General features: G+C 38.5%; 89 protein-coding genes, 17 tRNA genes, 3 rRNA genes and 1 riboswitch (1 of these 110 cut by a window edge). Of the genes, 82 read left to right on the top strand and 27 right to left on the bottom strand.

The window, feature by feature from the left end:
- Positions 1–35 precede the first annotated feature (35 nt).
- Positions 36–707 carry a LytTR family DNA-binding domain-containing protein gene (locus tag SJW71_RS23560; protein ID WP_274795191.1) on the bottom strand — a complete coding sequence of 224 codons (672 nt, stop codon included), beginning with the start codon at positions 705–707 and terminating at the stop codon, positions 36–38.
- 213 nt (positions 708–920) lie between these two features.
- Here SJW71_RS23560 and aceA point away from each other — a divergent pair, with 213 nt between their 5' ends.
- Both aceA and aceB read left to right on the top strand, forming a co-directional pair.
- Positions 921–2,204, top strand: coding sequence for an isocitrate lyase (gene aceA / locus SJW71_RS23555; RefSeq protein ID WP_274795192.1), 1,284 nt, complete (start codon positions 921–923; stop codon positions 2,202–2,204).
- Between the two features lie 110 nt (positions 2,205–2,314).
- Positions 2,315–3,913, top strand: coding sequence for a malate synthase A (gene aceB, locus SJW71_RS23550; protein ID WP_431811631.1), 1,599 nt, complete (start codon positions 2,315–2,317; stop codon positions 3,911–3,913).
- Between the two features lie 238 nt (positions 3,914–4,151).
- Here aceB and SJW71_RS23545 read toward each other — a convergent pair whose 3' ends face one another.
- Positions 4,152–4,817: an O-methyltransferase gene (locus SJW71_RS23545; RefSeq protein WP_396631772.1), complete on the bottom strand. Its 666-nt coding sequence runs from the start codon at positions 4,815–4,817 to the stop codon at positions 4,152–4,154.
- 128 nt (positions 4,818–4,945) lie between these two features.
- Here SJW71_RS23545 and SJW71_RS23540 point away from each other — a divergent pair, with 128 nt between their 5' ends.
- The 6 genes from SJW71_RS23540 to SJW71_RS23515 all read left to right on the top strand — a co-directional run bounded on the left by SJW71_RS23540 (position 4,946) and on the right by SJW71_RS23515 (position 9,998).
- Positions 4,946–5,839 (top strand): LysR family transcriptional regulator, encoded by an 894-nt coding sequence (locus SJW71_RS23540; protein WP_274795195.1) that lies wholly within the window; start codon positions 4,946–4,948, stop codon positions 5,837–5,839.
- A gap of 68 nt (positions 5,840–5,907) precedes the next feature.
- On the top strand, positions 5,908–6,303 hold the full coding sequence (locus SJW71_RS23535) for a GntR family transcriptional regulator (RefSeq protein ID WP_274795196.1): 396 nt from the start codon (positions 5,908–5,910) through the stop codon (positions 6,301–6,303).
- A gap of 4 nt (positions 6,304–6,307) precedes the next feature.
- Positions 6,308–7,405, top strand: a complete 1,098-nt coding sequence (locus SJW71_RS23530) for a DUF1648 domain-containing protein (protein ID WP_431811630.1) — start codon at positions 6,308–6,310, stop codon at positions 7,403–7,405.
- Positions 7,406–7,477: 72 nt separating this feature from the next.
- The gene (locus SJW71_RS23525; RefSeq protein ID WP_274795199.1) at positions 7,478–8,149 is read left to right on the top strand and encodes a response regulator transcription factor; all 672 of its coding nucleotides are present in this window, start codon (positions 7,478–7,480) and stop codon (positions 8,147–8,149) included.
- Entirely contained in the window at positions 8,146–9,519 is a 1,374-nt protein-coding gene (locus SJW71_RS23520; protein WP_274795200.1) for a HAMP domain-containing sensor histidine kinase, read from the top strand. The genes SJW71_RS23525 and SJW71_RS23520 overlap by 4 nt, the downstream gene beginning before the upstream one ends.
- A 74-nt stretch (positions 9,520–9,593) precedes the next feature.
- Positions 9,594–9,998: a hypothetical protein gene (locus tag SJW71_RS23515; RefSeq protein WP_274795201.1), complete on the top strand. Its 405-nt coding sequence runs from the start codon at positions 9,594–9,596 to the stop codon at positions 9,996–9,998.
- 71 nt (positions 9,999–10,069) lie between these two features.
- Here the strand turns inward: SJW71_RS23515 and SJW71_RS23510 are convergent, their stop codons facing one another.
- Positions 10,070–10,192 (bottom strand): hypothetical protein, encoded by a 123-nt coding sequence (locus SJW71_RS23510; protein WP_312507184.1) that lies wholly within the window; start codon positions 10,190–10,192, stop codon positions 10,070–10,072.
- A 170-nt stretch (positions 10,193–10,362) separates the two neighbouring features.
- On the opposite strand from SJW71_RS23510, the gene SJW71_RS23505 reads away from it, so the two are divergent.
- The 3 genes from SJW71_RS23505 (at position 10,363) to SJW71_RS23495 (ending at position 12,851) form a co-directional block, all read left to right on the top strand.
- Complete coding sequence (locus SJW71_RS23505) at positions 10,363–11,076, top strand: glycosyltransferase family 2 protein (RefSeq protein WP_274795202.1); 714 nt, start codon at positions 10,363–10,365, stop codon at positions 11,074–11,076.
- An 83-nt stretch (positions 11,077–11,159) separates the two neighbouring features.
- On the top strand, positions 11,160–11,420 hold the full coding sequence (locus SJW71_RS23500; protein ID WP_004233098.1) for a metal-sensitive transcriptional regulator: 261 nt from the start codon (positions 11,160–11,162) through the stop codon (positions 11,418–11,420).
- 135 nt (positions 11,421–11,555) lie between these two features.
- Positions 11,556–12,851 carry a transglutaminase domain-containing protein gene (locus SJW71_RS23495; protein ID WP_322605225.1) on the top strand — a complete coding sequence of 432 codons (1,296 nt, stop codon included), beginning with the start codon at positions 11,556–11,558 and terminating at the stop codon, positions 12,849–12,851.
- Between the two features lie 28 nt (positions 12,852–12,879).
- On the opposite strand, the gene SJW71_RS23490 is transcribed toward SJW71_RS23495, so the two are convergent.
- The 7 genes from SJW71_RS23490 to SJW71_RS23460 form a co-directional block, all read right to left on the bottom strand.
- Positions 12,880–13,827 carry an N-acetylglucosamine kinase gene (locus SJW71_RS23490; protein ID WP_274795204.1) on the bottom strand — a complete coding sequence of 316 codons (948 nt, stop codon included), beginning with the start codon at positions 13,825–13,827 and terminating at the stop codon, positions 12,880–12,882.
- On the bottom strand, positions 13,824–15,338 hold the full coding sequence (gene argH / locus SJW71_RS23485; protein ID WP_322605224.1) for an argininosuccinate lyase: 1,515 nt from the start codon (positions 15,336–15,338) through the stop codon (positions 13,824–13,826). The genes SJW71_RS23490 and argH overlap by 4 nt, the downstream gene beginning before the upstream one ends.
- A 26-nt stretch (positions 15,339–15,364) precedes the next feature.
- A complete protein-coding gene (locus tag SJW71_RS23480; protein ID WP_274795206.1) occupies positions 15,365–17,086 on the bottom strand; it encodes an ABC transporter permease in 1,722 nt (573 codons plus the stop codon).
- A 12-nt stretch (positions 17,087–17,098) separates the two neighbouring features.
- On the bottom strand, positions 17,099–18,169 hold the full coding sequence (locus tag SJW71_RS23475; RefSeq protein WP_274795207.1) for an ABC transporter ATP-binding protein: 1,071 nt from the start codon (positions 18,167–18,169) through the stop codon (positions 17,099–17,101).
- 83 nt (positions 18,170–18,252) lie between these two features.
- Positions 18,253–19,359, bottom strand: coding sequence for an extracellular solute-binding protein (locus tag SJW71_RS23470; protein WP_431811629.1), 1,107 nt, complete (start codon positions 19,357–19,359; stop codon positions 18,253–18,255).
- Between the two features lie 197 nt (positions 19,360–19,556).
- Entirely contained in the window at positions 19,557–20,471 is a 915-nt protein-coding gene (locus tag SJW71_RS23465; protein ID WP_431811628.1) for an EamA family transporter, read from the bottom strand.
- A gap of 18 nt (positions 20,472–20,489) precedes the next feature.
- Positions 20,490–21,053 (bottom strand): GNAT family N-acetyltransferase, encoded by a 564-nt coding sequence (locus SJW71_RS23460; RefSeq protein ID WP_274795210.1) that lies wholly within the window; start codon positions 21,051–21,053, stop codon positions 20,490–20,492.
- 145 nt (positions 21,054–21,198) lie between these two features.
- On the opposite strand from SJW71_RS23460, the gene SJW71_RS23455 reads away from it, so the two are divergent.
- The 5 genes from SJW71_RS23455 (at position 21,199) to SJW71_RS23435 (ending at position 24,587) form a co-directional block, all read left to right on the top strand.
- A complete protein-coding gene (locus SJW71_RS23455) occupies positions 21,199–22,146 on the top strand; it encodes a carbohydrate kinase family protein (protein ID WP_431811627.1) in 948 nt (315 codons plus the stop codon).
- A gap of 20 nt (positions 22,147–22,166) precedes the next feature.
- Positions 22,167–22,604 (top strand): protein-tyrosine phosphatase family protein, encoded by a 438-nt coding sequence (locus SJW71_RS23450; protein WP_274795212.1) that lies wholly within the window; start codon positions 22,167–22,169, stop codon positions 22,602–22,604.
- A 119-nt stretch (positions 22,605–22,723) separates the two neighbouring features.
- Entirely contained in the window at positions 22,724–22,927 is a 204-nt protein-coding gene (locus tag SJW71_RS23445) for a PLDc N-terminal domain-containing protein (protein ID WP_016992404.1), read from the top strand.
- The gene (locus SJW71_RS23440; RefSeq protein ID WP_322612085.1) at positions 22,924–23,808 is read left to right on the top strand and encodes an ABC transporter ATP-binding protein; all 885 of its coding nucleotides are present in this window, start codon (positions 22,924–22,926) and stop codon (positions 23,806–23,808) included. Before SJW71_RS23445 ends, SJW71_RS23440 begins: the two co-directional genes overlap by 4 nt.
- Positions 23,805–24,587, top strand: a complete 783-nt coding sequence (locus SJW71_RS23435; RefSeq protein WP_313471088.1) for an ABC transporter permease — start codon at positions 23,805–23,807, stop codon at positions 24,585–24,587. The genes SJW71_RS23440 and SJW71_RS23435 overlap by 4 nt, the downstream gene beginning before the upstream one ends.
- Positions 24,588–24,641: 54 nt before the next feature.
- Here SJW71_RS23435 and SJW71_RS23430 read toward each other — a convergent pair whose 3' ends face one another.
- Together SJW71_RS23430 and SJW71_RS23425 are read right to left on the bottom strand one after the other, a co-directional pair.
- Complete coding sequence (locus SJW71_RS23430; protein ID WP_322605221.1) at positions 24,642–25,295, bottom strand: GAP family protein; 654 nt, start codon at positions 25,293–25,295, stop codon at positions 24,642–24,644.
- Complete coding sequence (locus SJW71_RS23425) at positions 25,285–26,058, bottom strand: MerR family transcriptional regulator (protein WP_431811626.1); 774 nt, start codon at positions 26,056–26,058, stop codon at positions 25,285–25,287. The genes SJW71_RS23430 and SJW71_RS23425 overlap by 11 nt, the downstream gene beginning before the upstream one ends.
- A 189-nt stretch (positions 26,059–26,247) precedes the next feature.
- Between SJW71_RS23425 and SJW71_RS23420 the strand changes: the two genes are divergently transcribed.
- Positions 26,248–26,952, top strand: a complete 705-nt coding sequence (locus tag SJW71_RS23420) for a CBS domain-containing protein (protein WP_431811625.1) — start codon at positions 26,248–26,250, stop codon at positions 26,950–26,952.
- A 24-nt stretch (positions 26,953–26,976) separates the two neighbouring features.
- Here SJW71_RS23420 and SJW71_RS23415 read toward each other — a convergent pair whose 3' ends face one another.
- Positions 26,977–27,696 carry a YetF domain-containing protein gene (locus SJW71_RS23415; RefSeq protein ID WP_274795218.1) on the bottom strand — a complete coding sequence of 240 codons (720 nt, stop codon included), beginning with the start codon at positions 27,694–27,696 and terminating at the stop codon, positions 26,977–26,979.
- A 106-nt stretch (positions 27,697–27,802) separates the two neighbouring features.
- On the opposite strand from SJW71_RS23415, the gene SJW71_RS23410 reads away from it, so the two are divergent.
- On the top strand, positions 27,803–29,008 hold the full coding sequence (locus tag SJW71_RS23410; protein WP_312507197.1) for an MFS transporter: 1,206 nt from the start codon (positions 27,803–27,805) through the stop codon (positions 29,006–29,008).
- Positions 29,009–29,035: 27 nt separating this feature from the next.
- Here the strand turns inward: SJW71_RS23410 and SJW71_RS23405 are convergent, their stop codons facing one another.
- Positions 29,036–29,722, bottom strand: coding sequence for a histidine kinase (locus tag SJW71_RS23405; RefSeq protein WP_274795220.1), 687 nt, complete (start codon positions 29,720–29,722; stop codon positions 29,036–29,038).
- Between the two features lie 567 nt (positions 29,723–30,289).
- Here SJW71_RS23405 and SJW71_RS23400 point away from each other — a divergent pair.
- The 11 genes from SJW71_RS23400 (at position 30,290) to SJW71_RS23350 (ending at position 39,842) form a co-directional block, all read left to right on the top strand.
- Complete coding sequence (locus tag SJW71_RS23400; protein WP_431811624.1) at positions 30,290–32,701, top strand: Na+/H+ antiporter subunit A; 2,412 nt, start codon at positions 30,290–30,292, stop codon at positions 32,699–32,701.
- Positions 32,691–33,113, top strand: coding sequence for a Na(+)/H(+) antiporter subunit B (locus SJW71_RS23395; RefSeq protein WP_312507199.1), 423 nt, complete (start codon positions 32,691–32,693; stop codon positions 33,111–33,113). The genes SJW71_RS23400 and SJW71_RS23395 overlap by 11 nt, the downstream gene beginning before the upstream one ends.
- A 3-nt stretch (positions 33,114–33,116) precedes the next feature.
- Positions 33,117–33,455, top strand: a complete 339-nt coding sequence (locus SJW71_RS23390) for a Na(+)/H(+) antiporter subunit C (RefSeq protein WP_274795223.1) — start codon at positions 33,117–33,119, stop codon at positions 33,453–33,455.
- On the top strand, positions 33,448–34,953 hold the full coding sequence (locus SJW71_RS23385; protein WP_431811623.1) for a Na+/H+ antiporter subunit D: 1,506 nt from the start codon (positions 33,448–33,450) through the stop codon (positions 34,951–34,953). Before SJW71_RS23390 ends, SJW71_RS23385 begins: the two co-directional genes overlap by 8 nt.
- On the top strand, positions 34,953–35,435 hold the full coding sequence (locus SJW71_RS23380; protein WP_274795225.1) for a Na+/H+ antiporter subunit E: 483 nt from the start codon (positions 34,953–34,955) through the stop codon (positions 35,433–35,435). The genes SJW71_RS23385 and SJW71_RS23380 overlap by 1 nt, the downstream gene beginning before the upstream one ends.
- On the top strand, positions 35,435–35,719 hold the full coding sequence (locus tag SJW71_RS23375) for a Na(+)/H(+) antiporter subunit F1 (RefSeq protein ID WP_274795226.1): 285 nt from the start codon (positions 35,435–35,437) through the stop codon (positions 35,717–35,719). The genes SJW71_RS23380 and SJW71_RS23375 overlap by 1 nt, the downstream gene beginning before the upstream one ends.
- Positions 35,697–36,056 carry a Na+/H+ antiporter subunit G gene (locus SJW71_RS23370; RefSeq protein WP_322605218.1) on the top strand — a complete coding sequence of 120 codons (360 nt, stop codon included), beginning with the start codon at positions 35,697–35,699 and terminating at the stop codon, positions 36,054–36,056. Before SJW71_RS23375 ends, SJW71_RS23370 begins: the two co-directional genes overlap by 23 nt.
- Before the next feature lie 323 nt (positions 36,057–36,379).
- Positions 36,380–37,174, top strand: coding sequence for a transporter substrate-binding domain-containing protein (locus SJW71_RS23365; protein ID WP_312507201.1), 795 nt, complete (start codon positions 36,380–36,382; stop codon positions 37,172–37,174).
- A gap of 172 nt (positions 37,175–37,346) precedes the next feature.
- Complete coding sequence (locus SJW71_RS23360) at positions 37,347–38,006, top strand: amino acid ABC transporter permease (RefSeq protein ID WP_036125759.1); 660 nt, start codon at positions 37,347–37,349, stop codon at positions 38,004–38,006.
- A complete protein-coding gene (locus tag SJW71_RS23355) occupies positions 37,999–38,721 on the top strand; it encodes an amino acid ABC transporter ATP-binding protein (RefSeq protein ID WP_431811622.1) in 723 nt (240 codons plus the stop codon). The genes SJW71_RS23360 and SJW71_RS23355 overlap by 8 nt, the downstream gene beginning before the upstream one ends.
- Before the next feature lie 305 nt (positions 38,722–39,026).
- The gene (locus SJW71_RS23350; RefSeq protein ID WP_274795229.1) at positions 39,027–39,842 is read left to right on the top strand and encodes a metallophosphoesterase; all 816 of its coding nucleotides are present in this window, start codon (positions 39,027–39,029) and stop codon (positions 39,840–39,842) included.
- A 14-nt stretch (positions 39,843–39,856) separates the two neighbouring features.
- On the opposite strand, the gene tatC is transcribed toward SJW71_RS23350, so the two are convergent.
- From tatC to SJW71_RS23330, 4 genes are read right to left on the bottom strand one after another with little or no spacing between them, the layout of a single operon-like run.
- Entirely contained in the window at positions 39,857–40,705 is an 849-nt protein-coding gene (tatC, locus tag SJW71_RS23345; RefSeq protein WP_312507203.1) for a twin-arginine translocase subunit TatC, read from the bottom strand.
- An 11-nt stretch (positions 40,706–40,716) separates the two neighbouring features.
- Positions 40,717–40,920, bottom strand: coding sequence for a twin-arginine translocase TatA/TatE family subunit (gene tatA, locus SJW71_RS23340; protein WP_036122204.1), 204 nt, complete (start codon positions 40,918–40,920; stop codon positions 40,717–40,719).
- Positions 40,921–40,948: 28 nt separating this feature from the next.
- On the bottom strand, positions 40,949–42,661 hold the full coding sequence (locus tag SJW71_RS23335) for a GMC family oxidoreductase (protein WP_274795231.1): 1,713 nt from the start codon (positions 42,659–42,661) through the stop codon (positions 40,949–40,951).
- A 12-nt stretch (positions 42,662–42,673) separates the two neighbouring features.
- Entirely contained in the window at positions 42,674–43,423 is a 750-nt protein-coding gene (locus SJW71_RS23330; protein WP_274795232.1) for a gluconate 2-dehydrogenase subunit 3 family protein, read from the bottom strand.
- A 313-nt stretch (positions 43,424–43,736) separates the two neighbouring features.
- Here SJW71_RS23330 and SJW71_RS23325 point away from each other — a divergent pair, with 313 nt between their 5' ends.
- Complete coding sequence (locus tag SJW71_RS23325) at positions 43,737–45,746, top strand: methyl-accepting chemotaxis protein (protein ID WP_431811621.1); 2,010 nt, start codon at positions 43,737–43,739, stop codon at positions 45,744–45,746.
- Between the two features lie 36 nt (positions 45,747–45,782).
- On the opposite strand, the gene SJW71_RS23320 is transcribed toward SJW71_RS23325, so the two are convergent.
- Positions 45,783–46,973, bottom strand: a complete 1,191-nt coding sequence (locus SJW71_RS23320; RefSeq protein WP_431811620.1) for an alanyl-tRNA editing protein — start codon at positions 46,971–46,973, stop codon at positions 45,783–45,785.
- Positions 46,974–47,128: 155 nt separating this feature from the next.
- On the opposite strand from SJW71_RS23320, the gene SJW71_RS23315 reads away from it, so the two are divergent.
- The 7 genes from SJW71_RS23315 to SJW71_RS23285 all read left to right on the top strand — a co-directional run bounded on the left by SJW71_RS23315 (position 47,129) and on the right by SJW71_RS23285 (position 53,754).
- Complete coding sequence (locus tag SJW71_RS23315; protein WP_274795236.1) at positions 47,129–47,416, top strand: DUF6509 family protein; 288 nt, start codon at positions 47,129–47,131, stop codon at positions 47,414–47,416.
- Positions 47,417–47,573: 157 nt separating this feature from the next.
- The gene (locus SJW71_RS23310; protein WP_322612088.1) at positions 47,574–48,719 is read left to right on the top strand and encodes a VanZ family protein; all 1,146 of its coding nucleotides are present in this window, start codon (positions 47,574–47,576) and stop codon (positions 48,717–48,719) included.
- A gap of 13 nt (positions 48,720–48,732) precedes the next feature.
- Entirely contained in the window at positions 48,733–50,067 is a 1,335-nt protein-coding gene (locus tag SJW71_RS23305) for an FAD-dependent oxidoreductase (protein ID WP_322605213.1), read from the top strand.
- A 14-nt stretch (positions 50,068–50,081) separates the two neighbouring features.
- A complete protein-coding gene (locus tag SJW71_RS23300) occupies positions 50,082–50,558 on the top strand; it encodes a glutathione peroxidase (protein ID WP_274795240.1) in 477 nt (158 codons plus the stop codon).
- Positions 50,559–50,770: 212 nt separating this feature from the next.
- The gene (locus SJW71_RS23295; protein WP_274795241.1) at positions 50,771–51,538 is read left to right on the top strand and encodes an ABC transporter ATP-binding protein; all 768 of its coding nucleotides are present in this window, start codon (positions 50,771–50,773) and stop codon (positions 51,536–51,538) included.
- A complete protein-coding gene (locus SJW71_RS23290; protein WP_312507206.1) occupies positions 51,525–53,393 on the top strand; it encodes an ABC transporter permease in 1,869 nt (622 codons plus the stop codon). Before SJW71_RS23295 ends, SJW71_RS23290 begins: the two co-directional genes overlap by 14 nt.
- Position 53,394: 1 nt before the next feature.
- On the top strand, positions 53,395–53,754 hold the full coding sequence (locus tag SJW71_RS23285) for a YxeA family protein (protein WP_274795243.1): 360 nt from the start codon (positions 53,395–53,397) through the stop codon (positions 53,752–53,754).
- A gap of 44 nt (positions 53,755–53,798) precedes the next feature.
- On the opposite strand, the gene SJW71_RS23280 is transcribed toward SJW71_RS23285, so the two are convergent.
- Together SJW71_RS23280 and SJW71_RS23275 are read right to left on the bottom strand one after the other, a co-directional pair.
- A complete protein-coding gene (locus tag SJW71_RS23280) occupies positions 53,799–55,205 on the bottom strand; it encodes a sensor histidine kinase (protein WP_274795244.1) in 1,407 nt (468 codons plus the stop codon).
- Positions 55,202–55,924, bottom strand: coding sequence for a response regulator transcription factor (locus SJW71_RS23275; protein WP_322605212.1), 723 nt, complete (start codon positions 55,922–55,924; stop codon positions 55,202–55,204). Before SJW71_RS23275 ends, SJW71_RS23280 begins: the two co-directional genes overlap by 4 nt.
- Before the next feature lie 200 nt (positions 55,925–56,124).
- On the opposite strand from SJW71_RS23275, the gene SJW71_RS23270 reads away from it, so the two are divergent.
- The 4 genes from SJW71_RS23270 (at position 56,125) to SJW71_RS23255 (ending at position 60,722) form a co-directional block, all read left to right on the top strand.
- Positions 56,125–56,739, top strand: a complete 615-nt coding sequence (locus SJW71_RS23270) for a PH domain-containing protein (RefSeq protein WP_274795246.1) — start codon at positions 56,125–56,127, stop codon at positions 56,737–56,739.
- 194 nt (positions 56,740–56,933) lie between these two features.
- On the top strand, positions 56,934–58,292 hold the full coding sequence (locus tag SJW71_RS23265; protein WP_312507209.1) for an acetamidase/formamidase family protein: 1,359 nt from the start codon (positions 56,934–56,936) through the stop codon (positions 58,290–58,292).
- Between the two features lie 200 nt (positions 58,293–58,492).
- Positions 58,493–59,047 carry an HPP family protein gene (locus SJW71_RS23260; protein ID WP_274795248.1) on the top strand — a complete coding sequence of 185 codons (555 nt, stop codon included), beginning with the start codon at positions 58,493–58,495 and terminating at the stop codon, positions 59,045–59,047.
- Between the two features lie 199 nt (positions 59,048–59,246).
- Positions 59,247–60,722: a hypothetical protein gene (locus SJW71_RS23255; RefSeq protein WP_312507211.1), complete on the top strand. Its 1,476-nt coding sequence runs from the start codon at positions 59,247–59,249 to the stop codon at positions 60,720–60,722.
- A 94-nt stretch (positions 60,723–60,816) separates the two neighbouring features.
- Here the strand turns inward: SJW71_RS23255 and SJW71_RS23250 are convergent, their stop codons facing one another.
- Positions 60,817–62,001 carry a CaiB/BaiF CoA transferase family protein gene (locus SJW71_RS23250; protein ID WP_274795250.1) on the bottom strand — a complete coding sequence of 395 codons (1,185 nt, stop codon included), beginning with the start codon at positions 61,999–62,001 and terminating at the stop codon, positions 60,817–60,819.
- Positions 62,002–62,458: 457 nt separating this feature from the next.
- Between SJW71_RS23250 and SJW71_RS23245 the strand changes: the two genes are divergently transcribed.
- The 5 genes from SJW71_RS23245 to SJW71_RS23225 all read left to right on the top strand — a co-directional run bounded on the left by SJW71_RS23245 (position 62,459) and on the right by SJW71_RS23225 (position 69,976).
- Positions 62,459–64,021, top strand: a complete 1,563-nt coding sequence (locus tag SJW71_RS23245) for a sensor domain-containing diguanylate cyclase (protein ID WP_322605211.1) — start codon at positions 62,459–62,461, stop codon at positions 64,019–64,021.
- A 344-nt stretch (positions 64,022–64,365) separates the two neighbouring features.
- Positions 64,366–64,941, top strand: coding sequence for a hypothetical protein (locus tag SJW71_RS23240; protein ID WP_431811619.1), 576 nt, complete (start codon positions 64,366–64,368; stop codon positions 64,939–64,941).
- A 12-nt stretch (positions 64,942–64,953) separates the two neighbouring features.
- The gene (locus SJW71_RS23235; protein WP_274795253.1) at positions 64,954–65,109 is read left to right on the top strand and encodes a hypothetical protein; all 156 of its coding nucleotides are present in this window, start codon (positions 64,954–64,956) and stop codon (positions 65,107–65,109) included.
- A 52-nt stretch (positions 65,110–65,161) separates the two neighbouring features.
- Entirely contained in the window at positions 65,162–65,341 is a 180-nt protein-coding gene (locus SJW71_RS23230) for a hypothetical protein (RefSeq protein WP_431811618.1), read from the top strand.
- Between the two features lie 273 nt (positions 65,342–65,614).
- Entirely contained in the window at positions 65,615–69,976 is a 4,362-nt protein-coding gene (locus SJW71_RS23225) for an S-layer homology domain-containing protein (protein WP_431811617.1), read from the top strand.
- 412 nt (positions 69,977–70,388) lie between these two features.
- On the opposite strand, the gene SJW71_RS23220 is transcribed toward SJW71_RS23225, so the two are convergent.
- Positions 70,389–71,672, bottom strand: coding sequence for a hypothetical protein (locus tag SJW71_RS23220; protein WP_431811616.1), 1,284 nt, complete (start codon positions 71,670–71,672; stop codon positions 70,389–70,391).
- Between the two features lie 867 nt (positions 71,673–72,539).
- Here SJW71_RS23220 and SJW71_RS23215 point away from each other — a divergent pair.
- Complete coding sequence (locus SJW71_RS23215) at positions 72,540–73,295, top strand: peptidoglycan recognition protein family protein (RefSeq protein WP_431811615.1); 756 nt, start codon at positions 72,540–72,542, stop codon at positions 73,293–73,295.
- A 271-nt stretch (positions 73,296–73,566) separates the two neighbouring features.
- The gene (locus SJW71_RS23210; RefSeq protein WP_431811614.1) at positions 73,567–73,737 is read left to right on the top strand and encodes a hypothetical protein; all 171 of its coding nucleotides are present in this window, start codon (positions 73,567–73,569) and stop codon (positions 73,735–73,737) included.
- A 224-nt stretch (positions 73,738–73,961) separates the two neighbouring features.
- Here the strand turns inward: SJW71_RS23210 and SJW71_RS23205 are convergent, their stop codons facing one another.
- The gene (locus SJW71_RS23205; protein WP_431811613.1) at positions 73,962–75,593 is read right to left on the bottom strand and encodes an S-layer protein; all 1,632 of its coding nucleotides are present in this window, start codon (positions 75,591–75,593) and stop codon (positions 73,962–73,964) included.
- A 253-nt stretch (positions 75,594–75,846) separates the two neighbouring features.
- Between SJW71_RS23205 and SJW71_RS23200 the strand changes: the two genes are divergently transcribed.
- The 3 genes from SJW71_RS23200 (at position 75,847) to thiC (ending at position 81,096) form a co-directional block, all read left to right on the top strand.
- Positions 75,847–77,949 (top strand): methyl-accepting chemotaxis protein, encoded by a 2,103-nt coding sequence (locus SJW71_RS23200; protein WP_274795260.1) that lies wholly within the window; start codon positions 75,847–75,849, stop codon positions 77,947–77,949.
- Between the two features lie 105 nt (positions 77,950–78,054).
- Positions 78,055–78,984, top strand: a complete 930-nt coding sequence (locus SJW71_RS23195) for an AEC family transporter (protein ID WP_274795261.1) — start codon at positions 78,055–78,057, stop codon at positions 78,982–78,984.
- A gap of 78 nt (positions 78,985–79,062) precedes the next feature.
- A riboswitch (TPP riboswitch) is annotated at positions 79,063–79,177 on the top strand.
- 140 nt (positions 79,178–79,317) lie between these two features.
- Positions 79,318–81,096 carry a phosphomethylpyrimidine synthase ThiC gene (thiC, locus tag SJW71_RS23190; RefSeq protein ID WP_431811612.1) on the top strand — a complete coding sequence of 593 codons (1,779 nt, stop codon included), beginning with the start codon at positions 79,318–79,320 and terminating at the stop codon, positions 81,094–81,096.
- Positions 81,097–81,215: 119 nt separating this feature from the next.
- On the opposite strand, the gene SJW71_RS23185 is transcribed toward thiC, so the two are convergent.
- A complete protein-coding gene (locus tag SJW71_RS23185; protein WP_274795263.1) occupies positions 81,216–82,721 on the bottom strand; it encodes a catalase in 1,506 nt (501 codons plus the stop codon).
- Between the two features lie 284 nt (positions 82,722–83,005).
- Complete coding sequence (locus SJW71_RS23180) at positions 83,006–84,460, bottom strand: helix-turn-helix domain-containing protein (protein ID WP_274795264.1); 1,455 nt, start codon at positions 84,458–84,460, stop codon at positions 83,006–83,008.
- 399 nt (positions 84,461–84,859) lie between these two features.
- Here SJW71_RS23180 and hutH point away from each other — a divergent pair, with 399 nt between their 5' ends.
- From hutH to SJW71_RS23025, 31 genes are all read left to right on the top strand, one after another.
- A complete protein-coding gene (gene hutH / locus SJW71_RS23175) occupies positions 84,860–86,374 on the top strand; it encodes a histidine ammonia-lyase (RefSeq protein ID WP_274795265.1) in 1,515 nt (504 codons plus the stop codon).
- A gap of 70 nt (positions 86,375–86,444) precedes the next feature.
- Positions 86,445–87,773, top strand: a complete 1,329-nt coding sequence (locus tag SJW71_RS23170) for a YjiH family protein (RefSeq protein WP_274795266.1) — start codon at positions 86,445–86,447, stop codon at positions 87,771–87,773.
- 15 nt (positions 87,774–87,788) lie between these two features.
- Positions 87,789–89,459 carry a urocanate hydratase gene (hutU, locus tag SJW71_RS23165; protein WP_312507215.1) on the top strand — a complete coding sequence of 557 codons (1,671 nt, stop codon included), beginning with the start codon at positions 87,789–87,791 and terminating at the stop codon, positions 89,457–89,459.
- Positions 89,456–90,733, top strand: a complete 1,278-nt coding sequence (gene hutI, locus SJW71_RS23160; RefSeq protein WP_431811611.1) for an imidazolonepropionase — start codon at positions 89,456–89,458, stop codon at positions 90,731–90,733. Before hutU ends, hutI begins: the two co-directional genes overlap by 4 nt.
- A 152-nt stretch (positions 90,734–90,885) precedes the next feature.
- Positions 90,886–91,686, top strand: a complete 801-nt coding sequence (locus tag SJW71_RS23155) for an NUDIX domain-containing protein (RefSeq protein WP_322612096.1) — start codon at positions 90,886–90,888, stop codon at positions 91,684–91,686.
- A gap of 84 nt (positions 91,687–91,770) precedes the next feature.
- On the top strand, positions 91,771–92,325 hold the full coding sequence (locus tag SJW71_RS23150; protein WP_312507217.1) for a cysteine hydrolase family protein: 555 nt from the start codon (positions 91,771–91,773) through the stop codon (positions 92,323–92,325).
- 23 nt (positions 92,326–92,348) lie between these two features.
- A complete protein-coding gene (locus SJW71_RS23145; protein WP_431811610.1) occupies positions 92,349–93,815 on the top strand; it encodes a nicotinate phosphoribosyltransferase in 1,467 nt (488 codons plus the stop codon).
- 5 nt (positions 93,816–93,820) lie between these two features.
- On the top strand, positions 93,821–94,435 hold the full coding sequence (gene nadD / locus SJW71_RS23140) for a nicotinate-nucleotide adenylyltransferase (protein ID WP_274795272.1): 615 nt from the start codon (positions 93,821–93,823) through the stop codon (positions 94,433–94,435).
- 162 nt (positions 94,436–94,597) lie between these two features.
- Positions 94,598–96,451: an SLC13 family permease gene (locus SJW71_RS23135; RefSeq protein ID WP_274795273.1), complete on the top strand. Its 1,854-nt coding sequence runs from the start codon at positions 94,598–94,600 to the stop codon at positions 96,449–96,451.
- Positions 96,452–96,999: 548 nt separating this feature from the next.
- Positions 97,000–98,551, top strand: a 16S ribosomal RNA gene (locus SJW71_RS23130).
- 305 nt (positions 98,552–98,856) lie between these two features.
- A 23S ribosomal RNA gene (locus tag SJW71_RS23125) occupies positions 98,857–101,784 on the top strand.
- A 64-nt stretch (positions 101,785–101,848) separates the two neighbouring features.
- A 5S ribosomal RNA gene (gene rrf, locus SJW71_RS23120) occupies positions 101,849–101,964 on the top strand.
- The 16S, 23S and 5S rRNA genes sit together here with 17 tRNA genes alongside, the layout of an rRNA operon.
- A gap of 11 nt (positions 101,965–101,975) precedes the next feature.
- Positions 101,976–102,051, top strand: a tRNA-Val gene (locus SJW71_RS23115).
- Between the two features lie 3 nt (positions 102,052–102,054).
- Positions 102,055–102,130: transfer RNA gene (locus tag SJW71_RS23110), tRNA-Asp, on the top strand.
- 8 nt (positions 102,131–102,138) lie between these two features.
- Positions 102,139–102,214, top strand: a tRNA-Thr gene (locus tag SJW71_RS23105).
- A 7-nt stretch (positions 102,215–102,221) separates the two neighbouring features.
- A tRNA-Tyr gene (locus SJW71_RS23100) sits at positions 102,222–102,305 on the top strand.
- Between the two features lie 4 nt (positions 102,306–102,309).
- Positions 102,310–102,383 (top strand) — tRNA-Trp (locus SJW71_RS23095).
- A 47-nt stretch (positions 102,384–102,430) separates the two neighbouring features.
- Positions 102,431–102,506 (top strand) — tRNA-His (locus SJW71_RS23090).
- A gap of 9 nt (positions 102,507–102,515) precedes the next feature.
- Positions 102,516–102,590, top strand: a tRNA-Gln gene (locus SJW71_RS23085).
- A gap of 14 nt (positions 102,591–102,604) precedes the next feature.
- Positions 102,605–102,677 (top strand) — tRNA-Lys (locus SJW71_RS23080).
- Positions 102,678–102,694: 17 nt separating this feature from the next.
- Positions 102,695–102,771, top strand: a tRNA-Arg gene (locus SJW71_RS23075).
- 14 nt (positions 102,772–102,785) lie between these two features.
- Positions 102,786–102,862, top strand: a tRNA-Pro gene (locus SJW71_RS23070).
- A gap of 14 nt (positions 102,863–102,876) precedes the next feature.
- Positions 102,877–102,952 (top strand) — tRNA-Ala (locus SJW71_RS23065).
- A gap of 13 nt (positions 102,953–102,965) precedes the next feature.
- A tRNA-Ser gene (locus tag SJW71_RS23060) sits at positions 102,966–103,058 on the top strand.
- Between the two features lie 4 nt (positions 103,059–103,062).
- Positions 103,063–103,138 (top strand) — tRNA-Phe (locus SJW71_RS23055).
- A 6-nt stretch (positions 103,139–103,144) separates the two neighbouring features.
- A tRNA-Gly gene (locus SJW71_RS23050) sits at positions 103,145–103,218 on the top strand.
- Between the two features lie 4 nt (positions 103,219–103,222).
- A tRNA-Ile gene (locus SJW71_RS23045) sits at positions 103,223–103,296 on the top strand.
- Between the two features lie 7 nt (positions 103,297–103,303).
- Positions 103,304–103,380 (top strand) — tRNA-Asn (locus SJW71_RS23040).
- Between the two features lies 1 nt (position 103,381).
- Positions 103,382–103,453 (top strand) — tRNA-Glu (locus tag SJW71_RS23035).
- Between the two features lie 289 nt (positions 103,454–103,742).
- Positions 103,743–104,789: a nitric oxide synthase oxygenase gene (locus SJW71_RS23030; RefSeq protein WP_274795274.1), complete on the top strand. Its 1,047-nt coding sequence runs from the start codon at positions 103,743–103,745 to the stop codon at positions 104,787–104,789.
- A gap of 73 nt (positions 104,790–104,862) precedes the next feature.
- Positions 104,863–105,393 (top strand): hypothetical protein, encoded by a 531-nt coding sequence (locus SJW71_RS23025; protein WP_274795275.1) that lies wholly within the window; start codon positions 104,863–104,865, stop codon positions 105,391–105,393.
- A gap of 51 nt (positions 105,394–105,444) precedes the next feature.
- Here the strand turns inward: SJW71_RS23025 and SJW71_RS23020 are convergent, their stop codons facing one another.
- A protein-coding gene (locus tag SJW71_RS23020) for a CynX/NimT family MFS transporter (protein WP_322605655.1) crosses the window boundary here: on the bottom strand, positions 105,445–105,781 show its end. 872 nt of this gene lie beyond the right edge of the window; the window shows 337 of its 1,209 coding nt (coding positions 873–1,209); its start codon lies beyond the right edge, outside the window — the gene reads right to left on this strand; its stop codon occupies positions 105,445–105,447.

Raw genomic sequence — 105,781 nt, 5'->3', positions numbered from 1 at the left:
ACCAGAGAAAATATTCTCTGGTCTTTTTTGATACCTTAAAATTCAAGAGCACTTCTAAGATTATTAATATATGATTGGCTCACAGGTAATTCACTTCCGTCAATTAATGTAACAATAAAGTTTGATGTTAGGTCTCGTGCCATTTTTTTTATAAAATAAATATTTACAATATAGGAACGATGAATGCGAATAAAGTAGGTCGGTAATCTTAATTGAAGTTCTTTGAGTGTAATATTCGTTTTAAACTGTTCTTTTTCTACATAAAACCATGTTTTTTTCTGCAAGCTTTCTATATGAGATATTCTATCGATTGCTACTGGCTTCCATTCCTCCTCCTGCTTTCCTGTTAAAAACTGAAATGGTTCAGTTTTTTTCTTGGTGAAGGTGGACGGTAAGACAACGACCAGTGCAGCTGGTTTATGATCAATGTATATTGGATAACCCATACCGTAATATGGCGTATCGAATAAGGAATTATCTAATATGGCATCTGTTTTTTTCTGAGTCCGTAGCACTTGCTCCGCAATACTCCCTGGCATCACTTGTTGTCCGATCTCTAGATGAATATTTTGATGGCCTGAGTGAAAGTAAATATAAGAATTATCAACTGCAATTGCAAAGGATGAATCGGCTGGTACCCAGTCTTGCATCATTAAAATATATTGTTGTGAAATATCTTTTGCAAATGAATTTACCTCATTGTTCATTGTAACATCCCCCCTGTTTATAAACAGCCTTCCAAATTTCATCGTTTAAAAAGGTAGTTTTATCCTGAAATTCCGATATTTTATCAAAAAATAGTGAAAATTTAAACACTCTGTTATATATTAATTTACAACAAATAAACCTGTTATGGAACAGTAAATTAAAAGTTTTTTAACAGAGTATATTGTACACAAAGGGGAAGGTGGAATTTCAATATGTCAACTCGTCAAGAAAGAATCGAAGCTTTAGAAAAACAATGGGCTGAAAACCCACGCTGGGCTGGTATTGAGCGCACATATTCAGCTGAAGAGGTTGTTAAATTACAGGGCACAATTGTACTTGAACAAACATTAGCGCAAAAAGGCGCTACTAGACTTTGGAATTCGTTACATGAGGAACCGTTTATTAATGCATTGGGGGCATTAACGGGTAATCAGGCAGTGCAACAAGTAAAAGCCGGATTAAAGGCTATTTATCTATCAGGCTGGCAAGTAGCTGCGGATGCAAACCTTTCTGGACAAATGTATCCTGATCAATCTTTATACCCTGCTAACTCTGTACCAGCAGTAGTAAAACGTATCAATCAAGCACTACAACGCGCCGATCAAATTGATCATGCTGAAGGTCGTGTCGATCAATTTGATTGGTTCGCACCAATCGTCGCAGATGCAGAAGCAGGTTTTGGTGGTCCTCTAAACGTGTTTGAACTTGTAAAGGGCATGATAGAAGCTGGGGCTGCTGGTGTTCACTTAGAAGATCAATTAGCGTCAGAAAAGAAATGTGGGCATCTAGGCGGTAAAGTTTTACTTCCAACACAAAATGCTATCCGTAATTTAATTGCTGCTCGATTAGCAACAGATGTTATGGGTGTAGATACAATTTTAATTGCTCGTACGGATGCAGATGCTGCAGATATGGTTACTTCAGATATTGACCCACGTGATGCGGAGTTCATAACTGGTGAACGTACACCAGAAGGTTTCTTCCGTACAAAAGCTGGTATTAAACAAGCAATTGCTCGTGGATTAGCTTACGCACCATATGCAGATTTAATTTGGTGTGAGACTTCCAAACCATCACTTGAGGAAGCTCGTGAATTTGCTGAAGCAATTCATGCTGAATTCCCAGGTAAAATGCTTGCGTACAATTGCTCACCTTCGTTCAACTGGAAAGCAAATCTTTCAGAAGAAGAAATTGCAGAATACCAACGAGAACTTGGTAAGTTGGGTTACAAATTCCAATTTGTTACGTTAGCAGGCTTCCATGCACTTAACCACTCCATGTTTGAGCTTGCACATGATTATAAAGATAATGGTATGGCTGCATATTCTAAACTACAGCAAGCTGAATTTGCTTCTGAATCCAAAGGGTATACAGCTACACGCCATCAACGCGAAGTAGGTACTGGATATTTTGATGAAATTTCTCAAGTTATTTCTGGTGGTACTTCTTCTACAACAGCAATGGCAGGCTCTACTGAAACTGAACAGTTTGTTTAAGTAACATTTTATACGTGTTTTCCTAAATTCATAATCATAGAATAGTCTCCTCCGTTTCTCCTAAAACGGAGGATGACGAAACTAAAATTGCAAAGGTGGGTAAACAACTAATGGAACAAGCAACAACAGGTAAGCTTAAAATTGTTGGAGAACAGAACGAGCAAACAAAAGAAATTTTAACACCTGAAGCTCTTGATTTTGTTCTTGCCCTGCATGAAAAATTTGATACTCGCCGTAAGGAGTTGTTGGATGCTCGTCAAGAACGCCAAAAACGACTTGATGCGGGAGAAAAGCTTGATTTCTTAGCAGAGACAAAGCATATTCGTGAAGGTGATTGGACAATTGCACCACTTCCAAAGGACCTGCAAGATCGCCGTGTTGAGATTACAGGACCTGTTGATCGTAAGATGGTTATTAATGCTTTAAACTCGGGAGCAAAAATGTTTATGGCATGTTTCGAGGATGCTTCTTCTCCGACATGGGAAAATATGATTGGTGGTCAAATTAATATGCGTGATGCTATTAATAAGACGATAGAATTTTCACAAGCATCCAATGGTAAAACGTATAAATTAAATAAAGAAACAGCAGTGCTTTTAGTTCGTCCACGAGGTCTACACTTGCTTGAGAAGCATGTTCTTGTCGATGGAGAGCCGATTTCAGGTAGCTTATTTGATTTTGGTTTATATCTATTCCATAATGCAAAAAATGCGCTAGCGCAAGGTACTGGTCCATATTTCTATCTGCCAAAGCTTGAAAGTCATTTAGAGGCTCGTCTATGGAATGATGTCTTTGTATTTGCCCAAGATTATATTGGCATTCCACAGGGAACAATAAAAGCTACTGTACTAATTGAAACGATTTTAGCGGCGTTTGAGATGGATGAAATTTTATATGAGCTACGCGAACATTCAGCTGGTCTGAATTGTGGACGTTGGGATTATATTTTCAGTTATATTAAACGTCTTCGCAATCAAGCTGATGTTATTTTGCCAGATCGTGGGCAAGTAACAATGACCGTACCGTTTATGAAGGCCTATACGTCTTTATGCATACAAACATGTCATAAGCGTAATGCACCAGCAATGGGGGGAATGGCTGCACAAATTCCTGTTAAAAATGATGATGAAGCGAATGCTATAGCATTTGCGAAAGTGGCAGAAGATAAACGTCGTGAAGCAACAGAGGGGCACGATGGTACTTGGGTAGCACATCCTGGTATGGTTGCAACTGCAATGGAGCAGTTTGATGCCATTATGACAACACCTAACCAAATTCATAAAAAACGTGAGGATGTACACGTAACTGCAGAAGATTTAGTAGCGGTGCCAGAGGGAACAATTACGCTTGAAGGTCTTCGTATTAACTGTAGTGTCGGTGTACAATATATTGCTTCATGGCTACGGGGTAATGGTGCTGCACCAATTAACAACTTGATGGAGGATGCTGCAACAGCAGAAATTTCTCGTACGCAAGTATGGCAATGGATTCGTCATCCAAAAGGAATATTAGATGATGGACGTGGTATTACGTTAGCATTTGTCCTAGAAATATTGGAAGAAGAGCTTGTGAAGATTAAAGAGGCTGTTGGGGAACAAGCTTATAGCAGTGGTCGCTACATTGAAGCAGCTGAACTGTTTAAATCCTTAATTGAGCAAGATGAATTTGCGGAATTTTTGACACTTCCAGGATATGAAAAATTAGCATAAGACATAAATCTACTATCAGCATATTTCAACTTTCCTAATTCCACTAACATAGCGTGACGGGGTCTGTTCCCCCGTTTAGGCTAAAGAGATGAGCACGATTGAATTAAAGGGGTCTACTAATAAAAGTAAAGAGATTTTAAAGGGGTGAAAGATCTCTTACTAGCTTTGATGGGGAGCTTGTAAGGCATCTTTTATTAGGGGAATCCGCGTTAATATGGTAACGCGGATTTTTTCTATATTAGTTTACGATAGCAAGTACAAAGCCGTCATAGCCTTTTACACCAACTGTTTGTATAGCTGTTGCCTCAATTCTAGGTTCCTCTTTTAGTAGTTCCATAAATTGCTGAATACCGCGTACACGTTCATCCTCACTATTTTTATCAGTTATTGCACCATCACGTACTACATTATCTGCAACGATTATAGCACCTAAATGAGCTAATTGTATGGCCCACTTCAAGTAAGCGGGGTTATTCGGTTTATCAGCGTCAATAAAAATAAAGTCAAATAAGCGCCCTTCATTTTTTAACTCTGGCAATGTTTCTAATGCGTTTCCAACAATAACCTCAATTTTTTCCTCATAACCTGCATTCTTGATATTTTTCCTTGCAACCTTTGCGTACTCTTCATTAATTTCTAAAGTAACTAGTTTACCTTCTCGAGGAAGAGCTTGGGCTAAGCAAATACTGCTATAACCACCAAGTGTGCCAATTTCTAAAATATTTGCTGCGGCTTTCATTTTGGCTAATAAATATAATAGTCTCCCTTGCGTAGGAGATACATCGATCTCTGGAATACTTGCAGCTTTATTCGTCTGTAGTACAGCATTAAGATGTTTGTTTATTGGGAGGAGCTTATCCATAAAATAATGATCTACATTTTGCCAAACATTCATCTCTGTCATCATACAGTCCTCATTTCTTTAATTTATACGTGCAAGCTTGCAAATAAAGTGTATGATAGAATGAATCATAATAAAAATATATTCTAATTATTTATGTATAACTTTAGATTATGAGTAGGAGTAAAATCATGAATATTCATGGCTTAAAATTGTTTTATCAAGTTGCAACTACAGGTAGTTTCACAAAAGCTGCAGAAATATTACGTATAAGCCAGCCCGCTGTTTCGAGTCAAATTAAACGATTCGAACATGAAATAGGAGTACAGCTTTTTAAGCAACAGGGACGAGGGGTAGTTCTCACAGAATTTGGTGAGGCACTAGCGGAGAAAGCTCAAAATCTTATCGCCCTTGAACATCATATTGAAACATTTATAGAAGAATACCGGCTTGCAAAGGCAGGAAATTTACATATAGTCGCTACCTACCTGCCAGCAAATTTTCTAATTCCAAAATGGGCTGCTCACTTCAAGGCTGTAAATGAGCATGTCAATTTAATGATTACAACGACCAATACAAAGGATGCCTTTGAACAACTTATTCATTATAAAGCGGATATTGCTATTTACGGGGGAGGAATGTCCGAAAGACCTAAAGAAATAGAGTGGGAGGAGCTTTATGAAGATGAATTATGGTTTGTCGTGTCTCCAACTCATCGCTATGCACACCAAAACATTACCTTAGTTGAAATGTTTCAGGAGCCGTTTATTATGAGAGAGGAAGGAAGTTCGATGAGAGAGCATCTTTTTTCACTATGCCAAACATATCAGGTGAAACCTCCGAACATTGCGCTTCAATTTAATGGAATTAATGAAACAATTCGATCGGTCATGGCGGGTTATGGAGCGAACTTTATTTCTTCTCTTGCAGTTAGAGAATATGTAGAGAATGGGCAATTGGCTAGGGTTTATGTTAAGGATATCCATGCTATTAAACATAAAATTGCTATTTGTACGAGGAACAATGAAAAGCATAACTTGCTTGTACAAAAATTTATTGAAACCATCAAGAGTTCTCCTATTTGATATGTACATCATGCATAATAGTAGGAAATTTGTTATACTAGTTATATAACAATATGGAGCTGATAAACATGTTCATTCAAATAGAGCCACAATCGGACGTACCTATTTATGAGCAGGTGACACGTCAAATCATTGAAGGCATTGCAAGAGGTGAGATGAAGCCAGGGGATACCCTACCATCTGTTCGGAGTTTAGCTGCTGATTTAGGTGTAAATATGCATACTGTTAATAAGAGCTATCATGAATTAGAAGCCAAAGGTATTATAGTTATTCGGCCAAAATCGGGAGCTATTATAAGTTCTACAGAGGAGCGAGCTTTGACACCTGAGCAATTACAACAAATCGAAAAGAATTTGAAGCCTGTTGTGGCAGAAGGTATGGTGCTCGGCGCAACAGCAGAACAAATTGAGCACATGATGAAAAAGGTGTTCGCTGAATTGCAAATACCAGCAGAGGGAGTGTAGCACAATGCTACTTGGTGTTTTTATAACGATCTACATCATGACATTAGCTTTGCAATTGGTGGTTCCTTATATTGTGCGAGATACTATTGTTTTTGGGGTCACTGTACCAGATCAAAATATTATGCACCCCGTCTTAGCTAAAATGAAAAAGCAGTATGTTCAATTAGTAGGGGTCACTGGAATAGTATTCTTACTCATTATGATTATTAGTTACAATTGGTTAGCCCCTTCTGAATCAATTCAAAGTATCGTTTTATTAAGCTGTCTATTTAGCATGCTTACGGTCAGTATGGTGCTGTACTGGATAAGTCATCAAAAGGTATCAAGGCTGAAAAAGCAGGAACAATGGGGGGTAAATATTAAGCAAGTACGTGCCGTTGATTTAACTGCGCGAAGCCGTGATGAAATGCTACCTTGGTCATTTTTTGCTGTACCTTTAGGAATTTCAGTATTTTTAATCATTTACACAATGCTCCATTACGACCAAATGCCGAATGATATAGCTGTACATTGGGGGCCAAGTGGAGAAGCGGATGAGTGGAGGAAGAAGACGTATTTTACGGCTATTTCGTTGCCGCTTGTTATGCTAATGATGCAATGTATGATGTGGGGAGTTAGCGATTCCATTAAACGTTCTGCAATTAAGCTGGCTGTCAATCGCAAAGAACAATCATTAGAGGACCAGCTAAAAACTCGAAAATATATGAGCTGGCATATATTGTTGATTAGCTATGCTTTAACCATCTTATTAACAGTGTTACAACTAAGCAATATCTATCCCTTCATGACTGTAGGCTATAAGCTATTGCCAGTCTTTATTTCGTTTTTAGTTGTACTGTTTGGTTCACTATTTATTTATATTGTGAAAAAGCATAAACATAAAGTACGCTATGAAGAAAATATTGATTCACAAGTAATGGATGTAGATGAAGATAGGTATTGGAAGGGTGGCTTAATTTATATTAATCGACAGGATCCTTCCGTTTTTGTGGAAAAACGCTTTGGAGTAGGGTGGACGATGAACCTTGCGAATCCTAGAGGTTATATTTTCATTGGTCTGCCTTTTGTGTTATTGCTGTTGATTTCAATTTTTTCGTTATAAAATAATAGTAATTTGTAGGGGGAAAATTCGTTCCATGTGAACGGATTTTTTCTTATTACTGGAGGTAGGCAGATGAAAATTCTTGTAGTCGATGACGATATTCATATTTTAAAACTAGTTACAATTTATTTAACAAAGGAAGGTTATCAAGTGTTATGTGCAGAAAATGCCGAGCAGGCACTAGCATTACTTGAAGGAAGTCTACCTGATTTAGCTGTTGTAGATGTAATGATGCCAGGAATGGATGGTTTTACACTAACTGAGACTTTAACACAAGATTATGACATTCCTGTCTTATTATTAACAGCGAAAGGCGAGTTAGAGGATAAAGAGCGAGGCTTTTTAGCAGGATCAGACGACTATGTTGTAAAGCCCTTTGAACCAAAAGAGTTATTATTTCGCATAGCAGCTATATTACGGAGATTGGATAAGAAAAATCAAATAACGATTCAAGTTGGAAATATAGTGATTGATCGCCGAAGTTTTGAAGTTGTAATAGGAGAAGATACTCTTATTCTTCCTTTAAAGGAATTTGAATTACTGGCCTTATTGGCGTCACGGCCCCATCAAGTGTTTACGCGTAGCTATATTATGGAGCAAGTATGGGGCTATGACTATGATGGAGACGAGCAAACGCTGAATACACATATGAAGCGGATTCGCGAAAGAATAAGTAGGTATGACACTGCTGTTGAGATCACAACAGTGCGTGGTGTGGGCTACAAGCTAGAGGAAACAACATGAAGACTTTATACAGTAAATTTGTAGTGACGACAATGCTTGTCATGATTGGTAGCTTATGTATTGGTTTTTTAGCGACGAATACATATTATCATCAAGTGGTAAAAGAAAAAAATGATGCAAAAAATGTTACTATAGCTCAGGATATTGCGCAATATATTGAAACGGCCAAGCCAGAGGATTTAGATCATTACTTGATGACACTGGGCAAAGTTGGCTATCAAATATATGTAACATCAGGTGAGGAAGGGCAATTTTTTGGTGGAGAATATCGAGATAAAACATTGTCAGCATCTGTTGTTGAACGTGTTTTAAATGGAGAAGTCTATCATGGAATGCGAGATTTTCCAAAGGAAACTTTTGTAACAGGCTTTTTTGCTAATGAACTAATTAATACAATTGGTGTGCCATTTACATATGAAAAAAGGCCATACGCATTGTTCATAAGACCTGATATTCGTTTATTATTTTCTGAGGTGCATACGATACTTGCTGGATTAATGCTCGTTATGACCGTATTGAGCCTATTAGCTATGCTAATGTTTGCTAAAGCATTAATTCGTCCAATTACAAAGCTTACAGCTGCAACACAACAGCTTGCACATGAAAAGTTTGACACTGTTTTAGACATTGATCGTGCGGATGAAATCGGTCAATTAGCGGCTAGCTTTAATACGATGACAGAGAAATTACAAGAAAATGATCGTTTGCGGAAGGAATTTATTAGTAATGTATCACATGATTTTCAGTCTCCTTTGTTAAATATTCAAGGCTATGTAGATCTCCTTAAAAATCCTTTGCTAACTGAGCAGGAAAGACAGGAATATGCAGGGATCATTGAATTAGAAACAAAGCGTCTATCTACATTAACCAAGCAATTATTATTACTAACATCGCTGGATCAATCGACAAGAATGGTAAAACGGGAACGATACAGCTTAGACGAACAACTGAAAGAAACAGTACGAAAATATCGTTGGCAAATAGAAGAGGCACAGCTGCAGATATCATACAAGCTAGATCCAATTCATTATGATGGCGATGCAGGACTTTTGCAAAATGTGTGGGATAATTTGTTGACGAATGCTATTAAATATAATGTAAACGGTGGGCAAATACAAATCCAATTACAAAAGAAAACTACCTCACTAGAAATCCTTGTGGAGGATAACGGTAGAGGCATGACTGCTGATCAATTAGCTAAAGTATATGATCGTTTTTACCGAGGTGACGCCTCTAGAACCACGCAAGGAACGGGGCTAGGACTGGCGATTGTCAAACAAATTATAGAGCTCCATGGAGGCACTATCCATATGGAAAGTGCAATAGATGCTGGTACAAAGGTAACTATTGATTTACCCATTTTGTCATAAGGAGTTCATGTAAAGTTCATGTTCACACGATAAACTGCTACTTAGTTGAAACAAGCTTAGGGGGAGTTTATCGTATGGAACAAAAGTGGAGTATACGCCTTATTCGATTAGCAGCCATTTTTGCCTTAATCGGAACATACTTAGGTTCACATATGTCAGGTTCGGGTAGTTATGAGTATAGACCGATACATGCACATATTTTACTTGTTGGTTGGCTGAGTATGTTTGCGTGGGGTATTTTTTATCGAGTTTTCAAAGTGAAATCACAAAAATTAGTAACCATACATGGATGGACAGCTATTCTTGGTGTTTTAGGATTAACATTAGGCATGTGGTTTTATAATATAAATCCATTTAATTTTAGTAGCACGTTTACATTAGTCTTCTTTATTGTAGGTGGAACTACGCTATTAATTAGCTTCGCTTTATTTATTGTCGTTACATTCATGATTAATCAAAAAGTGGATATGAAAAAATAATGAAACCTACCGTGTCACGATTTGTGAAGCGGTAGGTTTTCATGTTTATTGTATAACTTCTAGAGATTTTTTCAGCCATTTTGAAGCTCTTGGTAATCTTGTGCACCATATCCCTTTTCTTGCTTACCAAGTTTGTTTTTTCTTAAATGAATCGTGACAAAATTCGACAGAGAGATAACACGATAGTTAAACAATTTACTGTTCCTACAATAATATATGAGGGTTTAATCGGAGAAATATCGATATTATTGATATGTTTTGATGGGATTCATCAGTTGAATTGTTGCTGTTACATGATACTATTTGATATAAGGGAAATTCGTCTAAGGAGAGCCTGTCAGCCTATAGATAGGGGATCGAAATAATGAAAAATATTGTAGCTATTATTCCAGCTTATAATCCACAACAATCACTTATTACTTATGTACACCAATTATTAGCAACGACCATTACACAAATAGTTATTGTCAATGATGGGAGTGATCAAAAATATAATGAGCTTTTTGAAGATCTAATGAAAATAGATCGTTGCCAGGTACTGCAGCATAATGGCAATATAGGCAAAGGGGGAGCACTTAAGACGGCCTTTGCCTATTTACGGAAACAATCGAGAATGTATCATGGCGTCCTTACAGTAGGGGCACATGGCCAGCACACATTACAAGACGTGAAGCTTATTTTAACAATGACAAGGGTGTTTTCTGAAGGTATTGTATTAGGTGTACGTAACTTCCATTCCGTTGATAGTACGTTTCTTTCTTATTGGGGAAACCGTGCAACAAGCCTCTTTTTTGAGCTGCTGTATCATCGAAAATTAATGGATACGCAAACAGGTCTGCGATATATTTCGATAAATGAGCTGCCTTGGCTGATGAAAGTAAAAGGTGAAAAGTATGACTATGATACAAATATGCTAATTGCAGCACTTAAAAGAAAGTGTCCGATTTTTGAGGTAGAGATTGGGCAATTACGTGTAAAAAAGAATACGATTATTCATTACGATGAAATTACAAATGCAGGAACGTTAATTACGAGAATGCTTATGAATTATTTAAAACCAAGGAATAGTAATAGCTAGGTTTAAATTCGAAATAATAAGCTAGGATAAAGATTAATGATAAATATAGAACGTAGCGAGTTTAGAATAAAGGAGCAATGGAAATGGAATATTCAGATCAAGTGAAAAATCGTGTAAAGCGGATGGAAGGTCAGCTACGTGGGATTCTGAAAATGATGGAGGAAGAAAAGGACTGTAAGGCAGTCATTACACAGCTATCAGCAGTAAGGTCTGCTGTAGATCGTACAGTTGGTGTTATTGTCAGTACAAATTTATTGGAATGTGTACAAAATGCTGAAGGAGATGGCGAAAAAATGAATGAGGCCATTCAGGAAGCAGTTAATTTAGTTGTGAAAAGTAGGTAACAGTTATGAATTTGTAGTATGAATAGAATCATAACTTAAAATATACAAATATTAGCAAGCGCAATTGGACCCTTAAGTGAGTTCTTTGTGCTTTTTTTGTATATAATGAAATGAAGACGGTTGGAGGTGAGGAATTTGTGGAAGAAATTAGCCATTATCGCCATTATTGTTATTTTTATTGATCCCATTTATTCTGCTGGTAAAGCGGTTGTACAGCAGGTGGTGGATTGGACAAATAATGATGAAATTGAAACTATGCTTCTTTCAACAAAGGAGAAAATTGTGGATGTTACTGCTAGACTTTCAGACAATGCCTCAATTGAAACAGCCATACCCATAGAAGATGTACATGAAGCGGAGGTAGCCCCAACAGCTCCACCAATTAAGAAACCAGAAACGAAGTTAGTCGTGACGAATGCCAAGGAAATGGCGGATGCGATGTATTCATATTATAGTAGTTTTTCACCGAAGTTTGAAATTCAATACAAAGGAAATACCCAACGAATTGAACAAATTGTAGAAGAGGCCTACAACAATGCGATTAAACGAGATGACTATGTTTATGGGCATATTAGTAAACATTCAATCCGATATGAATATGGACGGAATAAGGCTACTGTTTTTGGAGAACAGAGCTATTTAATGACACCAGAGCAGGCAGCATATGTGGAGATGAATGTTCAAGATATTATCGCCAAAATAAGTAAAGAATCGATGACAGAAGTAGAAAAGGTACGAGCTGTCAACGACTATATTGTTGCCAATACTTCTTATACGGATCAAACAAATTCAAGTCCGCATAGTGCTTATACGGTTCTTGCTGAGCATGGAGGGGTATGTCAAGGCTATGCTTTACTCGCACATTCAATGCTTCAAAAACTGGGCATTGAAACGAAATATATCGTAGGTTATGTCGGTCAAGAGGGACATGCGTGGAATTTAGTCAAACTAGATGGTCAATGGTATCATCTCGATACGACATGGAATGATCCAGTACCTGATCGCAAGGGAGCTATACGTTATCAATACTTTTTGGTAGATGATCGCACAATGGCGAAAGATCACTCATGGATAGCTGAAGACTATCCAAAGGCAACTAGTACACTTTATAATAACTATCATGATATGGATTTTCCAGCACAGGTTGGAGATCAGTTATTTTTTAGTAATATCTCTGATAATAATAAGCTATATGTATTTGATATAAAGACCGGTAAGACGAAGCGTGTCACAGATTCTCGCGCACAATACATCGTTTATTCGGATGGTTGGCTCTATTTTAGTAATTATTCACGAGGGGCATATTTAACGAAAATTCGTCCAGATGGCAGTGGGGAGCAGGTATTAAATAGAGAGGAAACGAAAGATTTATTTGTGAAGGATGGCTATCTATATTTTACAACAAATGAATTAAAGAGAATGGCACTCTAATTTTTCGGTATAAGAAAAGGGCAATGACTTATAAACAGTCATAGGCCCTTTTTGTTCGTTCAATCAGATAAGTAATAGGTTGATGCTGACAAAGCGTAATAGAAATTTGAGGATATGTTAAGGCAATTTGTTCTGAAAAGGTTTTTAAAATGAGTGGATTATGCTTAATGGCGCCTCCATTACAATAAAGTGAAAAAGGACCATTCTGATAGCCAATTTTTTTTACCACGGCACTTGCTAGAAGGGCTAGTTCATGAGCAGCTTGTTGTGAAATGTGAATGGCACAAGCATCTTCTTGTTCGACTGCTTTAGCCACAAAGGAGCCCATCTTAGCCAATTGTGCATTAGTATAAGAAGGCTGAAATAACCATTCCGCTAGCTCAGTTATATCTTGGATACCTAAAGAACGATAGACAGCATCTTTTAATAAGGTTGGTTGACCACGCCCATCTTCCATTTTAAATATAGCCCTTATAACCTCTTGCCCTAACCAATAACCACTCCCCTCATCCCCAGCTCGATGTCCCCAGCCCCCAGCACGAACAATTTGCTGTCCATCATAGGCATAGGCGATGGCTCCAGTGCCAGCAATGAGTAATGCACCTGCCTGTCCAGCAGTCACACCAAGTAGAGTAGCTTCTGCATCATTTTCAATAATCAGTGTATCAATTTGTAGCTGTGCGGCCGCAAGAGCCTTGTGAACGATTGCCGTTACCGTTTTATGATCTTTAGGAGAATCAATACCAGCTAAAGCAAAGGTTGCTACAGCAATTTGTGAACGGGGGAATTTTTGCAAAAATGTTTTTATATTTGCTAAAAGTCCCTGTAATATTGCTGTAGCGGATTCGACACCAATTGCTTGATAATTAGACCCCTTAGTGGATGTAGAATAAGGAATGTCACCAGATTCCGCATGAACTAATGCACATGCTGTTTTTGTCGCCCCACCATCAACAATCAGAAGCCATTTCTTCATTGATTCCATTCCTCTAGAAATGTTGATAAGATTTTTTCCGCTTCGATAATGCCATTTTCCTTTAAGCGTACCCATTCATAAAGGGTATGAGTATTCATCTTTGAACGTTCTAGAGCTGCTTTCATAGTGGCTGGAGCTGGACCACCTGGTAATGTTCGTACACCAACGAAAGATTCTGGTTTTAATGTCTTATAAAAGTCCTCTTCTGTAATAGTTAATTCTTTTCCTGTAATTAATTTAGATTGGGTATTAGCAAGGCCCCACGTAAGGCTTGCTAGCGATTCCTCGCCATGAGCAAGTAAAACTTTTATACATTTACTAACAATACTATGTGCTTGTCGAAACGAGATTCCTTCCGAACGTACTAACGTATCAGCAAGTTCTGTAACATTGGCAAAGCTATTTTCCGCACGACTTCTTAACTTTTTCTTATTGACATCCATTGTGACAACGAGAGAACCAAATAATTTGTAAATACCTAGTAAGCGATCGATGGCACGCCATAAATAAGGCTGCATGTCATCCTCAGTATCGACGATATCTCCGAATGGTGTATTATGTACCATCTGTAATACTGTGCCCGCATCGCCAACAACAGCAGATAGTAATGAGCGTGTATGCTCTATGGAAACAGGATTACGCTTTTGAGGCATAATAGAGCTAATTTGTACATACGGACTTGCTAGAGTAAATGCGTTAAACTCCTGTGTAGCCCATAATAAAAAATCCTGAGATGTACGACCAAGATTTAGCGCAGCAAGCTGTACAATACTTGCAGCTTCTGCAATGTAGTCTGCACCTGCAACAGCATCCCACGCATTTTCGATAATGTCATCAAATGCCAGTAATTCACGCATACGTTCTCTACTAATATTAAAGCCTGTCGTCGTTAAGGCAGCTGCTCCCATACTACTACGATTGACAGTTTTATAGACATGCTGCATTCGCTCAAAGTCACGCTCAAGCTGATCAATAACAGCTTTTAAATAATGGGCAAAGGTTGTAGGCTGAGCCTGCTGAGTATGTGTGTAGCCAATCATGATCGTATCCACATGTTCCTCTGCAGCAGCAATTAAATCATCACGTAATGTTAGTAACTCACGCATTAATAATAATAATTTTTTTCTTAATGTCATTCGATAGATGGCGATGCCCATATCATTCCGACTTCTACCAATGTGAAGATTTCCAGCAACATCACCAGCAAGCTCTATTAATTTATTTTCAATGCGGAAAAATAAATCTTCGTATTGGGGACTGTAATCCTCTAAACGATAATAATTTAAGTCTATTTTTTTTAGAGCCGCCCCAATCTGTTTCGCTTCATCTTTTTTTACAAGTCCTTGTTCTTCTAACATTTTTAAATGTGCAATATTAATTTGTAGCATAATGGATAAAAAATTTTTTTTCGCCTCATCATAAGCTGGCTGTAAGACAATTTTTCGATAGATGTTAGAAGGAAAGATCATCCCATCCTCAAGCTGTGTTTTGTTGCGAAAATCTTCAAACATTGTAATGGCCCCCTAATAGATGGCAGCTAGATGGCTGTACCAGCACTGCCCTTTGATAATTTTTCAGAAATAATAAGGACAACTAAAATTAAGCAAATTTGTAAGACACCATAAGCACAGGCGGTCCCAAATTTAAATGCATATAATTTTTGGAAGATTGCTACAGACAATGGAATAGTGGATGTACTATAAATTAGAATGGATGCAACAAACTCACCGAAGCTTTGTACGAGGGCTAAAAGTGTCCCTGCTAATATACCGGTGAATGTTAAAGGAACGACAATACGTCTAAATGTATACCACCAATTGGCGCCTAAGCCACGAGATGCCTCTTCAATCGATTGATCTAGTTGTACAAGAGAAGCGGATGTCGATCGAAAAACAAGTGGTAAATGTCGAATAAAATAGGCTAATGGTAAAATCCAAAATGTACCGATCAATACTTGATTAAAGCTAAAAATACTTTCGGTACTAAAGGCAGCGATTAAATTGACTGCAACTACTGTCCCTGGTAAAGCCCAAGGCACCATAATCAAAATATCGAGTAATGTTTTCCCTTTAAAATTTAAGCGAACCATCGCATACGCTGCGGCTACACCAAAGATAATATTGCCGATTGTTGCGACGACACCCATTTGTATTGAATTCCAAATAGGTCGCCATGTGCGTTCGTCAGTAAAAAGGGCAATATAATGATCAATTGTATAGTCTGTTGGAAGAATTTGTGTCTTCCAAGCACCGTCAACAGAAAAGGATATCAATATCAGAACTAAAATCGGTAAAATTAATATTAATGTGCCAACAAAAGAGGCGATGGTTGCCAAAACTCTTATTTTCTTAGAGGATACCTCTGAACGATGAACACTAATTCCCTTACTGAGATTTTGATAATTTCTCCGATTTTGATACCAACGCATAATGATTAAAAAAGTAATAGACACAAAGGATAAAATCATCGACTGAGTTGCAGCCATCTCAAGATTTCCATTCGTTCGAGATAAATAGATTTGCATCGTCATTGTGCGTTCTACACCAAACATTAATGGAGCAGTATAAGAAGCCATTGAAATCATAAACACTAATAAGGATGAGGCGACAATGGAAGGTGTTAGCATCGGCAAAATAACCTTTGTCCATACGCGAATACGGCCTGCGCCTAAACTTGTTGCAGCCTCTTCTAGAGCAGGATCTAGCCCCTTAATTGCAGCCGAAGCGGTTAAATAAAAGTAGGTATACATCGTGAATGTATGGACGACGATAACTCCCCAAATGCCTTTCAATGAAAATGGTACATGATCTAAACCAAATAAATGCTGAAAGATTCGAGGGAAAATACCACTATCCCCGTACAAGAAAGAAAAGGATAACACACCCACTAGGGGAGGAAGAGCCATAGGAACTAATACTAAAATGGACAGGATCCGTCTACCTGGGAAGTTATAGCGTTCAAGTAAAAAGGCCATCGTTACCCCAACAATTGCGCAGCAAATGACACTAATAATGGAAATGTAGATACTGGTCCATAAAGCCTCTAAGTTTGCAGGGCTAGCTACATTAAAAAACTTCTTATAATGAAAGAGAGCCTCATCACCAGCAAAGCTTTGAATAAACGTTTGATAGAAGGGATAAACCACGTAGGCGAACAACACTAAAAATAGTGGCGCTATTAACACATAGACAAACCAATTGGATTGAAAAATTCGTGTCCAGATACTTTCGTGAGGGGCATTGATAGATTGTTTTTCCATATTGGCTTCCTCCTATTCTCCTAAAAAATATAGTGAGTCATGCGCAATATTGATTGTAATGTCTTCACCGAGCTTTTTTATGTGGTCATAAGAATTGATAATCATTACTTTGAGTGAAAATGCAGTAAAATCCACAATGTAATTCACGCTTATACCTGTAAATTCAACGAAGGTAATTTTCCCTGTTAAGGTGTTATCACCAACACCTAAATGAATAGATTCCGGACGAATTGAAATAAATACTTTGTCTCCAATCATATGCGTTAAAGTTGGAGAGCTTTGTTGCTTTCGCCCAGTAAAAATATGTCCATTGGCTGTTTTCACTTTTATATCTTCGTCATTTATTTCTTGTATTGTGCCTTCGATTAAGTTGGTTTCGCCAATGAAATTTGCTACAAAGCGATCTACAGGCCGATTATATATTTCTTGAGGAGTTCCAATCTGCTTGATATGGCCATTCTCCATGACCATGATTCGATCAGACATAGCCATTGCCTCCATTTGATCATGCGTAACGTAAATCGTTGTCACACCAAGCTCTGATTGAATTCGTTTGATTTCAATACGTGTTTCCTCACGCAATTTGGCATCAAGATTGGATAGAGGTTCATCGAGTAATAAAATGTCTGGCTCAATTACTAGTGCTCTAGCTAAAGCAACTCGTTGCTGTTGCCCACCAGATAGTTCGTTGATTTTTCTGTTGCCATAAGCGGCTAAATGTACTTGTCCTCTAATTCGATCAACTTTGTATTGAATCTCGGCCTTCGAAAATTTACGAACTTGTAAACCAAAGGCAATATTTTCATCAACCGTCATATGAGGGAATAGAGCGTAATTTTGAAATACCATACCGATATTCCGTTTATTTGGTTGAAGTCGAGAGACATCTCGCTCATCAAAAAAAATTTTACCTTTAGAAGGGTAATAAAAGCCTGCTATCATTCTTAAAGTAGTGGTCTTGCCGCAGCCACTAGGTCCGAGAAAAGTAAAGAACTCACCTGCTTTGATTTCCAGGTTTAAATCTTTCACACCATACATTTGGCCAAATTGCTTCGAGACATTTTCGATGTTGACACTTCTCAATGATAAACTCCTCTCTAACAAAGAATCCAGATGATACAGAAAGGTAAAAATTCGCTGCATAAGCCGAATTTTTACCAGTTATACTATTTGCCGCGCCCTTTAATATTGTTATCCCAATACTCCATCCATTCGGCTTCTTTGTCAGACATTAGCTGCCAATCTATATCGAATGTTTTTAAATGTAACTCCTGATACCATTCAGGCATAGCGGCTTTATCAATGTCAGAACGTGTAGGAATTTGATAATAATCATTCGCTAACTGTGTCACCATTTCCTTTTCAAATAGGAATTCTACAAATAGTTTTGCATTCTCTAAGTTTTTCGCATTATTTACAACGGCTACACCATCTACTAAAATAGGTGCTCCACTTTTTGGATAAATATAATCAAAAGGATAATCTGTCGTATATTTCTTTAATAAAATATCTTGAAGATTCCATAAGGAGACACTGCCTTCTTGACGTGTTAGCTTTAAATACAAAGCATTAGGATCCTGTGTATACTCTTTTGTATTTGCGTCTAATTGCAATAACCATTCATAGCCTTTATCTGGTGAATTGGCATCTTGTCGTACAATCATAGAGGAATAGATCGTACGCATTGTCCCTGATGCAAGCACGCCGCGGATTAAAATCTGATCCTTCCATTTAGGATCTAATAGGTCATCCCAGTCCTGCGGTCCTGTTTCTTTTGTCAGTAGATCACTGTTAATCATGATGACTTCTGGTAGCAACATCTCGCCAAACCAACGTCCATCGGCATCTTTATGGGCAGCATCAATGGCATTGATAAAGCTAGGCTGCCAAGCATGCAGTAGGTCTTCATTTGCCCCAACCATGAGTGCTGATTGAGTACCACCCCACCAAAAGTCTGCCTGTGGATTGGCCTTTTCACCACGGAGGCGCTCCAAAATTTGCTGTGCCCCCATTGTTAAAAACTCCACTTCAATGTCTGGATATTTTTCATTAAACTGATCGATCACATTTTGCACCATTTCCTCATCGCGACCTGTGTAAATCACAAGTTTTCCTGATGGCGTCGTAGCTGTTACTTCTGTCTTGTCGCCATCAGCGTTTTTGTCGTTATTTGCTGAATTACTTGTGGAATTTTGCTGTTCCTTGCCGTTACAGGCAGTTAAAAACAATAGCAGAAAGATAAGGAAAAGACTAAGAATATGGTGTTTTTTCATCAACTTCCCCCTTCTTAAAGTAAGTTACTTGCATATTGCAGTATAATACGAAGGGATATCATTAATGTTAGAATTATTAAAAAATTAAACTTACCTTCATCATAGCGAAGCACCAATCCATTAGCAAAGGCATTTTGTAAAGTTAAAAAAACTCCTTGAAAAGGAGTATTCCATTTTCAAGGAGTTTTTTTGACTATTTAAGAATGTACCTCTAAGAAGCTATCTTTTTGTCGACGTTGTGCAACAATCGTTGGTAGCATCATACCTGCAATAACGAGAAGAATCCCGATGATTTGTATAGCTGTTAAAGGTTCATGTAGCACAATAACAGAAACAGTAACTGCAACGGGTAATTCAATGGCACTTAAAATTGAAGCAAGTGCACCACCAATTTTGGGGATGGCTATTGAAAATAAGTATATCGGTAATATGATACCGAAAAGACCAAGGGCTAGTCCAAATTTCCATAAGCCTTGCATAAATAACTTGCCGTTCCAAATAACCTCAGGGCTAAGGAAAATACCTATCATCATAAGGGCTATAAAGGAAACGATTAATACCCTTGATGTTGTTGTAACGCCTTCGACAGGTCGAGAATTGAATTGTATGAAGCAGGCAAAGGTGACGGCTGCCGCAAAGCCGAATAGCCATCCTTGGATAGGGATGCCGCTTAAATCTACATTTAATACACCTGCCGCTAAAATAGTTCCTACAAATAAAATAATGATCGAAATCACTTCAGGGCGACTTGGTAAACGTTTATGTAGTGCACAATCAATCAGCAGACCAATCCATGTAAATTGGAATAGCATGACTACTGCAAGAGAAGCGGGAAGATACTTTAGCGATTCCCCGTATACGATACCTGTCGTCCCAGTAAAAATACCAGCACAAATTAATATAGCTAAGCCTTTTCTGGAGGGCTTTGGTAATTTCCTGTCTGTAAAAATAAAAATAGCTACTACGAGTATAAAGCCAATAATATATTGACTTGATACAGCCTCTGCTGATGTAAAGCCATGTTGCATGGCTACTTTGACAATAGTCGACAAAATACCATAGCTACTAGATGCAATAACGATCAAAAGAGGGTAAAGAAAATTTGTTTTCATATTTTCGTTGTTCACTTCCTAAAACTGTTTCACCATATGATGAAATGGTTCGTCAATTATGGACCATGGCTCGGTAATAACAAAACCTAAACGCTCATAAAGACGGCGTGCATCTTCTTTTTGAGTTTCAACATTTAGTGATAACTTTTTATAACCACGCTGCTTTGTAAGCTCTTCCGCAAACTGTAATAGCAAGGTTCCGATTCCTTTGCCTCGTGCTTGTGGTGATACACATACAGTATCGATATAGGCCTCATCTTCATGGGCTTCTTGATCAATAATGATAGACGGTGCATTTTTTTCTTCTAGCCATTTAACAAGGTTAGCATCCATATCAACGGCTTGTGCGCCAAAATAATAAACGAGAATCCCTAAAATTTGCTCACCTTCAGTTGCGACAAAGGTATTTAAATAAGAATGTCGATTGTCGTCACGTTGAAAAAGAATTGTCAGCTCTTGACTAACGGCTTCGGACGATTGCTCGCCAGTTAAGCGATTTGCAATATCACCAATTGCATCGATTATTAGAGGCACAACAGCATGGGCATCATCTGGTTGCGCTTGTCGAATTGTAATACTCATCTTGAAAATCCCTACCTTTCTATAGGCAAGTATAACAAAGATAGAGAATGACTCAAATTTTCAGACATGCTCTTCAAAGTTAAACCTTTATAGAATGACAATTTTCGTGTTAATCTATAATGACTAGACTTTCAGGAGGACAATCATGACAAAGCAAGAGAAGGATTTTATTTTAGTCTATGGAGATGCTTTTATTGACTATATTGCTGATGATGTAACAAACACATCATTTACTAAATATATGGGTGGCGCAACGGTTAATGTTGCAGCTGGTATTAGCCGTATTGGAGCGCCATCAGCCTTAATTACAATTACCGGAGATGACGAGGGTTCTCAATTTGTGCGTGATGGACTTGCACAAGAGGGGGTAAAGCTAGATTATGCTATATTTAATCCGGCTAAGCGAGTAAGTGGTGTATATGTTCATCTAACAGAAGCGTGCGAGCGAATTTTTAAAGATTATGTCGATGAAACACCGGACTTACAAGTCGAACCATCACAATTAAATGAAGCAGCCTTTAAACACGCCTCAGCTTTAACAGTATGTTCAGGTACTATGTTCCATCAAACAGCACTTGCTACAACTCGAGCTGCTGTAGAAATGGCAAAGGACAAGGGTGCAATTATTGCGATGGATGCGAATATTCGCCCCTTACGCTGGAGTAGTGAGGAAATTTGCCGAGAAACAATAACGTCATTTTTTGAAGATGTAGATATTTTAAAGGTGACAGATGATGAATTATTCTTCCTGACAGAGACAACGAGCTTAGAAGAAGGTATTGAACAACTAAATAGCTATCTTGTCCCTATTATTCTAATCACAGTAGGAGAAAACGGAACTTACGCCGTGCTGAATGGTGAGGTTATCCATGTACCTACTGAGAAAGTAGTGCCAGTGGATACTACAGGTGCAGGAGATGCATTTATGGCAGGTGTATTACGCGATGTCCATTACAATGGCTTACCTACGACGAAAGAAGAACTAGTTCGTTGTACAAGCTTTGGAAATAAATTAGGGGCATTTGCTGCTACGAAAGCAGGGGCATTAACCGCTCTACCGTATTATGAGGATATTAAGCATTTACTGAAATAAACATATGGAGTGGGTAAAGTATGGAAAAAAACTATGATGTTTTAGTAAAAGATCAAATATTCTTTGGTGGTGCAAAGGATGCGGAGGCTGCATTTGCACAAGAATCAGTAGATGTAGTGATAGATGTTCGTGTTAAGGGGCTTTCATCACAAGAGCAAGAAGCTGTATCTTATGCATACAAGCATATGCCTATTGCAGATGAAGATATTGAGGTAGCACCTTCCATTCAACAAGTAGCGAAAGAAATTGCTACAGCCTATGAGGCAGGTAAGAAAGTATATGTCCATTGTGGCAGTGGTGGTGGTCGTGCAGGTGTTGCCGCAACAGCCTTGTTAATGGAGCTAGGAATGGCTAATTCATTAGAGGAAGCGGAAACAGCAGTAAAAAAAGCTCGTCCACAAGTAACCATTCGACCAAAAATGGAAGATGCTTTGCAACAACTATATAAACAAAGCTAGAGATGAAGATGTACCGATGATGGTGCATCTTCTTTTTTATTCCTTGTCATAAAATTGTTCTATACATATTAGAACAAAATTGTTATAGTAAATATATAACAACTAATGGGGTGATCTGTATGATGGAGGAATTAGCGAAGGTGCCATGGGCTGTTATTGCGCCACTTATCATTGTCCAAATTATTTTAATGATTGTAGCACTTATAGACTTACGTAAAATACATGCAACCAACGGTCCTAAAATTTTATGGGTATTTATTATTATATTTGCTAATTTATTAGGGTCCATTGCGTACTTTATTGTAGGGAGAAAGCAGTCATGACAACATTACTTCAAGTAACGGGTTTAACAAAGCAATTTGCAGAGCATAAAGTTGTGGATGATATTCATTTTACTTTAGAAGAAAAGACTTCTACAGCTTTAATTGGTCCAAATGGTGCTGGTAAAACAACGACATTATCCATGTTAACAGGTCTTTTAAAACCTACTGCTGGGAGTGTAAGAATGCTGAATGGGGATGTACGTTCGAATATAGGGTTTTTGCCACAATATCCTCAGTTTCATCCTTGGCTTAGTGCATTAGAGTTTACCGAGATGGCTGCGAGGCTGAATGGTATCACAGCAAAAAAGGCTAAATTAGAAGCACAAAAAACATTGGAGTTTGTAGGGCTAGGAAACGCACAACATAAAAAGATTGCTACTTTTTCTGGTGGAATGAAGCAACGTCTAGGTATTTCCCAGGCAATTGTGCATAAGCCTAAATTACTGCTATTAGATGAGCCTGTTTCAGCATTAGATCCTGTTGGTCGTAGGGAAGTCCTTGATTTATTAAAAGGATTGCAACAAGAGACAACTATTTTATATTCAACACATATTTTAAATGATGCCGAGGAAATGACAGATCAGTTATTATTCTTGCAGGATGGCAAGCTAGTAGAGCAAGGAACATTACGTGAGGTACGCCAACGTTTTGATGAGCAAAGTTATGTAGTTGAATTTAATAATGAAGAAGAGGCAAGGCTATTTGCAGGCCCAACAGAAAGTGTAAAGGGATGCTATGTGTATATAAATATTTTGAATGAAGAGCCAACGATGAAGGAGTTATTGCACCGTTTAAGTATATGCCCATATACGATACGAAAAGTGGAGAGACAAACAGCATCTTTGGAGGAAATTTTCATGAAGGTGGCGAAAAAAGCATGAGGGGATTCAGTGTACTTCTAAAAAAGGAATTTAGAGAGGCTTGGCGGAGCTGGAAATTTCTATGGATACCTCTTGTGTTTGCTCTGCTAGGAATGAGTGACCCGCTGACAAATTATTATATGATGGATATTTTAAATGCTGTTGGGAACGTACCCGAAGGCTTTGAAATGTTAGTGCCAGAATTAATGCCAGTTGACTTAATACAAGCTTCTATAGGACAGTTTCAAACAATAGGATTGTTAGTGATGATGGCTACTTTTGTGGGTATCATTAGTAAAGAACGTGCTAGTGGGATGGCTACCTTATTATATGTCCGCCCGATTTCTTTTGGCGCCTATTTTATGAGTAAATTTATCGTTATGAGCTCAGTTGGCTTTGTAAGTATTTTAGCTGGCTTTGCGGCGAATATCTACTACACTAGTATCCTATACGGAACTTTAGAAGTTGGGTCACTGTTTGCAATCTTTTTTACGTATTATGTGTGGCTACTATTTGTCATCGCTGTAACCTTAATGATGAGTGCCAGTTTTAAAACTATTATAGCTACGACATGTGCCTTTACGGTTATCTTTGTAGGACAAATAGTAGATATGATAGTGGGTCTTTTTTGGACAATATCTCCTTGGAAATTAGCGAGCTATGGAACTTTGCTAGCTCGAGGCACAATGGCGATGTCAGATTACTGGTGGAGCCTGATAATTACTGTAGCACTGACAATGCTCTGTATTAGTATTGGGATCGTCATGATGAAGAAAAATGCGCCTATGACAAAAATATAAAGAAATAAAAACGGTAAAAATCCCTTTTTGACGGATATTTACCGTTTTTTTATTTTAGATCATGCCACCATTGATTAACAAAATTAGGCCAACAAAAAACATAATCCATGAAAGGGCAGAACTTGTACTTTGATCAAAAAGTGATTGAATTTTTCTTAAGGGCTGATGCATATATCGACGGAATAAAAGATGGAAACAAAGCAGGATGATTCCAGGTGTAATCATCATCAAATTGTAACCTGCCAATATTGGTAACCATTCATAGAACGATAAATGATGGCTCGTTAAAATGCCAATTGCTGCAAAGTAAGGGAGAGCTGTTGCAACTTCTAAAATAGAAGTAGTGAAACCTAGGGCTATCATAGCACTAACATGTAAAGTTTTTGGTCTAGGTGCTCCCGTTGTCTTTTTCTTTGGTACTAGCCAACTACCTATGAATAAAATTCCGCCCACAATGGTCATGGTTAAACGAGCAGAGTAGCTGCTTAGCAAATTAGCGATTGGATCAAATATGACATCTAGACCCAGCATTAGAAAAATGCCAGTGCTAAAGTAAAATAGTGCAACAGTTATCAAATAGGTAAGGACAAGTCGCAATTGGTGCTTTTTAGCCACAAGTAATAAATAGACGGTAACACCAATAATAGAGGGACTAAACATATCTAATAAAGCTAAAGCGCCAACCAACAACAGTATTTCATTGCTCATACTTAGGATCACCGAATGCCTTTTTTGTTTCATAAACATGGAAAGCCTGTTCGATAAAATGCAGAAAATCCTCCTCTATGGGATATAATCCAATCTGTTCAGATTTTTGAGGAGACTTACGTATTGCCCACATTTTTTCTAAAAATTCTTCATTTCCTTCGAATTCTACTTGTGACTTTTCCATCATTCGTTTAATAATGTTCTGTACTGAAACTGCTTCAGGGCTCTCATTACTAAGTTGTTCTAACTGACCTAACAAACCAATCCATTCTAAAGTATTGGGATCATTACGATTGACATTAGGAAGTTTTTGAAGAAGTTCTATTTCGGCAGCTGCAAAAATTTGCTTACACAATGCTTGCTTGTTCCCTTGATCTCGATTGGAAAGCTGAATAAATTTTTGAATAAGAGACTCAGTTAACCCTCCCTCAATAGCTGAAGCATTCTTTAATCCGTGTATAGCGTTCTCCATCTGTTGAAGTTTTCTTTGCTCTTCTATTAGAAAAGCTAATTGCTGATCTAAGCTAGCTTCCCAATCCCACGTATTATGAAGAAGTGTTTGAATTTCTTTTAATTTAAATCCTAATGCTTTTAAAAATACGATTTGCTGTAGTGTTTTCAGTTCATTCTCACCATAAATCCTATGTCCTCCATCAGTCCTTGTTGTTGGAAGTAATAATCCGATCTCCTCATAATAACGTAATGTTCGAACAGATATACCAGTTTGTTTTGATACAGTGTGAATCGTAAGCAAAATAACCATCCCCTCTCCTGTTATTGCCATTATACAAAATGACGTAACGTAACTTTCAAGAGGGAAAATACATACAAATGCTAACAAAATTACTTTCTTGGAATTTCCATAACTTAGGAATATAATGGGGATGTAACTCGAAATTTGTCAAATAACTCGGAAAATAAAAAGATCATGTAGAAAGAAGGTTTATACAAAGTGGGAACTGAAAATTCCGATCGTTTTCTGACAGCGTTTAATCGGATAGACCAGAGATTAAGAGATATCGTAGGCATAAAGGATTTTATGCCATTTTATCGGCTTATTGATCAAGCGAAGAAAAAAGAGGTATTAGTGAAAAAATATGAAGATGATTTACGCTCATACGCTGATTTGCGAAATGCCATTGTACATCATCGTACGGCTTTAAACTATGTTATTGCAGAACCACATACTGATGTTGTAGAAAGAATTGAATACATAGATGCTACTCTTGCTAAGCCTATGCTTGTAGGGCAAATGTTTCGAAAGAGAGTCTTTGTTTTTCAAGAGAATGATTCACTAGCACATGTCTTAAAAGTAATTCGCCAACGAAAATATACACAGTTCCCTGTCTATTATAATCGACAATTTAAAGGACTTATCACAACCGTAGGAATCACCAATTGGCTTGCTTCAAAGATGGGTGGCGATCATTTACCGAAAGGTATTCCGACGTTGTATGATATTTTAATGCATGAGAAAAATAGGGTGAATTATAAATTCGTCAGTAGATACATTACGATTTATGAGGCAGAGGAAATATTTAAACAGGGAGTAGAAAGAGGTAGGCGTTTTGAGGCATTATTAATAACGGAGCATGGCAAACCACATCAAAAATTAATTGGAATTATTACACCATTAGATATTGTTAAAATTGATTAATAAAAGAACGAGACAAACAAGCAATTATGGGCTTGAATGTCTCGCTTTATCTTTTAAGCTGATATATAAGGAACCATTTGTTTGAACTTGTGCAAAAAAGACATCCTCAACTGACTGCACGTTTTGCTTTTTTAACTTTTTCATTACCCAGTCTTCTGTTAACTCAAGCTCCACAATATTCTCCTTAATAAGCTGACCATCAGAAATAACCTCAGTAGGTAAATAGGTAGGTGGCGAAACATCTGCTTTAACATCCTGCTTCGTAGCAACTTGTTCAGATGTTTTTTGCAGCACACTAAGCTTCCCGTTTGTTTCAAGCAATGCGTACTGGACGTCCTGTACAGAGAAAATGGCTTGCTCTCGTAGCATCATTGTTAGTTCGTCCATATGCAAACGATTTTTCTTTAAAGCTGATTCTAAAATAAGACCATTTTGTACAACAATCGTAGGCTTGTCATCAATCAGTACGCGTGCCTTTTTAGACTTAATTGTAATAATGGTCATTAAATAAGTTAAAGCACTCCACCAAATAAGGGAAATCATACCGTCTAAAAAAGGCGTTTCTTCTTGTGAGGCAATTTCTGAGGCAATCGATCCAAATGTGATACCCGTAATATAATGGAAGAACGTTAGTTGACCTAATTGCTTCTTCCCAAGGATACGAGCCAGAATAAGTAAGACAAAAAATGAAAGCGTTGTTCGAAGAATCATTTCCCAAAAATGAGCATGAATAAAGCTTTCCATGCATATATCAACTCCTTTTACAGCTGTCGAAACATAGCTTGTGCAAAATGATTGATAGTATGCGACAATCAAAAATAACCAAAATTTATAAGAGCGAGGTGGCAGCATGAATAATCAATTAAATGTGGCAAATCCTATCTATCCAATAATGATTGCAATAGGTGTTGCTCACCTAATCAATGATACGATGCAAGCAGTAATACCAGCGATGTTTCCGATATTCAAAAGTGAGTTAGGACTGACCTTCACACAAATTGGACTCATATCATTTGTCTTAAATATATTTGCTTCTGCCTTACAGCCTATTGTAGGGTTTGTCAGCGATAAAAAGCCAATGCCATATGCGTTACCGATAGGAATGATAAGTTCTTTTATAGCCATTGCTATTATTGCGTTCACAACACAGTATTGGATTATTCTTATTGCAGTATTATTTTTAGGCTTTGGTTCGGCAATTTTTCACCCAGAGGGATCTAGAGTATCATTTATGGCAGCAGGCTCTAAAAGGGGACTTGCTCAATCTATTTATCAAGTTGGAGGAAACTCAGGGCAAGCTCTTGCACCATTGATTAGCGCCTATATTTTTGATATTTTTGGTCAGCGTGGTGCAGCAATCGTATTAGTGGCGGCAACTTTTGGAATTATATTATTAAGTAAGATTGCAGGATGGTATAAGAAACAATTGGAGCAAGAACGTGAGGCGAAGAAAAAACGTGTTTTAGTTTCATCATTGCCACCTTTAACAAAGAAACAAGTAGGGATTGCTTTAACTTTATTGTTTACTATTATTTTTGCGCGATCATTTTATACAACAAATATAACAAGCTTTTACGTCTTTTATCTGATGGATCATTATGATGTCAGTCTACGACTAGGGCAAATACTTATTTTCCTCTTCATGGCATTTGGGGTAGTAGGTACATTTTTCGGCGGCTCTTTGTCTGACAGGATTGGGAGGAAAAACGTCATCATCCTTTCTGTTGTAGTACCAATGCCATTTTGTTTAGCATTACCTTATGTGCCATTATGGGCTGCTATGATCTTTTTAGTCATTATCGGTACATTGATTATGATTAGCTTCTCCGTGACAGTGGTCTATGCACAGGAACTCGTCCCTACAAAAATTGGCACAATGGCTGGCTTAACGACAGGCTTTGCCTTTGGTATGGGAGCAATAGGTGCGATGGTTATCGGTGTATTAATGGATCATAAGGGTATTGATTTTACAATGATAGTTGTTTCGTTATTACCTTTATTATTGTTAGTTGCTTTCTTCTTACCGAAGGATAAACCCGCATCTCCTGTAGTTTAATAAAAAAACGCGTCTAGGACGCGTTTTTTATTGTCTTAATGGGGCTAAAAATTCGGCAGGAAGCTTCTCTTGATCGATCACATAGCCTTCTGAAATATGGACTTCATGCATTTTATCGTTGTAAGTGAACTTGAAAATGCCATTATCAAAATCTGTGCCGATTTCCTTGAAAAATATCCCTTCAATCGATACATATTTAGGGCATGTAAAGGCTACTTTGAAGTCTTCCTGCTCTTTAATTAAGTAAGCACGTACTCCTTTTTCGTATGTTTCATTTGCATCATCATCTGTTGGACGTTGAACAGCAACAATATGAAAATCCACAAAAGGAACTTCTTTTAACAGAACGTTGAGGAAAGAACCTTTAGTAATTTCCTCCCACCTGCTTTGAGCGCTTTGCCCTACGATAATTTGAGAAATTCCATAATTTTTTGCGACTTCTGCAATTACTTTCTGTATGGGGCGTTTTTCATTATCTTGCAAAATGAATTTTTCAACCTCTAGTTCATCTGATAACTTCTTCCACTGCTCAATATAACTAGATTTCTCTGCGTCAAATGCATCAAGGGGTTGCGAATCGACTGAAAGAATATAGAGTGGGCAATCTAGCATGGAGGCCATCTTGTGACCACGACGTATTAAACGTTCGCCATTTAAGCCGTAGTAAACGCAAACTAATATACTTTCATCCAAACGCCCTTTTACATGCTTCATAAAAAATGTACACCTCTTATCTGTTGATATTTTATTAATTTCACTGCTGATTTTGAAAAAATTATCCTAAAACAGCTAAATTCGATGCTGTTACAGTGCATTATGCTCATTTATATTGTATACTTTAAAATGTATAAAAGTTAACGAAAATATATTGGAAAACCCTTGAAGGATAAAGCTTAAATCAATGATTTATAATTATTTAATTTATGCATCATGTGCATCAAAGATAAATTGCTTCCATATGCCACACTATTATGCAGGGAGTTAAAAATATAGTCAAGTGTCTTCATTGTGCTGATATAATTGAGTTGAATTGATTTGCGACCGTATAAATTATTTGATTTTCCACAAGTTATTTAAGCTTGCATCGGGTTAGATGTAACAAAGTAACTAAAAAGGATCCATTTGTTAGGCATTTTAATACCCCGCACCTTCCAATTACAAAAATTTCAAGAATATATCTAATATGTTACTTAGCTTAAACAAAATTCTAAAGTCTTAGCACTTATTATTCCAATTCACCATAAAAATTGCTAGATGATTTTGATTGTAGGAGGTTTTCATTTGGTTACAGTTCTCATTGCGATACTTTTGCCATTTGTTTGTGCTGCTCTAATCCCATTGCTTTATTGGCGACTAAGGCGTGTTACACATCTTGGCTGGTTTGTTTTATCCGTTCCATTCATCTTGTTTGTTTTACTCGCGCGCTATATTCCTCAAATTGCCGAGGGTAAGACGTTTATCCATACATATGAGTGGATTCCCTCTTTTAATATAAATTTCACAACTTATCTTGATGGACTCAGTATGATTTTTGGCTTGCTGATTACAGGAGTAGGTAGTTTAGTCATTTTATATTCTATTTTTTATTTATCAACGAAAGAATCTCTTCATCATTTTTACTGCTATTTATTACTATTCATGGGCGCTATGCTTGGCGTTGTTTTTTCAGATAACTTAATGATATTATACACATTTTGGGAATTAACAAGTGTGTCATCATTCCTATTAATTGCATTTTGGCATCATAGAAAGGCATCACGTGCAGGAGCAAAAAAAGCAATGATGATTACAGTCTTTGGCGGACTATCAATGCTTGCAGGCTTCTTAATGCTCTATGTAGCTTCCAATACATTTAGTGTTCGTGAAATTGTGGCCAATGTAGAAGTTATACGTGATCATGCACTATTTACTCCCGCACTAATTTTAATTTTATTAGGGGCTTTTACGAAATCGGCACAATTTCCATTCCATATCTGGTTACCTGATGCAATGGAAGCGCCAACTCCAGTTAGTGCTTACTTACACTCAGCCACGATGGTTAAAGCAGGTATTTATTTAGTTGCGCGTTTTTCTCCAATCTTTGGTGGAGAATCAATCTGGTTCTGGCTAGTGAGCGTTATCGGTTTAGTAACGTTATTCTGGGGCTCCTTTAATGCTGTTCGACAAACGGACTTAAAAGCTTTATTAGCCTTTTCTACAGTAAGTCAGCTAGGCTTAATTATGAGTCTATTTGGCCTTGGGTCTGTTGGACATTATTATGGCTATGCAGAAAGCTCGATTGTGTATACACAAGCAAGCTTTGCGGCACTATTTCATCTTGTCAATCACTCTACATTCAAAGGTGCTTTATTTATGATGGTTGGAATTGTCGATCATGAAGTAGGGACACGAGATATCCGTCGTCTTGGTGGTTTAATGTCTTTGATGCCTGTAACTTTTACAATTGCAGTAATCGGAAGCTTCTCAATGGCAGGATTACCGCCGTTTAATGGTTTCCTAAGTAAAGAAATGTTTTTTGCAGCTGTATTGGCTATAAGGGATGTAGAAGCTTTCTCTATTGCTGATGTAGGTTTATTTTTCCCATTCATAGCATGGGTGGCAAGTATCTTTACCTTTGTTTATAGTATGATTTTAATTTTCCGTACATTTTTGGGTAAACTACAGCCTGAAAAAATGGATCGAAAACCACACGAAGCCCCATTTGGCATGTTAATTTCACCCATTATTTTATGTTTATTAGTAGTCGGTATCTTTTTCTTCCCAAATGTGCTCGGCCACTATATTTTAGAGCCTGCAATGGCAAGTATTTATCCTACATTTCCGTCCTCAAGTGAATTAACGCCACATATTCATGCATGGCACGGCATTAATGCAGAGTTATGGATGACGTTAGGTGTCATTATTATCGGTATTATCTTATTTAAAACATTAAAAAGTTGGAAGCCACTGTATCGTATATTTTCTCAAAAGTATACGTTTAACACATACTACAATCGATTGATCGAAATTAGTGAAAATGGCTCTGAGAAGCTCACTCGTAAATATATGACTGGCAATTTAACGCATTATTTTGTCTATATATATGTATTTTTCATTGCGCTTATAGCTGGCTACTTTATATGGTCAGATGCAATGACCTTTCATTTTGACATGGACTCGGTCATTGAGTCTTACGAGTTAATTCTTGTGTTTGTTATGATATTTGCGGCTGTTTGGATGATATTTGCAAAGGGCCGGGTTACAGCGATGTTGTTAAATGGTGTTTTAGGCTATTCCATTGCATTTTTCTTTGTTATTTTCCGTGCTCCAGATTTGGCTTTAACACAATTAGTTGTTGAATCGGTAACAACCGCTCTATTCCTTCTATGTTTTAAATATTTACCGGATTTAATGCCTGAAGCGCCTCCTAAAAGGGTGCAATGGTCAAAAGCGGTGATTTCTATTTTTGTTGGGGCAACCGTAACGATGGTTGGATTAGCAGTAGTGCACTACGACCGCTTTGAGCCAGTGTCCACTTATTTTAATGATGCCTATGAGTTAGCAGGTGGTTCCAATATTGTTAATACAATTTTAGGGGATTTCCGTGCCTTTGATACAATGCTTGAGGTTGTGGTTCTTCTGATTGCTGGCTTAGGGGTTTATACATTAACGAAGCTTAAGCCACGAAAGGAGGAAGCGGATCGTGAAAATTAATGATGTGATATTAAGGACAGTCACAAAGGCAGTCGTGTTCATTATTTTAACACTTGGCGTGTACTTGTTCTTTGCTGGTCATCATGCTCCAGGTGGTGGCTTTATAGGGGGCCTTGTGTTAGCTTCTGGCATTGTTTTATTATATCTCGCTTATGATATAGAGACTGTTCATAAAGGAATGCCTTTCGATTTTAAAAAGGTTGCTGCTCTTGGTGTTTTTCTTGCGACTGGAACGGCAATTGGTGCATTGTTTTTCGATGTGCCATTTTTAACGCAGACATATACGTATATAAATGTTCCGATATTTGGAAAAATGGGCTTTTCAACCGTAACTATTTTTGAAGCGGGTGTCGCATTAACGGTTGTAGGTGTTGTTGTAACAATTATTTTAAGTATAAGTGAGGATGAGTAGCCAATGGAATCTTTAATACTTGTTTTAGTCGGTATATTAGTAGCTGTTGCGACGTACTTAATCCTCTCTAAGCAGTTATTGCGTGTAATTTTAGGAACAGCTGTTTTATCTCATGCTGCCCACTTACTGATTCTGACAATGGGGGGTCTTAAAAAAGGGGATGTACCGTTATTAGGGGAATCAGAGGGTCCTTATACAGATGCATTACCACAGGCATTAATTTTAACAGCCATTGTTATTAGCTTTGCTGTTACAGCTTTTGTTCTCGTTTTAGGCTATCGAGCGTACAAAACAAATGGATCAGGTAATTTTGATGAAATGAGAGGTACGCCGGATGAGTAATATGATTGTTTTACCATTAATTGTACCGGTAATTACTGCCATTTTACTGGTATTTTTAAAAGAGCATGTTATTTTACAACGCATCATTAGTTTACTGACTTTAAGCTTTATCGTTATTATTAGCATCTTTTTATTACTAGAGATTCAAGAGCAAGGTGTGATGCGAATTGATTTTAGTGGTTGGGCACCACCTTTTGGTATATCGTTTGTTGCAGATTCTTTTGCAATATTATTAGTATTAGTGGCCAATCTTGTAGCTGTTATTTGTATGCTATATGCAATTTTTACAATGGAGCTTGGATATGAAAAGATGTATTTTTATCCATTTACTCTGCTTATGGTTGCAGGGGTTAATGGTTCATTTTTAACAGGGGATATTTTTAACTTATTTGTATGCTTTGAAGTAATGTTGCTCGCTTCTTATGCATTGATCAGTCTAGGTGGCGAAAAAATTCAACTACGAGAAGCATTAAAATATGTGTTAATTAATATTGTTGCTTCTTGGATTTTCTTAGTAGCATTAGCCTTTCTATATGGTACAGTTGGTACTTTAAATATGGCCCATATTTCTGTTCGTGTCATGGAGGCAGGAGCGAATCCTCTCATTACAACAGTGGCGCTAATATTCTTAATCGTCTTTAGCTTGAAGACTGGACTTTTATTATTCTTCTGGTTGCCTGGCTCCTACAGTGTACCACCAACTGCCATAGCGGCTTTATTTGCGGCATTATTAACAAAGGTTGGGATATATGCACTTGTGCGGACGTTTACATTGCTTTTCCCTAATAACACTGAAGTGACACACATGGCTCTTGGTATAATGGCAGGGATAACGATCGTAGCAGGTTGTATCGGTGCTCTATCAGGGCGCGATGTTAGAACGATTGCTTCATACAATGTGCTAATTGGAGTTGGATTTATAGTCACTGGTTTAGCGATTGGTACAGAGTCTGCTTTACAAGGTGTTATCTATTATTTAATGCATGATATGGTTGCTAAGGCAATGCTTTTTTTAGCGGTGGGCATGATGATTTATGTTACGGGGGAAACGGTCATAGATAAAATGAGTGGGCTTATCCGGAATTATCCCTTTTTTGGATGGATGTTCTTCATCGCCATGTGCTCATTAGCAGGTATACCCCCTTTAAGTGGCTTTTTAGGGAAAGTTTTAATCGGACAAGGAGCAATAGAAGGAGGCCATTTTGTTCTATTAGGTCTAGGATTTTTCTCTAGTTTAATTGTTTTGTATTCACTGCTGCGAATATTCCTTTCCTCCTTTTTTGGAGAAACCATTATTAGCTTGGAAGATGAAAAGCCATTACCCAAGCGAATTTTGCTACCTATAACATTACTGGCTGCTTGTACAATTGGCTTAGGAATTGGAGCAGAGAAATTGGCTCCTTTTGTAACGGATGCGGCAGAAACACTTTATACGCCTTCCATTTATATTGATGCAGTATTAGATGGGGAACTATGGCAAGGTGAGGTGAATAAATAATGGCAATGCAGTTTATATTGAATTTATTTATTGCAACACTTTGGTTACTCTTACAGGATGAAGTGACACCCCAATTTTCGACATTTTTAATGGGCTTTATCGTAGGAGTGGGTATTTTATATGCTATGCACCGTTTTTATGGCACCCAATTTTACTTGCGACGAGTATTTTCCATTATAAAGTTATTATGGCTTTTTAATTGGGAGCTATTTTTATCAAGCTATAGCGTATTAAGACAAATTACAACGCCAAAGCTTACTATTACACCTGGTATTTTCACTTATAAAACAGTATTAAAGGGTGATTGGGAAATTACAGCACTTGCATTATTGCTTACACTAACACCAGGTTCTGTCGTTATGGAAGTATCAGAAGAGGGGGATGTTTTTTATATTCATGCCATGGATATTGAACAGTCCAAAGATGCTGTCATACGCTCTATTGGGAAATTTGAACAAGCAATAATGGAGGTGACACGTTAATGATTGATAATATTTTACTTTTAGCACTGGCTTTCTTTAGTATCTCCATTGCATTATCGCTGTACCGTGTTATTCGTGGTCCATCAATGCCTGATCGAGCTATAGCTCTTGATACAATTGGCGTAAATCTATTATCAGCCATTGCCATCGTATCAATAATTTTAAAAACAAAGGCATACCTAGAAGCTATTCTTATTTTAGGTATATTAGCGTTTATTGGAACAATTGCCTTTACAAAATATATAGAAAGAGGTGTGATTGTTGAACGTAAATCAAATGATTGAGTGGGCAGCAGTCATCCTTATTCTTATAGGTTCAATTGTGAGTATGATTAGTGCATTTGGTATGATTCGCTTACCAGATGTCTATACACGATCACATGCTGCTACCAAAAGCTCCACGTTATCAGTATTAACATGCCTATTAGGTGCATTTATTTACTTTTGGGTGCATGATGGCTTTGTCAGTGTACGTTTAATTTTAGGTATTCTATTCGTCTTTGTGACAGCTCCCGTCGCAGGACATTTAATTTGTCGGGCCGCCTACCGTTCTCGCGTTCCATTAGCAGAAGGCTCTGGAGAGGATGAGCTAAAAGCTAAGCTATTTAAAGAAGAAAAATAAGCGCTGGACCTCCATATGGGGGTCTTTTTTATTAACTCGAAATTTTAATTTTTTACTTACCGAACGATGGATAATATTCGAGCTTTCGGAAAATAGTATAGTAAAGCCTTTATGAAAAATAAATAAATTTACTTATCTGAAAATTATGTATATAATATTTCACTAAATTTTTTTTAGTTTGTCTTGATTATTATTTCAAAAGAGTATATCTTAATTAGCAGATAGATTTTTTATTCTTTAACATGAATAAATATCCAATCGACTATTTTCGAGAAATGTATTCTCATACACAATAAATTATAAATAAAAGGAGAGTATAAATGATGAAGAACAAGTTATTCTTGTTAATGCTTGTACTTGTAATAGGTGTACTTGCAGCATGTGGCAGTAAAGATAATAATGCTAGCAATGCAGGATCAAATAATAATACAGAGGACAAGCAGGTATTAAAAGTTGGTACATCAGCTGACTATGCACCATTTGAATATGTGGACGCAGCGAAAGGCGAAGAAATTATTGGCTTTGATATTGATTTAATCAAGTTAGTTGGCGAAAAAATAGGCGTTGATATGCAAGTGCAAGATATGGACTTCAATAGTTTAGTACCAGCGCTACAGGCAGGAAAAATTGATGTCGTTATTTCTGGTATGACGCCGAACCCAGAACGTGAAAAAGTGGTTGATTTCTCTGATAAATACAATGAAACAGAGCAAGTAATCATTGTTAAAAAGGATAGCGGTATTAAAAAAGAGGCTGATTTGGCTGGTAAAAAAATTGGTGTCCAAACAGCATCTATTCAAGAAAATTTAGGTAATGAAATCGCGAAAAAAGTAGATGTATCAGTAGAAGGACGTACACGTATTCCTGAGATTATTCAAGATATGATGTCTAAACGCTTAGACGCAGGTATTTTAGAGGGTGGCGTTGCGAAAGGTTATTTAAAAACAAATGATCAATTAGAAGCCTTTCCTGTAGAAGAACAACCAGAAGATTTCAAAGCGATCGCGGTTCCAAAAGGAAGCGATTTAAAAGATAAAATTAATAAAGCATTAAAAGAACTAGCTGATGAAGGCAAAATTCAAGAGCTAGAAGAAAAATGGTTAGAAAAAGTTGAATAATTAAAGCATGCGATAGCTCCTATTTGGGCTATCGCTTGTGCTTTTCTTTTTATCAATTCCGCCTCGGCATAACCTCGTCTAGATTTATTTATGAAGTTTCTGTACGTGAGATTGTGCATTCGGTGCAAAAAATAAAAGCTGTATTAAGTTGAAAAAGAAAGGAGGGAGCGCTGTGAATTTAGATTTTACGGCGATTGTTCCCTCTATTCCTTATATTTTAAAAGGGATAGGTGTTACACTTCAAATTGCAATCGGTGCATCCATCATCGGTTTTATTGTAGGTATACTTTTAGCATTATGTAAAATTGGAAAGGTCAATGTTTTACGTTGGTTTGCAGATTTCTATACGTCGATTTTCCGTGGTACACCACTTGTATTACAATTATTAATTATTTATTATGCAGTACCACAATTATTAGATATTCAAATTGAACCTATACCAACAGCCATTATTGCGTTTGGTCTAAACTCGGGTGCTTATATTTCGGAAATTATCCGTGCCGGTATTAATGCAGTGGATAAAGGGCAAATGGAAGCAGCACAAGCTCTTGGTATTCCATATGCAAAAATGATGAAGGATATTATTATTCCACAAGCAGTAAAAAATATTTTACCATCTTTAGTGAATGAATTTATTACATTAAATAAAGAAACAGCTGTTGTAACAGTTATTAGTGCATTAGATATTATGCGTCGCGCCTATATTGTAGGGGGTTCAACATATCGTTATCTTGAGCCATTACTTTTTGCAGGGGTCATCTATTATCTCATGACGCTTGTTTTAACGTTCCTTGGTAAACGAATTGAGAAAGGAATGAGAAAAAGTGATTAAAATTGAGGATTTACACAAATCGTATGGACAGAATGAAGTATTAAAAGGTATTTCAACTGTAATTAAGGAAAAAGAAGTAATTGCGATTATTGGACCTTCTGGATCAGGTAAATCGACCTTTCTTCGCTGCTTAAACTTGTTGGAAACTCCTACAAGTGGAAAGGTAACGATTGCAGGTGATGTCCTTACAGATAAAGGGACTAATATTATGAAAATACGGGAAGAAGTAGGGATGGTATTTCAGCATTTTCATCTTTTCCCTCATAAAACAGTGCTCGAAAATTTAACGTATGCTCCAATCAATGTTAAAGGAATGGACAAGGCTGCTGCAGTGAAAATGGCTGAGGAGTTACTAAAAAAAGTTGGTCTTTTTGAGAAGCGTCACGAATATCCAAATCGCTTATCTGGGGGACAAAAGCAACGTGTTGCTATTGCACGTGCACTAGCGATGGACCCTAAAGTCATATTATTTGATGAGCCTACATCAGCGCTTGACCCAGAAATGGTTAAAGAGGTATTGGATGTTATGAAAAGTCTTGCAGATACTGGTATGACCATGCTCATTGTGACGCATGAAATGGGCTTTGCTCGTGAGGTTGCTGATCGTATTCTCTTCCTTGATGGCGGCAAGCTTATTGAGGACGCATCACCCGAACAGTTTTTCACAGCCCCATCAACACAGCGTGCGAAGGATTTCTTAGAGAAGGTTTTATAAATAACGAAACGCATTTAGCTCTCCTACCTAATCGAGTGCTAAATGTGTTTTTTTATTAAAAGGAATAGGGAAAATTTCAGTTCCTACAAATAGGAAAGGATTTATAGAGACTATATTTTAAAAAACTATGCTTATAATCTAGTGAATTAGTATTGAAGATCTTCTCTCACTTTCGGTAGGATAGCTTATCCCAATCATTCTTTGTAATTTCGGTGCATATACTTACAATCACTCTGTTTTTTGCTTATAATAGAGAAGTCAGAGTTTTTTTCTGAAAAAAGTAGCCACAAAGTGAGCGATTGCGATTGAAAAAATTATTATATGGTATTTTCTTTGTCGTTTTTATAGTCATTTTTTTGTACGTAAACAATCACTGGCTCGTTGTAAGTAAGCATGTGTTCGAATCGGAAAAAGTGCCTGCTAGCTTTGATGGGCTACGCATAGTACAAGTATCAGATTTACACGATGCCCTCTTTGGCGACAACCAAAAAAAATTGATTGCTAAGGTTAAGGCTACGAATCCTGACTATATTTTTATTACGGGTGATGTTATTGATAGCAATCGCTATGATTTAGAACAAAGCCTTCAGGCAGTGAAAGGACTAGTTGCAATAACGGATGTTTATTATGTACTGGGAAATCATGAAGTAGCGACGAATAAGGTGAATGAAATTTATGAGGCGCTGTCATCGTTAGGGGTACATATAATGGCCAATGAATCGACTGTTTTAGAGCGCGACGGGGAGCGTTTGGCGATTGTTGGAATTGAGGATCCGTTAATGGGTAGACCAACAGAAGACATGCTGGACATTGCAACAGCTTATTTACCAGATGACATGTTTAAGCTGTTACTAGCGCATCGACCAGAAGTATTTCATACGTATGTAAATTATCACATAGATTTAGTCTTTTCGGGACATGCGCATGGTGGGCAAGTTCGTATTCCTGGGCTTGGTGGTCTAGTTGCACCAGGTCAGGGGCTGTTTCCAAAATATACGGCTGGTGTCTACGAAGCTGCATCCACTAAGATGGTAGTTAGCCGTGGATTAGGCAATAGCTCTGTACCCTATCGCATTTTGAATCTTCCAGAAATTATTGTGATGGATTTAAAGAAAAAATAAGCACTGCGTTCAATTTACGCAGTGCTTTCAATTTGTTTACGTTCTATACGTTTGACAAGGTATATGCTTATTTCATACAAAATAATCATCGGTATTAACACAAGGAGCTGACTAATGAAATCAGGTGGCGTGATAACAGCAGAACCTACGCCCATTGCGATGTAAGACCAACCTCTTATTTTTTTCATGGATTCAGCAGTTAGTACACCAATGGCTGATAAGAAAAGGGCGACAATCGGTAACTCAAATAATAAGCCAAGTGGTACTGTGGTCATGATTAAAAAATGCATATATTCACTCGCTGATACCATGACATCGAAATTAGTTGCTCCTATGCTCACTAAAAACGAGTAACTTAGCGGGTTTACAACAAAGTAACCGAAAGCTATTCCTAATAAGAAAAGGACTAGCATAATTGGTGCATAGAGACCTAGAAAGCGGCTTTCCTCTTCCTTTAACCCTGGTTTTATAAAACTCCACAAAAAATGAACGAGAAAAGGCATAGAAAGACCAAATGCTAAAGTAGTTGAAATAGTCATATAAAATTTAACGACCTCAAGGGGTCCTAATATAATGAGAGAATGGCCTCGAGTTACAAAGGGAAACCAAATATTGATAGTAGAGAAAACCACAATAAAAAATAAAATAAAAACAGTTAAACCTTTTATAATTTGCTTACGTAGCTCAGAAAGATGTTCAAATAGGGAATTAACAGGTATAAGTGGTTCATCTGCTACATGCTCCTGCTCCTCAACTACTACCGTTGGCATTTCAACTAAAGCCTCCACTGGTGGGGGAGGCTCAGTTTTTGGTTTATCGAGAGGGCTTAAATATTTTCTTTTTCCATCTTCATATGGATCCATAGGAAACCCTCCTACGAAGCATCAGATTTTTTTTCGACCTTTTTCACTGAATCATCATCATCGTCTATAAGCCCCTTAGTGGACTTTTTAAATTCTGCAAACGTTTTACCAACTGCTCCACCAATTTCGGGCAATTTTTTTGGACCAAATACAATTAACACAATGACCAAAATAATGATTAATCCAGGTACTCCAATTGCTCCAAGACCTCCCATAAGTCTTGCCTCCTTTAAATTAAGGTATTTACACTAAAGAACCGCCAGATTGACTATATTTTATAACCCCTTCCGCACAGCGGTATGCAAGTGCTCCTAATGTGCCTGTTGGATTGTACCCACTATTATGTGCAAAGTTACCAGCACTCACTGCGAAAAGATTATCAACATCCCAGTGTTGTAGATAATTATTCACGACGCCTTGTTCTGGAGTTAAACTCATCACTGTTCCACCCGTGTTATGCGTTGTTTGGTAAGGTACGATATTGTAATCCTTAATTTCAGCATTTGGAACAATCGTTTTAGCGCCCATTTCTTTCATAATGTCAGCAGCACGTGCAGAAATATATTTATGAAGCGCACGATCCTGATCTGTAAAGTTGTATGTCAATTGTACTAACGGTAAGCCATAAGCATCCTTGTAGGTTGGATCCAGAGATAGATAATTTTCTTTATGTGGCATAGATGCTCCCTGTGCACCAATCCCGAAGGAGCGTGTATAGTAATAAATAGATTGCTTTTTAAATTCTGGTCCCCAAGTAGGTGTATCTGGTGGTGTCGGATTTGAGCCAATTGGACGGGCACCTGTCTGAGTAAGGGCAAGATTTCCTCCATGAATAAAATCTAAATCACTATGATCAAAATTATCCCCATTGTAGTCATCTAGACACACACCTAAAGAACCTGCTCCCATAAACGTATTGTATTGTTCATCAAAGAATCCAGCAGCACCAGGTAAAATTTGATAGCAATAGTTTCTACCAAGTGTACCTTTGCCAGTAGTAGGATCGTATCTTTCTCCAATGTTAGAGACCATTAATAGCTTGGCATTATTAAAGACATAACTAGTTAAGACAACAGCATTAGCGGGCTGAATGAATTCTTCTCCAGACACGGTATCGATATATCTTACACCAGTAGCCTTATTGCCTTGCTTTAAGATTTCGACAACATTCGAGTTGTAGCGTAAATCAAAATTACCTGTCTTTAAAGCGGTAGGAACAACCGTAACTTCTGCAGAAGATTTGGCACCATATTCGCAACCAAAGCGTTCGCAAAAACCACAATATTGACAAGCATTGATTGTTTCACCATCAGGATTTTTATAAACCTCTGATAAGTTGGCGGATGGCACCATATAAGGTGTTAGCTTTAAGTTTTTTGCAGCTTTTTCAAATTGCGTAAGCATAGGTGTTTTTTTCATAGGACCTGTTGGATAAGGATTTGAACGTTTACCACTAAATGTGTTTTTGTCATCCCCTGAAATACCAGCGGTTTTTTCAAACTTATCCATATAAGGTTCAAGCTGATCATATGTTAAACCCCAATCTTGAATGAGGTAATCCGGACCGAGTTTGTTTGGCCCATAACGTTTATCTGTTAGCGTTTTGATTTGAAAATCATAGGGTAAGAAACGGAAAGTCATTCCATTCCAATGGGTACTTGATCCACCTAGGCCTTCTCCAAGTAAAAAGGAGCCTAGCTGGCGCATTGGCAAAGCCTTCATATTACGATCATTACGGAAGCTTACCGTCTCTTTGGATAAATTTTGCATTAAATCATATCGTATGGCATAGCGGTATTCATCATGAACATTTAAATAATCTTCGGTACCACGCTTTTGTCCGCGCTCTAAACCGACTACCTTTAGGCCAGCTTTGGCACATTCAGCAGCAACGATACCACCTGTCCAACCTACACCAACTGTTACAACGTCTACACTCGGCAATGTTTTAGCCATATTCTAACCCCCTTAATGGTTGCCTAATGGATTAGGCTCAATTTTTTGGAACTTTGTATCTTCTATTTGTGTAATATAAGCCATTTGGTGGCCAGGGAAGCCCTTCATACGCCAGCCATCCATATTACGATTTCCTCCATACATTGGATCGGAATAGGCACCCTCTAAAGTAGCCGCGCGTAAGAGTGTAAAGAAGAATGCAGATGTAACTCCGACCATTTCTATGTCACCCTTTTGAAAGGCTGTTAAAATTTCATCCATTTGTTTTCCATCTAAATCATTAAAGCTTTTTTTATATCGCTTTTGAGCTTCATCCTCCATCGTTTGAATGCCCTGTCTAAAAATCTCTGCTCTTGTTAGGCGACTTTGATAACCTTGTGTAGGGGCACCTACGTCAAATGGCCCTTGCATATACTCTTTAGAGTTACTTCCATAATTACCTGCAAGTTGATGATCGATAAAATAGGGAACATCCAAGCCTATAGCACCTGGCCCTAAATCATCTTCTGGGAAGATGCGTTCTGTAGCATTTGATAAGATACTAAAATCTCTTTCATTTCTAAAAAACATCTTAGCCTTTGGTGAACCAGTAGCCTCATTTGTTGTTCCATGCCCACCATGCTCCAGAGTAGAAGTTCCTTTACCATGGATGTTGTAACCTACTAGCCCTCCTATTAATCCACCACCGACTAATGTACCAGCAGCAATACCTGTTGTTTTCAAAAAGTCTCGACGCGAAACATTGTTTTTGTCTGAACTCATGGAAATCCTCCCCTCAAAATGTTTTAAACTGATTCTATCTTTAATAATCAGCAAAAAATGTGGATTATAATCAATTTTTGTTGGAAAAAGTTTTAATTTCATCCAACAGCGCAATATATTCTGTCTTTCTAAAGCGAGTTTTGTCCTATAAGTTGAAAATTTGTAGAAAATGGTTAGCACTATATCAATAGTATAAATGGTATTATTATACATTTATTAACCAAAATGGAAAACTTTTGTTGACTTCTACTTTTGGTGACTTTACTCTGTAGTTATAAATAAGCGAAATAGTATAGCTAAAAGTGGAAGTAGTGTGATAAAAGGAATGTGGGTAAAAGGTATTGGTGGTAAATTAGTCGTTGCGATCATAGCGCTTGTGTTTGTAACATGTGGTACGCTTGGTCTATCCACCTGGATAAATAGTACGAAGGCAATGAATGAACAAGTGGAATCCAATTTGGTATCCAGAGCAGAGGATGTTTCAAAATACATAGAAGAACACTTCCAGCTAACATTGGTAGAAGTTGAGGCAATTGCTGAGCAAGAGGCAGTTCGTAGTATGGACTTTGCAAAACAAAAACAATATTTGTCAAAGCGTCTTGCTAATAATGAAAATTATTTAGGATTTGGCATTATTAAAGCAGATGGGGTTGCCCATTATTTAGATGATACAACCGCAGAATTAGGTGATCGTGATTATGTAAAAGAAGGCTTTACAGGTAAGTCAGTTATGTCTGACATAACAATTAGCCGTGTAACGGGTGAACCAGTCATTTTAATCGTTTCACCAATTAATACTGTCACAGGCGAGCAAGCTTTATTATTAGCTCGTATTGATGGCTATTATTTATCCAATATTGTAGAGGGCATTAAAGTTGGAGACAATGGTTATGCATTTATGCTCGATGCCAAAGGGACTATCATTGGGCATAATAATCATACCTATGTGAAGGAGCAGAACAATCCCATCGAAGAAGCCGAGGAAACGGGTGTCATGACAGGCAGAGCATTAGCTGCAAAAGAAATGATTGCTAATAAAAGCGGCTACTTTTCGTTTAAAACAGAAGATACAGGAACGAGCTTAATGGGCTTCCATACGCTTAATAACGGTTGGAAAATGGGAGTTATTGCTTTAGAAAACGAGATGTTTACAGGACTATCTAAGCTAAAGACGAATTTTATTGTCACAACCATTATTGTTTCGATACTGGGCCTTTTCATTTCTTTTGCTATTTCGCGTTCTGTCAGTAGACCACTCCGTCACGTGCTGCGTATAAGTGAAGGCTTATCAGAAGGTGACTTTACACAAGAGATTCCTGAGAAATATTTGAAACGAATTGATGAAATGGGGACAATGTCACGTGCATTAAATCGCATGACTGATAATATGCGAGAAATGATAGCGAAAGTGAGCCATGAAGCGACCGCAGTGAACGATGCCTCATGTGATTTAATGGGAGATGTAATTGCAGTCACAAAACATTCTGAGCAAATAGCTGGTGCAATTAGTGAAGTAGACAGAGGGGCACAGAGTCAAACCTCTATGGCAGAAGAAAGTGCCTCAGCTATGGAACAAATGGCGCTTGGCATACAAAATGTTGCGGAAGTTGCTTCAACAATTGCTTCTAATACAGAATTTATTTCCCAGAAAATTAGTGAAAGTAACGATGCAGTGCAGCAATCTATTTGTCGTATGAGTGAGATTCAGCAAGGTACGACAGCTGAGCTAACCATTATTCACAAACTAGAAAAGGAGTCAGAGGAAATTAGCTTAATTTCTAAAATGATTACCGATATTTCTGATCAAACCAATTTATTGGCACTAAATGCTTCTATTGAGGCTGCTCGTGCAGGAGAGGCTGGTAAAGGTTTTGCTGTTGTTGCCGATGAAGTTCGTAAGCTATCAGAGCAAACAGCAGAATCTGCTACTAAAATTAATGTGTTAATTCAACGAGTTCAATCCTACACATTAGAAGTAGTAAAGGCTGCAGAATCTGGTGAACATAACGTGGAACGTGGATTAGCTTCAATCGAGGCAGTAGGAAATCGCTTCGAGGAAATGATACGAGCAGTTGGAGAAATAGCAGGCCAAATTGAAGAAATGAATGCTTCAGCTGAACAAATGTCTGCAAATACTGAAGAAGTTTCAGCCTCTATGGAAGAAATGGCAGCTACAGCACATGCGGCTAGTGACTATGTGCATGAGGTAACAGCTTCCACAACGGAACAGATAAAAACAGTCACAACGATGAATAATCAAACCGAGAAGTTATCAGAAATGGCAAAACGTTTATATGGAGCCATTCAAAAATTTAAATATTAAAGAAGTAGGAGCTGTCGCTGGTGACAGCTCCACTTTTTAATAGTGGGATTCAGCGTTTTGCAATACTTCTAGTAGCTCTTCTTTAGAAATTGTACATTCTCCACCGCCTTGTACCATTTGGTCACTTCCGCCACCCTTACCATTAATAAGTGGTAGTACTTTTTCGGCAATGACTTTCATGCTTTTTGCAACATTTTTCCCTTTTGCTGCTACGAACTGCAATTTGCCTTCATTTTCTGAAGCAAGAAGGGCCGTAACATCTGGATTATCGATGACAATAATACGAGCTATTTTTTGCAATTCCTGCATTGTTCGTTGGTTAAAGGCTGCTGCAACTACATCCTCGTTCCCAGCAACAAGTGCTTTTACTTCGTACGCTAGTAATTCCTCTTTTGCGGCAGCAAGTGCTTTTTCAGTATTTTTTTGAGAGACTAGAATTTTAGAAAGTGCTGTAGCAGCTTCGACCTCTGGTACACTTAATTGACGAGCTACATCAGCTAAAACCTTTTTACGCATAGCAAGCTCGGATAAGACACGTTGCCCACAAACAAAAGAGACGCGTACATTGCCCTTCATTTTCTCGGTGCCAAGAATTTTAATGGCACTAACTTGCCCAGTAGATACAGGATGTGTTCCACCACAGCCGTTATAGTCAAAATCAGGGATGATTACAAGCCGAATATCTCCTGTCACAGCGACTTCTTTGCGAAGATTATAGTTGGCAAGCTCATTTTCTGTAATCCAAGTCGTTTGAATTGGACGGTTTTCTAAAATGATATCATTTGCTCTTGCTTCCGCTGCTGCTAACTGTTGTTCTGTTAGTGTATCGGTAGCAATATCTATCGTGACATGCTCACTTCCTAGGTGAAAACTTACAGTCTGTGCATTGAAAAGTTCAACAAATGCAGCTGTTAAAATATGTTGACCAGCATGCTGCTGCATATGATCAAATCGTCTAGCCCAATTTAATTTGCCATGGACGACACCGTCTAAAGTCGACGGGTCACCTTGAATATAATGACGAATCTCATCGTTAATTTTCTCGACATCTAAGACCTCAATAGCATCCAATGTACCTGTGTCATGAGGTTGTCCACCACCTGTTGGATAGAATGCAGTATTAGATAGCACAACATAATGACGACCAACTTCATCAGTCCCCTTACTGACAATCGTAGCTTCAAACTCACGTAACATAACGTCTTGGTAATATAATAGCTCTTTCAAGAAAAAGCCTCCTTTATGTAGATATTTTAGTCTCTAAATTATTTCCATTTTATTGTGGCATAATTACTTACAGGTGTATACGGCTTTTCTAGTTGACCCATGCTGAAATTGATTTAATATAGAAAGGAACAGCTAAAGATAAAGGAGCTAGCATAATGGAAATTACACAATTCTCAATGGAAGAAATTTTAGACCCAACAAATATTATTGAAGGTAAGCGTTACGAATTTATTTTAGATGTAGAAATCGATGAGGATGATGAGCTATATCACGAAGCGGGTATAGAAATTCGTGTACTGATTGGTGAGAAGGGCGAGGAGCCATTTATTTTAAACTATTTCATCATGGAAAAAGCAGAGGGTGAATATTTAGATTTCGCATTAGAGGATGAAGAGCTAGAGGAAATTTTAACATTCTGTAAGGAAGAAATGGCAAAAGCATAAAAATATTGCAGGGACAGGTAGAGAGTAATATTCTTTACCTGTTTTTTTCTGGAGTTAAGGATTATGTAAGCTTGCTGAAATATATATGTTGTATTAGATGTCTAAACTTAGTTTTAGCGTTCAGGAAATCGGGCAACTTAAATAGCGAGGTGCTTATATGTCAACTTACACAGAATCCATTTTCATAGCATTTTTTATTACTATTATTTTATCATTTGTACTTTTCATTCCATGGCTAATTTATACGTATCGCAAATATGGTTACTTATCGATGTCTAAAACTATTATTATGTTGTCATTTATCTTTTACTTTTTATCCGCACTATGTTTAGTATTACTACCATTTCCATCTACAAGAGATACATGCTCACTGCAGCCTGCAGATACCATTCATTCCAATTTACGATTATTCCAATTTGTTGAAGATATTTTAAAGGACAGTGGAGTTGTCGTGACAAATCCGTCTACATGGCTTGCAATCACAAAACAGCAGGCATTTTATCAAGCTTTCTTTAATTTTTTATTACTGATGCCATTTGGCGTATACTTACGATATTTTCTTAAAGAAAGAAGGTACTGGAAACGTGCATTTATCATTAGCTTTTTGCTAACATTGTTTTATGAGATCACTCAAAGAACAGGTATTTATGGCATTTTTAATTGTGCCTACCGTCTCTTTGATGTTGATGATTTATTACTAAACAGTGTAGGCGCGTTACTGGGGTTCTTTTTAGCACCAATTGTATGGGCATTATTCCCTTCTCATGAAGAAGTTGAGGCTAAAGCGGCTGAAATGGAAAAAAGAGATATTGTTAAACCTATTTCTATTTTGCTGGCACTCGTTATTGATTTATGCATTGCACAAATGATTTGGCTCATAATTGGTGCTCTGACAGGATATAATGGAACTTTTGAGTTTTTAGTAAAAATAACGCTGTACATGTTACTTTTTGGTGTGATGCCAAGCATGCTAGATGGTGCAACACTCGGTATGAAGGTAATGCGTTTTACAATGGTTAATAAGAATGGAAAAAGTATTGTAAGGCAATCGTGGCGTCGCTGTGTTGCAATTATCGCTACGGCTTGTCTATTTGAGGCCATTACAACGATTGGTGGTATTCAATTAAATATCGATTCACCATTTTATGTTCTGCAAATTATCATTTCTCTCTTTGCAGCAACAGCAGGTTTTATACTAACAATGATTATAGCCATCCATGTACTACGCGTCATTGTAAGTGGTGGAAAACGACGTTTATATATCGATCAATACGCAGATTTAATGGCAACAAGGAAAACATAAGGGGGCTTGTAGAATGAAATACGTCATCATCGGGGGAGATGCTGCAGGTATGTCTGCAGCAATGGAAATCTATCGTAATGTACCGGGGGCAGAAATTACCACTTTAGAGCGTGGCTTTATTTATTCGTATGGGCAATGTGGTTTGCCCTATGTTGTAGATGGTCGTATTTCTTCAACTAATCGTTTAATTGCAAGAGATGTCGAGACTTTCCGTGATAAGTATGGCATTGATGCAAGAGTGGGCTATGAGGTAGAAAATGTAGATGTAGAGAAGAAAATTATTACAGGTACACAAGCAAGTGGTGAAGCATTTGAAATTCCTTATGATAAGCTTCTGATTGCAACAGGGGCAAGTCCAGTTATGCCAGTGAAAAAGGGGTCTGATTTAGAGGGTATCCACACAGTAAAAACGATTCCACAATTAGAAGACTTAATGGCTGATTTAACGCCCGCTATTCAACAGGTAACTATTATCGGTGGTGGCTATATTGGGTTAGAAATGGCAGAAACACTACATGCCTGCGGTAAAAAGGTAAAACTAGTTCAACGTGGAAGCCATGTAGCACGCACTTTAGATGAAGAGCTTGCCCAACATGTTCATGAAGAAGCAAAAAAGAATGGTGTGGAGCTATTATTAAATATAAGTGTGGAAGCATTCGAAGGGAATAAACGTGTTGAACGTGTCATTACAGATAACGGCGTTTTAGAGACAGATTTAGTTATTGTCGCTTCAGGCATTAAACCAAATACACAATTTTTACAGGGTACTGGGATAGCACTAGCCAAAAATGGAGCAATTATTGTAAATCGTCATTTAGAAACCTCTATAGAAAATATTTATGCTGCAGGAGATTGTGCAACCCATTTTAATATTGTCAAAGAGCGTTTAGACTATGTACCATTAGGAACAACTGCTAATAAGCAAGGGCGTTTAGCTGGACTTAATATGTCAGGCAAATGTGCGCCATTTAAAGGAATTGTAGGAACTTCGATCTTAAAGTTTTTCAATTTAACAATTGCTACAACAGGCATTAATGAGCGCACGGCTAAAGAGCTTGGCTTCGACTACGAGGCATATAAATTATCTGCTCGACATATCGCAGGCTATTATCCAGGTGCGCAGCGCATGTATATAAAAGTTATTGTGCGCAAACGAGATCAGCTGCTATTGGGAGCGCAAATAGTAGGGCCAGCAGGAATTGATAAGCGTATCGATGTTTTTGCTACAGCATTGTATAGTAAAATGACATTACCAGATTTGCTTGATTTAGACTTAGCCTATGCACCGCCTTTCAACGGTGTATGGGATCCTTTACAGCAGGTGGCAAGAATGAATGGACGTTTATAATGGGAGGTAGAAAGATGGACATTTATGATATTAACGTAACTTTAGAGGATGGTACTATCTATAGCCTAGAACGTTATAAAGGAAAGCCTATGCTTATTGTCAACACAGCTTCTAAATGTGGCTTTACACCGCAATTTGAAGAATTAGAAGGTCTCTATGAGAAATATCAGGAGCAAGGTCTTGTAGTCCTTGGTTTCCCATCGAACCAATTTAAACAAGAGCTAGCGACTGCTGAGGAGGCGGCTTCTCAATGTCGACTGACGTATGGTGTGACGTTCCCGATGCACGAGATTGTCAAGGTGAACGGTAAAGAAGCCCATCCTATATTCGATTATCTGACTTCCCATTCCAAAGGATTTTTAGGTAGTAATGTTAAATGGAACTTTACAAAATTCCTCGTAAATCGTCATGGTGAGGTTGTTGGACGCTACGCACCGGCAGATAAGCCAGGTAGCTTTGAGGATGATATTCAAAAGGTTTTACAGCAATAGATGAACAGGGTTCATGCACAGTTTGTGTATGAATCCTTTTTTTATTTTGATTGAGGAAAAGGGGACCTTCGTGGATGTGTGGATAGAATTCTAGATAATTTACATTGGTAGTAATTTATAAAGCTAATGATTTAAGGTTGTTGTAAGCTTGTGACAAATTTCTTGTAAGTTTGGGGTCGTATACTAAAGTCAGAAAGAAGAGGTGAGCGTATATGACGCCATTATTAAAGGTACAAAACGTTGGAAAAACTTACGGCAAAGGCGCAAATACTTTTACAGCGCTATCGAATATATCATTTGAAGTAGAAAAAGGAGAGTTTGTTGGAGTAATGGGTCCTTCAGGGGCTGGGAAATCTACGCTTTTGAATGTATTAGCAACGATTGATACGCCAACAAATGGTGAAATTATTATTGGGGATACCAATTTAGCACGTATGAAGGACGCTGAATTAGCAGATTTTCGTCGTGATAACTTAGGATTTATCTTCCAAGATTATAACTTACTTGATTCTTTAACAGTACGAGAAAACATAGTTTTACCACTGGCTATTGCAAAGATGCCAACAAAGGCCATTAGCGCAAGGGTTGACCGTATTGCAGGTTTGTTTGGAATTAGTGATTTGCTTGATAAATATCCTTATCAAATATCGGGTGGACAAAAACAGCGTACAGCCTCATCGCGTGCATTAGTGACAGAGCCAAAAATAATTTTTGCTGATGAGCCTACAGGAGCACTTGATTCAAAATCTGCTACTGATTTACTTGAAAGTTTAAGTGATTTAAATCAATCTCAAGCCGCAACGATTATGATGGTTACCCATGATGCATTCGCAGCTAGCTTCTGTCAACGCATACTCTTTATTCAGGATGGGCAGCTTTCTAAGGAAATTCATCGTGGGACTCTAACAAGGAAGCAATTTTTCCAAGAGATCTTGCAGGTGCTATCTAGCATCGGGGGTGGAGTAAATGACGTTATTTAGTTTAGCGCGTAAAAACATTCAGCGCAATTTATCGAATTACTTTTTATATATTGCCTCGATGGTATTTAGTATTGTTATTTACTTTACATTTGTGACGCTGAAATATAATGATGATCTTTCAGCGTTAAAACAATCGTCACAACAGATTAAAGGATTGATGAGTGCGTCATCAGTAGTACTGCTGTTCTTTATAGTTATTTTTATGGCATATTCCAATTCATTTTTTATGAAGAAGCGGAAAAAGGAAGTTGCCCTCTACTCGTTACTAGGTGTTCGGAAGCAAAAAATTGGCTTAATGCTCTTTTTTGAGAATTTAGTTATAGGGCTTGTTTCTTTAGTACTTGGTATTGTTCTTGGATTCTTTATGTCACAAGGGCTATTAATGATTTTAGTGCGCTTAATGGGCTATGAAGTGGTAGGTAGCCTGACATTTTCGATGGAAGCACTAATTAATACGACATGCATTTTTACACTACTGTTTTTATTCACATCTTTACAAGGTTATCGTGTTATTTATCAATTTAAGTTAATTGATTTATTTCATGCTGAAAAACAGGGAGAGCAAATCCCGCGTGCATCATTAGTAGCTGCCTTACTGGGCACAGCGCTCATTGCATTTGGCTATTATACAGCTGCTTCTGATTTGTTTACAAGTAAAATTTGGCGATTCTTTACTATTTTAGGTACGCCATTAATGGTCATCGGTGTTACGATTGCCGGGACATATCTTCTATTCCATAGTGTGAGTGTCTTTGTGCTAACCGCTTTAAAAAAAGCAACATCATGGTCATGGAAAGGGTTAAATTTAATCGGTGTTTCCCAACTATTGTATCGTATCCGAGCAAACGCAAAGTCGTTGTCGATTATTGCTATTTTAAGCGCAACAACCATTACAGCTGGTGGTGGGGTCTTCGGTATGTATTACAATGCAGAAGCAAGTGTACGCCAGATGCTTCCGAATACGTTTATGTGGAAGGGCGATGCAGTTGAATTACCGCAGCAAGAGATTTTGTATAATGAATCGCTGTCAGTGAAAAATCTACGTGTGGATAATGAATTCTCATTTTTCGAATATACATTACTTAAGGAATCTGATTATAATCGTTTAGCTAAATTACAAGGTAAGAATCAAGAACTGCACGTTGCAGATGGTTCTACTGTGTTACTTGATGCAGCCTATGATGAGCGATTTTCACATGATTTTACTAACGAGGACTTTAAACTTGAAAACGGAGATTCCTTCCATGTAGATAAAATGTACACAGAAAGTGTTTTAAACTTTACATCTGCAGGCACAGTACTAGTTGTGAATGATCAGGAATTTACTGCTACAAATGCTGAAGAGGTGACGATTCAGGTTATTGGATTAGACAATGATTTAAAACAACAGACCATATCCAAAGACATTTACAAGCAGTTATCCTCTGAACAGCAAGAATCTTTCTCTAGCGTTCCACAAAGTTATGAGGACAGTATAGCGACAGTAGGTGCACTATTGTTTGTAGGAAGCTTTCTAGGCTTAGTGTTCCTAGCGGCAACAGGTAGTATTATTTATTTCAAAATTTTAACGGAAGCTGAAGAAGATCAGGCGAAATATGCCATTTTAAATAAAATCGGTGTGAATAGTAAGCAAATCTTAAAGACAGTAGCAGGTCAAGTAGCTGTAATCTTTAGTGCACCACTGATTGTCGGTATTGTGCATAGTTCGTTTGCATTACTTGCATTTTCACAATTATTTGGTATGAACATTACAAAGCCAGTAATACTGTGGATGATTGCATACTCAGCTATTTACTTTATTTATTATATTTTTACCGTACGTTCGTTCTATAAAATTGTAAGACAGGGGAATTAATATGAAAAAAGTATTTCTCGGAATAGGTGCTTTGTTTATCTTATTCGTAGCAGGGTTAGTCGTATTAATGACTGTAGACTTTAACCGTTTAAATAAAGACACGTACTATGTGCATATCACAGCTGATGGCGAGGTAGAGGAGTATAAGGCAGATAGCGGTCAAATCTATCAAACATATTGGTACGAGCTACCTGCATTCAATAAAAACGGAGAAGAAAAAACATTCAAATTTTCAGCTCAAAAAAACTTACGTCAGGATGCGTATTTAAAGCTTTATGTAAAAAAAGAAACGGAAGTTACTTCATATGATGAGGTGAAATTCCATGAGTTACCTGCTAAGGTGCAGGACCAAATGAAGTAGAAAAAAGGGGTGTCTCAAAGATTTTTTGAGACACCCCTTTAGCGTTAAAATTTCTCGTTTTGACTTATGCGATTTTCACTTTGTAGATAAATGTTAACACTGGTTCCTTTTCCTTCTTCAGACGTAATGGTAACAGTGCCTCCATGGGCCTCAATAATATCCCTAGCAATGGCTGTGCCTAAGCCGGTACCCGTTGTTTTTTCTGTATTTGTACCTCGGTAATAGCGTTCAAAAATATGTTCTAAATCCTCTGCAGGGATTCCCTTGCCGTTATCAGAAATTGTAATAGAATTCCCATCAACCAACACTTGGACAGCTACATCTGGAGTATTGTGAAGGAGAGCGTTGTGTAAAAAGTTCATGATCGCTCTACGCATAAAATGCTCGTCGATTTGATGGTAACTGTTCTCAGAAGCCGCATTAAACTCGATATTGGCAAGCTCAAATTGTGTTGTATTTAAAGTATCAATAACAATCTCACGAATAAATGGCACCATATTAACTTTTCTTAATGAAAGTGGTAGCTGTTGATGTCTTAAGCGCATCGTCAAGTTCAAATCATCGAGTAGATCTTGCATATGCAATGATTGTTTTTCAATAATTTTGGCGTATTCTGTTTGCTCACTATAAGCTAATTGATCATCGTTCAATAGCTCTGCATAACCACGAATAGAAGCAAGCGGTGTTTTCATATCGTGTGAGACATTACTAATCCATTCCTCCCGCATAATCTCTAATCGTTTTCTTTCCTGTTCATGGGCTGCCAATTCTCGTGATACTTCATTTAAATTTTCAAAAACTGGTTTATATACACCACCAGGAGTTGTAGCAGTCTGATGTTCATGGTTTTTTAAATGGCGAATGCGTTCTATCATTGCATATAGAGGCTTCGTTAACGTACGACCAAAAAGCCAGCCAACTAATGTAGCTACTAACAAGTCGGCAATAACAATGAAAAGTCCGAATTTACCAATAAACTGTAAAAATGATGTGCCGGAAACATGCATGACTAACCGCGAAACATCACTCCTAATACCAATGAGATAACTAACCTCATCCTTAACGCCAATAAAAACAGTCGTATCAGCTTCAAATTCTTTATATTTATAAACCTGGATTAAGTCAATAGGTGCATAGTGTGAAGGTGCCTTTTCTGGTGTAAAGTGTGCATCAATAACTTGACCATTTACATCAAGCAATTGAATCCAAGCATTCCGCTGATGCAACTGTTCAAGCCCTTCTTTATTGATTGTCGCTGACCCATTCTTTATCTCAATATATTGTTGGAAATCCCGTACAAAGTCTTCCTCTTTAGTTGCAGATGGACCATCATAATCATTTGACAATCGATAAGTAAGGAGTCCTACGAAAATGGCTGTATTGACGAAAATAACAATAATGACAATAGATAGTACGGAAAGGAGAAAGCGCGCTGTTAATTTCCACTTCATCCTTGCGCCTCTTTTGGTATGACAAATTTATAGCCAAGTCCCTTTACTGTTGTGATGTAAATAGGTTTAGAGGCATCCTGCTCAATTTTCTCACGTAGACGTCGTATATGCACCATGACCGTATTATCAGAGCCGAAAAAATCCTCTCCCCAAACACGTTCAAACAGTGTTTCCTTACTTAAAATTCGATTAGGATTATGCATAAAGCAGGCCATTAAACCAATTTCCTTAGCTGTTAACTCCAATAAAACCCCATCCTTATGCACTTCCGTTTCATCAGCGTTTAGCTGGAATGGTCCAACCTTTAGTGCTTTTTCCGCAATGCTCGGAGTGGTATCCAGTAGTTGATAGCCGGCTCTACGTAATTGTGCCTTTACACGATAAGCAACTTCCTTTGGACTAAAAGGCTTCGTAATATAATCGTCGCCACCAATGGCTAGTCCTAAAATTTTATCTATTTCCTCATTTTTAGCAGACATGAATAGCACAGGCACATGGGACACCTCTCGGATTCGTCGACATAAATCGTAGCCCTCACCATCTGGTAGCATGACATCTAGCAGGACTATATCTGGATTTGTTTGTTGGAAACTTGTCCAAGCCTCGTGAATGGAGCCAGCTGTATAAATTTGTTTATAGCCCTCTTTTTCTAGACTACGTTTTAGAAGATTAGCTAAATCAGCCTCATCGTCCACGACTAATATGGTTGGTTCTTGCACTTATTCACACGACCTTTCAATTTAAAAGAATCTTTTCTGACAATCATTATAAATGAAATGTACAAGAAAGAGGAAATGAAGCATTGTTTTTGTAAAATTTGACCTAGCTGGCATTCCCTTATAATGAGTTGAGAGGGAGGAATGAAACCTTTACACATTCTAAAGCGTAAAAAGAGTATTACTATTTAGGGGGAATGACAATGTTTAAAAAAATAGCAGCGGATGCACTTGGACTTTCAGATATTGGGGTAGTTGTACCAAAAGAGGATTATGATAAAACGGATGCGGATGATTTTATCCTACATGAAATTGATGAGAAAATTTATTTTCTAATTAAAACGAAGGCAGATGAGTATTGCTTTACAAACCGTGCCATTATTCATGTAGATGGCGAAAGCGCTATGAGTAAGAAGCGATTACTACGACGCTATGACTATTCTATGTATTCCATTACAGATGTTTTTCTCGAAACAGCAGGAACAATAGACCTTGATGTCGAAATTAAGTTTACAATCGGCAATTCTCCACTTTCCATCGACATCCACAAACGCTTTATTGATGACATTAAAGATTTGTATAAAGCACTACATGCCATTAGCTACGAGCAGAAGCACAATGCCTATAAATTAGAGGTAGCAGAAAAAAGCCTTAACATTGCATCATCATCACTTGGTCGAATTGGCAATGACAATATATCTCCAGCGTCGTCATTCAAAGAAATTACAAGCTTTGCGAACAAATGGATGATTGAACATAAAGATAAATATAAAAAAGAAGATTTCTCACATATTTTTGATTTATATATGAATAATTAAATCTTTAGCACTCGGCGTAATGCACGTTGTCGCTTTGCTTTCTCATACATCCTGACAACTGTCAAAGATAAGTATTCATAACACGAACTTTTGGTAGGCTTCTTGTCGAAAAGATTAAATAGCTCTCTGCAAATGTGGAGAGCATTTTTAACATAAAGTTATACATAAAAATCAAACTAGGAGCGTGACGAAAAATGACAAACGAATTGCATGTGCTTGAAAAAGAAGGATTAAAAAATGATGACTTTATACAGCAACCGCAAGCCGCTGAGACATTGTTCGTAAATGAGTTCATCGATGGAATTTTAGATCCCTCACAGAAAATGTTGGGGCCAGTTAAAGATGGTGGGACAATCATTGCCAATACAACACCTGGATGCTGGGGACCCATGCTTACGCCTACTATTCGTGGAGGACATGAAGTAACAAAGCCTGTTTTTGTAGAAGGGGCTGAGGTGGGTGACGCTATTGTCATAAAAATACAATCAATTCAGGTTACATCGTTAGCAACCTCATCTGGACATGATGAAGCCATTACTGATCGATTTATTGGCGATCCGTTTGTTTCCGTCAAATGCCCTGGCTGTGGCAAGCTACATCCAAATACAGTCGTAAAAGGAATAGGGCCACAAGCCATTCGCTGCTCGACATGTGATACCGAAACAGCACCATTTAAAATAACAAACGGCTATACAATGGCACTAGATCATAGAGGTCAAATGGGTGTGACTGTTGGACGAGAGGGTGCTCGCCGAATTGCTCTTGACGCTAAAAACTACATGAGAACACCTGAAAATTCTGTACAAAATCCTGTTGTTGCATTAGCACCAAGCGACTTAGTCGGTGTAATGGCCAGAATGCGACCATTTTTAGGTCAGCTTGGAACAACTCCTTCTAAAGCGATGCCAGATTCTCATAATGCGGGTGATTTTGGTTCGTTCTTGATTGGCGCCCCACATGAATATGCCTTTACACAAGATGAATTGGATGTACATCGTACGGATGGACATATGGATATTAGTCGAGTTCGTGAAGGAGCTACCCTAATTTGTCCTGTGAAGGTTCCTGGGGGTGGTGTCTATATTGGTGATATGCATGCCATGCAGGGAGACGGCGAGATTGCAGGACATACAACAGATGTAGCAGGTATCGTACAGCTCCAAGTTAGTGTCTTGAAAAAGGTAGCATTGGAGGGCCCAATCTTACTACCGAACGTGGAAGATCTACCTTATACAGCAAAGCCCTTTACAAAGGAAGAAAAACGGCGTGCTCGCGAATTAGCAGAGGAGTTCGGGGTGAAACAAGTTGAAGAATCATTTCCTGTATCTGTGGTAGGTTCTGGTAAAACATTAAACGAAGCTACTGATAATGCCATCTATAGAGCTGCAAAACTATTTGAGATGAGCGAGCCAGAAGTATTAAATAGAGCAACGATAACAGGTTCCATAGAGATTGGACGTCATCCAGGAGTTGTCACAGCAACCTTCCAAGTTCCTAAAACAATATTAAAGAAGGTACGAATTTTTAAAACTGTTAAAAAACAATATGATTAATAGTGTTCTTTTTTCGAAAGCAAACTTTTATAGGTTTGCTTTTTTGTATGGTTAATAAAGTATATAAGTAAGCATTTGTCTGAAAAATGAAGTTTAGATTGAATTCTATTGTTGTGTTGATATAATAATTAAAGTTTAACAACGATCAACATGAAAATAGTTTTGAATAGATGAGTAAAGATTAGAAAAGTTGGTGTCAAATGGCAGATTCCTTGAGTGTGGAAAATAAGTTAGAGAAAAAGAATAGTATTAAACCCTTTATATTAAAAATGAGGGGAGGAGGTCATGCGCCATCTCGGACTAATTTCGCAGATGCCTTCACAGGAGCAATTGGTGGATTAATATGTATCTTTGTGCTCCTCTGGCTAACAAGCTTTACAGATGCACCTTGGTTAATGGCATCACTAGGTGGAAGCTGTGTGCTTGTATTTGTTGTCTGGAATGCCCCATTGTCGCAGCCTCGAAATATTATTGGTGGTCATTTAATTTCTGCGTTTATTGGTTTGGCCATGTATGCATTACTAGGTTCGAGCATGCTATCTATTAGTCTTGGTGTTGGGTTAACCATATTTTTTATGGCTTTTCTAGGCATTATCCATCCTCCAGCGGGTGCTAATCCTATTATTATTATTTTAGGAGGCTATGGTTGGAGCTATTTAGTAATGCCCGTATTAATTGGTGCCGTTATTATTGTAATTTTTGGGTTATTGATAAATAATTTACGAGAAAAAAGAAAATATCCACTGTTTTGGTGATGAAAGTTTTCCATCTATGAAGTGTTTTCACTTAATAGATGGTTCTTTTTTTTTGTTAACGTTTTCGTTATGCATATCACTATTTTTTTAGCATATGTTAGTTAAGATTTGTTATATTGAAGAAAGAGTGTTAAAAACATGTATTTTAATGATAGGGGAAGATCTTTGTTGGTCGAATTCGATGGGAGGCTCCAATTGTATGCTGTTGGACTGTGATGAGCAATTATTCAAGGCTTATAAACAAAGAAGTGAAGAGGGTGCTGAAAATTTACTAGCAACATGGCTAGAGGCAGAGTCATATCTGCAGGAAGATCCAAAAATACTTGGAACTTCACTCTCACCCCATTTATTTTTAGTTAATGAAGAAACGGCTAAAAATATTGCCTTTTCCACAGCTCGTAAATATTGGGGTCGTGTATCAACAGAAATGCAAATGTATTTTGACAAATATGGTTTAGAAGCAAAATTTGTGAATGAACGGCTCAATGCTTTTTTCTATACGCAAAAAGGAAAAGAAACTTTTTTTGACCAGCTCTTTGCACAACATACCATAGATTTAGAACGATTAATTTGGCTAGTTTTTGGGAAAAGAATGCAAATGGAAATGCCAGTTAATGAGCTGCAGACCATAATTTTGTATAAGTTTCAAGATGAATATTTAGTGCATATGCTGTATAAACAACATGCTTCATTTTGGCATTGGCTATTTATGAAAAAAGTTTATTCACTGTTTATCCACAGACCTTTAGAGCAATTCACATTTCTTTATGAAATAATGGGTCTTTTTGAGAATTCTGTGAGAAAAAGTTGTGAACATGTGGATAACTTTGTGAATAACTATAAAACGATACTGGATAAGTGTATAACTCATGTGGATAAGCATAATGCTAGCTGTTTGGCAAAGAAACAGTTACGTCTTTATCAAATTGTTACACATTATTGTTTATCAGAGGACGATTATGACAATGTCAAAGCGCTGATAACTTCATTCGAAGTAGAGTGGCGCTACTCCATGTACGCACTTACAGAGAAGGAAAAAGTGTTAATTGCCTATATTTTATTTCATATAGCTAATAGAGAACATCAGAGTGATAAAGTTATACATTATGGCGAGTATTTATTGGAGGACGAACGATTAAATAATTATGCTATCGAAATTTTACTAGAATACAAGGATCTTTTACCAAATCGTAAACCCACACCACCTGCCATTATTAAAAACTATCAGCTTAATTATTTAGAGAATTTATATGCTATACTACTCGATCATTATGTAAAAATGGCGTTTTATGAGGATGGATTACTTTTATTAAAGGAGCACGTACTAGCGTCTAATAAAAAAATTAATGCTTCATTAGTACAAAAAAACTTTAGTAGTGAACAACTGATCGCTATTGAGGCATACGTTCAACAGGACATTGCACTACATGTGAATAACTCATTACAGCATATTGGCTTATCCGTGGAAGAATGGCGACGTAATTATCGACAACCTGAAGTGCCATACCATGTTGTAGCGCAAAGTGCCTCCTTGCATATGTTAAATATTTTAAGAGTATTATTTGTAACCGAGCAATTTGAGCTTTTTGAAAAGTTGATGGAAATTTATAAAAAATATTTGCTAATTGATGATCATTTTGAAAACATGCGCATGTTTATTAGTGCATATGTATAAATAATTGATAAAAAACCCGAGCTATAGTAGGAAACACTCATTTAGTTTTTCCTACTAGTTCGGGTTTGCTGTAGCTAATCTGCAAAGCAATTTTTTAGTCTAAAACGCCTTTTTCCTTTAAGGCTTTGATTTGTTCAGCACTATAACCTAAAGAAAGTAAGACCTCTTCATTATGTTCGCCTAGTTTGGCACCAACATGCTTATATTCTGGCTGTGCACCGTCAAATTTAAAGGGTGATGCTATTTGATTTTGCATCGTCCCATCACTTTTTGGAATAGCTACAATCATTTCTCTTGCCCTTAGCTGTGGATGCTCACATGCTTCTGGAAATGTTAGAACGGGTTCTACACAGCCTTCAAAATCCTCGTTAAATACCTCAAGCCATTCCTCATATGTCTTTGATAGAAATGCATCATGAACTGCCTCTTTAAAACGAATCTGCGTATAGTAGGAATCATTGAAGGTATTATCAATCAACTCTGGAATATCAAGTGCCTCACAGAGCAATTTACGGAATTGAGGTTCTAAACTACCAACAGAGAAAAAGCGTCCATCCTTTGTTTTGTAAAAATCATAGTAACTTCCGCCATTTAATATTTCTTGCTCTGGCTGCGGCACACGACCACCTCCAATAAAGGCAGAGCCGTACATAGCATTAAGGGAGAATACAGCATCTGTCATACTAATATCAATGAATTGTCCTTCTCCTGTTTTTTCACGATGCAAGGCTGCAGCTAGTACACCAATAGCGGCATGCATAGTCCCACCGGCTATATCCGCGAGTTGAACACCCATTGAAACAGGTTTTTTATCCTTATGGCGTGAATAGTCAAGTAATCCTGCTAATGATAGATAGTTATTATCGTGTCCAGGCCGGTTGCTATAAGGTCCTGTTTGACCATAGCCTGTAATTGCACAATAAATAACTTGAGGATTTATTTCTTTAAGTGCCTCATAGCCAATGCCAAGCCTTTGCATGACACCAGGTCGAAACCCCTCGATAATAACGTCGTATTCTTGAACAAGTGTTCTAACAATGTCTATAGCCTCTGGTGATTTTAGGTTTAATGTAAGTGACTTTTTAGATCGATTTAAATGTTGGTGAATATATGCCTCGTGATCATCATCATAGGGTGGCATAATCCTAGTTAAATCAACGCGCTTTGATGATTCAACATGGATCACATCTGCCCCTAAATCAGCAAATATCATTGTTGCCATTGGTCCTGGTAGTAATGCAGAAAAATCGAGAATTTTTAACCCCTTTAAAATGCCCAAATCTTCCAACCCCTTTTTGTGTAGGCTACACGACCATCCCTATGATGGCAGCGCAGCGCTTTTCTCATAATCCCCATTGTGTGAAAAGCGACATAACATTCTGTATTAATACAGTCTATTTTATTTTAATGAGTATTATAACAGAATATATATTAAATTGCCTATGCTATTTTTAATTATAAAATAAACCTTACGAATTTTATATGTCAGAATAACAATAAAAATAGGAAAATTTAGAATTTAGATCCTTTAGCAATTTTCAGTTATTGAATGTTGAATTTCAGATAATTCAGTTAACTTTAGTTTGAATAAAATGAAAGTTTTCTAGATGTCCATATGATTCGGACCTCTTTATTGATACAATCTATGTTCTAGTGTACAAAGGACAGAATTAAACCGATATAATAGGCTCAAATATTGTTATAAATAAAAAACTAATATACATAGGTGGAAGGTAATGAAAACATATCAGTTAAAATTAAAGCATTTAATTATGGGTGTAGCGATGGCAGCATTCTTCTTTACAAGCATTGGCAGTGTTTGGAGCGGATACAGAATGAATGTTGATTCGATAAAGGAAAATACACTTGAGACAAATAGAGTGTATGCGCAAAAACTGGCATCAACGGCAGATGGCTATCTTGATGAAGCCTTTCAACTTTTGGGTTATAGTGCAAATCAAGTAAGTACAAATATGAATGATGAGCATGCGCTAAACCAGGAAACAGAGCGTCTAAGATTGCAAAATCAAATGTTCAATTCTGTAGTCATAACAAATGCAAAAGGTCTTGTCTTATCTGTATCTCCGCCATCAGTTGAAATTAAAGGGGAGGTTTTAACATCTATTGGGGCAAAGGAGGCGTTATCCAAAAAGAAACCATTCATCTCTAAACCATATGAGGCGATGACAGGACGTCTTATTATTTTTATATCTCATCCTATTTTCTCAGAGTCCAACGAGTATTTAGGGATGGTGGCGGGGACTATTTACTTAAAGGAACCTAATGTCTTTCAAACGTTACTTGGAGAACATTATAGTAAGGATGGCTCCTACGTCTATGTAGTAGATTCTGATGGACGCGTAATCTATCATCAGGACCCAAGCCGTATTAATGATGTCGTAACAAAAAACAAAGTGGTTCAAGCTGTGATGTCAGGCAAAAGTGGGGTTCAATTAGTCGAGAATACAAAAGGAGTAAAAATGCTAGCTGGCTATAGTGCAGTCCCTTCAACAGGTTGGGGAGTTGTTGCTCAAAAACCTTTAGAAGTAGCATTAGCCCCTTCATTTGATCGTGTACAGGAGGTCATTATAAAATCTGTACCGCTTATGGCTGTTTCAATTATTATCGTCCTTTGGGCTGCAGCACGGATAGCCAATCCGTTACAGCAATTAGCTATTTTAACAGAGGAAAGTCTCGATAAGAAGGATGTAGAGGGGTTAAAGTTGGTTAGTGGCTGGTATTTTGAAGCTTATTCTTTGAAGAATGTGTTGATTCGGAGTTTATCATTTTTACATGGACAAGTCACATTTTTCAAGGACCAATCAACCGTCGATCCACTAACGGGTGTTACGAATCGACGTACAATGGACTCCGTACTTGCAGAATGGTCTGCAAGTAATGTACCTCATGCGTTTATTCTGTTAGATTTAGATCACTTTAAAAGTGTCAATGATACATATGGTCATGCCGTTGGGGATAAAGTATTACAATTTTTAGCGAGGCACATGGAGTCTGTAGCACGTGAAGGCGATATTTGTTGTCGCTATGGTGGCGAGGAATTTGTTATGCTACTGCCGAAAACTACGGCAGATGAAGCGGCACAGGTAGCAGAGCAATTACGTGAAATTTTATCCACTACAGAAAGCCCCTGTGGTAAACCAGTAACGTTATCAGCAGGAATTGCTGTGTATCCAGAGATGGCCGATTCTACAGAGGCATTAATTGAAGCGGCAGATAGTGCATTATATCGAGCAAAACAAGCAGGGCGCAATCAAGTAAAAATTGCTGAGAAAATTTGAATAAAAAACTTATAACAAATGGGCTTACATCTCTAATTTTTGGGGTAATTGATTAATGCAAACATCATTTGGGCAAGCTACTCTTAAGTCATCCGCCAAATGACTTCTCAACCATGTTCAAATGATATGTAACTCGGGTCACATCTCTCGATCGACTTGACAAGACGTAAGGTTATCCCCCTTTCCCTTATGACACCCAAGTACGACTAGATGTATGCCTATATATCGTGAAAGCCAAGAGAGCACCGATGCTCCTTGGCTTTTTTATGTTTTCGTGAATGTTGCTTGCCGGAATGGGTGCATTGATCACAAATGGTGTTAATCTGCTCTGAGAGTGTGTGGAGGTGATCCAAACGAGTCAGGAACCGCTCAAAGGAAACAAGGAAGTGATCCAAATAAAGCAGCTCCCGCTCATAAGTCGTTTGAAGGTGATCATAAAAGGGAAGCCCCCGCTCCAAAAAGGTGAGAAAGTGATCATAAAAGGGATGTCTCCGCTCCAAAGTGGAGAGAAGGTGATCATAAAAGGGATGTCTCCGCTCCAAAGTGGAGAGAAGGTGATCATAAAAGGTATGCCTCCGCTCCAAAAGGACGTGAAGGTGATCATAAAAGGTATGCCTCCGCTCCAAAGTGGAGAGAAGGTGATCATAAAAGGTATGCCCCCGCTCCAAAGTGGAGAGAAGGTGATCATAAAAGGGATGTCTCCGCTCCAAAGCGGAGAGAAGGTGATCATAAAAGGGAAGCCCCCGCTCCAAAAGGACGTGAAGGTGATCATAAAAGGTATGCCTCCGCTCCAAAGTGGAGAGAAGGTGATCATAAAAGGTATGCCCCCGCTCCAAAGTGGAGAGAAGGTGATCATAAAAGGGATGTCTCCGCTCCAAAGCGGAGAGAAGGTGATCATAAAAGGGAAGCCCCCGCTCTAAAGCGGAGAGAAAGTGATCATAAAATGGGAATCCCCGCTCATAAGTCGTGAGAAGGTGATCTTAGAAGGGATACCTCCGCTCCAAAGTGAAAAGAAGGTGATCATAAAAGGGATGCCGCCGCTCCAAAAAGGTGAGAAGGAGATCATAGAATGGATGCCCTCGCTCTAAAGTGGAAAGAAGGTGATCATAAAAGGTATGCCTCCGCTCCAAAGTGGAGAAGGTGATCATAAAATTGATGCTCCCGCTCCAAAGTGGAGAGAAGGAGATCATAAAATGGATGCCCCCGCTCCAAAGTGTAAAGAAGGTGATCGTAAAATGGATGCCTCCGCTCCAAAAAGGTGAGAAAGTGATCATAAAAGGTATGCCTCCGCTCCAAAGTAGAGAGAAGGTGATCCTATAAAGGGAGAATCCGCTCAAAGGAAACGAGAAAATGATCCAAACAAACCTCCCCTCCTTTGAAAAGGTGAGAAGCTTAACAGAAGCGTAAGACTCCCCCGAAAAGTAACATGAAATCGAAAAGAGAACCCCTTCAAAAACTCATATGATTATGAAGAAATTTACCTAACTATTTTCGATTTATCTATGAAGGTTCACTAGCTTTTGGTCGATATAAAGAGTATGAGGAAAATGATAATTGTACGTATCAAAATACATAAGTGAAAGGAAGAGTGGAATGGATAAATCTAAAATCCAAAAAGTAAATAAAGCCTTGATTGCAACAGTATTTGCTTCAAGTGGGATTGCTGTTGTAGTGCCTTCACCACAAAAAGCGGTAGCGGCTACTTCTCCCTTTACGGATATTAACCAATACTCGGATAATTATAATGAAATATTAAAAGCTTATTCTCAAGGTATAATGAGCGGTTTTTCGGATAACACTTTCCGCCCAAATGTAAGTGTAACTCGTGGAGAGGCAGCGAAAATGCTGGCTACAGCGTTAAAATTGGATACGAAAAATATCCAAGATCCTTACTATAAGGATGTACCGAAGGGCAATCAGTATTATAAATATGTAGCGGCATTACAAAATGTTGGCATTATGTCTGGTTATTCAAATGGCACATTTATGCCAAATGAAGTGCTTACTAGAGGCGAATTAGCCAAAATGGTTGTAGTTGGATTCCATCTAGAGGTTTCTCCTACATACAATAATATTTTCAAAGATGTGAATAGCCAAACAAGCAATGCTATCTATATTCAAACTTTAATCGATTTGAATATTACGAAAGGCACAACGCCTGTTACATTTTCTCCATTTGATCCTGTAACGCGCGGACAGTTTGCTTCATTTGTTGTAGGTTCACAAGAGAAGAAGGATAATGAAACATCGTACAAAATTACAAATGTTGATGATGACGCTGTTTACATAAATGGGAAATCTTATTCGATTCCGGAAAGTTTATCCCATATCTTTAATGACTATAATGCACCTGTATTAAAGGGTGCCTTTATTGAGGGGGATCTTTCGGGGAAAAGTATTCGCTCCATCTCAAAATTAACGATTAATGCAAGTGGTACAAGTTCAAGCTTCCTTGATTTCGATGGTGATTATGGATCATTAGGCGCAACGATTGTTGTAAATGGTAATTATATTGAGTTCTCAAATATGACGATGACAGGAACAATGTTTGTCAACGAAACCGTTCGTCCACCGTTGCATTTAGGGGCTACACACAATCAGCCATTAGCTCTTGGACGCGTGGCAAGCAACAATATCTCATTTATTAATTGGTCAAATCCAGATAATAACAAAGGTGAAGATTCGCCAAATAACAATTCAAATGATCTTCAAAATTGGACAAACCCAAAACCTGATAAAGATAAGCCATTCGTCAACTGGTCTAAAGAAAAGCAGGAAATGAAAAACGTTGAAAAACATCTTGAATTCTATAACAGTAGCGTTTCTCGATTAGTTGTATCGCAAACAGGTACAAAGATTGAAACGAATACAAAACTCCCTCGTGTAGACATCATTGGAAATGTAAGAGAGTTTGAAATTCAAGGTGATATCGGCACGTTAAATCTGAATACAGAAACGAAGCTTACAATCTACGGTTCAGGAAATATAGATTGGATTAATTACAATAGCTACACAGATCTTGAGCTATATATTGATGGTCGTATCGGCACATTATTTGTAGATAACTCATATGGAAAAATTGATATTGGCGACTATACGTATATCGATAAAGTCATCTTACCTAAAGATGGATCACCAAATAATATCTTCGATGATTTCCTGGATGATAAAGATAATATCGGCAATATTACTGATCCAGATGGTAAACCAATTGATAAAGACGAAAACGAGAATCAGGTTCCAGGTGATAAAACAAAACCGATTGTTAGTATAACGAATGTCAAAGTACTAAGTGGTAGCGAGATTCAAGCAGACTTCACATCAGATGAGGTTGGTACGTACTACTATATTGTGCGTGAAAAAGGTGAAGAGGCACCAAATAAAAGTGAAATGGTCAACCGACTCTCCAATAAGAACGTGGCACATGGTACGGGGGCAGCTATCAAAGGAACAAACTCAATTAAGGTTTCTAATTTAGGTGAGAAAAAAGAATATGTCATTTATATTATGGTAGTGGATGGCTCGAAAAATGCTTCGGATACTGTGTCACAATCGTTCCAAATGAAAGATGGAACTCCTCCAGTAGTCAAATCCCTACAAGTTACTCCTTTACATGGAGGCACTCGAGCTGAATTTACTTTTGCAGCTAGTGAACCAGGAGATTATTACTACTATGTACGTAAGAAAACAACGACAGCTGACCCAACTACAGTGGATATTATTGCTAACCATACAGGAAAAGGTGAAGCAAAGGCTGGTGAGCTTGGTATAAAAGGACTGTTAACAGGTTTAGAAGCAGAAACAGAGTATCAGCTTTATGTTGTGATGAAGGATAATTCAGGTAACTTCTCGGTTGATCCTGCTGTGGTGAAGGAATTTAAAACGAGTGAGCTTGATAATATTAATCCTTATGTTGAACAAGGAAAATTAGTAAGGAAAAGCAATAATCAGTTTGAACTTACTGTGAGTGAAGCATTAGATCCAGTGAGTGCTAAAGATGTAAATAATTATTTATTAACAGGGACAGTTATTGTCAATGTATCAGGAGAAAGAGGTATTAAACCATCTGCTGTAGAGTATAAACCAGGGGATAAGAAAGTACTATTAACCATCCCATCTGATACAGGGTTCGTTAATGGTGATACATTACGCGTTACAGTATTACCAGGTGTTAAAGATTTAGCAGATAATGCGTTTGAAAATACGAGCACAGTGAAGCCAGGTAACCCTGTTCGTAACTATGCTGAATATAGACATGAAGATACTGTAATGCCAGTTATAACAATTGAAAATACAGTTAATAAAGCAGATGAATCTGATGGTTTCCGACGAGCAGAAATCGAATTTAAGCCAAATAAGGCCGGGACGTATTATTATATGATACTACCAAATACAGTAGTAGATAATGGCGAAACGAAGACCTTCCAACAGTATTTATCAGATCATAAAATTACAGAACGTGATTTTATTAATGAATTTGCAGGTGATTCTAATCAATCTGGTTATTTCCAAATTGGTGGGAAGGATATTTATATTCAACGCGGTTCAGGTACAGCAGATTTAGAAACAGAAACACAAAAATTCCCTGTCTCTATTGAACAAAGTAAACTTGATCCCTTTAATAGCTATTCCGTTTACATGGTGTTAAGGGATCGTGGTGGAGAACTTTCTAAAATTGCAGGTCCTAAGACGGTATTTGAAGATACTAAGGCCCCATTAATTCGTAATTTAGAAATTAAACCAAAAGAAAATGATGATAAAAAAGCAACGATTAGCTTTGAAACAAATGAAACTGCAAAAGTTCATTACTGGTTTGTTGAAAAAAGAATTAAAGATAAGGATGGCAATTTAATCGATAATCCTGATGCTAATTTAACTGCACCAGCAGATGAAAAATATTTAGAAACAAAGCTTAAAAATAGCCCTTCCGTAGAAAAGATAGGAAAAGGCCTTTCAGGAACAGTAGATGCGACAGGTGTAACTCTAAAGCCACATACTGAATATATCGTGTATGTTGGAGCAGAGGATACTCCTGGTAACTTTACGATATATAAAGCTAATGATCCATACAATGATCACGATAGAACACCAATAGGATTGATGAAACAAGATTTCTACTCTGATGGGACACCACCAAGCATAGGCATGGTTTCTCCATTGGACAACAAAAATTACCCAGGGCTTATTTATCGTAATAGCGATGATACATTTACCATTACTTTTAGTGAAACAATTATGCGTAATGAAAATGGTAAGTCTACACTTGTGAGTACAGGTGATACTGTTGTTGTTAACTTAGCAGATATTATGAAGATTACGACAAAAGACGCTAATGGGAATGAGGTTGATGTGACAGCTAAATACGAGCCTGTTACTTATACTACTGGAACAGATACAACGAAAGCTAGTAAGCTCATTATTAAGCCAAAGACATCCAATGACGCAAATCAAACAATAACAGTTACAATGAAAGAGGATACTCGCGACTTTGTGATTCCTGGTTATGAAGGACATAAGTTCGTTAATACGGGTCAATATTTATACAGAACATTGGATGCGAAGTTTATGGAAATAAAACTTGGCTACTTGAATACCGCGGGTGACGATAGAAAAGTTCAAGCGACATTTGATTTACTAGGATCTGCTCAACAATTCTACGAAAATGGCGAATCACTGAAGTACTATTATTTATCAGATCCTGCAGGAACAAATGAAACAGTTATTGCAAATAGAACACCTTCACAAGTAATTCAAGCGGTTGTGCATGGTACAGACAGTTCATTAGCAAAGGGCACAGGAACAGTTGCTACTAACGTTGCTCGTGTTACAAAAGAGCTAACACATCCAGCTAAGTTCTTCAACGGTGACTGGATGACAATCGTATTAGAAGATAAGTATGGTAATTTCCATAAGTTCTCCGCGAAAGTCGGTTATAAAGACCCTTCAATTCAATAATTATAAAAAACCAAGTAGATTTATATAATCTACTTGGTTTCATTTTGCAAACATAGCCTTCCCCATCGAACTTCACACAATTAGTATATTAATGAGAGTGTAGTGTTTCATGCATTTTTGACTGTTGGTCAGCTCCGACTGGCATCTCTGTCGGTTCTTTATATCTAGTTTTGACGAGGAGATGAAGATTATGCTATCCTTCCTAAGTTCAGAGAATCAAGCTATTTTTTTAGTAGCGCATTGTCAGTCTTCAAAATGGAGATTGTCTGCTACAAGATGATTGAACCAATCGGGTTTTCCTCATAAATCAAATATATTTTTAAACATTATGCGATAGAAGGCATTAGCTCATATTCTAAAAAAGGAAGTACTAAAGAAGCCAACATAGAAGTCAACTTATACCTTGAAAAAGTTAATTTCTTATAAACCAGAACATCCCAGGAGTAGTCGTTTGGATAATATGGCGATTACCACTAACGGTAAAGTCGGCTGGAACTTGCTCACCAAAACCATCTGAGCGATAGAAGGATGAATTAGCTGGTAAGCCTTCCAAAATTATTTCCATATTAGCATCGAATATCACAGGTACCTTGTTTAATGTAGCTGTAAGTGTAATGCGATTTCCTCTTTTTGTAACTTGAATGTCCATCACGCCTTCATCCTCATTCACTAGCGTATAGAGTGGAGGAATGATGATCGTCATTTTATCTTTTGTCGTGAGAATAAAGCGTTCTGTATCAATCTCTGTCTCAGCAACATTAATTTTGGCTTTATAGGTATTTTTGTTTTTTGTCATAGCTGTAGTTTTACCTGGAGCAGCTGCGACATCAGAGAGAACGGGTTTTTTAGGTACGTTGTCTTTTGTAGGGAGTGTATATTTACCTTGTACAAAATCAACTAAAGTCCAGACATTCGGCACTAGTTCCTGTTGTACAGGTGTTAACGCTTCAAAGGCTGTTTTAACTTCCTGAACATCATGAACCGTGGATGTTTTCGGCGATAGGGAAGCAATGGCATTTTCAACTTCCTTTGCAGCTATTTTATCCTTCGCCACAAGCAGTTCAGCATCAAGTAACTTCTGCTCGATCCCTACAGGTAAAGAAACATTGGTAAATCTCCGCAATGCATTAAGCTCCGCCCTGGCATCGGCCACCTCTTTATGGAACGTCAGGCGAGATGAATTAAGTAGTTGAATTTTATTGACCACTTTATCAACAGATGTATTTGGTGTGATATAGGACGTTAATATTTTTTGCGCAGAGGCACTTACATAAGACTTTTGCGCAGCGTTTAATGTATTATACCAATCGCGTGTTTCAAGGACATTTTGATAATAATGAACAGATGATGATTCTACAGAATTTAGCTTTTCTTCAATTTGAGCAGCTAGTTTACGGTAAGCCACTCTCGTTTGTTGATGTGCTGATAAGGTTGAATAGTTCGTCACATATTGTTTTTCAACTTCCGTCAACGCATTATATGCTTTAAGAGCTGCCTCTAAATTTGGTTGGAAGGTAGCAGTTGTATTGTTTATGTTGTTAATTAGTTGTATAACATTCGAGACGTTAGCATTGTAGTTGTATACATAGGCAGTTCTTGAATGGTCAGTCAAATTAGCTGCCGATGCTGGCGCACTGTAAAGTAGTGAAGGAACGGCCACTAAAGTCAGCAAGGCCAATCTTTTTTTGTTTTTCATCTTGGAGAATCCTCCTATTTTAATTGTTATTGTATGTGGAACTATAACCCAACTAATATCTGGTATTATACTAATTTTATCATAGCCTAGGATTTTTTTATGCATTTTTTGGATGAATAGGTATATTGGTTATAAATTTAATTTAAGAATGGCATAACTTCAGTACCTATAAAGGAAATCAGACTGATTAAGATAATAGAAATATAGTGAAAAAACAGGTGATGTAAGGTTAATACATTGCCTTTTTTTTTATGTAGTAGAAACCTGTGTATCCAAAGGCACAATGAATAAATTTGAAGCAAACCTTGCTACAGACATCAACAATGATCTTCATACCAAAATAACTTTAACATGTGCACAACTTGTAGTGATGGTGATCCTTATTTAACGTGGTCTTCTATATGGAATGACAAAATTAAGCTTCCTAGCTGGCAAAGCAGCTCAATGGGCTTAAAAAGGATTTTGGGAAGCTGCAAATTGAATAGTGAAGGGAGACAATTGCGTAACCTTAGTCTTCTCTTCTACGAATCGACGGATAAAACAATCAAAGTAGCGGATAGAATGATCGAATTAATGGATAAATCAAAAAAACTGATGGATAACCCTAAAATGCACTCAAGTGAACATCTAATGTCCAGAAATTGTTGAGAATGGTGTTATAAATTTATAGTGTTATTTTTGTGAGGATCACACGTGCAATTATCAAAAGTGACTAGGCATCTTATTGCCTGGTCGTTTTTTATTTTTAGCACAATTTGTTCAGAAACTGTTCAGTTTATTAACGTAAGCTAGAAGCTATAAAAGAAGAGTGACTATAGGAATCACAATAGTTTGGCAGGTAATGAACAAAAAGGATGGTACATCATAATGGTAGTATGGCGTCAGTATTTAGTTCCAGAAACACAGGCAGCTAAAGTGACTTATGGAAAACAAAATACAAAAAAATATATTATTATTCATGAAACGGATAATGAGAAATCCGGGGCAGATGCGGATGCCTACGCCCGTTTACAATATAATGGTCATTATAGGGAAGCTAGCTGGCACTTAACGGTGGACGATAAAGAAGCGGTTCAGTCATTTGCGTTTGAATATGCATGTGTGGGGGCAGGATCAGCTAAAGGCAATTTACAAAGTATCCAAATAAACATTTGTGTCAATTCAGACGGAGATTATTTACAGGCTGTAAATAATACAGCTGATATCGTTGCAAGGATCATGAAAGAGGAGAACATTGCAATTAACAACGTAGTTCAGCATCATTATTTCAACAGCAAAAATTGCCCTAGAAAAATGCGCGAAGAGCGAGTAAAGTGGATGCAGTTTCTTTCAATGGTTAGAAATGCTTCGCACGGTACTGTGAGGAAGAGAAATTCCGTAAATGCTACTACGAAGTATTTTGTCGTAACAGGCCTATATGAAACTCAACAAGCTGCTGAAAATGCACATGATGTGTTAAAGTACCGGTTTGGCTGGGATGCCTATATTGAACAATTAAACGACAAATGGAGAATTAAGGCCGGAAAATTTATAAGCAAAACGGAAGCAAAAGTAGCGGAGAAGAAAATAAAAATCGCACAACTTTCAATGATAACAGAGGTAGTGGCTGACTTAACTGAGTGAAATTGGTTGTTCAGGAATTGTTCAGAACATTGTAGTAAGCTAATTTATGTAATCTTGTCAAATGTCTTAATCCTTAAACAACACAAGAAAGACTAGGCCCTTTTGGGAGCCTAGTCTTTTTTGGATTATCTTGCAGACAGAAAGAGAAGAGAGCATATGACTGAGAAAAAGACTAATTCTGATTTAGAAACAAACTACAGGCTAGAAGGGCGTGCAAATTTCAAGTCTATTACTGTTCGGGCTATAAACTGTTTATAGTAGATGTAGAACAGTGGCTTCTAACTTCAAGACATTGACGCCAATCGAACAAACAACATTGGATGAGCATGAAAACATTTTTCAAATGTATACTGGTGATTATTTAGGTTATTGTGATTTTTTATGGGCAGAAGGTGAAAGAGAACGCTTAAGACGTCTGTGTAGCACCATGCCCATCAGCTAAGTGAGTTTTACATAAAAAATGAAAATTATCTTGCCGCCTTAAAGGTGCAGGAAAAAGTTCAATCATTGTTTTCTGATGCCGAGGAAAACTACTTCACCTTGATGAAGCTATATGATCTTCTAAATAACGCAGCTGCTGTTAAGGAGCAATATTGGCTATTATAACATTGGAAAGGACTCTGCGTAGCGCAGATTCCAATTTTTATTTCCAAGATGTTCCGATTATTAGTATGCTGTTTTATATTGTCCTCTATAAACAGAGATTGCACGGTCTAAATAATCAACTGAACTTGAAACATCATATTGTGATGAATTGCTATTAGATATAATTCTTTCAGCATATGAAATAGCTGAGTAGAGCTCATCCCATTCTCTTTGAGTTGTATAAAGAGTACCCGCTGTCAAGCCAGCTCCATTTTCAGAGACAGTAACCCGTACACTATAAGCATAATTCACAAGTGATTGTAAATTAGTTTTATCGATATAATACCCGTTATTCCCATACTTATAAGCATTCTTATAAGTCCAAATAGCATTGTTTAAATTATTAATAGCATTAGCAATATCCGTTTGAGTAGCATAATAATTATTAACAACTGCTTGGGCTGATGAAACGGCAGATTCAATTGCGCTCAACTCAGCTTGCGTTGTCCAAGGAGTATTGTAAGAAACATCCGTGCCATTGTACCAAGAAACGGTTACATATTGGACAGAATAAATTAATGCTTGTAGAGAAGCTTTATCGCCATAGCCATATTTTGTTCCACTTTTTTGAACAGCTTGATAAACAGCTAAGGCATTTTTGTACTGAATAATGGCATTTTTCACTTGTTCTTGGGAAGCACTGTTGTTGTTTGCTACAGCTCTTGCGCTTGCTACTGCTGAATCAAAAGCGTTTCGCTCAGCCTGTGTTGTCCATTTGTCAGTTGATAAAATATCATAGCCATTTACAGATACGTGTACATACGGTGAGGATGCTAGTAGTGTATTAAGCTCTTTTTTATCAATAATTGGAAGAGTAACGGAAACGTTTTTATTGTCCACTTGTACATTCCCTACTTGATGTCCTGAGTCTAACGCTACTTTAGTACCACCTTTTACAACGATTTGATCAATTTTCCCTTCACCATAAAGGTTAAAATCTTTGTCAACATTAATTGTAAGCTTTTCTACATTAGACATCATATCAAAAATAGTAACTTTTCCTACTACATCCACTTTTGAAAGTGTTTGATCAGAAGATACATTAACTTTAGTACGAGCCAAATTAATGTCTGATGATTGCATATCAATTAAGGTTACGTATAACCAATTTACCTTTTTCGTGACATTTGGTTTTAGTGTAATTGTATCACCCACTTCGACATTATTGAGTGTAATAGCTTTTTTTACTCTGTTTGTAATGATCAACTGTCCATCAACATTAACATCTTGAACCTTTACATTGTCTGCATTTACAGTGAGATCTCCAGAAATTTCTGCTTCACCACCATCAAAATAAACAGATTTTTTGCTTGTTCCTGCTTTGTTTAATGTTAATGCCGTAACGTCCGTAATTTGGCCATTTTTTACAACAATAGTAGCTTGGGCATTCGTTAAAGCTGTTTTGTTAGAGGTATGAAAAAGAGACTTTAATTCTTTATGGACTCTGAATGTACCGTTCGATGTGATGACCGTATCTTTTGTAAGATTTCGGATAGATACAGATTCACCAATGGCCTTTTTTGTTGCTGCTACTTGAGTTTCATAGGAAATTACTTGATTTAATGATGTAGCGGCACTTACAGAGGACACAGGTATTACTAGCGTAGCTGTAATTGCCGTGGCCATTAATGTTGCTAGAGCTTTATTTTTCATGCAAGTCACTCCAATCACTTTACTTACTAGATAATATATCATAATTTTCTAAAATTTAGAATTGCAAGTGGGTATTATACTATGAAGCTCTATTCAAATAAGTCATAAGTCCTTTCCTTTGTAAAATGAGTTATTGGCGAAATATCGGTATTTCTCTCTATTATTATGTAAAATTTCTACTTTATTCGATAAATATTTTATTGTGATACGATCTTCCATCCTTTATCATTATTATAAAAAAGGGGTGTTAGTGGTGAAAAAATCGAGGGGTATTGCATTAAAACTATCTTCCTTAATTATAGGATTATTTTTAGTATTATTTTTATCCTATACAGTGACCACGGGCATTATTATAAAAAAACAAAGTGTTGAAGACGCAGAGCATGGAACATTGCAAACGGCTGAATCTTCAGCAGCTATTATGAGTGAGCGTTTTAAGAAAGCCAATACAACATTACATACGACAAAGCGCATTATTGAAAGCATGGAGAAAAATAATACATTATCAGCTCAGGGCATCCTAGACATGATGAAAAGTAATTTAGCTAATAACGATGATTTACTTGGGGTTGGAGCTGTCTTTGAGCAAAATTCTATTATGCTGAAGCCGAATGATGAAGCTACTTTAGTGGATTCCAAAAATCGATTTGGCCCTTATTTAAGTAAAAATGGTAATGACATTACGACAGCTCTTATTGAAGGTGTCGATGATAAAAGTGTTTCTGAATGGTATTGGATACCAAAAGAAGAGGGACGCGCAGTTTTGACTGAACCGTATGATTATAATGTAAACGGACAAACCGTTTTAATGACAACCATTTCGGTGCCATTAGTCAATGCTTCTGGTTCATTCTTTGGTGTACTGACAGCAGATGTTTCTATAGATTTTTTAAATGAACTAACAGAATCGGTTGCACCAGAAGGTGGTTACGCAGCCATTATTACGAATAAAGGTATACTGACAGCCAATAGCTTTGGTAAAGAGCTAGATGGTCGCAATATGCAAGAGGATCCGACTTGGAAAAGTATAAGTAAGACAATGGAAAATGGCGAGCTAACAAATATGTACATTGATTCTAATCAGCTAAAGGAAAGGGCTTATAATGTCTTTGCTCCAATGATATTAGAGGATATTGATGAAACATGGACAGTTCAAGTCGTGTTACCCGAATCAAAAATACTAGAGACATATAATCACGTATTCGTATTTACGATTATTGCCTCCATTATTATGGTAATTTTAATGACAGCTGCAAGTGTGTTATTCATCTATAAACAGCTAAAGCCACTCAAGTTTTTACGTACATCTATCGAAACGGCAGCAGAGGGAGATTTAACCCAAAAGGTGGATGAGAAGTATATTAAGGCTGATGAAATTGGGGCAGTTGCATTAGCTTACAATAATATGCTAGATAAAACCAATGGTGCGATTCAAACCGTATTGAACTCTACTACATTATTAAACCAATCGTCCAATCAAGTACATGAGGCCTTTAATGAAATTGTAGCGTCTAGTCAAGAGGTGTCTGTTGCCATCAATGAAATTGCACAAGGCGCATCGAAGCAATCTGAGGATACGGAAGAAACGAATTATCGAATCATGGATTTATCTGAACAGATTGATGCCATTACAGCTCTTTCTAATGAAATGGATGAACTCTCTCATAAAACGAACGAAACAACAGAAAAGGGATTGTACGAGGTTGAAAGCTTACGTGAACGTAATATAGAGACAAATGAGATGAACGGTCGTATTCAACAACAAATCGAATCATTAGCCTCTCACATTGCGAATATTAATCATATCATTGCTTCGATCCAAAGCATTACTGAGCAAACTAATCTATTAGCTTTAAATGCAAGTATTGAGGCAGCACGTGCTGGTGAACATGGTAAAGGATTTGCTGTCGTTGCAGAGGAAGTAAGAAAGTTAGCCGAGCAATCTAAAAGTGAAACAGAAATTATTAAGAATACAGTAGAAAGCATCCTTGAAAATTCACAGCAAACAGTTGCTGTCATTGCATCTAATGCGGATTTAATGCAATCTCAAAATGAATCCGTACAAAGTACACAACTGGCATTTAAAGATAACAGTGATTTGTCACGTTCAATTGCAGCCTCTATTAGTGAATTAATGAGTAAGCTATCGAGTATGTTAGAGCATAAAAATCAAGCGATTATGGCCATCCAAAGCATATCAGCAATTTCAGAGGAAACGGCTGCCTCAGCTGAACAAGTAAGTGCATCTGCAATGGATCAACAAGCAGAGTTACAAAAAGTAGCCGAGTCTATACAAAATATGAACGATATTTCCAATGAACTGCAAGAAGTCGTGAATCGTTTTAAATTAGCGTAAAATGAAGGGCTGCCTAAACAAATAGGCAGTCTTTTTTTATTGGAAGAGACATTGACCTAGTAGAAATTCGGCACTACTATAAAAGAAGGGAAGGGGGTCATCGAAATGATGTATCTCGGAATGATTTTCTTTCAAATTGTTGCACCTATTTTAGTGTTACTTATAGTAGGTGCTATCTTACAAAAGAGATTTCGCTTTAATTTAAAAGCGTTGTCTCAGCTTATTACATATTGCTTTATGCCAGCAGCTGTTTTTGTAAATTTATATGAGACGAGTGTAGAGCTGTCTGTACTGGCAGAGGTCGGATTGTTTATTGTGCTTTTTATTGGGAGCCAAATGCTACTCAGTCACCTTTTTGCGAAGTGGCTTGGTTTAGTTAAAACAGAGGCAGCAGTTTTTAAAAATAGTGTTGTGCTCATTAACTCTGGGAACTATGGCATTCCGGTAGCTCAAATGATTTTTGTAACACAACCTATTGGTGTAGCGATTCAGGTCATCCTTGTAATCTTTCAAAATATGACAACTTATACATATGGTTTGTATAATTTAATTTCCTCTACCAAATCAGGAATGACGATTATTAAAGATTTTTTTAAAATGCCCATCATTCATGCGTTGATTATTGGTGTAGCCATGAACTATTTTAATATCGGTATTCCACAGTTTATTAAAATACCAATAGACCATGTAGCAGATGGCTTTATTGCTGTGGCACTAATCACGTTAGGTGCGCAATTATCGCAGCTTGAAATCAAATCTATGTTTAATAAAACGGTTTTCGTCAGCTGCTTCACACGTTTAATTGTCGGACCAGCCGTAGCTTTAGCCATTATTTTTTTATTGGGGTTAGATGGAGTTGTCGCTCAATCACTATTTATAGCCAGTGCTTTCCCGACATCCCGCAATAGCTCTAGTCTAGCATTGGAATACGATGTGGAATCGGCAACAGCTGCCCAAACTGTTTTATTTTCAACTATTGTCAGCTGTATAACGGTAACAATAGTGATTTATCTTGCGGACGTATTATTTGCTTAATCGATAGAATATTAAAAAATAATGAATGGAAAACTTCCATCTCATAGTAATATCTGCTACACTAGCATCAAACTAAATAGTATTAACTAGGGGAGTCTGATGAGTCAGGCTGAGAGGGAAACGCTTAGAGGTTTCTTGACCCTTTGGACCTGATCTGGCTCATACCAGCGTGGGAAAGTTAAGAAACTATTGCATAGTATGTGTATGCAATTTCTACCTTTACATTCGTGGCCGGATCCAAATAATTATTTTGGATTCGGCCTTTATTTATTTGTTAGGGTGAGCTAGATCCGGTCCTTGTAACAAAAAACATTTAAGGGAGAGAAGTAGCTCATGTCAGCAATTAGTGAAAAGAACATTACGATTATGTCTAGCTTTGAAGGAAGCAAAAAGGTGTATGTTGAAGGTTCCCGTCCGGATATTTTAGTACCAATGCGAGAAATTGCATTAAGTCCGACAACAGGAAGCTTTGGAAATGAAGAAAACGCCCCTATTCGAGTATATGATACGAGTGGTCCCTATACAGATCCATCTTATCAAGTAGATATTACAAAAGGTTTACCTGCCTTACGAAGTGGATGGATTCAAGAGCGAGGAGATGTAGAAGCATATGAGGGCCGCTCTATAAAACCGGAGGATAATGGTTTTCATCGTGCAGATGATCCGCGTAATCATGAAAATGTCTTTCCTGAATTGGCAAGAAAGCCTTTACGAGCAAAAAAAGGGAGAAATGTAACGCAGCTGCATTATGCAAGACAGGGAATTATTACACCTGAAATGGAGTTTGTAGCTATACGTGAAAATATGGATCCAGAATTTGTCCGATCTGAAATTGCAGCTGGGCGCGCTATTATGCCTTCTAATATTAATCATCCAGAGGCGGAGCCAATGATCATCGGTCGTAACTTCCATGTGAAAATCAATGCCAATATTGGGAATTCCGCGGTATCGTCTTCTATAGCAGAAGAGGTTGAAAAAATGACATGGGCAACACGCTGGGGTGCTGATAATATTATGGATCTTTCAACAGGTAAGCATATTCATACAACGAGAGAATGGATTATTCGAAATGCAGCGGTACCAGTGGGAACAGTGCCAATTTATCAAGCATTGGAAAAGGTAAATGGCGTAGCAGAGGATTTAACGTGGGAAGTTTACCGTGATACGCTTATTGAGCAAGCCGAGCAGGGTGTAGATTATTTCACGATTCATGCAGGTGTACTATTACGCTATGTTCCCCTTACAGCTAATCGTGTAACGGGAATTGTATCTCGTGGTGGTTCTATTATGGCACAGTGGTGTTTATATCATCATCAAGAGAATTTCCTTTATACTCATTTTGAGGAAATCTGTGAAATTATGAAGACTTATGATGTTGCTTTTTCTTTAGGTGATGGCCTACGTCCAGGTTCAATTGCAGACGCCAATGATGAAGCCCAATTTGCAGAGCTTGAAACACTAGGTGAACTAACACAGATTGCGTGGAAACATGATGTTCAAGTGATGGTGGAGGGGCCAGGTCATGTACCGATGCATCTGATTAAAGAAAACATGGACAAGCAATTAGAAGTTTGTAAGGAGGCGCCTTTTTATACGTTAGGTCCACTTACAACGGATATTGCTCCAGGCTATGACCACATTACATCGGCTATTGGGGCAGCGATGATTGGCTGGTTTGGGACAGCAATGCTCTGCTATGTGACACCAAAGGAGCACCTTGGCTTACCTAATCGCGAGGATGTTCGAGTGGGAGTAATTACGTATAAAATAGCGGCACATGCGGCAGATCTAGCGAAGGGGCATCCTGGTGCACAACGCCGAGATGATGCACTATCAAAAGCACGTTTTGAATTCCGCTGGCGTGATCAATTCAATCTATCTCTCGATCCAGAAAGAGCGGTGGAGTATCATGATGAGACTCTGCCAGCAGAAGGAGCAAAAACAGCACACTTTTGCTCTATGTGTGGTCCTAAGTTCTGTAGTATGCGAATTTCACAAGATATTCGAAATTATGCTAAAGAAAAAGACTTGAATACGACAGAAGCGATCCATCGAGGTATGAAGGAAAAGGCAGAGGAATTTAAAAAAGCGGGTAGTCAGATTTATCAATAATGTAAAAAAGGCTTGTGTTGTAGTATCGACACAAGCCTTTTGTGATTAAAAAACTCCATGTGAGTGAAAAATTCACATGGAGTAAAAATTGGATTTGGATATCAATAATAAGTGGAATATTAAACGTTTGTTGGTTGTTTTACATATGGGTTTGTAAGATCCATACCTTCTAATGAAAGACCCATAGCTTTTGCTACACCTTCACCATATGCTGGATCTGCTAAATAGCAGTGAAGGATGTGACGGCGCTTGATGAATTCTTCAACAGAAGCCATATCATTTGCCGTATTTTCAAATAGACGTTGTTGCTCTTCTGCCGTCATAAGTCGGAATAGTTTACCTGGTTGTTCAAAGTAATTGTTGTCGTCTTCACGGAAGTCGTGAATACCTGCATGACCATCGATACGTAATTCAGGCTCTTTATAGTCTAAGTTATGCTCCCATTCACCATAGCTATTTGGTTCATAACCTAATGTTGAACCAAGGTTGCCATCAAAACGCATTGCACCATCACGGTGGAAAGTGCGGAATGGACATTTCGGTGCGTTAACAGGAAGCATATAGTGGTTAACACCGAGACGATAACGCTGTGCATCTGCATATGCAAAGATACGACCTTGTAACATTTTATCTGGTGAGAAGCTAATACCAGGAACAATATTAGACGGTGCAAATGCAGCTTGTTCAACTTCTGCAAAATAGTTGTCCGGGTTTTTGTTTAACTCAAACTCACCCACTGGAATTAATGGGAAGTCTTTTTTATACCATACCTTTGTTAAATCAAATGGGTTGTATGGTAGCTCGCGAGCTTGCTCCTCAGTCATTACCTGAATGTACATTTTCCATTTAGGGAAATCGCCTTTTTCGATTGCTTCATATAAATCACGTTGTGAAGATTCGCGGTCTTGACCAATGATGTCATTAGCCTCAGCGCCAGTTAAGTTTTTAATGCCTTGCTCTGTACGGAAGTGGAATTTAACCCAAACACGTTCATTATCAGCATTGATAAAGCTATACGTATGAGAACCAAAACCATGCATATTGCGGTAACCAGCTGGAATACCACGGTCAGACATTACGATTGTCACTTGGTGAAGTGCCTCTGGTAATGAAGTCCAGAAATCCCAGTTAGAATTAGCGTTTTTCATATTTGTACGTGGGTCACGTTTTACCACGTGGTTTAAATCTGTGAAGTGTAATGGGTCGCGGAAGAAGAATACAGGTGTATTGTTACCTACTAAATCCCAGTTACCTTCTTCTGTATAGAATTTAAGAGCAAAGCCACGGATATCGCGCTCAGCATCTGCCGCACCACGTTCACCTGCAACTGTAGAGAAACGTGCGAACATTTCTGTTTTTTTGCCAATCTCTGAGAAGATTTTAGCTTTTGTATATTGAGTAATATCATGCGTTACAGTAAAAGTACCAAATGCACCTGAACCTTTTGCGTGCATACGACGCTCAGGAATTACTTCACGGTTGAAATTTGCTAATTTTTCAACTAACCATACATCTTGAAGTAAAAGAGGGCCACGTGGACCTGCTGACATAGAGTCATGGTTACTTACTACTGGAGCGCCACCTGCTGTTGTAAAACGACGGCTACGATCATTTGCGTTTGTCATATTAGTTTACCTCCTGAAAAAAATGTGAGTCAAACTCTTCATCTATAACTATAACAAATATAAAATAGAATTGCTAGTACATTATAATAATTATCGTTAAAGAATTTATATATTTAAGTATAAACTATAAATATATGCGCTATACAGAAGTAATATACATAGTTTTTCACTTGAATTTTGCTTAGCTAATCTCAATTTGTAAAGTAATAAAGAGAAATGACTGCGTTAAAAATATCTTTATTGAAAATAAAGTGAGCTAATTGAAAACTATTTTAAACAAACTTTTATTTTTTTCTATATCGGTTTGGCGTAATACCAGTTTGTTGTTTAAAGATTTTAATGAAATAATTTGGATCATCGAATCCATTTAAATGAGCAATCTCACTAATTGCAAAATCTGTTTCTAGTAGCATTTTTGTAGCATGATGAATTCTAACTTGCTGTAAATAGCGCTTAAATGGCAGGCCTTGCTTCTTAGAGAAAATCGTACTTAAATAATTAGGACTAATTCCGAGCTTATGAGCAACAAAGGGTAGAGATAATGCACTATCTTTAAAGTGTTGATCAATTATTTCTAAAGCTAGTTCAACATAATCGGCTCTTTTCTCCATCCGGGCTTCTCTTGCTAACTCGATTAAAGTTTGTGTAAAAGAAATAATGCTGTTGAGAATAGTATAAAAAATAGGATGCTCGATAATGATGTGAAATAGCTGACGATAGTTTTGTTCAATAACAGCTTTTTCATGTAATTTATATTTCAACATAAAGCGCCGGATTTGTGCTAAGACACTTGTCAGATGAATACGTAAATCATCTTGTTCATAATAGATTCCCTCATTAGAAAGTCGATATAAAAAAGTTTTAACAGCCTCTAAGTTTCCATCTTCCAAACTACTTATTAATAATTGTTGCTCCTCTGGTGTTAGTAATGGATCAAAGGGCTGTGTTTCAAATTGTTTGCTGGCATAAAAAATATGACCAAAGCCTTCGTAAAAACTTTGATGTAGTGCACGCTTTGTTAATGCATACATATTTTTAATGGTTGTAGGTGTTCCATCATATATCCCGATATTTAAAGAACTATTACTAATCAAACGCCATTCCTTCATTAACGTTCGAACATCCTTCTCCACCATTTTTATATCGTCTGTGTCAAAAAGACATACGATTTTATTGGATAGAGGATATGTTTTCATATGGAAATGAATTGGAGTTTGTTGGAGCCAAGTGTAGAGCTTATTAAATGTCTCGTGATGCTCGGGTTCAATCATTGTAAAATGCAAAGTAGGTTCAATAGAGCTAGATTTGTTATCTAAAAATAATTGATAATAAAAGGAATCATTTGTCGCCTCTTGTGCATAATCTGTAATTTTTGGTGTGCGAAGAGAAATGGCAGCGAGTTTTTGCTTTAATAGTTCTAAGTCAATTGGTTTCACAAAAAGATGGGCAACCTGTAAATCAATTGCTTTTAATGCATTTTTAAATAGGGGTTCTGTCGTCATTGCTAGAATGGCACCGGATAGTTTTTGTAAATCTCGATAAAGAGCGTTTAAGCGATTATTAGGAAATAAATCGATATTTAAAAGAATCGCATCTGGTTCAAATTGTCGAATACTTTGAGTCACTTCTGAAATACTTGTACACATTTCAATAAAAACATCTCCAGGAAAATATGTATGTAAAAACCATTTTATGCCTGCTAATTCGGTTGGGTCACGATCAATTAATAACAGCTTCATACCATCAATCCTCCTTAAAATATTCTAGTTTCATATAAGATTACGATTATATTAATAAAAATAACATAAGAATCTGAAAAAAGTCTTGTTTTCTCTTTTAAAATTCTCTATATTCTGAAAAAGGTAGTTAGTACAATGTAAATAGAGTAATTGAACAACTATCAGCAACATCGATTTTTGCAATGAAAACGCTTAAAAGTGTTTTAATGCTGATGTTTTAACTATTACGATGAAATAAATCCCCCCAGTGGATTTCGCAGATTTTGAAGAGGAGCTTTTTGAGCAATTTCGAGAAAATCTGGACGCATTGTTTTTCTACGTAAAAGCTAAGCGTCAACGGCTATGATGCCGAGGCGTAATTGATTTACATAGTTACATAAGGGAATAGGAGGATGTCATGTGAATTCGATCATCGAGCTTGATGGCAATACATTAACAAGACAACAAATTGAGGAAATCGTAAAGGGGCAAGCAACTGTAGCACTTTCTGCAGATAGTTTAGAACGAATTCGTTTAAGTAGAGAGCGTATCGAAAAACGTTTAGCAGAAGGGCAAACGATTTATGGTGTAAATACAGGGTTTGGAAAACTCAGCAATATAAAAATTGAAGAAGAAGATATTGAATTATTACAGTTGAATTTACTACGTTCAGATGCAACGGGTGTTGGTGAACCATTCCCAACTGATGTTGTACGCGCAATGATGGTGTTACGTGCTAATGCATTGGCTAGAGGATTTTCTGGTATTCGTGAAGAAACCGTCCAGCTGTTATTAGATCTTATTAATAAAGGCGTGCATCCAATTGTTCCATCACAAGGTTCGGTAGGAGCAAGTGGTGATTTAGCGCCATTATCCCATTTGGCATTAGTACTAGTGGGTGAAGGTAAGGCAGAGTTCAACGGAGAAAAAATGAGTGGTAGCGAGGCGTTAAAGCAAGCTGGATTAACACCAGTTCGACTACAAGCGAAAGAGGGTCTGGCACTTGTTAACGGTACGCAAGCAATGACAGGTATTGGAGTTTTAACGGTCAATGAAGCTGAACGAATTGGACTTGCAGCAGATATGGCGGCTAGTTTGACGCTAGAAGCATTGAAGGGCATTACGTCAGCATTTGATCCAGCGCTATTAGCTGTAAGACCACATCCAGAATTAGAGCTGGTTGGTGGACGTATTCGTAAGTGGCTTGATGGTAGTAAACGTGTAACAAAGCAAGGGGAAATTCGCATGCAAGATGCGTATTCGCTACGCTGTATTCCGCAAGTACACGGTGCATCTTGGCAGTCATTTTTCTATGCAGAGAACCGCGTTCAAACGGAAATGAATGCTACGACAGATAATCCGATTGTATTAGAGAGTGGTGAAGTATTGTCGGGAGGTCATTTCCATGGTCAACCGATTGCTTTAGCAATGGACTTTTTGAAAATTGGTGTAAGTGAATGGGCTAATATTTCAGAACGTCGTACAGAACGTATGGTAAATCCACAGCTTAACGAAGGCTTACCGCCATTTTTAGCGACAAATCCTGGAATTGAATGTGGACTGATGATTGCACAATATACAGCGGCTTCCATTGTCTCAGAAAATAAAGTCTTGGCACATCCCTCTAGTGTGGATTCTATTCCGACATCAGGCAACCAAGAGGATCATGTGAGTATGGGCACAACTTCGGCTCGTCAAGTACGTCAAATTGTTCACAATGCGGCTCGTGTTATAGCAATAGAGTTGATTTGTGCATCACAGGCAATTCATTTAGATAAAGCGGAAGAGCAATTATCTCCAACAACTCGAAAGTATTTAGAAAAAGTGCGTGAATTCTGTCCACCATTATTAGCAGATCAACCAATCGGTGATGAAATTGAAGCATTGGCTAAGTATTTATTAGCAAGTGATGATCTAGTTAATGAGTATGTGTAAATTAATTGAATAAACTTGTTAGAAATTAAAGTTAAAAGCTCTTTCTAAATAATATCTGAGGGGGACTTGGATGGAATTTCAACAACAAGAGCTGAGGCAAGACTCGGTTTTCCGAGCTTCCTCCGCTTTGAAAATGATTATATGCAGTTTAGTCGGAATATTCAGTTTCTTTGTTTCGTTTGAATGGCAAGGCAAAGATACAATCTTAATCGATCATATTGTGAACTTTATCCGTGCAGAGGTACCACTATTGGTGACTGCATATGTTCTGATCATGCTCGTAGGGGGAGCATTACTTCCATTTTTAACTAAAAAATGGAATAACTCAATTGTTAGTATTGTGTTATCTATTTTTAAAGTGTGTGGAATGGTAGCAGGAATTTTATTAATTTTTAATTTAGCACCGGGATGGCTAGCGAACGAAAGTATTGGACCGTATTTGATGGAGAAGCTTATTAAGCCTGTAGGAGTACTGATTCCAATTGGTTCATTATTTCTAGCACTTCTTGTAAGCTATGGGCTACTTGAATACATTGGTGTGTTAACGCAACCGTTTATGAAGCCAATCTTTAAAACACCTGGACGGTCAGCAGTTGATGCTGTTGCCTCATTCGTGGGTAGTTATTCGGTTGGTTTACTTCTAACAAACCGTGTCTATATGGAAGGGCGTTATACAGCGAAAGAAGCTGCTATTATTGCGACCGGCTTCTCTACTGTATCGGCAACGTTTATGGTAGTCATTGCGAGTACGCTTGATATTATGCAGCATTGGAATGCATTCTTCTGGGTATCGCTCGTAGTAACATTTGTGGTCACGGCCATAACAGCTCGTATATATCCACTTCGTTCAATGAAGGATGAATATTACCAGGGTTCGACACCTATGCCCGAAAAGATCGTTAAGAAGGATCGTTTTAAGGAAGCTTGGCGACAAGCGATGGAGGCTGTAGAGCAAAACCCACCTTTATCCAAAATTTTATGGATGAATTTGAAGGATGGTTTCATTATGGCAATGGGTGTTATTCCTTCTATTCTATCAATAGGTTTACTTGGATTGGTTCTTGCGACGTACACGCCTATTTTTGATTGGTTAGCTTATATTTTTGTACCTTTCACTTACGTACTACAAATTCCAGAGCCATTTTTAGCAGCCAAGGCACTATCTTTATCGCTTGCAGAGGTATTTTTACCAGCACTTGTCGTGACACAAGCACCACTCGTAACAAAATTTATTGTAGCAGTAGTATCCATTTCGGCTATATTGTTCTTCTCAGCCGTTATTCCACTAATTTTATCATCTGAAATTCCATTGACGTTGCGTCAAATTTTACTGATTTGGTTTGAGCGTGTCGTATTAACTTTAATTATCGTAACACCTATAGCATTTTTACTATTTTAAAGGAGAGTGTTTTGTATGGTATTCAAAACAGAAATTCGTGCACCACGTGGAAATGAACTAACATGTAAGGGTTGGACACAAGAAGCAGCTATGCGTATGCTAATGAACAATTTGGACCCAGAGGTTGCAGAAAACCCGGATGAACTGATTGTTTATGGAGGTATTGGTAAGGCTGCCCGTAACTGGGAGAGCTATGAACAAATTATTGCTTCTTTAAAAGAATTAGAAAATGATGAAACATTGCTCATTCAATCTGGGAAGCCAGTAGCTGTTTTCCGTACACACGAGCATTCCCCACGTGTATTAATTGCCAATTCAAACCTTGTTCCTGCATGGGCAAATTGGGATCATTTCTATGAATTAGAAGATAGAGATTTAATGATGTATGGTCAAATGACTGCAGGAAGCTGGATTTATATTGGTGCTCAAGGTATTTTACAAGGTACTTATTTATCGTTTGTTGAAGCAGGGAAAAAAGTATTTGGCACTGCGGATTTACGTGGTAAATTCATCCTTACAGGTGGTATGGGTGGCATGAGTGGTGCACAGCCATTAGCTGGAAAAATGGCAGGAGCTGTAATTCTAGTTGTTGAAGTAGAACGTGCACGCATTGAACGTAAAATTAAAGAAGGTTACTGTGATTACATTGTGGAAACGGTGGACGAAGCAATTGCCTTAGTGAATAAATTACGTGACCAAAAAGAGCCTGCATCAATTGGTCTTGTTGGTAACTGTGCAGACGTCAATCGTGAACTGCTAAATCGAGGGATTATTCCAGACTTTGTAACAGATCAGACATCTGCACATGACCCTATTAATGGCTATGTACCAAACGGCATGACATTTGAAGAAGCACTAGAACTGCGTAAATCAGATGTTAAAACATATGAACGAAAATCGAAAGAAACAATGGCAGAACATGTGCGGACAATGCTAGAGTTCCAAGAAGCGGGCGCTGAAGTATTTGATTATGGTAATAACATTCGTGCATACGCTAAAGAGATGGGTGTAACAAATGCCTTTGATTTCCCAGGCTTTGTACCAGCATATATTCGTCCATTGTTCTGTGAAGGCAAGGGTCCATTCCGTTGGGCGGCTCTTTCAGGAGACCCAGAGGATATTTATAAAACAGATGCACTTGCGAAAGAGATGTTCGCTGAAGATGAAGGCCTTGTTAACTGGATTGATATGGCGCAAAAAATGGTTAAATGGCAAGGCTTACCTGCACGTATTTGCTGGTTAGGCTATGGTGATCGCCACCGTTTTGCATTAAAAGTAAATGAAATGGTTGCCAATGGTGAATTATCAGCGCCAATTGTCTTTGGCCGTGATCATTTAGATTCAGGTTCAGTGGCATCGCCAAACCGTGAAACAGAAGGAATGTTGGATGGTTCGGATGCAGTATCCGATTGGCCAATTTTAAATGCTCTTGTCAATACAGCGAGTGGTGCAAGCTGGGTAAGTGTACACCATGGTGGTGGTGTTGGAATGGGTTATTCCCAACATGCAGGCCAAGTGCTAGTAGCAGATGGATCTGAGCTTGCTGCAGAAAAAATTGCACGTGTATTAGTTTCAGATCCAGGGATGGGCGTTGTTCGTCATGCAGATGCAGGCTATGACATTGCTATTAATACAGCGAAAAACAAAGGTGTGCATATACCAATGTTAAAGGGTGATGTGAAGTGACCATTTTAATCAAGAATGCCAATGAAGTGATTACATTAAAAAGTAACATACAAGGTCCGCGTACGAAGGAACAAATGCGTGAAATTGCAGTGCTAGAAAACGGCTCTGTTCTTATTGAGGCAGATCATATTGTTGCTGTTGGAGCTTTGGATCAACTAGAGGTAGACTTTCCTGATTTAGTAAAGAAAGCGGAGACTATTGATGCTTCAGGTAAGATAGTTATGCCAGGGTTAGTTGATTGTCATACACATTTAGTACATGGTGGGACTCGTGAACAAGAGTTTAATATGCGACTTAATGGTTCTACCTACATGGAAATTATGAATGCTGGTGGTGGCATTCACGCTACAACTAAACGTACACGGGAAACTAGCTTTGAAGATTTATATGAAAAAACGATGCAACACTTAGATGTATTTTTAAAGCATGGTGTGACAACAGTTGAAGCGAAATCAGGCTATGGCTTGGATTGGGAAACAGAAAAGAAGCAGCTGGAGGTAGCAAAACAATTACAAGCTACACATGACATTGATGTCGTGAGTACATTTATGGGAGCGCATGCAGTACCGCGAGACTATAAAGGTCGTGAGGATGAATTTGTTGATGTCGTCATCAAGGATATGTTACCTAAAGTGGCCGAGCTAGAACTAGCTGAATTTAATGATGTATTTTGTGAAAAAGGTGTATTCACACCAGAGCAATCTCAACGAATTTTAGAAGCGGGGAAAGCACTTGGTTTAACCCCGAAAATACATGCTGATGAAATCGAGCCATATAAAGGTGCAGAGCTTGCTGCGGAAGTAGGGGCAATTTCGGCAGAGCATTTGTTAGTGGCATCGGATGAAGGTATTAAAAAAATGGCTGAAGCAGGTACAATTGCTGTCTTGCTACCGGGAACAGCATTCTTCTTACGGGCACCATTTGCAAGAGGACGCCTAATGATTGATGAAGGGGTGCCCGTAGCAATCTCAACGGACTTTAATCCTGGATCATCTCCGACAATGAGTCTACCATTTATTATGAATTTAGCTTGTATGCATATGGGTATGACATTGGAGGAAGTATTAACAGCTACAACGATTAATGCGGCTTATGCACTGAATCGGGGCGAACAAATAGGGTCCCTTGAAGCGGACAAAAAAGCGGACGTTGTGATTCTAGATGTTGCTAATTACAAGCAATTACAATACTTCTACGGTATGAACCATACACATACGGTCATCAAAAATGGTCAAGTTGTTGTGCAAAATGGAATTCTGCTGAAAGATCAATAATACTATGGGCATAAATAAGGCTAGAAAGCTTTATTTATGCTTTTTTTATATATAGGTTGCAATTACTTTGGTAATAGATTATAATCGATCTAAATAGTAATTCATAAATTACAAATTACTAAAACCTTGTTATTGATTGAAGGGGTTACTCAATGAAAAAATTTCATACTGAAGAAGAAGTGCTTGCGAATTATGATTCTTCAAAATATCAAACACCTGATGGGTATACAGCGGATATTGCTATTTTTACAATTACGTCAGAGAAAATAGAAGAAAAAGCACCTCCTCAAATGACACTGAAGATTATGTTAATTAAGCGTGCGGCAAAAGATGCTGAAGGAAACCCGAATATTGAAGGGGGAAAATGGGCACTTCCAGGAGGATTTGTAGATGCTGTTCAAAAGGAAACAGCATATATCGCTGCTAGAAGAGAATTAAAAGAAGAAACAAATGTAGAAGGTTTACATGTACAACATTTTGGTGTTTATGATGAAATCGATCGAGATCCACGTGGTTGGATGATATCGAATGCGTTTTATGCAATTGTTCCTGAGACATATATAGAGCAACGCCAAGCTAATGATGATGCTGATGATGTACAGTTATTTGATATAGAAAATGTATTTTCGCTACAGTTAGCTTTCGATCATCGAAGAATTATTACAGATGCGTTGGAATTTATTAAAAGGGATATGATACAAACGACAGTTGCCAAAAACTTTTTACCACAAGAGTTTACTTTATCTGAATTACAGCGGGTGCTCCTGACAGTTGGAGAAGATCCTCGAATTTCAAATGATTCAGTATTTTTTACAAAAGCACCTAAATTACCTTTTATCCAAAAAGTGTTAGATGAGGAAGGTAAACCGAAGAAAACGAAACGCAATTCATTTAGGCCTTCACAACTTTATACATTCACTGATTTTGAAATAGTGGAGTCCATCTATCATTAGGAAAGAGCCATCTTTCCTGATTGTTTTAAATGAAGTAATTTGTAATTTTAATATTACTAATTAATAAAGTGGAGTGATGAGACGATGATGAAAAAACGTGCATTAATTAATATTGATTATACAGTGGATTTTGTAGCGACAGATGGAGCTCTTACTTGTGGAGAGCCTGGGCAGTTACTCGAACATACAAATGTTGAATTAACAAAGGATTTTATTAAGAACGGTGATTTTACAGTTTTTGCGATAGATGTTCATGAACAGGGGGATGTCTACCATCCAGAAACAAAGCTATTCCCACCACATAATATTCGAAATACAGAAGGTAGAAATTTATATGGTGCATTAAAGCAACTATATGAGGCAAATAAAGAGCAGGATTGCGTCTATTACATGGATAAAACACGCTACTCTGCTTTTGCAGGAACAGATTTAGAATTGAAATTACGTGAAAGAGGAATCACTGAGCTTCACTTAATCGGCGTTTGTACAGATATCTGTGTTCTTCATACAGCAGTAGATGCTTATAATAAAGGGTTCGATATTGTCATTCATAAAGATGCTGTTGCCTCCTTTAACCAAGCAGGACATGAGTGGGCATTAGGGCATTTCGAGCACACGCTCGGTGCCACTATTATTTGACAATAAGGGATGGAGGAGAAAACATGAAATATGCAGACGATAGCTTCATGTTACACACAGATTTATATCAAATTAATATGGTTCAAGCTTATTGGCAAGATGGTGTTCAACAACGAAAAGCTGTTTTTGAGCTATATTTTAGAAAACTTCCATTTGGCAATGGCTATGCGGTATTTGCTGGTTTGAAAAAAGTGATCGATTTTATTAATAACTTTAGATTTTCCCAAAGTGATATTCAATATTTACGAGAAGAGGGGAAATATCCAGAGGATTTTCTTCAATATCTGCAGGAACTTAAGTTTACAGGAAGCATAAAGGGAATGAAAGAGGGTGAACTTGTCTTCGCCAATGAACCTATCCTGCGAATTGAAGCACCATTGGCAGAGGCCCAATTAATCGAAACCCCTTTGTTAAATATTGTGAACTACCAAACGCTCATCGCCACAAAGGCTTCACGTATCAAGCAAGTGACAGATGAGGATATTGTTATGGAGTTCGGCACTCGACGTGCACATGAATTTGATGCTGCAATTTGGGGTACTCGGGCTGCTTATATAGGTGGATTTTCTGCAACAAGTAATGTGAGAGCGGGGAAATTGTTCGGTATTCCTGTGTCAGGAACTCATGCCCATGCAATGATTCAAACCTATCGAGATGAGTATACTGCTTTTAAAAAATATGCAGCAGCGCATAAAGACTGCGTTTTCTTAGTAGATACTTATGACACGCTACGTTCAGGCGTTCCTAATGCTATTCGTGTGGCAAAGGAGCTTGGAGATCAGATTAATTTTGTTGGTATTCGTTTAGACAGTGGCGATTTAGCCTACCTTTCAAAAGAGGCAAGAAAAATGCTAGATGAAGCAGGGTTTACAGAAGCTAAAATTATGGCTTCGAATGATTTGGACGAATATACAATCATGCATTTAAAATCGCAAGGTGCGCGAATCGATGCATGGGGCATCGGAACAAAGCTAATTACAGCCTACGATCAAGCTGCTCTTGGTGGAGTATACAAATTGGTTTCTATTGAAGATGAGAGGGGAGAAATGGTTGACACCATTAAAATTTCAGCAAATCCTGAGAAAGTAACTACACCAGGGCGTAAACGTGTTTACCGTATTATTAATAATGAGAATGGTCATGCTGAAGGGGACTATATTGCATTAGATGAAGAAAACATAGAACAAGAAGAAAGATTAAAAATGTTCCACCCTATTCATACGTATATTAGTAAATTTGTTACGAATTTTTCAGCAAAAGAGTTACATGAAAGTATTGTCGAAAAGGGAAAAGTGATTTATGAGGAGCCGACTCTTCAAGAAATTCAAGCATATGCGAAGGAAAATTTACGTTTGCTCTGGTGTGAGTACAAACGAACAATGAATCCAGAAGAGTATCCAGTCGATTTAAGTCAAGCTTGCTGGGACAATAAAATGGCAAGCATACAGACAATTAAAGAAAAAATCTCACAAGGAAACAGCAGGAGGTAGATAAAATGGCGAGGATAGGTATTTATGGTTCATCTTTTGACCCTATTACCAATGTTCATCTTTGGACAGCAAGTACGGTCGCACACCGCTGTAAATTAGATAAAGTTATCTTTTTGCCATGCTCAAATAAACGCAAAGATAAAACGATAAAAACCGCTGATATTCATCGTTGGAATATGCTACAGCTCGCTATTGCTAAGGACGATCGTTTTATTGCAGATTCCTATGAGATGGACCAAGAAGGCTGGAACATCTACACATATGACACGATGAAATACTTTAGAGAAAAACATCCAGATGATGAAGTCCATTTTATCATGGGGGCTGATTTATTAGTGGATATTGGTGCAGGGCTGTGGAAAAAAGGCGACGCATTAGTAGCAGAAAATAAATTTATTGTAATGGCAAGACATGGCATTGATATGCTGTCCACGATTAGTCGTTCTCCTATATTAAGGAATCATGATGATGGTAGATTCCATCTAATCGATAAAGGGCTAGCGATGGAAATTAGTTCTACCTATATTCGAGAAGAATTTGCTATGCGGGGAGAACCAAGATACCTCTTGCCTAATGCATGTTACGACTATATTAAAGAACATCATCTTTATCAAAAATAGTAAAGTACGGTTAAAAGTGTGGATAGGTGCCACACTTTTTTAATTTTGAAAAGATGGTGAATTTTATCATATGCTCCTCTAGGTAAGCTATAATAAAAAGAGCAATAACATACAATCTTTTTGCTGGTAATAATTATAATGATTAATGTTAGAAAGGAATTCATGGATGTGCAACTTACATTAACATTTCTTATTTTAGGAGTAACGATTTTCGCATTTGTGACCAATAAAGTACGGGCAGATCTTGTAGCAATTGTGTCACTTCTAGCATTTGTCATTACGAATATTTTAACGCCGGCCGAGGCATTAGCTGGTTTTTCTAACTCTGTCGTTTTAATGATTGCAGGGTTATTTGTCGTGGGTGCAGGAATTTTACGGACAGGACTTGCAGGAATGGCAGGGCAACTTTTACTTAAGTGGTCTGGTAATAGTGAGCTAAAACTATTTGTGTTACTGCTTATTATTGTAGGATCAGTCGGTGCCTTTATGAGTAATACCGGTACTGTAGCACTAATGATGCCGATAGTCGTGAGTATAGCAATTAGTATGAAAGTCAGCCCTTCTAAATTTCTTCTACCACTTTCATATGTAGCAAGTCTTTCTGGGCTGATGACTTTGATTGCATCACCAACAAATTTAATCGTTAGTCAGTTATTGGTCGACCGAGGCTATCATAAACTTGGCTTTTTTGAAGTGACCCCTATTGGTATTATCGGGATGATTGCGGGGATAACTTACTTAGTACTTGTGCGTAATATTTTGTTACCAAAGGATCGTAATCGAACTCAGACAAATGAGGGGTATAAACTTTCACCTAAGAAAATTATTAAGCAATATGATTTAAATAATCGCCTATTTAAAATCTCTGTTCCTGATGAATCACCTATTATTGAAACATCTTTAGCAGAATTAAAACTGCCAGCTACGTATATGCTTTGTATGATGAAAATTCATCGTAAATCTCAGGAGGGCATTAACTTATTACCGATGACTTATCAAGAAATGGCTGGTCCAACAAGTGTTATACATGCAAAAGACGAGCTATATGTTCAAGGTGAAGAAGAGGATATTCGTCGGTTTGTTGAGGATTATCAGCTTGAGATGCAAGGATTAGTAGAAGGAGAAGCCGACGAACTAGTATCGAAACATCTTGGTATTGCAGAAGTATTGCTCACACCTAATTCAAGCTTTATCAATGAAACGGTCAGCTCTCTTGGATTCCGAGAAAAATATAACTTAAATATCATTGGTATTAATCGTAGAGGTGGCTATAAGCTCCAAGATATGGTTTCACATAAATTGAAATTTGGAGATGCGATATTAGTGCAAGGAGCATGGGATGAAATTCTTTTGTTAGCAAGAGAGACCCAGGATGTTGTGGTTGTCGGTCAGCCTAAGGAACATGCAAGTGTAGCAGCGGCTACAGGCAAAGCTGGTATTGCAGGTATTATTATGTTGTTCATGATTTTTTTGATGGCATTCGAAATTTTTCCTGCTGTCATCTCGGTCATGATTGGTGCTGTCCTAATGATATTGACGGGTTGTTTAAGAAACATGGAAGATGCCTATAGCAATATGAATTTTGAAAGTATCGTGCTTGTAGCTGCTATGCTGCCAATGGCGACAGCATTAGAAAAAACAGGAGGCATGGCTATTTTATCTGATGGGATCATCAATGCTCTAGGCGATTTCGGACCTTATGGTGTACTAATAGGTGTTTATATTTTAACTGCTGTATTTGGTCAATTTATTAGTAATACAGCAACTGCAGTATTGTTTGCGCCGATTGCCATGAGTGCCGCCATTGCAATGGATGTAAGTCCCACAACATTTATGATTGCAGTTGCGGTAGCCGCAAGTATGGCATTTGCTACACCAATTGCTTCCCCAACAAATGCACTAGTAATGACAGCAGGGGGCTATAAATTTATGGACTTTGTCAGAATAGGGGTTCCATTACAAATTGTTATGTTCATTGTCATGATGGTAGCCATCCCATTCTTTTTCCCATTTTAAAATCTCAGGCTATCCATCTAAAGGAATCGAGAAGTACTTCTCGATTCTTTTCTAATTGATCACGTGGAGTAGATTTGATGTTTCGTCCGTCATAAATGTAAATGAAAAAGAACATAGAGAAAGTCTCAACTTTTTTTAGTCTATCTTTAGGTTGAAAACTCAATTTTAATATTCAATTATTTTGATTATAGTTCTAAAAAAACTACTAAATTATTATCGAGGGATATGCTAAAATAAAATACAACAGCTAGTGAAAACATCTTTATTAGCCAAAATATTTTATGTTATTAATATAGGAAGTTTTCCTGCTTTGAGAAAAAACTTAATTTTTTTTTAGAAAAAGTGTTGACCTTTTAAAAATAAGGGTGTAGTATTATACAAGTCGCCACGGTGACACGCTAAAATAAAGCAAAACATGAACCTTGAAAACTGAACAAGCAAAACGTAATCAATAAAGTTTTAAGTAACTAGTTTTGGCTAGTGAACGAAACAAAATTTTGGACATCAAAATTGATGCCAGCAAAACAATTTGAGCTAATCAAATTTCTTTTATGGAGAGTTTGATCCTGGCTCAGGACGAACGCTGGCGGCGTGCCTAATACATGCAAGTCGAGCGAACAGAGAAGGAGCTTGCTCCTTTGACGTTAGCGGCGGACGGGTGAGTAACACGTGGGCAACCTACCTTATAGTTTGGGATAACTCCGGGAAACCGGGGCTAATACCGAATAATCTGTTCCACCTCATGGTGGAACACTGAAAGACGGTTTCGGCTGTCGCTATAAGATGGGCCCGCGGCGCATTAGCTAGTTGGTGAGGTAACGGCTCACCAAGGCGACGATGCGTAGCCGACCTGAGAGGGTGATCGGCCACACTGGGACTGAGACACGGCCCAGACTCCTACGGGAGGCAGCAGTAGGGAATCTTCCACAATGGGCGAAAGCCTGATGGAGCAACGCCGCGTGAGTGAAGAAGGTTTTCGGATCGTAAAACTCTGTTGTAAGGGAAGAACAAGTACAGTAGTAACTGGCTGTACCTTGACGGTACCTTATTAGAAAGCCACGGCTAACTACGTGCCAGCAGCCGCGGTAATACGTAGGTGGCAAGCGTTGTCCGGAATTATTGGGCGTAAAGCGCGCGCAGGCGGTCCTTTAAGTCTGATGTGAAAGCCCACGGCTCAACCGTGGAGGGTCATTGGAAACTGGGGGACTTGAGTGCAGAAGAGGAAAGTGGAATTCCAAGTGTAGCGGTGAAATGCGTAGAGATTTGGAGGAACACCAGTGGCGAAGGCGACTTTCTGGTCTGTAACTGACGCTGAGGCGCGAAAGCGTGGGGAGCAAACAGGATTAGATACCCTGGTAGTCCACGCCGTAAACGATGAGTGCTAAGTGTTAGGGGGTTTCCGCCCCTTAGTGCTGCAGCTAACGCATTAAGCACTCCGCCTGGGGAGTACGGTCGCAAGACTGAAACTCAAAGGAATTGACGGGGGCCCGCACAAGCGGTGGAGCATGTGGTTTAATTCGAAGCAACGCGAAGAACCTTACCAGGTCTTGACATCCCGTTGACCACTGTAGAGATATAGTTTCCCCTTCGGGGGCAACGGTGACAGGTGGTGCATGGTTGTCGTCAGCTCGTGTCGTGAGATGTTGGGTTAAGTCCCGCAACGAGCGCAACCCTTGATCTTAGTTGCCATCATTTAGTTGGGCACTCTAAGGTGACTGCCGGTGACAAACCGGAGGAAGGTGGGGATGACGTCAAATCATCATGCCCCTTATGACCTGGGCTACACACGTGCTACAATGGACGATACAAACGGTTGCCAACTCGCGAGAGGGAGCTAATCCGATAAAGTCGTTCTCAGTTCGGATTGTAGGCTGCAACTCGCCTACATGAAGCCGGAATCGCTAGTAATCGCGGATCAGCATGCCGCGGTGAATACGTTCCCGGGCCTTGTACACACCGCCCGTCACACCACGAGAGTTTGTAACACCCGAAGTCGGTGAGGTAACCTTTTGGAGCCAGCCGCCGAAGGTGGGATAGATGATTGGGGTGAAGTCGTAACAAGGTAGCCGTATCGGAAGGTGCGGCTGGATCACCTCCTTTCTAAGGATTATTTCGGAATACAAACCTAGGGTTTGTAAGATTACGTTTTGCGTTCAGTTTTGAAGGTTCATTCTTCCGAATGAAATACTTCAAAACTTGTTCTTTGAAAACTGGATAAAACGACATTGAAATTGTAACAAACACATTTATTTTTTAAGTTTTTTATAGGCTTAATAACATTAGTAAGGTTTCAAGACACAAGCAGTTCTAGGAAGCAATCGAGTGAATGAAGGAGCGTACTTCAGTACGTGACTGATTGAACGAGTGAAGCTGACAACGAAATGCGATGTGTATTGAAAGCTGTAGGTTAAGTTATTAAGGGCGCACGGCGAATGCCTTGGCACTAGGAGCCGAAGAAGGACGGCACTAACACCGATATGCTTCGGGGAGCTGTAAGTGAGCTTTGATCCGGAGATTTCCGAATGGGGGAACCCACTACGTTTAATCGCGTAGTATCTTGACGTGAATACATAGCGTCTTGAAGGCAGACCCAGGGAACTGAAACATCTAAGTACCTGGAGGAAGAGAAAGAAAAATCGATTCCCTGAGTAGCGGCGAGCGAAACGGGAAGAGCCCAAACCAAGAGGCTTGCCTCTTGGGGTTGTAGGACACTCTATACGGAGTTACAAAAGAGCGAGTTAGATGAAGCGACTTGGAAAGGTCCGCCAGAGCAGGTAAAAGCCCTGTAGTCGAAAGTTCGTTCTCTCCTGAGTGGATCCTGAGTACGGCGGAACACGTGAAATTCCGTCGGAATCCGGGAGGACCATCTCCCAAGGCTAAATACTACCTAGTGACCGATAGTGAACCAGTACCGTGAGGGAAAGGTGAAAAGCACCCCGGAAGGGGAGTGAAAGAGATCCTGAAACCGTGTGCCTACAAGTAGTTAGAGCCCGTTAATGGGTGATAGCGTGCCTTTTGTAGAATGAACCGGCGAGTTACGATTACGTGCAAGGTTAAGCTTTAGAAGGCGGAGCCGCAGCGAAAGCGAGTCTGAATAGGGCGAAATAGTACGTGGTCGTAGACCCGAAACCAGGTGATCTACCCATGTCCAGGGTGAAGGTAAGGTAACACTTACTGGAGGCCCGAACCCACGCACGTTGAAAAGTGCGGGGATGAGGTGTGGGTAGCGGAGAAATTCCAATCGAACTTGGAGATAGCTGGTTCTCTCCGAAATAGCTTTAGGGCTAGCCTCGTGATGAGAATACTGGAGGTAGAGCACTGTTTGGACTAGGGGGCCATCCCGGTTTACCGAATTCAGACAAACTCCGAATGCCAGATATTTATACACGGGAGTCAGACTGCGAGTGATAAGATCCGTAGTCAAAAGGGAAACAGCCCAGACCACCAGCTAAGGTCCCAAAGTAATCGTTAAGTGGAAAAGGATGTGGCGTTGCACAGACAACCAGGATGTTGGCTTAGAAGCAGCCATCATTTAAAGAGTGCGTAATAGCTCACTGGTCGAGTGACGCTGCGCCGAAAATGTATCGGGGCTAAACGATTCACCGAAGCTGTGGATTGACATCTACGATGTCAGTGGTAGGAGAGCGTTCTAAGTGCGTTGAAGTCAGACCGGAAGGACTGGTGGAGCGCTTAGAAGTGAGAATGCCGGTATGAGTAGCGAAAGACGGGTGAGAATCCCGTCCACCGTATGACTAAGGTTTCCTGAGGAAGGCTCGTCCGCTCAGGGTTAGTCGGGACCTAAGCCGAGGCCGACAGGCGTAGGCGATGGACAACAGGTTGATATTCCTGTACCACCTCCTCACCGTTTGAGAAATGGGGGGACGCAGTAGGATAGGGTAAGCGCGCTGTTGGTTATGCGCGTCCAAGCAGTAAGGCGTGTGTGTAGGCAAATCCGCACACTGTAACGTTGAGCTGTGATGGCGAGTCCGTATGGACGAAGTTCCTGATTTCACACTGCCAAGAAAAGCCTCTATCGAGGTGAGAGGTGCCCGTACCGCAAACCGACACAGGTAGTCGAGGAGAGAATCCTAAGGTGTGCGAGAGAACTCTCGTTAAGGAACTCGGCAAAATGACCCCGTAACTTCGGGAGAAGGGGTGCTCTTGAGCGTGCAAGCGCATGAGAGCCGCAGTGAATAGGCCCAGGCGACTGTTTAGCAAAAACACAGGTCTCTGCAAAACCGTAAGGTGACGTATAGGGGCTGACGCCTGCCCGGTGCTGGAAGGTTAAGAGGAGTGGTTAGCGCAAGCGAAGCTGCGAATTGAAGCCCCAGTAAACGGCGGCCGTAACTATAACGGTCCTAAGGTAGCGAAATTCCTTGTCGGGTAAGTTCCGACCCGCACGAAAGGCGTAACGATCTGGGCACTGTCTCAACGAGAGACTCGGTGAAATTATAGTACCTGTGAAGATGCAGGTTACCCGCGACAGGACGGAAAGACCCCGTGGAGCTTTACTGTAGCCTGATATTGAATTTTGGTACAACTTGTACAGGATAGGTAGGAGCCAGAGATCTCGGAGCGCCAGCTTCGAAGGAGGCGTCGGTGGGATACTACCCTGGTTGTATTGAAATTCTAACCCATGCCCCTTAGCGGGGCAGGAGACAGTGTCAGGCGGACAGTTTGACTGGGGCGGTCGCCTCCTAAAAGGTAACGGAGGCGCCCAAAGGTTCCCTCAGAATGGTTGGAAATCATTCGTAGAGTGTAAAGGCACAAGGGAGCTTGACTGCGAGACCTACAAGTCGAGCAGGGTCGAAAGACGGGCTTAGTGATCCGGTGGTTCCGCATGGAAGGGCCATCGCTCAACGGATAAAAGCTACCCCGGGGATAACAGGCTTATCTCCCCCAAGAGTCCACATCGACGGGGAGGTTTGGCACCTCGATGTCGGCTCATCGCATCCTGGGGCTGTAGTCGGTCCCAAGGGTTGGGCTGTTCGCCCATTAAAGCGGTACGCGAGCTGGGTTCAGAACGTCGTGAGACAGTTCGGTCCCTATCCGTCGTGGGCGTAGGAAATTTGAGAGGAGCTGTCCTTAGTACGAGAGGACCGGGATGGACACACCGCTGGTGTACCAGTTGTCTTGCCAAAGGCATCGCTGGGTAGCTATGTGTGGACGGGATAAGTGCTGAAAGCATCTAAGCATGAAGCCCCCCTCAAGATGAGATTTCCCATTACGCAAGTAAGTAAGATCCCTCAAAGACGATGAGGTAGATAGGTTCGAGGTGGAAGTGTGGTGACACATGGAGCTGACGAATACTAATCGATCGAGGACTTAACCAAATTGTTTGAAGCATTCAATGTACGTTTATCTAGTTTTGAAAGAATAACCTTTCAACTGAATAAGTGAAGTGATGATGGCAAAGAGGCCACACCCGTTCCCATACCGAACACGGAAGTTAAGCTCTTTAGCGCCGATGGTAGTTGGGGGCTTCCCCCTGTGAGAGTAGGACGTCGCTTCGCTTATTTTTTGTGGAGGATTAGCTCAGCTGGGAGAGCACCTGCCTTACAAGCAGGGGGTCGGCGGTTCGAGCCCGTCATCCTCCACCATATGGTCCCGTGGTGTAGCGGTTAACATGCCTGCCTGTCACGCAGGAGATCGCCGGTTCGATCCCGGTCGGGACCGCCATTATTTTTGCCGGTGTAGCTCAGTTGGTAGAGCAACTGACTTGTAATCAGTAGGTCGTGGGTTCGACTCCTATCGCCGGCACCATTCCCTTGGAGGGGTAGCGAAGTGGCTAAACGCGGCGGACTGTAAATCCGCTCCTTAGGGTTCGGCGGTTCGAATCCGTCCCCCTCCACCATTTTAGGGGCATAGTTCAACGGTAGAATAGAGGTCTCCAAAACCTTTGGTGTGGGTTCGATTCCTACTGCCCCTGCCAGGTATTGAGGTACTCGTTCATATACAGCTGTTATGATTTATATAGTGGCGATTGTGGCGAAGTGGTTAACGCATCGGATTGTGGTTCCGACATTCGTGGGTTCGATTCCCATCAGTCGCCCCATTTCAACATTGGGGTATAGCCAAGCGGTAAGGCAACGGATTTTGATTCCGTCATGCCTAGGTTCGAATCCTAGTACCCCAGCCATTTTTTTCTTTAACGAGCCATTAGCTCAGTTGGTAGAGCATCTGACTTTTAATCAGAGGGTCGAAGGTTCGAGTCCTTCATGGCTCATCATTTTTATTTACTAAGCGCCCGTAGCTCAATTGGATAGAGCGTCTGACTACGGATCAGAAGGTTATGGGTTCGACTCCTGTCGGGCGCGCCAATAAATGTATTTTACGGAATGTAGCTCAGCTTGGTAGAGCACTTGGTTTGGGACCAAGGGGTCGTAGGTTCGAATCCTGTCATTCCGACCATCTTTTATTTAAATGGGGCCTTAGCTCAGCTGGGAGAGCGCCTGCCTTGCACGCAGGAGGTCAGCGGTTCGATCCCGCTAGGCTCCACCATTTCAATATTTTTGGAGGTATACCCAAGTCTGGCTGAAGGGATCGGTCTTGAAAACCGACAGGCGGGTAACACCGCGCGGGGGTTCGAATCCCTCTACCTCCTCCATTTCGGGTCAGTAGCTCAGTTGGTAGAGCATTAGATTGAAGCTCTAAGTGTCGGCGGTTCGATTCCGTCCTGACCCACCATTATTTGCGGGTGTAGTTTAATGGTAAAACCTCAGCCTTCCAAGCTGATGTCGTGAGTTCGATTCTCATCACCCGCTCCAAAATGGGCCTATAGCTCAGCTGGTTAGAGCGCACGCCTGATAAGCGTGAGGTCGATGGTTCGAGTCCATTTAGGCCCATCATTATTCCGAAGTAGCTCAGTTGGTAGTAGCACCTGACTGTTAATCAGGTTGTCGCAGGTTCGAGTCCTGCCTTCGGAGCCACGGCCCGTTGGTCAAGTGGTTAAGACACCGCCCTTTCACGGCGGTAACACGGGTTCGAATCCCGTACGGGTCATCAAGCATGTAGCACAGATGTGTGTTACATGCTTTTTTCTATATGTAGATGTTCAACCAAGACTATAAAACCATTAAAAGGTTCTGTAGCTTTTTTATGGTGAACATAGGACAGTATAAATGCTTTAGCTCATTTCAAGGTCCTGTTCCATTTATCAATCACATGTTTCACCCACTAATAAATTTGAACAAACTATTTCATATATGCAATATGTATGTTTTTTCAACAGCTATTTTCATGGTGCTTGCCGTATCGTTGCTCTAATATGAGGGTAAGTGGAGGAATCGATATGAGTATACAGGAGATAGAGCAATTCTTAAGTCAATATCAGAAAGAACAAAATAAATCAGATCTTTGGTTAGAGAATAGATTGCAAGAGATTAAGAGTGAAGGTGAATATTACCCCACAACAGAGGAACTAGTTTTTGGAGCACGTGTCGCATGGCGTAATAGTAACAAATGTATTGGACGCTTGTTTTGGCAGTCATTGCATGTAGTAGACGCACGAGATCTTTTAGACGAAGAGGATATTTTTCGAAAATTACTAGAGCATATCGATTATGCAACAAATAGTGGGAAAATCCGCCCTACAATAACCGTGTTTGCCTCAGATCGAGTACGGATTTGGAATCACCAACTTATCCGTTATGCGGGCTATGAAACGGAATTAGGTGTTATAGGTGATTCTCATTCTGTTGCGTTTACACAAGTATGTGAAACGCTAGGCTGGAAAAGTGAGAGAACAGCTTTTGATGTGTTACCACTTGTTATACAAGTAGATGGGCGAGCTCCAAGGCTGTTTACAATTCCAGCAGAATATATTTTAGAGGTGCCAATCCGCCATCCAGAGGAAGCTGAAATAGAAAAATTAGAGATGAAATGGTATGCTGTACCCATTATCTCGAGTATGCGTTTTCGAATGGCAGGCATTGATTACCAAGCTGCTCCTTTTAATGGTTGGTATATGGGGACAGAAATTGGAGCACGTAATTTAGCTGATCATGACCGCTATAATATGCTACCAGCTATTGCTGAGATTTTTAATCTTGATACAACCAAACAAGCTTCTCTTTGGCGTGATCGTGCATTAGTGGAGCTTAATATAGCAGTTCTCCATTCCTTTAAAGAAGATGGGGTAAGCATTGTCGATCATCATACAGCGGCTCAGCAGTTTAAATTGTTTGAGGAAGCAGAGCTATCGGCTGAACGGGAAGTTACAGGCAACTGGACATGGTTAATTCCACCGCTTTCACCTGCAACAACGCATATTTTCCATAAGCCCTATGTAAATGTCTATCATACACCAAATTATTTTTATCAAAAACCATGCTATTAACAATAGAAGACTCTTCAATTTCCTATCAGTAAATTTATCAATTAATTGTATTTTAAGAAGAGGGTGATCCACTATGTTGGAGCAGCAAATTCCAGATATCCCGTGGCAACAATTGACCACACCTTATGGAAGAGGCGCAGCCATTCCGCAGCTGATTGAAGAGGAAAATTACCGACAACTAGCTGAGTTAATTGAACATCAAGGTACACTTTGGCAGGTGACACCATGGGTTTTGTTAATCCTTTTAAAAAAGCTGGGTAGTCAAGATAAGGAGGATGTCTCCTTACAAGAAATTGAACTTTATTTAGCCGTTGCTCAGGCGATTACTGTGGATTATTTAGAGCCAACACAAACTGTTCAACCCATGCAGAAGCTGCTAGATAGAAACTACTTATGGACAGAAAATGAAGAGGATGACGATCAAGAGTGGGAAAGAGAAACGCCGACGGGCTATGAACAGACAGCATTTTTAAGCTATTATTATTTCAGCTATCTACTCTTACAAGAGGCTATCCCTAGTTTAACGGCTATTACAGTGCACAATAACGAAGCAGCAGACCGTCTTGCGGAACTGCTAAGGTTATTAGAGCAGCTGAATAAATAGGTTGATAAAAAAGCAGATGAGAAACATATGCCATTTCCCATCTGCTCCAATTTAATGGACATATTCATCTTTAGAAGCTCTCATTGAGCAGAAGAAAAGTACCATTGCCACAACTACAAAAAGCCAGCCAGCAATATCCCAGCCACCGAATAAATCGTGCAAGTAGCCAAAAAGAATAGGACCAATTGCGGCAAATAAATACCCTAAAGATTGTGCAAAGCCTGATAAATCTGCTGCTTCAAAAGCCGTACGAGTGCGAAGGGTGAAAAACATCATGGCTAATGCGAATGAAGAACCACCTGCTAATCCTAGAAGGAACATCCAAAGTACTCCAAGACTTGTCCATTCCATTACAACACCAACAAATCCTACTAAATAGAACGACGTA

Source organism: Lysinibacillus sp. FW12 (assembly GCF_050817245.1).
Taxonomy (GTDB): Bacteria; Bacillota; Bacilli; order Bacillales_A; family Planococcaceae; genus Lysinibacillus; species Lysinibacillus irui.
The sequence above is the reverse complement of the archived record's forward strand: the minus strand, read 5'-3'. Positions and strand labels throughout refer to the sequence as shown.

Excerpts from the sequence above, each read along its gene's own strand:
- SJW71_RS23560 (WP_274795191.1), bottom strand. The coding sequence starts at position 707 with ATGAACAATGAGGTAAATTCATTTGCAAAAGATATTTCACAACAATAT.
- aceA (WP_274795192.1), top strand. The coding sequence starts at position 921 with ATGTCAACTCGTCAAGAAAGAATCGAAGCTTTAGAAAAACAATGGGCT.
- aceB (WP_431811631.1), top strand. The coding sequence starts at position 2,315 with ATGGAACAAGCAACAACAGGTAAGCTTAAAATTGTTGGAGAACAGAAC.
- SJW71_RS23545 (WP_396631772.1), bottom strand. The coding sequence starts at position 4,817 with ATGACAGAGATGAATGTTTGGCAAAATGTAGATCATTATTTTATGGAT.
- SJW71_RS23540 (WP_274795195.1), top strand. The coding sequence starts at position 4,946 with ATGAATATTCATGGCTTAAAATTGTTTTATCAAGTTGCAACTACAGGT.
- SJW71_RS23535 (WP_274795196.1), top strand. The coding sequence starts at position 5,908 with ATGTTCATTCAAATAGAGCCACAATCGGACGTACCTATTTATGAGCAG.
- SJW71_RS23530 (WP_431811630.1), top strand. The coding sequence starts at position 6,308 with ATGCTACTTGGTGTTTTTATAACGATCTACATCATGACATTAGCTTTG.
- SJW71_RS23525 (WP_274795199.1), top strand. The coding sequence starts at position 7,478 with ATGAAAATTCTTGTAGTCGATGACGATATTCATATTTTAAAACTAGTT.
- SJW71_RS23520 (WP_274795200.1), top strand. The coding sequence starts at position 8,146 with ATGAAGACTTTATACAGTAAATTTGTAGTGACGACAATGCTTGTCATG.
- SJW71_RS23515 (WP_274795201.1), top strand. The coding sequence starts at position 9,594 with ATGGAACAAAAGTGGAGTATACGCCTTATTCGATTAGCAGCCATTTTT.
- SJW71_RS23505 (WP_274795202.1), top strand. The coding sequence starts at position 10,363 with ATGAAAAATATTGTAGCTATTATTCCAGCTTATAATCCACAACAATCA.
- SJW71_RS23500 (WP_004233098.1), top strand. The coding sequence starts at position 11,160 with ATGGAATATTCAGATCAAGTGAAAAATCGTGTAAAGCGGATGGAAGGT.
- SJW71_RS23490 (WP_274795204.1), bottom strand. The coding sequence starts at position 13,827 with ATGAAGAAATGGCTTCTGATTGTTGATGGTGGGGCGACAAAAACAGCA.
- argH (WP_322605224.1), bottom strand. The coding sequence starts at position 15,338 with ATGTTTGAAGATTTTCGCAACAAAACACAGCTTGAGGATGGGATGATC.
- SJW71_RS23480 (WP_274795206.1), bottom strand. The coding sequence starts at position 17,086 with ATGGAAAAACAATCTATCAATGCCCCTCACGAAAGTATCTGGACACGA.
- SJW71_RS23470 (WP_431811629.1), bottom strand. The coding sequence starts at position 19,359 with ATGAAAAAACACCATATTCTTAGTCTTTTCCTTATCTTTCTGCTATTG.
- SJW71_RS23465 (WP_431811628.1), bottom strand. The coding sequence starts at position 20,471 with ATGAAAACAAATTTTCTTTACCCTCTTTTGATCGTTATTGCATCTAGT.
- SJW71_RS23460 (WP_274795210.1), bottom strand. The coding sequence starts at position 21,053 with ATGAGTATTACAATTCGACAAGCGCAACCAGATGATGCCCATGCTGTT.
- SJW71_RS23455 (WP_431811627.1), top strand. The coding sequence starts at position 21,199 with ATGACAAAGCAAGAGAAGGATTTTATTTTAGTCTATGGAGATGCTTTT.
- SJW71_RS23450 (WP_274795212.1), top strand. The coding sequence starts at position 22,167 with ATGGAAAAAAACTATGATGTTTTAGTAAAAGATCAAATATTCTTTGGT.
- SJW71_RS23445 (WP_016992404.1), top strand. The coding sequence starts at position 22,724 with ATGATGGAGGAATTAGCGAAGGTGCCATGGGCTGTTATTGCGCCACTT.
- SJW71_RS23440 (WP_322612085.1), top strand. The coding sequence starts at position 22,924 with ATGACAACATTACTTCAAGTAACGGGTTTAACAAAGCAATTTGCAGAG.
- SJW71_RS23435 (WP_313471088.1), top strand. The coding sequence starts at position 23,805 with ATGAGGGGATTCAGTGTACTTCTAAAAAAGGAATTTAGAGAGGCTTGG.
- SJW71_RS23430 (WP_322605221.1), bottom strand. The coding sequence starts at position 25,295 with ATGAGCAATGAAATACTGTTGTTGGTTGGCGCTTTAGCTTTATTAGAT.
- SJW71_RS23425 (WP_431811626.1), bottom strand. The coding sequence starts at position 26,058 with ATGGTTATTTTGCTTACGATTCACACTGTATCAAAACAAACTGGTATA.
- SJW71_RS23415 (WP_274795218.1), bottom strand. The coding sequence starts at position 27,696 with ATGGAAAGCTTTATTCATGCTCATTTTTGGGAAATGATTCTTCGAACA.
- SJW71_RS23410 (WP_312507197.1), top strand. The coding sequence starts at position 27,803 with ATGAATAATCAATTAAATGTGGCAAATCCTATCTATCCAATAATGATT.
- SJW71_RS23405 (WP_274795220.1), bottom strand. The coding sequence starts at position 29,722 with ATGAAGCATGTAAAAGGGCGTTTGGATGAAAGTATATTAGTTTGCGTT.
- SJW71_RS23390 (WP_274795223.1), top strand. The coding sequence starts at position 33,117 with ATGGAATCTTTAATACTTGTTTTAGTCGGTATATTAGTAGCTGTTGCG.
- SJW71_RS23385 (WP_431811623.1), top strand. The coding sequence starts at position 33,448 with ATGAGTAATATGATTGTTTTACCATTAATTGTACCGGTAATTACTGCC.
- SJW71_RS23380 (WP_274795225.1), top strand. The coding sequence starts at position 34,953 with ATGGCAATGCAGTTTATATTGAATTTATTTATTGCAACACTTTGGTTA.
- SJW71_RS23375 (WP_274795226.1), top strand. The coding sequence starts at position 35,435 with ATGATTGATAATATTTTACTTTTAGCACTGGCTTTCTTTAGTATCTCC.
- SJW71_RS23365 (WP_312507201.1), top strand. The coding sequence starts at position 36,380 with ATGAAGAACAAGTTATTCTTGTTAATGCTTGTACTTGTAATAGGTGTA.
- tatC (WP_312507203.1), bottom strand. The coding sequence starts at position 40,705 with ATGGATCCATATGAAGATGGAAAAAGAAAATATTTAAGCCCTCTCGAT.
- tatA (WP_036122204.1), bottom strand. The coding sequence starts at position 40,920 with ATGGGAGGTCTTGGAGCAATTGGAGTACCTGGATTAATCATTATTTTG.
- SJW71_RS23335 (WP_274795231.1), bottom strand. The coding sequence starts at position 42,661 with ATGGCTAAAACATTGCCGAGTGTAGACGTTGTAACAGTTGGTGTAGGT.
- SJW71_RS23330 (WP_274795232.1), bottom strand. The coding sequence starts at position 43,423 with ATGAGTTCAGACAAAAACAATGTTTCGCGTCGAGACTTTTTGAAAACA.
- SJW71_RS23315 (WP_274795236.1), top strand. The coding sequence starts at position 47,129 with ATGGAAATTACACAATTCTCAATGGAAGAAATTTTAGACCCAACAAAT.
- SJW71_RS23310 (WP_322612088.1), top strand. The coding sequence starts at position 47,574 with ATGTCAACTTACACAGAATCCATTTTCATAGCATTTTTTATTACTATT.
- SJW71_RS23305 (WP_322605213.1), top strand. The coding sequence starts at position 48,733 with ATGAAATACGTCATCATCGGGGGAGATGCTGCAGGTATGTCTGCAGCA.
- SJW71_RS23300 (WP_274795240.1), top strand. The coding sequence starts at position 50,082 with ATGGACATTTATGATATTAACGTAACTTTAGAGGATGGTACTATCTAT.
- SJW71_RS23295 (WP_274795241.1), top strand. The coding sequence starts at position 50,771 with ATGACGCCATTATTAAAGGTACAAAACGTTGGAAAAACTTACGGCAAA.
- SJW71_RS23290 (WP_312507206.1), top strand. The coding sequence starts at position 51,525 with ATGACGTTATTTAGTTTAGCGCGTAAAAACATTCAGCGCAATTTATCG.
- SJW71_RS23285 (WP_274795243.1), top strand. The coding sequence starts at position 53,395 with ATGAAAAAAGTATTTCTCGGAATAGGTGCTTTGTTTATCTTATTCGTA.
- SJW71_RS23280 (WP_274795244.1), bottom strand. The coding sequence starts at position 55,205 with ATGAAGTGGAAATTAACAGCGCGCTTTCTCCTTTCCGTACTATCTATT.
- SJW71_RS23270 (WP_274795246.1), top strand. The coding sequence starts at position 56,125 with ATGTTTAAAAAAATAGCAGCGGATGCACTTGGACTTTCAGATATTGGG.
- SJW71_RS23265 (WP_312507209.1), top strand. The coding sequence starts at position 56,934 with ATGACAAACGAATTGCATGTGCTTGAAAAAGAAGGATTAAAAAATGAT.
- SJW71_RS23260 (WP_274795248.1), top strand. The coding sequence starts at position 58,493 with ATGGCAGATTCCTTGAGTGTGGAAAATAAGTTAGAGAAAAAGAATAGT.
- SJW71_RS23255 (WP_312507211.1), top strand. The coding sequence starts at position 59,247 with ATGCTGTTGGACTGTGATGAGCAATTATTCAAGGCTTATAAACAAAGA.
- SJW71_RS23245 (WP_322605211.1), top strand. The coding sequence starts at position 62,459 with ATGAAAACATATCAGTTAAAATTAAAGCATTTAATTATGGGTGTAGCG.
- SJW71_RS23225 (WP_431811617.1), top strand. The coding sequence starts at position 65,615 with ATGGATAAATCTAAAATCCAAAAAGTAAATAAAGCCTTGATTGCAACA.
- SJW71_RS23220 (WP_431811616.1), bottom strand. The coding sequence starts at position 71,672 with ATGAAAAACAAAAAAAGATTGGCCTTGCTGACTTTAGTGGCCGTTCCT.
- SJW71_RS23215 (WP_431811615.1), top strand. The coding sequence starts at position 72,540 with ATGGTAGTATGGCGTCAGTATTTAGTTCCAGAAACACAGGCAGCTAAA.
- SJW71_RS23205 (WP_431811613.1), bottom strand. The coding sequence starts at position 75,593 with ATGAAAAATAAAGCTCTAGCAACATTAATGGCCACGGCAATTACAGCT.
- SJW71_RS23195 (WP_274795261.1), top strand. The coding sequence starts at position 78,055 with ATGATGTATCTCGGAATGATTTTCTTTCAAATTGTTGCACCTATTTTA.
- thiC (WP_431811612.1), top strand. The coding sequence starts at position 79,318 with ATGTCAGCAATTAGTGAAAAGAACATTACGATTATGTCTAGCTTTGAA.
- SJW71_RS23185 (WP_274795263.1), bottom strand. The coding sequence starts at position 82,721 with ATGACAAACGCAAATGATCGTAGCCGTCGTTTTACAACAGCAGGTGGC.
- SJW71_RS23180 (WP_274795264.1), bottom strand. The coding sequence starts at position 84,460 with ATGAAGCTGTTATTAATTGATCGTGACCCAACCGAATTAGCAGGCATA.
- SJW71_RS23170 (WP_274795266.1), top strand. The coding sequence starts at position 86,445 with ATGGAATTTCAACAACAAGAGCTGAGGCAAGACTCGGTTTTCCGAGCT.
- hutU (WP_312507215.1), top strand. The coding sequence starts at position 87,789 with ATGGTATTCAAAACAGAAATTCGTGCACCACGTGGAAATGAACTAACA.
- SJW71_RS23155 (WP_322612096.1), top strand. The coding sequence starts at position 90,886 with ATGAAAAAATTTCATACTGAAGAAGAAGTGCTTGCGAATTATGATTCT.
- SJW71_RS23150 (WP_312507217.1), top strand. The coding sequence starts at position 91,771 with ATGATGAAAAAACGTGCATTAATTAATATTGATTATACAGTGGATTTT.
- SJW71_RS23145 (WP_431811610.1), top strand. The coding sequence starts at position 92,349 with ATGAAATATGCAGACGATAGCTTCATGTTACACACAGATTTATATCAA.
- nadD (WP_274795272.1), top strand. The coding sequence starts at position 93,821 with ATGGCGAGGATAGGTATTTATGGTTCATCTTTTGACCCTATTACCAAT.
- SJW71_RS23135 (WP_274795273.1), top strand. The coding sequence starts at position 94,598 with ATGGATGTGCAACTTACATTAACATTTCTTATTTTAGGAGTAACGATT.
- SJW71_RS23030 (WP_274795274.1), top strand. The coding sequence starts at position 103,743 with ATGAGTATACAGGAGATAGAGCAATTCTTAAGTCAATATCAGAAAGAA.
- SJW71_RS23025 (WP_274795275.1), top strand. The coding sequence starts at position 104,863 with ATGTTGGAGCAGCAAATTCCAGATATCCCGTGGCAACAATTGACCACA.